106 protein-coding genes and 1 riboswitch (2 of these 107 running past the window's edge) are annotated in these 113,411 nt (G+C 65.9%); of the genes, 63 read left to right on the top strand and 43 right to left on the bottom strand.

Annotated elements, in window-relative coordinates; all coding sequences use genetic code 11:
* The 18 genes from FIU85_RS12150 to FIU85_RS12235 form a co-directional block, all read left to right on the top strand.
* Positions 1–163, top strand: the 3' end of a protein-coding gene (locus FIU85_RS12150; protein WP_152497064.1) for a fatty acid desaturase family protein. The gene continues 725 nt to the left of window position 1, outside the view; the window shows 163 of its 888 coding nt (coding positions 726–888); the start codon falls outside the window, past its left edge; its stop codon occupies positions 161–163.
* Positions 164–212: 49 nt separating this feature from the next.
* Positions 213–1,283 (top strand): phenylalanine--tRNA ligase subunit alpha, encoded by a 1,071-nt coding sequence (gene pheS, locus FIU85_RS12155; RefSeq protein ID WP_152494158.1) that lies wholly within the window; start codon positions 213–215, stop codon positions 1,281–1,283.
* A complete protein-coding gene (locus FIU85_RS12160) occupies positions 1,280–1,729 on the top strand; it encodes a hypothetical protein (protein ID WP_152497065.1) in 450 nt (149 codons plus the stop codon). The genes pheS and FIU85_RS12160 overlap by 4 nt, the downstream gene beginning before the upstream one ends.
* 55 nt (positions 1,730–1,784) lie before the next feature.
* Entirely contained in the window at positions 1,785–2,201 is a 417-nt protein-coding gene (locus FIU85_RS12165) for a BLUF domain-containing protein (RefSeq protein ID WP_152494156.1), read from the top strand.
* 73 nt (positions 2,202–2,274) lie between these two features.
* Positions 2,275–2,553 (top strand): YrhK family protein, encoded by a 279-nt coding sequence (locus FIU85_RS12170; RefSeq protein WP_152494155.1) that lies wholly within the window; start codon positions 2,275–2,277, stop codon positions 2,551–2,553.
* 120 nt (positions 2,554–2,673) lie between these two features.
* Positions 2,674–3,606, top strand: a complete 933-nt coding sequence (locus FIU85_RS12175) for a dimethylarginine dimethylaminohydrolase family protein (RefSeq protein WP_152497066.1) — start codon at positions 2,674–2,676, stop codon at positions 3,604–3,606.
* Between the two features lie 112 nt (positions 3,607–3,718).
* On the top strand, positions 3,719–5,098 hold the full coding sequence (locus tag FIU85_RS12180) for a hypothetical protein (protein WP_152497067.1): 1,380 nt from the start codon (positions 3,719–3,721) through the stop codon (positions 5,096–5,098).
* 87 nt (positions 5,099–5,185) lie between these two features.
* The gene (locus FIU85_RS12185) at positions 5,186–6,472 is read left to right on the top strand and encodes an ABC transporter substrate-binding protein (RefSeq protein ID WP_152497068.1); all 1,287 of its coding nucleotides are present in this window, start codon (positions 5,186–5,188) and stop codon (positions 6,470–6,472) included.
* Between the two features lie 35 nt (positions 6,473–6,507).
* On the top strand, positions 6,508–7,434 hold the full coding sequence (locus tag FIU85_RS12190; protein ID WP_152497069.1) for a branched-chain amino acid ABC transporter permease: 927 nt from the start codon (positions 6,508–6,510) through the stop codon (positions 7,432–7,434).
* The gene (locus FIU85_RS12195; protein WP_152497070.1) at positions 7,431–8,375 is read left to right on the top strand and encodes a branched-chain amino acid ABC transporter permease; all 945 of its coding nucleotides are present in this window, start codon (positions 7,431–7,433) and stop codon (positions 8,373–8,375) included. Before FIU85_RS12190 ends, FIU85_RS12195 begins: the two co-directional genes overlap by 4 nt.
* Positions 8,375–9,079, top strand: coding sequence for an ABC transporter ATP-binding protein (locus tag FIU85_RS12200; RefSeq protein WP_152498244.1), 705 nt, complete (start codon positions 8,375–8,377; stop codon positions 9,077–9,079). The genes FIU85_RS12195 and FIU85_RS12200 overlap by 1 nt, the downstream gene beginning before the upstream one ends.
* Positions 9,079–9,774, top strand: coding sequence for an ABC transporter ATP-binding protein (locus FIU85_RS12205; protein ID WP_152497071.1), 696 nt, complete (start codon positions 9,079–9,081; stop codon positions 9,772–9,774). Before FIU85_RS12200 ends, FIU85_RS12205 begins: the two co-directional genes overlap by 1 nt.
* A gap of 106 nt (positions 9,775–9,880) precedes the next feature.
* Complete coding sequence (locus FIU85_RS12210) at positions 9,881–10,732, top strand: xanthine dehydrogenase family protein subunit M (protein ID WP_172978878.1); 852 nt, start codon at positions 9,881–9,883, stop codon at positions 10,730–10,732.
* Positions 10,729–13,419: a molybdopterin cofactor-binding domain-containing protein gene (locus FIU85_RS12215; protein ID WP_216648874.1), complete on the top strand. Its 2,691-nt coding sequence runs from the start codon at positions 10,729–10,731 to the stop codon at positions 13,417–13,419. Before FIU85_RS12210 ends, FIU85_RS12215 begins: the two co-directional genes overlap by 4 nt.
* Positions 13,412–14,851, top strand: coding sequence for a 6-hydroxynicotinate reductase (locus tag FIU85_RS12220; protein ID WP_152497074.1), 1,440 nt, complete (start codon positions 13,412–13,414; stop codon positions 14,849–14,851). Before FIU85_RS12215 ends, FIU85_RS12220 begins: the two co-directional genes overlap by 8 nt.
* Positions 14,851–15,693, top strand: a complete 843-nt coding sequence (locus FIU85_RS12225) for a UPF0280 family protein (protein ID WP_152497075.1) — start codon at positions 14,851–14,853, stop codon at positions 15,691–15,693. Before FIU85_RS12220 ends, FIU85_RS12225 begins: the two co-directional genes overlap by 1 nt.
* Complete coding sequence (locus tag FIU85_RS12230) at positions 15,686–16,267, top strand: amino acid synthesis family protein (RefSeq protein ID WP_152497076.1); 582 nt, start codon at positions 15,686–15,688, stop codon at positions 16,265–16,267. Before FIU85_RS12225 ends, FIU85_RS12230 begins: the two co-directional genes overlap by 8 nt.
* A 425-nt stretch (positions 16,268–16,692) precedes the next feature.
* Positions 16,693–18,477 carry an ABC transporter ATP-binding protein gene (locus FIU85_RS12235; protein ID WP_152497077.1) on the top strand — a complete coding sequence of 595 codons (1,785 nt, stop codon included), beginning with the start codon at positions 16,693–16,695 and terminating at the stop codon, positions 18,475–18,477.
* A 152-nt stretch (positions 18,478–18,629) separates the two neighbouring features.
* On the opposite strand, the gene glp is transcribed toward FIU85_RS12235, so the two are convergent.
* The 5 genes from glp to fdhD are packed head-to-tail and all read right to left on the bottom strand — an operon-like array spanning position 18,630 to position 23,290.
* Entirely contained in the window at positions 18,630–20,738 is a 2,109-nt protein-coding gene (glp, locus tag FIU85_RS12240; RefSeq protein WP_152497078.1) for a gephyrin-like molybdotransferase Glp, read from the bottom strand.
* Positions 20,735–21,226, bottom strand: a complete 492-nt coding sequence (gene mobB / locus FIU85_RS12245; RefSeq protein ID WP_152497079.1) for a molybdopterin-guanine dinucleotide biosynthesis protein B — start codon at positions 21,224–21,226, stop codon at positions 20,735–20,737. The genes glp and mobB overlap by 4 nt, the downstream gene beginning before the upstream one ends.
* Positions 21,223–21,867 carry a molybdenum cofactor guanylyltransferase MobA gene (gene mobA / locus FIU85_RS12250; RefSeq protein WP_152497080.1) on the bottom strand — a complete coding sequence of 215 codons (645 nt, stop codon included), beginning with the start codon at positions 21,865–21,867 and terminating at the stop codon, positions 21,223–21,225. The genes mobB and mobA overlap by 4 nt, the downstream gene beginning before the upstream one ends.
* Positions 21,864–22,409, bottom strand: a complete 546-nt coding sequence (locus tag FIU85_RS12255; RefSeq protein ID WP_152494138.1) for a YcxB family protein — start codon at positions 22,407–22,409, stop codon at positions 21,864–21,866. The genes mobA and FIU85_RS12255 overlap by 4 nt, the downstream gene beginning before the upstream one ends.
* Positions 22,406–23,290, bottom strand: a complete 885-nt coding sequence (fdhD, locus tag FIU85_RS12260; RefSeq protein WP_254702892.1) for a formate dehydrogenase accessory sulfurtransferase FdhD — start codon at positions 23,288–23,290, stop codon at positions 22,406–22,408. Before fdhD ends, FIU85_RS12255 begins: the two co-directional genes overlap by 4 nt.
* Before the next feature lie 61 nt (positions 23,291–23,351).
* Between fdhD and FIU85_RS12265 the strand changes: the two genes are divergently transcribed.
* Positions 23,352–24,065 carry an AzlC family ABC transporter permease gene (locus tag FIU85_RS12265; protein WP_152494136.1) on the top strand — a complete coding sequence of 238 codons (714 nt, stop codon included), beginning with the start codon at positions 23,352–23,354 and terminating at the stop codon, positions 24,063–24,065.
* Complete coding sequence (locus FIU85_RS12270; protein WP_152497082.1) at positions 24,062–24,388, top strand: AzlD domain-containing protein; 327 nt, start codon at positions 24,062–24,064, stop codon at positions 24,386–24,388. The genes FIU85_RS12265 and FIU85_RS12270 overlap by 4 nt, the downstream gene beginning before the upstream one ends.
* A gap of 96 nt (positions 24,389–24,484) precedes the next feature.
* On the opposite strand, the gene FIU85_RS12275 is transcribed toward FIU85_RS12270, so the two are convergent.
* The 4 genes from FIU85_RS12275 to FIU85_RS12290 form a co-directional block, all read right to left on the bottom strand.
* Positions 24,485–24,622: an aa3-type cytochrome c oxidase subunit IV gene (locus FIU85_RS12275; protein WP_152494134.1), complete on the bottom strand. Its 138-nt coding sequence runs from the start codon at positions 24,620–24,622 to the stop codon at positions 24,485–24,487.
* Between the two features lie 84 nt (positions 24,623–24,706).
* Complete coding sequence (locus tag FIU85_RS12280) at positions 24,707–25,162, bottom strand: hypothetical protein (protein ID WP_152497083.1); 456 nt, start codon at positions 25,160–25,162, stop codon at positions 24,707–24,709.
* Positions 25,163–25,169: 7 nt separating this feature from the next.
* Positions 25,170–26,210 (bottom strand): MBL fold metallo-hydrolase, encoded by a 1,041-nt coding sequence (locus FIU85_RS12285; RefSeq protein WP_152497084.1) that lies wholly within the window; start codon positions 26,208–26,210, stop codon positions 25,170–25,172.
* On the bottom strand, positions 26,210–27,925 hold the full coding sequence (locus FIU85_RS12290; RefSeq protein ID WP_152497085.1) for an acyl-CoA dehydrogenase: 1,716 nt from the start codon (positions 27,923–27,925) through the stop codon (positions 26,210–26,212). The genes FIU85_RS12285 and FIU85_RS12290 overlap by 1 nt, the downstream gene beginning before the upstream one ends.
* 133 nt (positions 27,926–28,058) lie before the next feature.
* Between FIU85_RS12290 and FIU85_RS12295 the strand changes: the two genes are divergently transcribed.
* Complete coding sequence (locus tag FIU85_RS12295; RefSeq protein WP_152497086.1) at positions 28,059–29,015, top strand: L-threonylcarbamoyladenylate synthase; 957 nt, start codon at positions 28,059–28,061, stop codon at positions 29,013–29,015.
* 13 nt (positions 29,016–29,028) lie between these two features.
* On the opposite strand, the gene FIU85_RS12300 is transcribed toward FIU85_RS12295, so the two are convergent.
* On the bottom strand, positions 29,029–29,556 hold the full coding sequence (locus tag FIU85_RS12300) for an invasion associated locus B family protein (protein ID WP_254702893.1): 528 nt from the start codon (positions 29,554–29,556) through the stop codon (positions 29,029–29,031).
* A gap of 162 nt (positions 29,557–29,718) precedes the next feature.
* Between FIU85_RS12300 and FIU85_RS12305 the strand changes: the two genes are divergently transcribed.
* Positions 29,719–30,759 carry an asparaginase gene (locus tag FIU85_RS12305; protein ID WP_152497087.1) on the top strand — a complete coding sequence of 347 codons (1,041 nt, stop codon included), beginning with the start codon at positions 29,719–29,721 and terminating at the stop codon, positions 30,757–30,759.
* A gap of 55 nt (positions 30,760–30,814) precedes the next feature.
* Complete coding sequence (locus tag FIU85_RS22355; protein WP_254701739.1) at positions 30,815–31,252, top strand: hypothetical protein; 438 nt, start codon at positions 30,815–30,817, stop codon at positions 31,250–31,252.
* Positions 31,253–31,461: 209 nt separating this feature from the next.
* Here the strand turns inward: FIU85_RS22355 and FIU85_RS12315 are convergent, their stop codons facing one another.
* From FIU85_RS12315 to serB, 7 genes are all read right to left on the bottom strand, one after another.
* Positions 31,462–32,157, bottom strand: a complete 696-nt coding sequence (locus FIU85_RS12315) for an ATP-binding cassette domain-containing protein (RefSeq protein WP_152497088.1) — start codon at positions 32,155–32,157, stop codon at positions 31,462–31,464.
* The gene (locus tag FIU85_RS12320; RefSeq protein WP_152497089.1) at positions 32,144–33,700 is read right to left on the bottom strand and encodes a thiamine/thiamine pyrophosphate ABC transporter permease ThiP; all 1,557 of its coding nucleotides are present in this window, start codon (positions 33,698–33,700) and stop codon (positions 32,144–32,146) included. The genes FIU85_RS12315 and FIU85_RS12320 overlap by 14 nt, the downstream gene beginning before the upstream one ends.
* On the bottom strand, positions 33,676–34,668 hold the full coding sequence (gene thiB, locus FIU85_RS12325) for a thiamine ABC transporter substrate binding subunit (RefSeq protein ID WP_152497090.1): 993 nt from the start codon (positions 34,666–34,668) through the stop codon (positions 33,676–33,678). The genes FIU85_RS12320 and thiB overlap by 25 nt, the downstream gene beginning before the upstream one ends.
* A 33-nt stretch (positions 34,669–34,701) precedes the next feature.
* Positions 34,702–34,812, bottom strand: a riboswitch (TPP riboswitch).
* A gap of 239 nt (positions 34,813–35,051) precedes the next feature.
* On the bottom strand, positions 35,052–35,366 hold the full coding sequence (locus FIU85_RS12330; RefSeq protein WP_152497091.1) for a YciI family protein: 315 nt from the start codon (positions 35,364–35,366) through the stop codon (positions 35,052–35,054).
* Positions 35,367–35,387: 21 nt separating this feature from the next.
* The gene (locus FIU85_RS12335) at positions 35,388–35,831 is read right to left on the bottom strand and encodes an SRPBCC domain-containing protein (protein ID WP_152497092.1); all 444 of its coding nucleotides are present in this window, start codon (positions 35,829–35,831) and stop codon (positions 35,388–35,390) included.
* A gap of 3 nt (positions 35,832–35,834) precedes the next feature.
* On the bottom strand, positions 35,835–36,158 hold the full coding sequence (locus tag FIU85_RS12340) for a helix-turn-helix transcriptional regulator (protein WP_152497093.1): 324 nt from the start codon (positions 36,156–36,158) through the stop codon (positions 35,835–35,837).
* A 73-nt stretch (positions 36,159–36,231) separates the two neighbouring features.
* The gene (gene serB, locus FIU85_RS12345) at positions 36,232–37,104 is read right to left on the bottom strand and encodes a phosphoserine phosphatase SerB (RefSeq protein ID WP_152497094.1); all 873 of its coding nucleotides are present in this window, start codon (positions 37,102–37,104) and stop codon (positions 36,232–36,234) included.
* Positions 37,105–37,404: 300 nt separating this feature from the next.
* Between serB and FIU85_RS12350 the strand changes: the two genes are divergently transcribed.
* The 6 genes from FIU85_RS12350 to FIU85_RS12375 all read left to right on the top strand — a co-directional run bounded on the left by FIU85_RS12350 (position 37,405) and on the right by FIU85_RS12375 (position 44,011).
* Positions 37,405–38,187, top strand: a complete 783-nt coding sequence (locus FIU85_RS12350) for a Crp/Fnr family transcriptional regulator (RefSeq protein ID WP_152494121.1) — start codon at positions 37,405–37,407, stop codon at positions 38,185–38,187.
* A 156-nt stretch (positions 38,188–38,343) separates the two neighbouring features.
* A complete protein-coding gene (locus tag FIU85_RS12355; protein WP_152497095.1) occupies positions 38,344–39,522 on the top strand; it encodes a phosphoserine transaminase in 1,179 nt (392 codons plus the stop codon).
* 88 nt (positions 39,523–39,610) lie between these two features.
* On the top strand, positions 39,611–41,206 hold the full coding sequence (gene serA, locus FIU85_RS12360) for a phosphoglycerate dehydrogenase (protein ID WP_152497096.1): 1,596 nt from the start codon (positions 39,611–39,613) through the stop codon (positions 41,204–41,206).
* A 208-nt stretch (positions 41,207–41,414) separates the two neighbouring features.
* On the top strand, positions 41,415–42,026 hold the full coding sequence (locus FIU85_RS12365; RefSeq protein ID WP_152497097.1) for a dimethylsulfonioproprionate lyase family protein: 612 nt from the start codon (positions 41,415–41,417) through the stop codon (positions 42,024–42,026).
* A gap of 41 nt (positions 42,027–42,067) precedes the next feature.
* The gene (locus tag FIU85_RS12370; protein ID WP_152497098.1) at positions 42,068–42,766 is read left to right on the top strand and encodes a metallophosphoesterase family protein; all 699 of its coding nucleotides are present in this window, start codon (positions 42,068–42,070) and stop codon (positions 42,764–42,766) included.
* 69 nt (positions 42,767–42,835) lie between these two features.
* Positions 42,836–44,011 carry an acetyl-CoA C-acyltransferase family protein gene (locus tag FIU85_RS12375; RefSeq protein ID WP_152497099.1) on the top strand — a complete coding sequence of 392 codons (1,176 nt, stop codon included), beginning with the start codon at positions 42,836–42,838 and terminating at the stop codon, positions 44,009–44,011.
* 124 nt (positions 44,012–44,135) lie between these two features.
* On the opposite strand, the gene pbpC is transcribed toward FIU85_RS12375, so the two are convergent.
* Genes pbpC through FIU85_RS12390 form a run of 3 tightly spaced genes read right to left on the bottom strand, consistent with a single transcriptional unit; the run spans position 44,136 to position 52,187 of the window.
* Positions 44,136–46,184, bottom strand: a complete 2,049-nt coding sequence (gene pbpC / locus FIU85_RS12380; RefSeq protein WP_152497100.1) for a penicillin-binding protein 1C — start codon at positions 46,182–46,184, stop codon at positions 44,136–44,138.
* On the bottom strand, positions 46,171–46,749 hold the full coding sequence (locus FIU85_RS12385; RefSeq protein WP_152497101.1) for a putative glycolipid-binding domain-containing protein: 579 nt from the start codon (positions 46,747–46,749) through the stop codon (positions 46,171–46,173). Before FIU85_RS12385 ends, pbpC begins: the two co-directional genes overlap by 14 nt.
* The gene (locus FIU85_RS12390; protein WP_152497102.1) at positions 46,746–52,187 is read right to left on the bottom strand and encodes an alpha-2-macroglobulin family protein; all 5,442 of its coding nucleotides are present in this window, start codon (positions 52,185–52,187) and stop codon (positions 46,746–46,748) included. The genes FIU85_RS12385 and FIU85_RS12390 overlap by 4 nt, the downstream gene beginning before the upstream one ends.
* Positions 52,188–52,341: 154 nt before the next feature.
* On the opposite strand from FIU85_RS12390, the gene FIU85_RS12395 reads away from it, so the two are divergent.
* Positions 52,342–54,522 (top strand): response regulator, encoded by a 2,181-nt coding sequence (locus FIU85_RS12395; protein WP_152497103.1) that lies wholly within the window; start codon positions 52,342–52,344, stop codon positions 54,520–54,522.
* Between the two features lie 920 nt (positions 54,523–55,442).
* Here the strand turns inward: FIU85_RS12395 and yaaA are convergent.
* The 3 genes from yaaA to FIU85_RS12410 form a co-directional block, all read right to left on the bottom strand.
* On the bottom strand, positions 55,443–56,201 hold the full coding sequence (gene yaaA / locus FIU85_RS12400) for a peroxide stress protein YaaA (protein ID WP_152497104.1): 759 nt from the start codon (positions 56,199–56,201) through the stop codon (positions 55,443–55,445).
* 34 nt (positions 56,202–56,235) lie between these two features.
* Positions 56,236–58,275 (bottom strand): DNA helicase RecQ, encoded by a 2,040-nt coding sequence (recQ, locus tag FIU85_RS12405; protein ID WP_152497105.1) that lies wholly within the window; start codon positions 58,273–58,275, stop codon positions 56,236–56,238.
* 269 nt (positions 58,276–58,544) lie between these two features.
* Positions 58,545–58,853: a YggT family protein gene (locus tag FIU85_RS12410; RefSeq protein WP_152497106.1), complete on the bottom strand. Its 309-nt coding sequence runs from the start codon at positions 58,851–58,853 to the stop codon at positions 58,545–58,547.
* A 239-nt stretch (positions 58,854–59,092) separates the two neighbouring features.
* On the opposite strand from FIU85_RS12410, the gene FIU85_RS12415 reads away from it, so the two are divergent.
* From FIU85_RS12415 to arfB, 5 genes are all read left to right on the top strand, one after another.
* Positions 59,093–59,629: an acyl-CoA thioesterase gene (locus FIU85_RS12415; RefSeq protein WP_152497107.1), complete on the top strand. Its 537-nt coding sequence runs from the start codon at positions 59,093–59,095 to the stop codon at positions 59,627–59,629.
* Between the two features lie 73 nt (positions 59,630–59,702).
* A complete protein-coding gene (locus FIU85_RS12420) occupies positions 59,703–61,082 on the top strand; it encodes an MFS transporter (protein WP_152497108.1) in 1,380 nt (459 codons plus the stop codon).
* Positions 61,067–61,993, top strand: a complete 927-nt coding sequence (gene mepA, locus FIU85_RS12425; protein ID WP_152497109.1) for a penicillin-insensitive murein endopeptidase — start codon at positions 61,067–61,069, stop codon at positions 61,991–61,993. The genes FIU85_RS12420 and mepA overlap by 16 nt, the downstream gene beginning before the upstream one ends.
* Before the next feature lie 71 nt (positions 61,994–62,064).
* Positions 62,065–62,688 (top strand): queuosine precursor transporter, encoded by a 624-nt coding sequence (locus tag FIU85_RS12430; protein WP_152497110.1) that lies wholly within the window; start codon positions 62,065–62,067, stop codon positions 62,686–62,688.
* 434 nt (positions 62,689–63,122) lie between these two features.
* Positions 63,123–63,542, top strand: a complete 420-nt coding sequence (gene arfB / locus FIU85_RS12435) for an alternative ribosome rescue aminoacyl-tRNA hydrolase ArfB (RefSeq protein WP_152497111.1) — start codon at positions 63,123–63,125, stop codon at positions 63,540–63,542.
* Between the two features lie 36 nt (positions 63,543–63,578).
* On the opposite strand, the gene FIU85_RS12440 is transcribed toward arfB, so the two are convergent.
* Complete coding sequence (locus tag FIU85_RS12440; RefSeq protein ID WP_152497112.1) at positions 63,579–64,256, bottom strand: polysaccharide deacetylase family protein; 678 nt, start codon at positions 64,254–64,256, stop codon at positions 63,579–63,581.
* 131 nt (positions 64,257–64,387) lie between these two features.
* Here FIU85_RS12440 and FIU85_RS12445 point away from each other — a divergent pair, with 131 nt between their 5' ends.
* On the top strand, positions 64,388–64,897 hold the full coding sequence (locus tag FIU85_RS12445; RefSeq protein ID WP_152497113.1) for a CoxG family protein: 510 nt from the start codon (positions 64,388–64,390) through the stop codon (positions 64,895–64,897).
* A gap of 122 nt (positions 64,898–65,019) precedes the next feature.
* On the opposite strand, the gene FIU85_RS12450 is transcribed toward FIU85_RS12445, so the two are convergent.
* Positions 65,020–65,721, bottom strand: coding sequence for an SGNH/GDSL hydrolase family protein (locus FIU85_RS12450; protein ID WP_254702894.1), 702 nt, complete (start codon positions 65,719–65,721; stop codon positions 65,020–65,022).
* A 230-nt stretch (positions 65,722–65,951) separates the two neighbouring features.
* On the opposite strand from FIU85_RS12450, the gene FIU85_RS12455 reads away from it, so the two are divergent.
* On the top strand, positions 65,952–66,881 hold the full coding sequence (locus tag FIU85_RS12455) for an ABC transporter ATP-binding protein (RefSeq protein ID WP_152497114.1): 930 nt from the start codon (positions 65,952–65,954) through the stop codon (positions 66,879–66,881).
* Complete coding sequence (locus FIU85_RS12460) at positions 66,878–67,639, top strand: ABC transporter permease (RefSeq protein WP_152494101.1); 762 nt, start codon at positions 66,878–66,880, stop codon at positions 67,637–67,639. The genes FIU85_RS12455 and FIU85_RS12460 overlap by 4 nt, the downstream gene beginning before the upstream one ends.
* Before the next feature lie 136 nt (positions 67,640–67,775).
* Here the strand turns inward: FIU85_RS12460 and FIU85_RS12465 are convergent, their stop codons facing one another.
* Positions 67,776–68,621, bottom strand: coding sequence for a phosphatase PAP2 family protein (locus tag FIU85_RS12465; protein WP_172978879.1), 846 nt, complete (start codon positions 68,619–68,621; stop codon positions 67,776–67,778).
* 578 nt (positions 68,622–69,199) lie between these two features.
* Here FIU85_RS12465 and FIU85_RS12470 point away from each other — a divergent pair.
* The 12 genes from FIU85_RS12470 (at position 69,200) to pnp (ending at position 80,327) form a co-directional block, all read left to right on the top strand.
* Positions 69,200–69,997 carry a S49 family peptidase gene (locus FIU85_RS12470; RefSeq protein WP_152497116.1) on the top strand — a complete coding sequence of 266 codons (798 nt, stop codon included), beginning with the start codon at positions 69,200–69,202 and terminating at the stop codon, positions 69,995–69,997.
* Between the two features lies 1 nt (position 69,998).
* Positions 69,999–70,166, top strand: a complete 168-nt coding sequence (locus FIU85_RS12475; RefSeq protein WP_172978171.1) for a hypothetical protein — start codon at positions 69,999–70,001, stop codon at positions 70,164–70,166.
* The gene (locus FIU85_RS12480; protein ID WP_152494097.1) at positions 70,166–71,122 is read left to right on the top strand and encodes a calcium/sodium antiporter; all 957 of its coding nucleotides are present in this window, start codon (positions 70,166–70,168) and stop codon (positions 71,120–71,122) included. The genes FIU85_RS12475 and FIU85_RS12480 overlap by 1 nt, the downstream gene beginning before the upstream one ends.
* A gap of 13 nt (positions 71,123–71,135) precedes the next feature.
* Complete coding sequence (locus tag FIU85_RS12485; protein ID WP_152494096.1) at positions 71,136–71,936, top strand: SDR family oxidoreductase; 801 nt, start codon at positions 71,136–71,138, stop codon at positions 71,934–71,936.
* A 286-nt stretch (positions 71,937–72,222) separates the two neighbouring features.
* A complete protein-coding gene (gene uvrC, locus FIU85_RS12490) occupies positions 72,223–74,106 on the top strand; it encodes an excinuclease ABC subunit UvrC (RefSeq protein ID WP_152497117.1) in 1,884 nt (627 codons plus the stop codon).
* A 196-nt stretch (positions 74,107–74,302) separates the two neighbouring features.
* A complete protein-coding gene (pgsA, locus tag FIU85_RS12495) occupies positions 74,303–74,962 on the top strand; it encodes a CDP-diacylglycerol--glycerol-3-phosphate 3-phosphatidyltransferase (RefSeq protein ID WP_152494094.1) in 660 nt (219 codons plus the stop codon).
* A gap of 3 nt (positions 74,963–74,965) precedes the next feature.
* A complete protein-coding gene (gene moaD, locus FIU85_RS12500) occupies positions 74,966–75,211 on the top strand; it encodes a molybdopterin converting factor subunit 1 (protein ID WP_152497118.1) in 246 nt (81 codons plus the stop codon).
* Positions 75,212–75,215: 4 nt separating this feature from the next.
* A complete protein-coding gene (locus tag FIU85_RS12505) occupies positions 75,216–75,656 on the top strand; it encodes a molybdenum cofactor biosynthesis protein MoaE (RefSeq protein WP_152497119.1) in 441 nt (146 codons plus the stop codon).
* Positions 75,657–75,731: 75 nt separating this feature from the next.
* On the top strand, positions 75,732–76,022 hold the full coding sequence (locus FIU85_RS12510; protein ID WP_152494091.1) for an SCP2 sterol-binding domain-containing protein: 291 nt from the start codon (positions 75,732–75,734) through the stop codon (positions 76,020–76,022).
* Positions 76,023–76,157: 135 nt separating this feature from the next.
* Positions 76,158–76,454: a hypothetical protein gene (locus FIU85_RS12515; RefSeq protein WP_152494090.1), complete on the top strand. Its 297-nt coding sequence runs from the start codon at positions 76,158–76,160 to the stop codon at positions 76,452–76,454.
* 296 nt (positions 76,455–76,750) lie between these two features.
* Positions 76,751–77,992, top strand: a complete 1,242-nt coding sequence (locus tag FIU85_RS12520) for a sodium:proton antiporter (RefSeq protein WP_057791744.1) — start codon at positions 76,751–76,753, stop codon at positions 77,990–77,992.
* A 199-nt stretch (positions 77,993–78,191) separates the two neighbouring features.
* The gene (gene pnp, locus FIU85_RS12525) at positions 78,192–80,327 is read left to right on the top strand and encodes a polyribonucleotide nucleotidyltransferase (RefSeq protein ID WP_152497120.1); all 2,136 of its coding nucleotides are present in this window, start codon (positions 78,192–78,194) and stop codon (positions 80,325–80,327) included.
* A 257-nt stretch (positions 80,328–80,584) separates the two neighbouring features.
* On the opposite strand, the gene FIU85_RS12530 is transcribed toward pnp, so the two are convergent.
* Together FIU85_RS12530 and FIU85_RS12535 are read right to left on the bottom strand one after the other, a co-directional pair.
* Positions 80,585–81,586 carry a Hint domain-containing protein gene (locus tag FIU85_RS12530; protein WP_152497121.1) on the bottom strand — a complete coding sequence of 334 codons (1,002 nt, stop codon included), beginning with the start codon at positions 81,584–81,586 and terminating at the stop codon, positions 80,585–80,587.
* Between the two features lie 82 nt (positions 81,587–81,668).
* On the bottom strand, positions 81,669–82,127 hold the full coding sequence (locus tag FIU85_RS12535) for an Lrp/AsnC family transcriptional regulator (protein ID WP_152494087.1): 459 nt from the start codon (positions 82,125–82,127) through the stop codon (positions 81,669–81,671).
* A 135-nt stretch (positions 82,128–82,262) separates the two neighbouring features.
* Here FIU85_RS12535 and ald point away from each other — a divergent pair, with 135 nt between their 5' ends.
* A complete protein-coding gene (ald, locus tag FIU85_RS12540; protein WP_152494086.1) occupies positions 82,263–83,381 on the top strand; it encodes an alanine dehydrogenase in 1,119 nt (372 codons plus the stop codon).
* Positions 83,382–83,493: 112 nt separating this feature from the next.
* On the opposite strand, the gene FIU85_RS12545 is transcribed toward ald, so the two are convergent.
* Positions 83,494–85,278 (bottom strand): SLC13 family permease, encoded by a 1,785-nt coding sequence (locus FIU85_RS12545; RefSeq protein ID WP_152497122.1) that lies wholly within the window; start codon positions 85,276–85,278, stop codon positions 83,494–83,496.
* Positions 85,279–85,433: 155 nt separating this feature from the next.
* A complete protein-coding gene (mscL, locus tag FIU85_RS12550) occupies positions 85,434–85,865 on the bottom strand; it encodes a large conductance mechanosensitive channel protein MscL (RefSeq protein ID WP_152494084.1) in 432 nt (143 codons plus the stop codon).
* A gap of 175 nt (positions 85,866–86,040) precedes the next feature.
* Between mscL and FIU85_RS12555 the strand changes: the two genes are divergently transcribed.
* Together FIU85_RS12555 and FIU85_RS12560 are read left to right on the top strand one after the other, a co-directional pair.
* The gene (locus FIU85_RS12555; RefSeq protein WP_152497123.1) at positions 86,041–88,098 is read left to right on the top strand and encodes a hydantoinase/oxoprolinase family protein; all 2,058 of its coding nucleotides are present in this window, start codon (positions 86,041–86,043) and stop codon (positions 88,096–88,098) included.
* Positions 88,095–89,828 carry a hydantoinase B/oxoprolinase family protein gene (locus tag FIU85_RS12560; RefSeq protein WP_152497124.1) on the top strand — a complete coding sequence of 578 codons (1,734 nt, stop codon included), beginning with the start codon at positions 88,095–88,097 and terminating at the stop codon, positions 89,826–89,828. The genes FIU85_RS12555 and FIU85_RS12560 overlap by 4 nt, the downstream gene beginning before the upstream one ends.
* Positions 89,829–90,035: 207 nt before the next feature.
* Here the strand turns inward: FIU85_RS12560 and glmM are convergent, their stop codons facing one another.
* Positions 90,036–91,379 carry a phosphoglucosamine mutase gene (gene glmM / locus FIU85_RS12565; RefSeq protein ID WP_152497125.1) on the bottom strand — a complete coding sequence of 448 codons (1,344 nt, stop codon included), beginning with the start codon at positions 91,377–91,379 and terminating at the stop codon, positions 90,036–90,038.
* A gap of 206 nt (positions 91,380–91,585) precedes the next feature.
* Here glmM and FIU85_RS12570 point away from each other — a divergent pair, with 206 nt between their 5' ends.
* Complete coding sequence (locus FIU85_RS12570) at positions 91,586–92,932, top strand: UDP-glucose/GDP-mannose dehydrogenase family protein (RefSeq protein WP_152497126.1); 1,347 nt, start codon at positions 91,586–91,588, stop codon at positions 92,930–92,932.
* Position 92,933: 1 nt separating this feature from the next.
* Here the strand turns inward: FIU85_RS12570 and FIU85_RS12575 are convergent, their stop codons facing one another.
* Both FIU85_RS12575 and FIU85_RS12580 read right to left on the bottom strand, forming a co-directional pair.
* Positions 92,934–94,058, bottom strand: coding sequence for an amidohydrolase (locus tag FIU85_RS12575; protein WP_254702895.1), 1,125 nt, complete (start codon positions 94,056–94,058; stop codon positions 92,934–92,936).
* Positions 94,059–94,084: 26 nt separating this feature from the next.
* Entirely contained in the window at positions 94,085–95,320 is a 1,236-nt protein-coding gene (locus tag FIU85_RS12580) for a glycerate kinase (RefSeq protein ID WP_152497128.1), read from the bottom strand.
* Positions 95,321–95,428: 108 nt separating this feature from the next.
* Between FIU85_RS12580 and crcB the strand changes: the two genes are divergently transcribed.
* From crcB to FIU85_RS12620, 8 genes are all read left to right on the top strand, one after another.
* Positions 95,429–95,806 carry a fluoride efflux transporter CrcB gene (crcB, locus tag FIU85_RS12585; protein ID WP_152494077.1) on the top strand — a complete coding sequence of 126 codons (378 nt, stop codon included), beginning with the start codon at positions 95,429–95,431 and terminating at the stop codon, positions 95,804–95,806.
* The gene (locus FIU85_RS12590) at positions 95,803–96,858 is read left to right on the top strand and encodes an RluA family pseudouridine synthase (RefSeq protein ID WP_152497129.1); all 1,056 of its coding nucleotides are present in this window, start codon (positions 95,803–95,805) and stop codon (positions 96,856–96,858) included. The genes crcB and FIU85_RS12590 overlap by 4 nt, the downstream gene beginning before the upstream one ends.
* Positions 96,855–97,535: an HAD-IA family hydrolase gene (locus tag FIU85_RS12595; RefSeq protein ID WP_152497130.1), complete on the top strand. Its 681-nt coding sequence runs from the start codon at positions 96,855–96,857 to the stop codon at positions 97,533–97,535. Before FIU85_RS12590 ends, FIU85_RS12595 begins: the two co-directional genes overlap by 4 nt.
* Entirely contained in the window at positions 97,532–98,248 is a 717-nt protein-coding gene (locus FIU85_RS12600; RefSeq protein ID WP_152497131.1) for an ATP12 family chaperone protein, read from the top strand. Before FIU85_RS12595 ends, FIU85_RS12600 begins: the two co-directional genes overlap by 4 nt.
* 201 nt (positions 98,249–98,449) lie before the next feature.
* Positions 98,450–99,469, top strand: a complete 1,020-nt coding sequence (locus tag FIU85_RS12605; RefSeq protein ID WP_152494073.1) for an amino acid ABC transporter substrate-binding protein — start codon at positions 98,450–98,452, stop codon at positions 99,467–99,469.
* Positions 99,470–99,585: 116 nt separating this feature from the next.
* Positions 99,586–100,800, top strand: a complete 1,215-nt coding sequence (locus tag FIU85_RS12610) for an amino acid ABC transporter permease (RefSeq protein WP_152494072.1) — start codon at positions 99,586–99,588, stop codon at positions 100,798–100,800.
* A gap of 1 nt (position 100,801) precedes the next feature.
* Positions 100,802–102,094 carry an amino acid ABC transporter permease gene (locus tag FIU85_RS12615; protein ID WP_152497132.1) on the top strand — a complete coding sequence of 431 codons (1,293 nt, stop codon included), beginning with the start codon at positions 100,802–100,804 and terminating at the stop codon, positions 102,092–102,094.
* 14 nt (positions 102,095–102,108) lie between these two features.
* Positions 102,109–102,876 (top strand): amino acid ABC transporter ATP-binding protein, encoded by a 768-nt coding sequence (locus tag FIU85_RS12620; protein WP_103763501.1) that lies wholly within the window; start codon positions 102,109–102,111, stop codon positions 102,874–102,876.
* An 18-nt stretch (positions 102,877–102,894) separates the two neighbouring features.
* On the opposite strand, the gene FIU85_RS12625 is transcribed toward FIU85_RS12620, so the two are convergent.
* The 10 genes from FIU85_RS12625 to ttcA form a co-directional block, all read right to left on the bottom strand.
* On the bottom strand, positions 102,895–104,022 hold the full coding sequence (locus tag FIU85_RS12625) for an acetoin utilization protein AcuC (protein WP_254702896.1): 1,128 nt from the start codon (positions 104,020–104,022) through the stop codon (positions 102,895–102,897).
* Entirely contained in the window at positions 104,019–104,513 is a 495-nt protein-coding gene (locus FIU85_RS12630; protein WP_152497133.1) for a histidine phosphatase family protein, read from the bottom strand. The genes FIU85_RS12625 and FIU85_RS12630 overlap by 4 nt, the downstream gene beginning before the upstream one ends.
* Positions 104,510–105,148 (bottom strand): ferredoxin, encoded by a 639-nt coding sequence (locus FIU85_RS12635; protein WP_172978880.1) that lies wholly within the window; start codon positions 105,146–105,148, stop codon positions 104,510–104,512. The genes FIU85_RS12630 and FIU85_RS12635 overlap by 4 nt, the downstream gene beginning before the upstream one ends.
* Positions 105,145–105,939: a sterol desaturase family protein gene (locus FIU85_RS12640; protein WP_152497134.1), complete on the bottom strand. Its 795-nt coding sequence runs from the start codon at positions 105,937–105,939 to the stop codon at positions 105,145–105,147. The genes FIU85_RS12635 and FIU85_RS12640 overlap by 4 nt, the downstream gene beginning before the upstream one ends.
* A gap of 75 nt (positions 105,940–106,014) precedes the next feature.
* Complete coding sequence (argB, locus tag FIU85_RS12645; protein WP_152497135.1) at positions 106,015–106,878, bottom strand: acetylglutamate kinase; 864 nt, start codon at positions 106,876–106,878, stop codon at positions 106,015–106,017.
* Between the two features lie 197 nt (positions 106,879–107,075).
* The gene (gene yihA, locus FIU85_RS12650; RefSeq protein WP_152497136.1) at positions 107,076–107,726 is read right to left on the bottom strand and encodes a ribosome biogenesis GTP-binding protein YihA/YsxC; all 651 of its coding nucleotides are present in this window, start codon (positions 107,724–107,726) and stop codon (positions 107,076–107,078) included.
* Positions 107,726–108,472 (bottom strand): MOSC domain-containing protein, encoded by a 747-nt coding sequence (locus tag FIU85_RS12655; protein ID WP_172978881.1) that lies wholly within the window; start codon positions 108,470–108,472, stop codon positions 107,726–107,728. Before FIU85_RS12655 ends, yihA begins: the two co-directional genes overlap by 1 nt.
* Positions 108,469–110,310 (bottom strand): membrane protein insertase YidC, encoded by a 1,842-nt coding sequence (gene yidC / locus FIU85_RS12660; protein WP_152498249.1) that lies wholly within the window; start codon positions 110,308–110,310, stop codon positions 108,469–108,471. The genes FIU85_RS12655 and yidC overlap by 4 nt, the downstream gene beginning before the upstream one ends.
* A gap of 102 nt (positions 110,311–110,412) precedes the next feature.
* Positions 110,413–111,918, bottom strand: coding sequence for a putative bifunctional diguanylate cyclase/phosphodiesterase (locus tag FIU85_RS12665; RefSeq protein ID WP_368372963.1), 1,506 nt, complete (start codon positions 111,916–111,918; stop codon positions 110,413–110,415).
* Positions 111,919–111,979: 61 nt separating this feature from the next.
* Positions 111,980–112,849 carry a tRNA 2-thiocytidine(32) synthetase TtcA gene (gene ttcA / locus FIU85_RS12670; RefSeq protein ID WP_152494065.1) on the bottom strand — a complete coding sequence of 290 codons (870 nt, stop codon included), beginning with the start codon at positions 112,847–112,849 and terminating at the stop codon, positions 111,980–111,982.
* Positions 112,850–113,002: 153 nt separating this feature from the next.
* Here ttcA and FIU85_RS12675 point away from each other — a divergent pair, with 153 nt between their 5' ends.
* Positions 113,003–113,411: the beginning of an AraC family transcriptional regulator gene (locus FIU85_RS12675; RefSeq protein WP_152497138.1), read on the top strand. The gene runs 626 nt beyond the window's last position; 409 of the gene's 1,035 nt are visible here — the first part of the coding sequence; its start codon is at positions 113,003–113,005; the stop codon falls past the right edge of the window.

A 113,411-nucleotide genomic window follows, 5' to 3' on the forward strand; every position in this document is an offset into this window, starting at 1 on the left:
GTTCCTGGCGTGGAACATGCCCTATCACACCGAGCATCACGCCCTGCCGCAGGTGCCGTTCCACCGCCTGCCGGAGCTGCATGGCATGATGCAGGGGCATCACGGTGTCGTCTCGGACGGGTACGTGGAATTCACCCGAGAGTATGCCGCGACCTTGCGCTGATGGGCCAGTCGGGGTAACCGGCGTTCAAACCGGGATTGAGTGAAACGCCATGGATGACCTGAGAGACAAGTACCTGAGTGCCATTGCCGAGGCCGGTGACGAGGCCGCGCTGGAGGATCTGCGCGTGCAGGCCGTGGGCAAGAAGGGCGAAGTCGCGCTGAAGATGCGCGAGCTGGGCAAGATGACGCCCGAAGAGCGGCAGGAGATGGGGCCGAAGCTGAACGCGCTGAAGGACGAGATCAACTCTGCGCTGGCGGCCAAGAAGGTGGCGCTGGCGGATGCCGCGCTGGACGAACGGCTGCGCGAGGAATGGCTGGACGTGACCCTGCCGGGACGGCCGCGGCGGCAAGGCACGATCCACCCGATCAGCCAGGTGACCGAGGAAGTCACGGCGATCTTCGCCGACATGGGGTTCGCCGTGGCCGAGGGGCCGCAGATCGACACCGACTGGTACAATTTCGACGCGCTGAACATCCCCAGCCACCACCCGGCGCGGGCCGAGATGGACACGTTCTATATGCATCGGGCCGAAGGGGACGACCGCGCGCCCGACGTGCTGCGCACGCACACCTCGCCGGTGCAGATCCGGCACCTGGAAAAGCATGGCGCGCCGTGCCGCATCATCGCGCCGGGCCGCGTGTACCGTGCCGATTACGACCAGACCCACACGCCGATGTTCCACCAGGTCGAGGGGCTGGCCATCGACAAGGATATCTCGATGGCGAACCTGAAATGGGTACTGGAGGAGTTCTTCACCGCCTATTTCGGCACCTCGGTGAAGACCCGTTTCCGGGCCTCGCACTTTCCCTTCACCGAACCGTCGGCGGAGGTGGACATCCAGTGCGCCTTTGAAGGCGGCACGGTCAAGGTGGGCGAGGGCGACGACTGGCTGGAAGTGCTGGGGTCGGGCATGGTGCATCCGCATGTGCTGCGCTCGGGCGGGATCGACCCGGATGAATGGCAGGGCTTTGCCTTCGGCATGGGGATCGACCGGATCGCGATGCTGAAATACGGCATCCCGGACCTGCGGGCGTTCTTTGATTCGGACCTGCGGTGGCTGCGGCACTACGGCTTCGCGGCGCTGGATGTGCCGACGCTGCATGGCGGCTTGAGCCGGTGACCGTCGGGCAGGGCATTCTGGCGCTTTTGTGCGTGATTGCCGCTCTGCTTACCTATATCGCAATCAAGGTTGCGCGGGCGTTTCGGCGGCTGACCGAGGCGCGGATCAGGCTCTATACCAAGCATTTGACCCACTTGCACGGGATGGCGCATGCGCTGAACCACGGGCAGGATCTGCCTAAGCGTGCGCCGGGGGCGGACCGGGCGATCGACGTGATCGCGTCGGTTGCGGTGATGCGGGCCAGCACTGAGGCCTACGAGGCGGTGCTGGCGTATCACCATGCCCGGAGTGAGCGGCAGGGTGCGGCGCGGATCGAGGCCGCGAAGCAGGCGCTGGAGGCAAAGCTGGTCGAGCTGAATGCGCGGATGCGCGATGATCTGAAGCTGAACCGTGGCGCGGGCCAGATTCCGAATGCAGAGCTGTTTCGCGTCCAGCGCGGATCGTGATCGCGTAGACAGCGCAGCGTTCGTGGCCTAGGCTGAGCGCGAAAGGAGCCCTGCCATGGCGCTCACGCAGTTGATCTATGCCTCTCGCCCTTTCGGATATGACGACGCGATGCTGGCCGGTATCCTGCTGGATGCGCGGCGGTGCAATGAACGGGACGGGATCACCGGGGCGTTGATCTGTCGGGCGGATCTGTACCTGCAATTGCTGGAAGGGCCCGACAAGGCCGTTAGGCACTGTTACGCGCGCATTCGGCAGGATGACCGGCATATCGAACCGCGCAACCTGCTGGAGCGGTCGATCAAAACGCGATTGTTCCCGGCCTGGGCGATGAGAGACGACCCAGCGCAATCCTGGGTCTGGAGCCGCGAGGCGGTGCGCGCGGGCGCGGTGGAACAGGCGACCGAGGACGAGGTTCTGGGCTTTTTCAACCGGCTGGCGGCGGACGGCGTGGTGCCTTTTCCGCAGGATTAGGGTCTTTTGCTTGCCAATTCGGGCGGCGTGGTCTTTCTAGGGCGCGACTTTCGACAGACCCGGGGAGAGTGCCATGCAGATGTTCAAGGACAAGCGCCATGTGAATGCCGAGACACGCCGGCTTTACGCCATTTTCGAGCTGTTGCACACGCTGGCGGATTTCGTCGCCGCGTTCTCGTTCCTGATCGGGTCGATCCTGTTCTTGTGGAAGGCGACGGAAACCGTGGCGGTGTGGCTGTTCATCGTGGGGTCCGTGTTCTTTTGCCTGAAACCGACGCTGAAGCTGATCCGCGAGGTCAAGCTGGCCTCGGTCGGGGATACGGAGGACCTGGCGGAGCGGTACAGGCCTTGAGGTTTCGCGCCCGCAACGGCTCTGTTTTGCGCAAGGACCGTGCGCGACGGCGGTGCCGGTGCGGTCGCGCTTGACTTGGACGTGGCATCGGCTCAGCCTCTCGCGCAAAGGAGAGCTGTCATGAAAGATCAACCGGCTGACAATTTTACCCTGCGCGCACGGCGCGAGGGCGGCGGCACGCCCAGGCTGAACGACTGGGGAGCGGATAGTGACTATGGCACGTTGCGGTCGGTGCTGCTGGGGCCAATCGAGAATTACCGCTGGCTGAAGACCTCGTCGGTGAGCAAGAAGACGCTTCGGCGGGGGGTGGAATTTGACCCTAACGTTGCGAAAAAACAGCATGCCGAGATGGTGAGCGCCTATGAAAGCGCGGGCGTCGAGGTGCATACGCATGTGCCGGACCCCGAACTGCCCTACCAGGTCTATGCGCGGGACAGTTCGGTGATGACGCCCTATGGCGCGATCATCACGCATATGTCGCAATATTGGCGCCGGGGTGAGAATTTCCGGGCGATCGAGACCTACCAGGGTCTTGGCGTTCCGATTTACGATTTCGTCACCGCCGGCACCTTCGAAGGCGGTGATTTCAACGTGATCGAGCCGGGGTGCGTGCTGATCGGCTGGGAAGGCGAGGAAGGCCGGACCATGGAGCAGGGCGCGCGGCAGGTCGCGTCGTGGATGGAGGCCGAGGGCTGGGAAGTGAAGCTGGCCGATATCGACCCGTTCTATGTGCATATCGACCTGATGGTGGTGATGCTGGCGCCGAAGCTGGCCGCGGTCTGCACCGATTGCACCGATCCCGAGATCGTCGACTGGCTGCGCGCGAAGAAGATCGAGATTGTCGAGGTGCCGTTCCAGGAGACCATCGCACTGGGCTGCAACGTGGTGGCGCTGGGGCAGGACCGGGTGCTGCTGCCGGAAGGGTCGAAAACGCTGAAAGAGAAGTTGAAGGCGCTGGGGTTCACCATTTACGACCCGGACCTGAGCATGATCACCCAGGGGGGTGGCGGCGTGCATTGCATGTGCCAGAGCCTGATCCGCGACCCGGGGTGACCCGAATGAGTGGCTGCGCCACGCAGGTTTATTGGGAAGAGGGGCCAGCCCCTCACGTTGAAACTGCGTTTCAACGCTCTCCCCGGGATATTTCTAGCCAGAAGAAGAGATCGTGAGGCGGGCTCTGCCGGTCTGCCTTGTCCTGTTCTGGGGCGGGATGGCGCGGGCACATGCGTCGGAGCAGAGTTTCGTTCTTCTGTTGCCGACGGATGTCTACATTTCGGCTGGGGTGGCGAGCGTCGTCCTGACGGTACTGTTGCTGGCGGTGTTGCCGGCGCGGGCGGGCGAGGCGGTGTTTTCGCCGGTGCCGCTGGTGCGGCGGCCACGTTGGGCATTGCGGCATGGGACCAGCCTGCTGGCGACGGGGATCCTGGCATTCGGCGTCTGGCAGGGCTTTGCCGGGCCGCGCACGCCGATGGAGAACCCGATGCCGCTGTTGACCTGGACGGTGTGGTGGGTGGTGCTGGTGAGCCTGCAAGGGTTGATCGGCAATCACTGGCGCTGGACGAACCCGTGGATCGGGGTGGTGGCGGTGTTGGCGCGGTGGACGGGGATGCGGGCATTGATGCGCTATCCGCGCGGCTGGGGGTATTGGCCGGCGGTTGTGCTGTTCCTGGCGTTCGCGGCGTTCCTGTTGTGCGACCCGGCGCCGGCGGATCCGGCGCGGTTGGCCAGTGTCGTGGGGTTATACTGGTACGCGGTACTGTTCGGGGTGCTGCTGTTCGGGCCGGCGTTCCTGCTGCGGGGCGAGATGGTGACGGTCATGATGCGGGCCTATGGGCGCATGGGGCTGTTTGCCAAGGCGCGCGGGCGGCTGGCGGTTGGCCTGTGGGGCTGGCAGGGCGTGGTGCGGCGGGCGCCGCCGCTGGCGCTGGCGGTGCTGATGGTGTTCCTGCTGGGGACGGGCAGCTTTGACGGGCTGCACGAGACCTTCTGGTGGCTGGGGGTGATCGAGGTCAATCCTCTGGAGTTTCCGGGGCGGTCGGCGGTGGTGGTGCCGAACCTGGTGGGGCTGGCGGTGGCCAACCTTGGGCTGCTGGTGCTGTTTGCAGCCTGCCTGTATCTGGGTGAGCGGGTTGCCGGCACGGGGCGGAGCCTGCGGCAGGCGGTGTGCCTCTTCGCGCCGTCGATCCTGCCGATTGCGCTGGGGTACCACGTGGCGCATTACCTGCCGGCGTTTCTGGTCGAAGGGCAATACGTGGTGCAGATGCTGGACGACCCGTTGTCGAACGGGGCCCATTTGCTGGGCCTGGACGGGTTTTACGTGACCACGGGCTTTTTCAACACGCAGGACACGGTGCGGCGGATCTGGCTGAGCCAGGCCGGGGCCGTGGTGGTGGGGCATGTCGTCGCGATCCTGATGGCGCACTCGCTGGCCATGCGGGACAGGCCCGACCGGCGGCGCGCCGTGCTGGGGCAGGCGCCGCTGGCGGTGTTCATGGTGGCCTACACGTTCTTCGGGCTGTGGCTGCTGGCCTCGCCGCGCGGTTGAGGGCAGTTGGGTCAAAACACTGGACAAACCGGGGCGGGCTTCGCAGGATCGTGCCAAAGTCATTTCAAAGAACGGGGAGAGTTCGCGATGACCAAGCTGATCAAGGGCACGTCGCGCCGGGACGCGTTGAAAACACTGGCCGGAGCAGCGGCGGGCGCGGCGAGCCTGCCGCTTTGGGCGCGGTATGCGCAGGCGCAGAGCTCGGAGCCGATCAAGATCGGTTTTCAGCAGCACAGCACCGGCATCGGGGCCGCCTATGGCCGCTGGTACGGGCGCACCACCGAGGCGGCGGTGAAGTTGATCAACGAGGGTGGCGGCATCAACGGACGGAAGATCGAGATCATCGCCGAGGATGACGGCACCGATCCCAAGCGCGGTGCCGAGGTGGTGGAGAAATTCGCCAACCAGCATGGCTGTGACGTGGGCTTTGGCACGCTGTTTTCGCATGTTGTGATCGGGTCCGCGCCGCGGGCAGGCGAGTTGAAGCTGCCCTATTTCGTGGTGTCGGAAGGGCATCACGTGGCGAGCGGAATGCTGAACCGCTATACGCTGCAACCGGGCATCACCGATGTGAAAAGCCAGGTTCAGGCGATGGCGCCTTACGTGTCGGAGAACCTTGGCAAGAAGGTCACGATGATCTTTCCCGATTTCGCCTTCGGTCACGATCACCGGGATTTCTTTACCGCCGCGATCGAGGAACAGGGCGGCGAGGTACTGGAGCAGATCGCGATTCCGCCCAGCGAGACGAGCTTTACCAAGTATTTCCCGCAGATCCCACGCGATACCGAGGTGCTGTATCACGTGATGGTCGGCCCTGCCGTTCTGACCTTCGTGAAAGAACTGGGCGAGTTCTTTGGCGACCAGGGGCCGGAGATCTTCGGCTTTATCGACAGCCTGGAGGCGGTGGATATTTCCAGCCCGGGCCTGGAGTTTTTGGAAGGGACGTATTTCTGGGAAGGGATGCCGCGCTACGCGCAGGAGGACCAGAGCGAGCACGAGGCGTTCTATCGTGAGGCCGTGGGCGTGGACGAGACCGGCGCGTCGGTCAGCGACCCGAGCGACGTGTCGACCTATGCGCATATGTTCGGCTGCTGGGAGACGCTGCACATCATCAAGGCAGGAATGGAAGCGTCGGGCTATGCCGGGCCGCTGGACCGCGCAAAGCTGATCGAGGCGGTCGAGGCGATGGGCGATATGCCCGAAAGCCAGGCGCATCCGCAGGGGGCCAAGCGGTTCAATGGCAAGACGCACCAGGTGTTCGGGCATCAGCATATCAGCCGGGTCGAGAACGGGCGACTGGTGCGGGTGCACACGACGTCGATCGACGACACGATGTATCCCGACGAGGTGGATTACACCACGCAGCCGCTGTGATGCGTGCGGCGGGCGGGGGCGTGTGACCTGACCTGATGGAATTCGGACCTCATCTTATCCTCGCCACGCTGGAAGGCGCGGTGACGGCTGCGGTGCTGGCGCTGACCGCCGTGGGCCTGAGCCTTGTGTTCGGCGTGATGCGGGTGGTGAATATCGCGCATGGCGAGTTCTACATGCTGGGTGCGGTGATTGCCTGGTACGTCGCGCAGATGGTGGGGGGGCATCCGGCGCTGGGGTTCGTTGCCGCGTTGGTGATCGCGCCGCTGGTCGTGGGGGCGCTGGCGGCGGCGGCGGATGTGACCATACTGAAGCGTATTGAATATGATCCGGAGCGGACGATCGTGGCGACGATTGGCTTGCTCTATGTAATCCAGCAACTGACCCTGATGACCTATGGCCCCGAGGCGCGCCCCGTGGAGGCACCCTTCAGTGGCCGGGTCGAGCTGCCGTGGTACGAGTGGTTCGAGACGCTGTTCGGCATGGCGCAGCCCTGGGGCTGGAGCATCACCTCGTACAAACTGTTCGTAATCTTTGCCGCGGGCGCGGTGTTGTGCGGCGTCTGGGCGATGATGGCGCGGACGAGGATCGGGTTGTTGATGCGGGCGACGCAGGCGGATCGGGACATGGCGCTGGCCTTTGGCATCCCGGTGGAGCGGGTCTATGCGCTGGTCTTCGGGATCGGCGCGGGGCTGGCGGCGCTGGGGGCGGTGCTTATCGTGCCGATCCAGCAGGCGCATTACCTGATGGGGGTGGAGCCGTTGCTGCTGGCCTTCATCGTGGTCATCATCGGGGGGCTGGGGAGCCTGCCGGGAACCGTGCTGGCGGCGCTGTTCATCGGGTTGAGTGACGGGATCATCTCGGTCTTCTTTTCGCCGACGCTGGCGAAGATTTTGGCGACGCTGCTGGTGGGGCTGGTGCTGGTGTTCCGGCCGCAGGGCCTGTTCGGGACCAGAACGGCATGAGCATGGGCGGGCGCGTTCTGGGGCTGCACCTGGGCCTACTGGTGGTGCTGTTCGCGTTGCAGTTCGTGCTGCCGGCGTATCACCATGGGAACATTGCGCGGATCATGGTGCTGGCGTCTTACGCCGTGGGGTACAACATCCTTTTCGGCTACACGGGGCTGTTGAGCCTTGGGCACGCGTTGTTTTTTGCGGCGGGCATGTACGGGATGGGGCTGACCATCCAGCACGCGGGGTTCACGCCCGCGCCCGCGTTGATCGCGGGGATCGTGGCGGGGGCTCTGGTGGCCGGGGGGCTGGCGCTGTTGGCGCTCAGGACCTCTGGCGTGGCGTTCATGATCGTGACGCTGATGTTCGCGCAGGCGGGCTACCTGACGATCCTCTATTTCGGGGAATACACGCGGGGCGACGAGGGGTTTGTGATCCAGCAGGCGCAGCGGGTGCTGTGGGGGATCGACCTGATCGACCCGACGGCGCGGTATTTCGCGGCCTGGGGGCTGTTCTCGGTCTGCTTCCTACTGTCGTTGTGGCTGGTGCAGAGCCGGTTCGGGCGGACTCTGATCGCCATCCGCGAAAACGAGGAGCGGGTGCGGATGCTGGGCTACGACACCTATGCGCACAAGCTGGGGGCGATGGTGGCGTCGGGCACGATCTCGGCGGCGGCGGGGGCCTTTTACGGCCTTCTGTTCGGCTATGCCGGAGCCACCTTCGGGTCGGTGCAGTACTCGATCTTTCCGCTTTTGTGGGTGCTCTTGGGCGGCGCGGGCACCGTGCTGGGGCCGTTCGTGGGCACGCTCTTCATGTTCTACCTCATCGACCTCAGTTCCGGCGTCACCTCGGCCTATATGCTGATCGCGGGCGTGGCGCTGGTGGCGCTGACGCTCTTCGCGCCGCAGGGCCTGACCGGCGAAGTGCGGCGGCGGCTGTGGAAGGGACTGCCGTGATGCTGCTGAAGGTGCGGGGACTGTCCAAGTCGTTTGACGGGTTGCAGGCGGTCACGAACGTGGATTTCGACTTGCCGCAAGGCGAGGTGAGGGCGCTCATTGGTCCGAACGGGGCAGGCAAGACGACGCTGGTTGGCATGATCTGCGGGCGGATCGCGCCGACATCCGGGACCGTGACGTTCGACGGCGAGGACATCACCAGTCTGCCTGCGCACAAGCGGATCCTGAAGGGGATGGCGTACACTTTCCAGATCACCTCGATCTTTCCGCGTCTGCCGGTGCAGGAGAACGTGGCGCTGGCCGCGCGGCGGCGGTTGCAGGGTCGCGCGGTGGAGCCCGCCGTGGCGGAGGCGTTGGGGCGTGTGGGACTGGAAGGGCAGGCCGGTGAGGAGGCGGGAAACCTCAGCTACGGGCACCAGCGCCTGCTGGAGATCGCGATGGGGCTGGTGCAGGCGCCGCGCTTACTGATCCTGGACGAGCCGACGCAGGGCCTTTCGGAGGGCGAGATCGACGCGTTCAAGGCGTTGATCCGGGACCTGGCGGGCAAGACGACGATCCTGCTGATCGAGCACAACATGAAGGTGGTGATGGAGACCGCCGACACCGTGAGTGTGCTGAACTTCGGAGAGATGCTGGCCGAGGGGACGCCGGAGCAGATCCACGAGAATGCCGACGTGCAGGCGGCTTACCTGGGGACGGGATGATGCTGGAGTTGCAGGGGGTCAATGCGGGCTATGGCGCGGCGCAGGTGCTGCGGGACCTGTCGTTGCGGGTCGAGGCGGGAGAGATCCTGTGCCTGCTGGGGCGCAACGGTGCCGGCAAGACCACGACGATGCAGACGATCATGGGGCTGTTGCCGCTGATGTCGGGGCGGATCACGCTGGACGGGCAGGATATCGGCAGCCTGCCCCCGCACGAGGTGCCGCGCGCCGGGATCGGCTATATCCCGCAGGGGCGGCGGCTGTTCGCGGGCCTCAGCGTGGCGCAGAACCTGGAGATCGGGTTGCAGGTGCGTGGCGCGGGCAAGGACGTTCTGGACGAGGTGCTGGAGCTCTTTCCCCGGTTGCGGGAGCGGATGGACCAGCCGGCGCAGACCCTGTCGGGCGGAGAGCAGCAGATGCTGGCCACGGCGCGGGCGTTGTGCATCCAGCCCAAGGCGCTGCTGCTCGATGAGCCGACCGAGGGGCTGCAACCCTCGATGATCGAGGCGATCCGGCAAGTCATCGTCAGGATGCGCGCGCAGGGCGTGGCGATCCTGCTGGTGGAACAGCGGGTCGATGCGGTGCTCTCGGTGGCCGACCGGGTGGCATTCATCGAGAACGGGCGCAACGGCGAGGTGCTGAGTGCGGAAGCGCTGCGGCAGGATCACTCGATCGTGGATCGTTACGTGGGGGTTTGACGCGTTTCGCCTCTCGTTGATCCGCAAGGGTGACGGCAAAACGCTTTGAGTTGACAGGGCGAAATGCGGCGGCGCACGATGAGCGCACCCCGGCATGGAGAGCGCGGTGAGCGGTTACATGAGGCCCGAGACCCTTGACCATGCGCTGGCATTGCTGGCGCAGAGTGGCGGGCGCGTGGCGGCGGGATGCACCGATTTGTTTCCGGCGACGGCGGCACGGGCGTTGCAGGGGCCGGTGGTGGACATCAGCCGCGTGGCGGGCCTGCGCGGGATCGCGCGGGGCGACGATGGTGTGCGGATCGGGGCTGCAACCACCTGGAGCGATATCGTGAAGGCCGACTTGCCGCCCGCCTGCGACATGCTGAAACAGGCGGCGCGCGAGGTGGGCGCGGCGCAGATCCAGAACGCCGGGACACTGGGCGGGAACATCTGCAACGCCTCGCCCGCGGCGGACGGGGTGCCGTGCCTGCTGGCGCTGGAGGCGGAGGTCGAGTTGGCCTCGGCCACGGGACTGCGGCGGATGCCGTTGGAACGCTTCATCACCGGGCCGCGCAAGACGGCACTGAAGCAAGGCGAGGTCGTCACGGCGATACACCTTCCGCATCCGGCATTGGCGGGACGCTCGCGCTTTCTGAAGCTGGGCGCGCGGAGATACCTGGTGATCTCGATCGCCATGGTGGCGGTGCGGCTGGAGGTGACGGACAGTACGGTGTCGCGGGTCGCGATGGCGGTCGGAGCGTGCAGCGCGGTGGCCCTGCGATTGCCTGCGGTCGAGGCGGCGCTGATCGGGCGCAAGGCCGACCATACGCTGACGGATTGTGTCGACGCAGAGGCCGTGGCGGCCGCAGTGTCGCCGCTCGACGATATCCGCGCCGATGCCGCGTATCGGAGCCACGCCGCAACGGAATTGCTGCGCCGGGCTGTGGCGGATGTCGCGTGTGCGGAGCGCGCGGGATGAACCGGCCCATGGACACCTGTACCCTGACCGTGAACGGCCGGCGCCAGGTTCTGCCGGCGGACCCGGCACGGCGTTTGTCCGAGGTGCTGCGCGACGGTCTGGGCTTGCGCGGCACCAAGGTGGGCTGTGACGCCGGGGATTGCGGAGCGTGCACGGTTCTGCTGGACGGGGCGCCAGTTTGCGCCTGTCTGACGCCGCTGGGCCAGGCCGAAGGCCGCAGCATCGAGACGATCGAAGGGCAGAAGAACACCCCGTTGCAGCAGGCGTTCCTGCGGCACGGTGCGGCGCAGTGCGGGATCTGCACGCCCGGCATGGTGATGACGGCGGAGGCGTATCTGCGCGGCGCGAGCGCCCCGACACGGGCCGAGGCCGAGGAGGCGCTGGGCGGTGTCCTTTGCCGGTGCACGGGCTACACCAAGATCATCGACGCTGTGATGGATGCGGCCCCCGGCACGGTGGCGGAGATTCCGCAGCCGGGCCGGGCGGTGGGCGCGGCCGTGGCGCGGCTCGACGGGGCGGCGAAAGTCGACGGCACCGAAGCCTATGGCGCGGATGTCGTGCCGCAGGATGCGCTGCTGGTGCGCGCGGTGCGGGCCCCTTATGCACCGGCGTCCTTTGCCTTTGGCGATATCGACGGATGGGCTGCGGACAAGGGCGTGCGCGTCTTCACCGCAAGGGATATCGCCGGGACCAACCGTTTCGGCGTGATCCCGGCGTTTCGCGACCAGCCGGCATTGGCCGAGGACCGGGCGCGGCTGGCGGGCGAGGCGGTGGCGCTGGTCGCGGGCAAGCCTGCGATCATCGAGGCGCTGGACCTGTCGGAAGTTCCGATCACCTGGCGCGAGGATCCGGTGGACCGGCCGGTGCACGACGCGTATCCCGACAACCTGTTGATCGCGGGCAAGGTCCGGCGTGGCATGGCGCGAGAGGCGATGGCCGAGGCGGTGGTCATGGTCAACGGCGCCATGCGGACGGGATATGTCGAGCACGCCTATATCGAACCCGAGGCCGGGGTCGCCTGGATGGACGGCGAGACGCTGGTGATCCGGGCCTGCACGCAGGCGCCGATCATGGACCGGGACGATACCGCCGCCGTGCTGGGCCTGCCGCCCGGGGCGGTGCGGATCATTCCGGCGGCGACGGGCGGCGGCTTCGGGTCCAAGCTGGACGTCTCGCTGCAGCCGCTGATCGGGCTGGTCGCGCTGAAGACCGGGCGACCGGCGCGGATGGTCTATAGCCGGGCCGAAAGCATGGCCTCGACCACGAAGCGGCACCCGTCGGACATGCGTGGAACCATCGGTGCCGACGCCGAGGGGCGTATCGTGGCGATGGAGTTCGACGGCGATTTCAATACGGGAGCGTATGCAAGCTGGGGGCCGACCGTGGCCGGGCGCGTGCCGGTCCATGCCTCTGGGCCGTATTTCATCCCCAACTACCATGCCGAGGCGCGGGCGAATTACAGCTATCAGCCGATCTCCGGCGCGTTCCGGGGGTTCGGCGTGCCGCAGGCGGCGATCCTGCAGGAGACGCTGTTCGACGATCTGGCGAACCAGCTGGGCATGGACCGGCTGGCCTTCCGCAGGTTGAACGCGTTGCGCGATGGGCAGGCGACGGTGTGCGGTCAGACGCTTTACGGCGTGGGAATCGGGGCGTGCCTGGAGGCGCTGGAGATGCCGTGGCAGGACGCCTTGCGCCGGGCCGATGCGGCCAATGCCAGGGGCGGACACATTCGGCATGGCGTTGGTATCGCCTCCTGCTGGTACGGATGCGGGAATACGGCCATCGCCAATCCGTCGACCATTCGGATCGGGCTGACGTGCGACGGACGGCTGTGCCTGCACCAGGGCGCGGTGGATATCGGGCAGGGGTCGAACACGGTGATCCCGCAGATCGCGGCGGATGCGCTGGGGCTGCCCTTGGCGCAGTTCGAGATCATCGGGGCCGATACCGCGCTGACGCCGGACTGCGGGAAGACGTCCGGGTCGCGCCAGACCTACGTGACCGGCAGTGCGGCCTTGCGCGCCGGGCGGGCCTTGCGGGCGCTGATCCTGAAGCAGACGAATATGGGGCCGGAGGCGGTGTTGCGGCTGGACGGTACCGTGCTGCGCGTCAGCGATGGTGAACGCGAGCAACAGATTGATCTGACAGACCTTTCCGAGCAGGCGCATGGCTATGTGCTGTGGGCCGAGGAAAGTTACGATCCGCCGACGCAGCCGCTGGACGAGGACGGGCAAGGGGTGCCCTATGCCGTTTATGGCTACGGCGCGCAGTTGGTGGAGCTGTCGGTGGACATCCGCCTGGGGACGGTGAAGGTGCACAGGATCACCGCGGCGCACGACCTTGGCCGGGTGATCAACCCGCAACTGGCCGAGGGGCAGGTCGAGGGCGGCATCGCGCAGGGGCTGGGCCTGGCGCTGATGGAGGAGTTCATTCCGGGGCGCACAGAGAACCTGCACGATTACCTGATCCCCACCACGGGCGACATGCCGGAGATCGAGACGATTTTCCTGGAGGTGCCGGACCCGGAAGGGCCGATGGGCGCCAAGGGGCTGGGGGAGCATGTGCTGATCCCCACCGCGCCTGCGATACTGAACGCGATCCGGGATGCGACGGGGGCGTTGGTGACTGAGCTGCCCGCGCTGCCGCACAGGGTGCTGGCGGCGATACGGGAGGCGGGGCATGGCTGAGCGGGGGCAGGAGGAAAAGATCCGCTGCGATGCCTGCCCGGTCATGTGCTATATCGCGCCGGGCAAGATCGGGGCGTGCGATCGCTATGCCAACGAGGGTGGCCGCATCGTGCGGTGTGATCCCTTGACCATACTAGACCGTAGGGTTGCCAAGGGAGATGCGGTGAAGCCGTTCCTTGGGCCGGAGTGGGACGGCGAGATCCTGGGCGGCGAGGAGGTATTCGTCAGCGGCGTGGGGGCGGGCACGACCTATCCCGATTTCAAGCCCGCGCCCTTTATCGTGAGCCGCGAGGTCGAGGGGGCCGATTTCGTCACCGTGGTGACCGAGGCGATCTATTCCTATTGCGGGGTGAAGGTGAAGATCGACACCGACCGGCACCTCGGGCACGAGACCGCGACCGTGCGCAGCAATGGCGAGGCGGTGGGGCATGTGACCACCTCCGAATATGGCTCGCAGATGCTGTCGCTGGGCGGGGTCGATCACCTGACCGGCGGCGGTAAGGCCGAGGGGCGCGCGACCTGCGATGCGCTGATGCGGCTGTGCAACTGCGAGGCGGTGGAACTGGAGATCGACGACGGCGCGACGGTGGTCGTTGAGGCCGGGCAGGCGCCCGTGGTCAATGGTCAGCGCGAGGAGCGGATGCGCGTCGGCTGCGGCTCGGCCACGATCGGCATGTTCGCCAGCCAGTGGCACGGGCTGGTGGACGAGGTGGTGGTGGTGGACGATCATATCACCGGAGTGGTCAGCGAGCACCAGGCGGGCAAGGTGCTTGGCTGGCTCGATACCGGCATTCGCATCAAGGGGCGACGTTCGACGCCGGGGCGGTATTTCCGGGTGGCCGAGCCGGGACAGGGCTGGGGCGGTACCGACCTGGACGATCCGCTGGCGATCCTGAATCCGTGGCTGGAAAAGAAAGGCGCGCGGCCGGGGCTGACGCTTTTGATGGTCAGCACCACGGGGGAGCATCACGGGTACTATGTTCTGGATGACGACTTGCAACCGCGCGAGGCGCAGTTGCCGGAGGCGTTGAAACCGTCGGTGGCGCTGATTGCCGAGAATTGCGAGCCGGCGCTGTGCACGGTGATGTTCCAGGCGGGGGCGGGTGGGTCGCTGCGCTCGGGCGTGACGCAGAACCCGGTGAAGCTGACCCGCTCGGTGCAGGCGCTGAAGACGCGGGTGACCTGTGGCGGGGCGCCGGCCTTCGTCTGGCCCGGGGGCGGGATCACGCTGATGGTGGACGTGCTGAAGATGCCGGAAGGATCGTTCGGGCATGTGCCGACGCCCGCGCTGGTGGCGCCGCTGGAATTCACCCTGAGCCGGGCGGATTACCGTGCGCTGGGCGGACATGATGCGTCCGTGCGGACGGTGAGCGATATTCTGAAGCATGGCGGCGAGTACGGCAGCGCGGTGCGTGTCGTGGAGGGCGAGTGATGCCGGGCGCGCAGGCGAACTGGTTGCCGGATGGGCAACGGCTGCACCTGCATCACGGACCAATCGACATGATCGTGGGCATCGAAGGCGCGGGGCGGGACGCGGCGTTTCAGAGAGCGGTGGCGCGTTTCGAGACATTGCTGGACGAGTTGGTGGCGGAGCTGCCGCGTTTGCGCAGCCCCGTGGGCAGGCCAGTCGAGGGAGAGACGGCGCGGCGCATGGTCGAGGCGGTGCGGCCCTTTGCGCCGGAGTTCGTTACGCCGATGGCGGCGGTGGCGGGCGCGGGCGCGGAGACGATCCTGGCGGCCATTCGGGACGGGTCGGGCGTGCGCAAGGCCTATGTGAACAACGGCGGCGACGTCGCCTTTCACATCGGTCCGGGAGAGGCGATGCGGTTGGCGATTGCAAGCCCGGTGCCAGGGCATGTGACGGTACTGCATGGCAACCCGGTGCGCGGGGTGGCGACGTCCGGCGCGGGCGGGCGGAGCCATTCGCTAGGCATTGCCGATGCGGTGACGGTGCTGGCTCGGGACGCCGCGACAGCCGACGCCGCCGCCACGCTGATCGCCAATGCCGTGGACCTGCCGGGGCATCCGACGATTGTCCGTGTTCCGGCCTGCGAGGTGTCGCCGGACAGTGACCTTGGCGCGCGCGCGGTGACGCGGGCGGTCGGGGCGCTGACCCCGGCGGAGGTTGCCGAGGCGCTGGAGGCCGGGCGCGCCCATGCGGCCGGGCTGGTGACGCGGGGCGTGATCCATGCGGCCTGCCTGAGCCTGCGGGGGCAGTGCGTGACCGTCGGCGAGAGTTTGATGATCGAAGAAAGAGAGCCAGAACATGCCTGACTTCACCCTGCGCAAGACCGCGCTTTTCGTCGAGGAGATCCATCACGACGGCGGGCCTGCCGCCGGGACGCCGCGCCGCCGCGCCGCCATGGCGGCGCTGGTGAGAAACCCCTTTGCGGGCAGCTATGCCGAGGATCTGCAATCGGCGATGGACGACTTGAAGCCACTGGGCCTGATGATGACCGACCGTCTGATCGAGGCGATGGGCGGCCCTGAGGGTATCGACGGCTATGGCAAGGCCGCCATGGCGGGCGAGGCCGGGGAACTGGAGCATACCGCGCTGTGGCATGTGCCTGGGGGATACGCGATGCGCGCGCGGCTGGGCGAGGCGAAGGCGATCGTGCCCTCGTCGATGAAGCAGGGCGGGCCGGGGAGCCGGATCGACGTGCCGCTGGGGCATATCAACGCGGCCTATGTGCGCAGCCATTTCGACGGAATGGAAGTGGGCCTGCCCGACGGACCCCGTGCCGATGAGCTGCTTTTCGTGCTGGCCATGAGCCGGGGCGGGCGTATCCACGACCGGATGGGCGGGCTGACGGTGGACGAGGTAAAGGGCGAGGACGGGCTGCGCTGAAGGCGTTGGGGGGCTTTGCCCCCGTCCCGGGCAGGCCCGGGCCTCCCCCAGGATATTTTTGGCCAGAGGAAAAGGGAAGCGTCCGCGCGGGCAAGCCCCGTACGGGATATGTTCGAGGACCACGTATGACCCTGAACGCAATAGGGTTCCAAACAGGCCAATGGTCGCGTGGAAATATGCGGGCGCGGTTTCGTCATCCCGGACGTCGGCTATGGGGACGGAGTTGCCGTTCAAGACGGAGGCGAGCGTCGGCCCAAGGGAGGGGCTGACGATGGCCGGGCCGCTTCGCGGCTGTTAACCGGCCGGGGGCGCGACATGGTCGCGATCATCAACGCGTCTGGTAAGGGGCGTCCGCGCGGGGGGCTGACCTTTGGGATTGAACCCTCTATAGGCGTCAGTTGAGAAGCGATCGGACTGCACCTGACATGAGCGATACCCCAACCAAGACACGCCAGCCGCTGTATAGCGACGCGGACAAGCGGAACATGCGGTGGTTCTGGCGGAACTACCTGCGCAAGCACCAGGGCAAGCTGTTGCTGGTTCTGCTGCTGATCCTGGTGCAGGGGTTGGTTTACCAGCAGTTCCTGGCGTTGACCGAGGACGGGTTGCGGGTGATCTTCGAGGCGGGCGCGATGCGTGAACTGATCGAGGTCTGTATCGTCGTGTTCGTGCTGTTCGCCGTACGCGGCGTGGTGTCCTTCCTGGCGCCGATGATCACGGTCAAGGTGTCGAACCAGGCGATCTTCGAGATGCGGCGGGACCTGGTGGGGCACCTGATGTCGCTGGACCTTGCCTATTTCGAGCGCACCAAGTCGGGCGAGATCATCCAGAAGCTAGTGACGCAGACGCAGCAGATCGGCGCCTTCGTGGGCCTGGGCGTGGCGGGCGCGCTGCGCGACGCGGTGACGGTGGTCGTGGTGTCGGGGTACCTTATCTGGAAGAACCCGATCCTGTTCGTGTCGGCCATCGTGGTGCTGCCGTTCATCATCGTGGTGATGAATTTCGTCTCGGACCGGGTGAAACAGGCCCAGGGCGAGGCCGAGGAGGCACTGGGCGGCTACATGAACGGGATCGAGGAGACGGTGAACGGGATGCGCACCGTCAAGATCGCCCGGCAGGAGGAGGTCGAGAAAGACCGGCTGATGCGCGGGACCGATGCGATCCGGCAGCTGACGACCCGGGTGCAGGTGACCCAGGCGCTGGTGCTGCCGTCGATCGACCTCAGCTCGGCCTTTGTCTATGTGCTGGTGATCGGGGGCGGGGGCTACATGGTGCTGTCGCCCGCATATGACGTGGATGGCGCGGGGATCATCACCTTCCTGCTGGGCATGGTCATGGTCTTCGACCCCGCGCGCCTGCTGGCACAGTTCTTCGGCGGGCTGCAATCGAGCCTGGTGCTGCTCGACCGGGTGCGAAGCCTTTACGACCAGGAGCCAAGCATCAGGGATGCCGAGGGGGCGAAGACGGCGTTCGACACCAGCGGGGATATCGTTCTGAAGGACGTGACGTTCTCCTATTCGCCGGATCAGCCGCTGTTCCGGGGCCTGAACATGGCGTTCGAGGGGGGGAAGGTGTCGGCCATCGTCGGCTCGACCGGGTCGGGCAAGACGACGATCCTGTCGCTGCTGTCGCGCCTTTACGACGTGCAGGGAGGTGACATCACCTTTGGCGGGACGCCCATCCGGGACCTGCAGGTGGCGGCACTGCGCGGGGCGTTTTCGGTGGTGGCGCAGGATATCGTCATTTTCAACGCGTCGATCTGGGACAACATCCGTTACGTCAATCCGAAGGCGACCGAGGCGCAGGTCTGGCAGGCGGCCGAGGATGCCGAGATCGCCGACCTGATCCGGGCGCGCGGCGAGGTGCCGGTGGGGCCCAAGGGGGCGCAGCTGTCGGGCGGGCAGAAGCAGCGGATCGCAATTGCGCGGGCGTTCCTGCGCGATGCGCCGATCCTGCTTCTGGACGAGGCGACCTCGGCGCTGGACCAGGCGACGGAGGAGCGGATCAAGTCGGCGCTGGAGCGGCTGACGAAAGGCAAGACGACGATCGTGGTGGCGCACCGGCTGAGCTCGATCGCGGATGCGGACCGGATATTCGTGCTGGAATCCGGGCAGCTGGTGGAGCAGGGCCGGCACGAGGACCTGCTGGCCGAGAATAGGCTCTACGCGCGGCTCTACCAGGCGCAGAAGAAAGGCTATGACGACAGATAGGCGGAGCGGCCTTGCCGCGGAGGGTGTCTCGGCGCCGGCCCTTGGCCGCCGCCTCGGGGCAGCAGGGGCCGGCCTGACGCGCCGGTGCCGGTCGTGGGACGTGTGGCCGGTGGCTCCGGCGGGAATATTCCGGGACCAGTGAAGGCGATTGCCTAGAGGAAGCTGGCGAACGGGATGTAGGTGACCGGGTCCCCGGGGGAGATCGTGGCGGCACCGTCGGGCAGTTCGACCAGCCCGTCGGCCCAGCTGAGGCCGCTGATGCGGCCCGAACCTTCGGACTTGAAGACCTCCGCCTGCCCGTCGGTGACACGGGCGCGCAGGTATTCGCGGCGGCCGGGTTTCTTGGACTTGGAAAAGGCGGCGGGGACCTGAAAGCCCTGCGGGCGACGCCAGCCCTGACCCGACAGGAGGCCCATCGCGGGACGGGCGAAGATCAGTGTGCAGACCAGCGCGGCAACCGGGTTGCCGGGCAGGCCGAAGACCGGCGCGCCGTTCCAGAGGCCGAGCGCGAGGGGGCGGCCCGGCTTGACGGCGATGCGCCATTGCGACATCGCGCCGGCCTCGTTCAGGAGGGCCGAGACGTGGTCTTCGTCGCCCGCCGAGGCGCCGCCGGAGGTGAGGATCACGTCGGCCTGTTGCGCGCCGCGGTCGAGTGTGGCGCGAAGGGTGTCGCGGTCGTCGGGGACGCGGCCCAGGTCGATGGGCGTGAACCCGAATTGCTCGACCAGTCCCAGGAGCATGGGGCGGTTGGCGTCGAAGACCTGGCCGGCGGCGGCGGTGGCGCCCGGTTCGACCAGTTCGTCGCCGGTGGACAGCACCGCGACGCGCAGCGGCGTGTGGACCGTAAGGTCGGTGTTCCCGGTGGCCGAGAGGAGCGCGAGGTCGGCGGGGGTGAGCCTGCGGCCCTGGCGAAGAATGGTGTCGCCTCGCCTTACGTCCTCGCCCGCCTTGCGGGTGTTGGCGCCGGGCTTGATGCCGGGGCGGAAGGCGATGGCGGTGTCGCTGGCGGTGACGTCCTCTTGCAGGATGACCGTGTCGACGCCCCGGGGCAACGCGGCGCCGGTGAGGATGCGGATGGCATGGCCCGGGGGCACGGTGCCCTCGAACGCCATGCCGGCGGCGGCGCGTCCGGGGATGAGGGGCAGGGTCTGGTTGTTGTCCGTCAGGCTGGCATGGGCGAAGCCATAACCGTCGACGGCGGTGTTGGGCAGGGGCGGGTTGGCCCTCTTGGCAGTCACATCGGCGGCAAGGATCCGGCCGCGGGCGCGGTCTAGGGGCAGCGTTTCGGCGCCGACGACCGGGTGAAGCCGGTCTTGCAGCAGGGCCAGCGCGTCGTCCACCGGCGTCCAGTCCACCCCGGCGGGCAGGGCGAAACAGTCGTCGCGCAGCGGCGGGGGGTGCAGGATGTCGTCGGCGGCGGCCATCAGTTTATCCTCGTGTCCAAGCCCCATGATCCAGCCTTCGACAGGGGCGTCGACGTCCAGCATGGCGGCCAGCGCACCGGGGTGCAAGCGGGCGACGGCGCGCGCCAGCAGGCGGACCTGGTGGGCATCGCGAATGCCGCCCCGTGCTTCGGCCCGCTTGACGATGGGGTTGATGAGGCCGGGCCAGATTTCGACCAGGGCGACGGGGGTGTCGAGCGGCTCGAAGGGCCATGTGGCGATCAGCCCTGGGAAGCGCTGGCGCAGGCGGTGCAGGACGGGCAGGCCGGTGAGGACCTGGCCGCCGACCGCGCCGGCACCGGAGAGTTGCCAGCAGGTGAAGCTGCCCTTGGCTTGCTCTTCGACCGCGCGGCGGTCGGGAAAGAGATTGCGGTAGCCATGTTTGGTGCGCGGCAGGCCGGGGACGTCGTGATTGGGGCGGCCATTGCCCCAGAAGGGGCCGATGCCGTTGCCGAGCGCGCGATTGATCTGGCCTGCGACGTCGAAGCGGTTGTTGGCCTTGGGGGTGTCGGTGACGTGGTCGGTCAGCCATTCCCAGACGGCGAAGGGAGAGTCGGTGCCGGTGAGGGCGCGGGCAAAGCCCGACGGGTAGGCGAAGGGGAAGTCGAGACCGATGAAGAGGCGGCGATTGGCGGCGGTCTCAGACTCGATGAGATCGGTGAGGATCGACTCGGCTTCAATACGGTTGCGTATGTATTCCGGTTCGGCATCGGTCCCGTCGCGGGTGATGCCCAGCCAGATCGCGTCTTTGCAGGGTCTGGCTCCAGTGTCGTTTCCGCCGGACCAGTCGACGATAGCGACCGTGTAGAACGTCTTCACAGACCCGTCTCGGAAAGGATGAAATCGGCGATGGCCTTGGTGTCGTCGAGGTCGAAGACCGGGCGGTCGAGGTCGAGCGCGGTGTCGCTGGCCACGGCGCGGATTGTGGGGTCGTCGGGCGCGATGAGCGGGTTTCCGGTGACGGAGCGGTGTGCCTCGACCTTGGGATGGGCGTCGCGCTTGTAGCCTTCGATCAGGACCAGGTCTACGGGCGCAAGCTTGGACAAGAGCGCGTCGAGGGACGGCTCGTCCTCGTCGCGCAGTTCGTGCATCAGGGCAAAGCGGTTGCGCGAGGCCAGAAGCACCTCGGTGGCGCCGGCGACGCGGTGGCGGTGGCTGTCCTTGCCGGGATGATCGACGTCGAAGCGGTGATGCGCGTGCTTGACGGTGGAAACGGAGACGCCGCGGCCGGTGATCTCGGTCACCAGGCGTTCCATCAGGCCGGTCTTGCCGGCGTTCTTCCAACCTACGACACCGTATAGTTTCATCCGTGGTCTTTCATCATGTCCTGCGCGCGCGCCAGATCCTCGGGCGTGTTCACGTTGAAGAACGGATCTCCCGGGATGTCAAACAGCGCCTCGCGGCCGCCGTGCTTTTCGGTCCAGATCACGACCTTGCGCAGGCCGTCCTGCAAGGCCGCGCGGAGGTCGTCGCGCAGGGCTGTGGGCCAGAGGCCGAAGGTGGGATGGCGGATGAGGCCGGAGCGGGACATGGACTTGGTTTTCTCGTCCTCGCCGCGCGGGGTGGCGGCAAGGACGAGGGGGTGAGGCATGTCCTGTGCCGTGTCGGAGAGGTGGGCGACGAGGGTTTCGGGGAAGAAGGGCGTGTCGGCGGCGACTGTCACGATGGTGTCGGCGCCCTGCGTCGCGGCCCAGTCGAGCCCGGCGAGAACTCCCACGAGAGGCCCGGGGAAATCGGGCAGGGGGTCGGGCAAAACAGGCAGGCCGAACGCGTCGAACCGGGTGGGGTCGCCATTGGCGTTGAGCGCCATGCCCGCCACTTGCGGCGACAGGCGCGCAATGACCTGATTCAGGATCGTGCCGTCGCCCAGCGGCAACAGCCCCTTGTCGCCGCCGCCCATCCGGGTGGCGAGGCCACCCGCGAGGATCACGCCGAGAGGCCCGGTCATTGCGAGGCCTCGAACCAGTGTCTGATGTCGTCCCACATGGCGTCATATTGATCGGCGGGCGCGGCCTCTTTCGGGATGGCGTAGATGAAGCCGCCAGCATACATGAAGAGACCCGACGGGTGGCGCGTGACCTTGTCCATTGCGGGCCAATCCACCGACCAGTGGGCGGTGTCGGAGGTCATGGCGAAGCCCTTTTGCGTTACGTCGTAGCGGACAGGGCCGTTGTAGAGCGGTGAATCGAGCATTCGGCGGTACATGCCGCGCGCGATGCTGCGCATGAAGCCCAACCAGATGAGCGCGGCGACGGCGAAGGGCAGCAGCGTGAGCAGAAGGGTGCCGATCGTGCCGTCCACGTCGAGCCATGCGATCAGCAGGAGACCGATGGCGATACACCCCGCGATGACGAAGACCATCAGGCCGAGGATGAAGGCCTGCATCGGCAGGTAGGCGCGGTGAAGCGCGTTCATCATGGGTTGGCGGTGCGACGCCTTGATGAACAACTCGACGCCGAGCGGGGCGTTGCTTTGGAACTGGTAACTCATGCGTCGGCGCTTTTGCGGCGGTGCTTCTTGTCTTCGTCCGGGATCGAGGCCGGGTCGGCGTCGCGCACCAGGCGTTCCTCGCCCGCGAGGCAGACGAAGCGGCGGCCGCGCATCCGGCCGATCAGGGTGAGGCCGACCTCGCGCGCGATCTCGACCCCCCAGGCGGTGAACCCCGAGCGGGAGGCCAGCGCGGGGATGCCCATGAGGGCGGTCTTGATGACCATTTCCGAGGTCAGCCGCCCGGTGGTGTAGAGCAGCTTGTCGTCGGGCGAGACGCCTTCCGACAGCATCCAGCCGGCGATCTTGTCGACGGCGTTGTGGCGGCCGACATCCTCCATGTAGACCAGCGGGCGGTCGCCCTGGCAGAGAACGGTGCCGTGGATCGCCCCGGCCTCGAGGTAAAGCGACGGCGTGCGGTTGATCGTCGCCGACAGCGCGTAGAGGTCCGAGGTTTTCACCTTGAGGTCGGGCAGGGTCGTGTCCTCCAGCCCTTCCATCATGTCGCCGAAGACGGTGCCGACGGCACAGCCCGAGGTGCGGGTCTTTTTCTTCAGCTTTTCCTCGTAGGTCGTCTCGCCATCGGTGCGGACCACGACGGTTTCGAGATCCTCGTCATAGTCGACGCCCTTGATCGTCTCGCCATCCTTGAGCATCCCCTGGTTTCGCAGGAAGCCGAGGGCGAGATAGTCGGGATAGTCCCCGATGGTCATGGCGGTGACGATTTCCTGGCCGTTGAGGAAGATCGTCAGGGGCCGTTCCTCGACCACCGCGATATTTGTCGGATTGCCGTCATGGTCCACGCCCTCCACGGCCCGTGTCAGGCGCGGGGCCTTGGGGTCGGGCGCGATGATGTACGCGTTCAGATTGTCGGTCTTCGCCAATTGCGATCCCTCTAATTGCAGGATAGGCATCCTAGGGTAAGTGGTAACGTAAGATCTTCGGATGACAACGGAAACCGACAAGTCGATTTTCTTCAAAGGGGTACGCGATGCGGCCCCCTTTATTTTGGTGGTGTCGCCCTTTGCCACCCTGTTTGGCGTGGTGGCGACCGAAGCCGGGCTGAACGTGCTGGAGGCGCTGACCTTTTCCTTTGCGGTAATCGCGGGGGCGGCGCAGTTCACGGCGCTCGCGCTGATGGTGGACAACGCGCCGGTGATCCTGGTGCTGGCCTCGGCGCTGGCGGTGAACCTGCGGATGGCGATGTATTCCGCCGCGCTGACGCCCTATCTGGGGGCCGCGCCGCTGTGGCACCGGGCGCTGGCGGCGTATTTCATCGTCGATCAGAGCTATGCGCTCGCCTCGATCCGCTATGAACAGAATCGGCAATGGAGCCTGCGCCAGAAGCTGGTCTATTTCTGGGGGACGGTCGTGCCGGTCTGCCCGTTCTGGTACCTGTTCACGGTGGTAGGCGCTGTTCTGGGCAGTGCGATCCCCGAGTGGATGGCGCTGGATTTCGCGGTGCCGATCACCTTCATCGCGCTGATCATGCCGATGCTGCGCACGCGCGCGCACCTGGCGGCTGCGCTGGTCTCGGTCGTGGGGGCGCTGGTCCTTTCCTTCCTGCCCTATAACCTTGGTCTGTTCGCGGCGGGGATCGCGGCAATGATGACCGGGGCCGAGATCGAGCGGCGGACGCAGCCCGAAGGGAGCGTGTGATGGACAGCGCGACCGTCTGGACCGTGATCGTCCTTTTGGGGCTGGGCAGCTACGCGCTGCGGTTCTTCTTTATCGGCATCGTCGGGGACAGGCCGCTGCCGCCATGGCTGTTGCGGCACCTGCGCTATACCGCCGTCGCGATCCTGCCGGGGTTGGTTGCGCCGCTGGTGCTGTGGCCCGCGGCAACGGACGGAGCGCCGGACCCGGCGCGTCTGGTGGCGGCGGCGGCCACCGTCGTTGTGGGAGGATGGACCCGCAACATCATCGCGGCGATTCTTTCGGGCGGCTTTGCGCTGTACCTGATGCTGTACCTGGTGGGGTGACGGGCCGCGCGAATGCGGGTAGATCAGGGCAAAACAAAACGCCCCCTCAGTGTCCTGCGGGGGCGTCGCATGCCTGTCGATGCGCCGACGCTCGGCCTAGACGTTGATCATCGCCAGCAGGATAAGAAAGATGATGGAGCCGGCCGCGACGTAGGTCGATGCCTTCAGGAAGCCCTCGAAGGTCTTTTCCTGAACCTTGATGTCCATTTCACCGTGCTTGTGTTCGTTGGCCATGATCCCGATCCTTGTGTGCGGTTGTCACTGTTTGCGACTGGATAACGGATTCCGATGTGGCTGTCACGGCCCGGAACGTCGCAGTCAGGCAGAGGTTTCGAGATCCTGCGCCAGGCGGAAGCCGATGCGCACCGGCTCGGCGGTCTCGGACGGCTTGGGCAGGGCGCGGAGCATCACGCCAAGCTGGCTGACATGCTGGATCAGCTGGGTCTTGGCGCCCGACGGATCGGAGCCGTAGAAGGTGACGATGTCGGGGTCGAAATAGCCCATCCCCTCGATCCGCAACGTGCCGGGGCCGCCGCCGGCAAAGCCCATGGCGACCTCGTGTTCGTTATCCAGCGTCTTCTCGAAGTTCTGGATATAGAGAATCAGCCGCTCGTAGGCCCACTGCGCGGCACTCTTTCTCGCCACGGCCTGTTTGGTTGCCAGTTTCTCGGGCACCTCGGTGCAGCGCGTGGCGGGATCGGCGTGAACCTCGTGACAGCGGGCGAAGACCGCGCGTTCGACATGTTCGGCGGTGGTCTCGATCTTGTCGTCCATGGCGGGTCTAGTCCTTCGCTTGCCAGAGCCACGCGCCGTCGTCGTCCAGGGTCCGCGTGATGCGGCCAGCCTGATGCAGGTGGTTGAGATGTGCAACCGCTTCGACCAAGGCAAGCCCGTAGGTGCCGCCGTCGATCCTGCGCTTGAAGAGCGGCGGGAAGCACTGGGCGGCGGTGCGGGGCGTGGCGAGGTGTTTCTCAAGCCGCTTGAGCGCGCCGTGGTGATTCTCGGCCAGTTGGCGCATTCGTGTGGGCAGGCCGGTGAAAGGCAGCTTGTGACCCGACAGGACCAGTTGATCGGGACGGGCGAGGGCCGACAGACGCGCGCAGCTGTCCAGCCATTCGCCCAGCGGGTCGGCCTCGGGTTCGGTGGGGTAGACGCCGATATTGGGGCTGATGGACGAGATGATCTGATCGCCCGCGATCACCAGCGCGTCGTCGCGGGACCAGAGCGTCAGGTGTTCGGGCGCGTGGCCGTGGCCCACGTGGATGTCCCATGCGCGGCCTCCAGCGGTGAGCGTGCCTCCCTGTTGCAGGCGGGTGTAGCCTACCGGGATCGGCGCGCAGCTGTCGGCGAAATTGAAGGGGCGGTCGGTCTTGCGGGCCTCGAAGGTTTCGGGGTCCATGCCCGCGCGTTGCCGGAATTCAAGCGCCTGTGGCGTGGGGCGCTCCTCGACGTCGAGGATCAGCATCCGGGCCATCAGGTAGGCGGTGCGGGTCATCAGCAGATCCGCGCCGAAGCGGTCCATCAGCCAGCCGGCCATGCCGATATGGTCGGGGTGGTGGTGGGTGAGGATGACGCGGGAGACGGGCTTGCCCTCGAGCGGTCCGGCCAGCACGTCCTCCCACAGCGCGATGGAGCGTTTGGTGCACACGCCGGTATCCACGATGGTCCAGCTGTCGCCTTCGTCCAGCGCGTAGATGTTGACGTGATCGAGCGCCATGGGCAGGGGCAGGCGAATCCAGAGGATGCCGGGCGCGACCTCGACGGCCGCGCCGTGATCGGGGGCTTCGTCCCAGGGTGTGGCGATCTTGCTTCCGTCGGCCATCAGGCTGCGAAGTCTTCTGGAGCGAGGGCGTAGAGGTCATCGGCCCCGGCGGTGGCGTGGGCGATATGGGCCTGCGCCTCGGGCAGGATGCGGGTGATGTAGAACCGCGCGAGGCGCGCGCGGCTGCCGTCTGTGTCGTGCATCGCGGCCAGCAGGTGCGCGTGCCCCCCAAGGACTCGGGCGAAGGCGCGCAGGAACGGCACGGCCCCGGCGAAGCGGTTGTTCATCTCGGTCTGGGCGACCATCCACTCGGTCGCCTCGCGCAAGGATTCGGTGGCCTGCCAGACAGGCTCGGCCAGTTCGGGATGGTTCGCGCGGGCGGCTTCGGCGGTGCTTTCGATCTCGTCGAGGAGGGCATAGGCGGCCTCGCCCCCGTCCATCAGCTTGCGGCCCACGAGGTCCATCGCCTGGATGCCGTTGGTGCCCTCGTAGATCGCGGTCACGCGGACGTCACGGAGATACTGCGCGGCGCCGGTTTCCTCGATGAAGCCCATGCCGCCATGCAGCTGGATGCCCATGTTGGCGACGGAAATGCCGGTATAGGTGCCGAACGCCTTGGCGATGGGTGTCAGGAACGCGGCGCGGGCGGCCCAGTCGGGCGCGGCGGTGGCGGTTTCCATGTCGATGGCGGCGGCACAGGTGAGCGCGATGGCGCGGGCGGCGAAGGTCTCGGCCTTCATCGTGGCCAGCATCCGGCGCACATTGGCGTGGTCTATGATGGTGCCGGTGCCGTTCTCTATCGTGCTGCGGCCCTGCTTGCGGTCCTGCGCATAGGCCAGCGCATGCTGGTAGGCGCCGTCGGCCACGCCCACCCCTTGGGTGCCCACGCCCAGCCGGGCGTTGTTCATCATGGTGAACATGGCGCGCATCCCGTCATGTTCTTCGCCCACCAGCCAGCCGGTGGCGCCGTCATACTGCATCACCGCCGTGGGGCTGCCATGCAGGCCCATCTTGTGTTCCAGGCTGACGGCCTTGAGGTCATTGGCGCGGCCCGGTTCGCCGTTCTCGTCAGGAATGAACTTCGGCACGAGGAACAGGCTGATGCCCTTGGTGCCGGGCTTGGCATCGGGCAGGCGGGCCAGCACGAGGTGGCAGACATTGGGGGTGAAATCGTTGTCGCCCCAGCTGATATAGATCTTCTGGCCGGTGATGGCGTAGGTGCCGTCACCGTTCGGCACGGCCTTGGTGGACAGCGCGCCGACGTCGCTGCCGGCCTGCGCCTCGGTCAGGTTCATGGTGCCGGTCCATTCGCCGCTGACCAGTTTGGGCAGGTAGGTCTGCTTGAGCGCGTCGCTGGCGTGATGTTCCAGCGCCTCGATCTGGCCTTGCGTCATCAGGGGGCTGAGTTGCAGCGACAGGCAGGCGGCCGACATCATGTCATTCACGGCGGTGGTCACGGTCATGGGCAGGCCCATGCCGCCATTTTCGGGATCGGCGGCGATGGCAACCCAGCCGCCTTCTGCGATGGCCTTGTAGCCCTCGGCATAGCCGGGGCTGGTGCGCACGACGCCGTTTTCGAGCCTGGCGGGATGCAGGTCGCCGGGACGTTGCAGGGGGGCCAGCACCTCTTCGCACAGCTTGCCGGCCTCGGTCAGGATCGCGGAGGTGACATCCGGCGTCGCCTCGGCGAAGCGGTCGGTGGCGGTGACGCGATCCAGGCCGACCACGTGATCGAACAGGAACTGGAAATCCTCGACAGGGGCGCGATAGGGCATCGGTATCTCCCGAATGGCGGTGGGCGGCGCGGCTTGGAATCCGGCACGGGCATCTGTAACTGTGACTTGGGCTTGGCATCAACACTATTGCACCCGCCCGACACGGCAACAGAAACGCGGCGTCAGACCGGCCATGACACTTGAGACACGACACCTGACCGCCGATGCGGAAGGATACGCGCAGGCCGCAAGGGTCTGGAGCGCGGGCGGGCTTGTCGCCTTTCCGACAGAGACGGTCTACGGGCTGGGCGCGGATGCGCGGGACGACATGGCCGTCGCGCGCATCTTCGAGGCCAAGGGGCGGCCCCGGTTCAACCCGCTGATCGTGCATGTCCCGGATGCCGAGGCCGCCAAGACGCTGGTGGAGTGGTCGGATGCCGCAGAGATCCTCGCCTCGGCTTTCTGGCCCGGAGCGATCACTTTGGTGTTGCCGATCCGGGGTCACGCGGGCTTGTCCCCGCTGGTGACGGCGGAGTTGCCGACGCTGGCGGTGCGGGTGCCCGCGCATCCCGTGGCGCAGGCGTTGTTGCGCGCGTTCGGCGGACCGGTGGCGGCGCCCTCGGCCAACCCCTCGGGGCGGATCAGCCCGACCGAGGCGGCGCATGTGGCGGCGGGCCTGTCGGGCCGGATCGAGGCCATCGTCGAGGGCGGGGCCTGTGACGTGGGGCTCGAATCGACGATCCTGGGGCTGGACGGCGCGCCGGTGCTGTTGCGGCCCGGGGGCATTCCGGTAGAGGCCATCGAGGCCGCGCTGGGCACATCGCTGGAGCGGCATGTCGAGGGCGGCACGCTGACCGCGCCGGGGCAGATGACCTCGCATTACGCGCCGGGGGCGGCGGTGCGCCTGAACGCGACCGAGGTGACCGAGGGCGAGCTGATGCTGGGCTTCGGGCCGATGGAGAGCGATCTGAACCTGTCGCCCACCGGCGACCTGGTGGAAGCGGCTGCGCATCTTTTCGGGTACCTGCACCGGCTGGACGCCGCCAATGTAGGCGGAATCGCCGTGGCACCGATCCCGGACAGCGGGTTGGGCCGGGCGATCAATGACCGTTTGCGCCGCGCGGCGGCCCCGCGCGACGTCATCGGCTAGCTTGCGGCCAGGCTTACTTGCAGCGGTTCTCGGCTTCTTCCAGGGCGGCGGTGTAGCCCAGGAGCGAGAACGTGTCCTTGGTGACCGTGCCCCGCCCGGACCGCGCGGTGAGCACGGCATCGGCGCCCCGCTTCATCGCGGCGATGATCTTGGCGTCGTCGGACGCGCTTGCCGGCCAGGCCCACTCGCCCTCGGTGAACATCTCGAACTCGGTTCCGCCGATATTGACGTTCACGGTCGAGCCGCCCGCGAAGGGGTAGCCGCCGGTAAAGGTGATCTGACCGTCCACGCCGGCGCCGGGCCGGAAGAAGGTCATCAGCAGGATGTCGCCACGGCGGACGGCGACGACGCGCCCATCCTTGGTGTTCACCGTCTCGGTGGGTGAGCTGACGGCCCAGCACTCTTTCGGGTCGGCGTCCTCGAACACGCTCCACGCGGTTTTCGCGGCGACCTGGTTGGTGCTTTCGTCTTGTGCGGTTGCGCCCGACGCGACCATGGCCAACAGGGCCGCGGCGGCGCCGAATGCTTTGAATGATCCCATTTGTCCAGCCTCCAAGCTGTCCTTTTGCCTCAATCGTCCCTGGCGGCACTCACCCCCTGACGGGATTTTCTGCACGTGCAGCCATTTCCTTCTCGACATTGCAATACTAGCCTGAAACACGCGAGACATGAAAGGTGCAATTGGCGAATTTTCGCCGTAGGAATGACGCGCCGAGACGACCAGCCCGACGACCGGAGGCCCCAAGTGACGAATGCCGTTCCCCTGACCGAAATCTGGCGCGGAGACATCGTGGAAAGCCTGCATCTGGGCCATGCCGTGATCTGCAATGCGCAAGGCGAGGTGATCGAGGCATGGGGCGACCCGGACGCGGTGATCTATCCGCGCAGCTCGGCCAAGATGATCCAGGCGATGCCGCTGGTCGATAGCGGTGCGGCGGATGCGTTCGGCCTGACCCAGCAGCAGCTGGCCCTGGCCTGCGCCTCGCACCAGGGCGCGGCGGTGCATACCGATGCGGTGAACGACTGGATCCACGGGTTGGGCCTGAGCGACGGCGATTTTCGCTGCGGCCCGCAGATGCCGCAGGACCGCGCCGCGTTCAATCACCTGATCAAAACCGACGGATCGCCCTGCCAGGTGCACAACAATTGTTCCGGCAAACATGCCGGGTTCATGACCCTGTCGAAGCACCTGAACGGCGGGCCCGAATACGTGGACCCGGACCACCCGGTGCAGCGCGCCTGTTTCGAGGCTTTCGAGGAACTGACCGGAGAGCGCAGCCCGGGATTTGCGCCAGACGGGTGCAACGCGCCCAACTCGATCACCACAATGCGCGGGATGGGGCGCGCCATGGGCTGGTTCGCCAGTGCCACCGAAGGCGGTGGCGCGCGGCAGGATGCTGCGGTGCGGCTGCGCGAGGCGATGATCGCCAATCCCTTGCTGGTGGCGGGCGAGAAACGCGCCTGTACCGAGCTGATGAAAGCCTGCCACGATCCCGTGGCGCTGAAGACTGGCGCCGAAGGCTTCTTCGTGGCCATTGCGCCGACCAGGAAGCTGGGCATCGCGCTGAAAGTTGCGGATGGCAGCACGCGGGCCGCGAATTGCACCATCGCCGCCTTGCTGGTGCGCATCGGTGTGCTTGCGCCCGAGCATCCGGCGACGCTGAAGTTCATGAACGCGCCGATCCTGAATCGCCGCAAGGTGCGCACCGGAATCGTGAAGCCGGTGGACGGGCTGCTGGCCTGACTCTTCAAGGAGTCGCGGCGCCTTTGACGACATCCTGCCGATTGCGGTATCCGCCATGCGCTGGTTTTCGCGTTGCGGCGTTTCCCTGCCCAATACCGGCAGCACAATGCCGAGGAAAACCGGCGCTTTAGGCCTGATTTCGCACGACCGGCTTTCATCCGGCGACGGGCTCTTTCGGGATTGGAATGGCGCGATCATGTTCAGGGTCCGCGGGCAGAAACGCCCCGGACAACCTGAACCCAGAAAAGGGAAACCAAAGATGACCAAGACACTTTCTGCAGCGACGTTCGCGCTTGCCCTGACCGTTCCGGCCCTGGCCTTTGCCTTGGAAGCGGATACCGACGGCGACGGCATGGTCTCGATGGAAGAATTCCAGGCCGCGATGCCCGATGCGCCGGCCGGCACTTTCGAGCAACTGGACTCTGATGCCGATGGCATGCTGAGCGAAGCCGAAGTCGCGGCAGGACAAGAGGCGGGCATCCTTCCCGCCTAGGCCGTCACCCGGCCGGGGCGTGCGCCTTTCCCCCCATCCTGAGCGCACGCCCCATTCTTACGCCCGTGGTGTTTCATGAAACGCCCGGGCCGCGGCACGGGCCGGAAGGCGGGCACATTCCCCAGATGAGTGCATAGGTGTCCGTCCTCTTGATCCTCAGGCCCCGTCAGGGGTCGGTCCGTGCCGCTTTTTCCTTTTGAAATGAAGGTCTACGCGCCGAGATAGTCGCGCAGGACCGGCGGCGGATCGTCGAGCAGGTCGGCGGTCGGTCGCGGGGCATGCGCGGTGCCGTCGGCGACGAGGATGGCCTGTTCGGTGATGCGCCGGGCGTCCTCTGGCGCGTGGGAGATCATCAGGAAGGTCGCGCCGGTTTCGCGGGCGATCTCTGCGACGAGGTCGAGCATCTCCATCCGCAGCGCCGGGCCAAGCGCGGCGAAGGGTTCATCCAGCAGGAGCAACGGCTTGTCCTGCAGCATGACGCGGGCGAGGGCCGCGCGGCTGCGCTGGCCGCCCGACAGTTCGCCGGGTTTGCGGGCGTCCATGTCCGCCAGGCCGACGCGGTCCAGAGCCTGGGTCACGCGGCTCCTGTCGGCGGGCGGCAGGCGCAGGTTGGGTGAGAGGCCAAGGCCGACGTTCTGCGCCAGTGTCAGGTGCGGGAAAAGGTTGTCCTCCTGAAACAGCATGGCGACGGGGCGGGCTCCGGGGGCTTGATTGGTGATGTCGACGCCGTGCCAGGTCATGTGCCCCTCTGCCAAGGGCAGGAATCCCGCGATGCCTTCGAGCAGGGTGGACTTGCCGGCGCCCGAGGGGCCGATGACGGCGACGGTCGCGCGTTCCGGCACGGTCAGGTCGGCGGCCAGCGTGAAGCCGCCGTTGCGGATGGTGGTGGCGTCAAGTTTCAGCATGGCGGTGCCCCCCACGGTCGAGCAGCCAGAAGACCCCGAAGGACAGGATCAGCAGCAGGAAGGAGGCGGCGGCTGCGGCCTCCATCTGGTAGGAGCCCATGAGGCGGTAGATCTGCAAGGGCAGGGTGGCCACGTCGGGATCGGCAAAGAGCGTGATGACGCCGAGATCGCCCATCGAGAGGGCGGCGGCCAGTCCGGCGGCAAAGCCGATCTGCGGGCGCAGGCGGGGCAGCAGGACATGGCGCAGGAAGGGCAGCCCGGCCATGCCGAGCGAGAGGCCGAGGCGGCCTTGGCGCGCCACGATGTCGCGGGCGCGGGGCACGAGAATGCGCAAGGCGAAGGGCAGCACGGTGATGGCGTTGACCAGCGCGGTGACGGGCAGGGCGAAGGCCTGCGGATTGGCGTAGGGCCGGATCGCGATGAAGAGCCCGGTGCCGATCACCAGCGGCGACGCGGCGAGGCCCAGGAGGCCTGCGATTTCCACCATACGACCCCGTCCGGTTGCGATGGCGGTGGCCATGGGCAGCGCCATGCAGAGCAGCAGGGCCGTGCTGAGCATCGCGACGCCAAGCGAGGTGAGCGCGGCGGTCCAGACCTGGCCCGGCATGTCGGCAAAGCCGGGCAGGCCCGACAGCGCGATGGCCATGAGCGGCACGAGCAGGAAGACTGCCGCCACACATATGAACAGCGCGTCAACCCACCGTGCGGTGGTCGTTTTTCCGTCGAACCGGCGCAAACCGCGATCGAAGCCCGAGCCGAACCCTTCGCCGCGCGCCAGCCAGAGGGCGATGCCACCGGCGAAAACCGTCAGGCCAAGCTGCACGGCGGACAAGAGCGCGGCCCGCCCAAGATCGAAGTCAAACCTGAACGCTTGGTAAATGGCGAGTTCTATCGTGGTCGCCCGCGGCCCGCCGCCGAGGGTGAGGGCGACGGCAAAGCTGGTGAGGCAGATGGCGAAGATCACGGTGAAGGCGCCGGGGATCAGGCGCAGGAGCATCGGCAGTTCGATCACCCGGAACATCGACCAGCCGTCGATGCCCAGAAGCGCGGCAAGGCGGAAGCGTTCGGCGGGGATTTCCTGCCAGCCTTGCAGGACAAGGCGGGTGGCCAGGGGCAGGTTGAAGAACACATGCGCGAGGACGACGCCGTGCAGCCCGTAGATCTGCACCGGGGGCAGGCCGAGCGTGCCCAGGGCCGCACTGACCCAGCCGCCGCGGCCGAAGACCTCGATCAGGCCCAGCACGGCGACGATCACGGGCAGGATGAACGGGGCGCCCAGCAGCGCGATCAGCAGGCTGCGGCCCCGGAACCGGCGGCGGGCGAGGGCGCGCGCGACGGGGACGGCCAGCAGCACCGAGAAAAGCGCCGAGAGCGTCGCCTGCACCAGCGTGAAGCGCAGGGCGGCCCAGTCGGCGGCGGTGAAGCCGCGCCCGGTTTCGGCGCGCAGGGCCACGGCCAGGAGCGCGCCGAAGATGAGCACCGCCACGAGGGCGGCGGCGCTCCATCCCGGTCTGGCGCTTAGCGGCTGAGCGCGTTCAGCCATTCGTCGAGCGCGGCATCGCGGGCGGCGGCGGCCTCTTCGGCGCTGAGAAGCAGGGATTTTTCCGGTTGCACGAGTGTCTCGAACCCGTCGGGCAGGCCGTCGTCAAGTTGCACGGCGGGGTACATCCAGTTGGTCGTCGGAATGACCGACTGGAAGTCCTGGGTCAGCATGAACGCGAGGAACTGGTTGGCCAGCTCCGGCTGATCGGTGGAGGCCAGTTTGCCGGCCACCTCGACCTGCATGTAATGGCCTTCGTCGAAGGTGGCGGCGGTCTTGGTGTCGTCCTCTTCGGCGATCAGGTGATAGGCGGGCGAGGTGGTGTAGGACAGCACCATGTCGGCCTCGCCTTCGAGGAAGAGGCCGTAGGCTTCGGTCCAGCCCTTGGTGACGGTGACGATGTTGTCCGAGAGCCCCTCCCAGATCGCCGGGGCCTCGTCGCCATAGGCGGTCTTGACCCACATCAGCAGGCCGAGGCCGGGGGTCGAGGAACGGGGATCCTGGATGACGATAGAGGTGTCGCTGTCGGCCAGGGCCCTGAAATTGCTGGGTGCGTCCATGTCGGTGTCGTGCACGAATGCGAAATAGCCCCAGTCGTAGGGCAGGAAGACAGGGTCGTCCCAGGTGATGGGCAGGTCGAGGTCGGGGGTCATGCCATGCTGGGCGAAGAGGCCGGTGTCCTTGGCGGCGGCGGTCAGGTTGGTGTCGAGGCCCAGGACGATGTCGGCGTCGGTATTTTCTCCCTCGAGCCGGACGCGGGCCAGCAGGGCGGCGCCGTCCTCGACGCCGACGAGATTGAGGTCGCAGTTGCAGGTGGCCTCGAACGCCTTTTCGATCTGCGGGCCGGGGCCCCATTCGGCGACGAAGCTGTCATAGGTGTAAACGGTCAGTTCGGGCGTCTGGCCTGACTCCTGCGCCACGGCGGACGTGGCGGCAGTCAGGAATCCCGCAGTCAAAACAAGGTGTTTCATGGCATCCTCCGTTCCGGTGGAGGGTGCGGCGCGATGCGGCTGCATGACCTTCCCTCCGCCGGTTTCAGCCGGTTCAGGTTCAACGGGTTCGCGATCTGCATCTCAGTCGCCGGGCCGGGCCGGGCGACACCCCGAGGTTTCAACAGGAACCTAGGGGCAAGCCGGGGTCGGGACAAGGTGAATCGGCGAATCGGAAGGTTAAGGCGTTGGGAATCGCCGAAAACGGCATGTCGGTACCCGTGTCGGTATCCGGGTGGTATCGCGACGGTGCGATTTTCGCCGGGGCACCGGGTTGACGCACCGCGCGGCGTTGTGGCGGTCGAGAGCGGGCTGACGGCCCGAAACGGCCGGTGAGGTCCCGGGTCGAGCCCGGGACGCGTGGGTTACATTTCGACGATCGGGGCGACCTCGACGCTGCCCTTGCCGCCATCGAGGATCGGGCAGCCGCGGGCGATCTCGCAGGCCTCGGCGTCATCCGCGGCCTCGACGATGGAATAGCCCGAGAGGGGATTGGACCCGCCATTGTCGGCGATGCCGTCGATGCTGACGGTTTTGGACATGCCGACGGGGTTGCCGGGGTCGATGAGCTTGCCGCCGAGGCCGCCGAGCCAGCTTTCCCAGGCGGTCATCGCCTTGAGCCCCTCTTCTTCGGTCTCGGGCCGGCCGCCGCCGTGATAGGCGAGGATGTACTTGGGCATGTGTCGGTCTCCTTTCAGGGGTCAGTGGGGTTGGCTTTGCAGGTGGCGGGCGAGGCGGACCAGCGGGCCGCTTGTCCAGCCGGTTTCGTGGCGCGCGGCGCGGTCGTCGTCGGGCAGGTCGCGGTGGTCGATGGTCAGCCGGGCGCCGTCCCGCGTGGGCGTGACGGTGAAGGTGACGTGGCTTTCGGGGGCGCGCATGCCCTCGGGCAGGTGCCATGTCCAGGTGAAGCCGACGCTGTGCGGCGGGTCGACATGCGTGACGTTGCCCGACATGCGGTAGCGGTTGCCGTCGGAATCCAGCATCTCGGAGTGCCAGGGGCCTTCGCGGGTGAAATCGAGAGCCGTGTCGGGCAGGCTCATACCGTCATGGCCCCACCATTCCAGCACTTCGGCCCGTGCGGTGATGGCGCGGAACAGGCGTTCGGGCGTGACGGGGAAGTCGCGGGTGATGCGGACGTCGGCCATCCGTCAGTCCCGCTCTTCGAGGGCGAGGTGGGTGGCGAGGCGGTCCATCGACGCCTGCCAGAAGGCGCGGTGATCGAGCGTCCAGTCGGCGATGGAATTCAGCGCTTCGGGGCGGACGGAATAGAGCCGGCTGGTGCCCTGGATGCGCTGCTCGACGAGCCCCGCCTGCCGCAGCACCTTGAGGTGGCGGGACATGGCCGGGGCGCTGATATGGGCCTGTTCGACGAGACGACCGGCGGGCAGTTCGCCCTCGGCCATCAGGCGCTCGACCACGGCAAGACGGGTCGGGTCGGAGAGGGCCGCGAAGGTGTTGGTCAGGTGGGTCATGACGTATAATTAACAGATAGGTTAATTAACGTAAAGATGAAATGGCGCAACGATGCGTGGGCTTTCGCCCACCCTACAGGATCTGGAAATCGTTGCAGTCGTAACCTTGCAGGTAAAGCAGCGCGGTGAGGTCGCCGTGGTTGATGCGCAGATCGCATTGGGCGGCGACCGAGGGCTTGGCGTGAAGCGCGACGCCGCTGCCGGCGCGGGCGAGCATCCCGAGGTCGTTGGCACCGTCGCCCACCGCCAGCACGTCGATGTCCGAGATGTTGAGGCGGGTGGTGATGTCGGCAAGTGCCTGCACCTTGGCCTCGCGCCCGAGGATGGGGCGGGCGACGTCGCCGGTGAGCTTGCCATCCTCGACAAGCAGCGTGTTGGCGCAGTTCTCGTCGAAGCCGAGCAGCGTGGCGACATGCGAGGTGAAGGCGGTGAAGCCGCCCGAGACGAGGGCGGTATAGGCACCGTGGGCCTTCATCGTGGCGAGCAGGGTGGCGCCGCCGGGCATGAGGGTGATGCGGGTGTCTAGCACCTCGGCGATGACGTCTTCGGGGAGATCCCTGAGCAGGGCGACACGTTCCAGAAGGGCACCCTCGAAATCGAGTTCGCCGTTCATGGCGCGGGCGGTGATGTCCTTGACATGCGCGCCGACGCCGGCCTCTTCGGCCAGTTCGTCAATGCACTCCTGCTGGATCATGGTGCTGTCCATGTCGGCCAGCAGCATCCGCTTTCGGCGATTCTCGGACGGTTGGACCACAAGGTCGGTGCGCAGGGTTTGCAGGTTGTCCCAGACCTCCCACCGGTTGTCGGGCAGGGCGGCCATGTCGAACTCCGCCGCCTCGTCGGGCGAGAGCCAGCGGGCCTCGAACCCGCCCCAGGCATTGCGCAGGTTCTCGACCAGGGCGGGGTCGAGCGTGCCCGGAGGCGCGATGAGGGTGGTGGTGAACATGGGGTATCTCCGCGCTGCGCTGTGGATGCGGGCATAGCGCAGGTTGGGGTGGGGTTCTAGGTGTGGGGACGCAATCGCGGGTCACGCATGGCAGAAGGTGCGAACAAGGCCGTGGCACCTGCCGGGAGGGGCGCGTGGGTTTTCACCCACCCTACGACAGGGCGAGCAAGGTCTGCATGCCGTGTCACCGGATGACGGATGCCAGTGTTTCCAAAACCGCAACATTATGCTAAGGCTGAACGTACTACTTTTTGAATACACTTTTTTTGAAGTCATTTTTTTATTCAATGGATTTCGATCATGGAATTGTTTTCCCTGATTTCGCAAAGCCGTATTTCCGATTTCGTGGACCTGTTCGGGGTGCTCGGTGTCACGATCTACCTTGCGTCATATTTCGCCCTGCAAATCGGCCTGATCCGGGGTCAGGGGTTCACCTATCCGTTCCTGAACATTCTTGCCGCCGGATCGGTGCTTTATAGTCTTCAGACCAATTTCAACCTGTCGGCGGCCCTGATCCAGATCAGCTTTATCGCCATCAGCACGATCGGACTGCTGCGCAACTGGCTTTCGGATTACCTGTTGTTCCTGAAGGAGGACGAGAAGCTTCTGCTTGCCAGCAAGTTTCCCGACCTCAGGGGGTTCCGGGCGCGCCGGCTTCTTGAATCGGGGCATTGGAAGCATCTGCCGGCCGGCACCGTGCTGACACGCGAGGGGAAGATATCGGGGGAGTTGTTCTATATCGCGTCGGGCGCCGTGACGGTCTATTCCGAAGACACGTGTCTTTTCCGGTACGAGAGAGACGTGTTCATCGGCGAGATTTCATGTCTGTCGGGGCAGCCGTCGACGGCCACCACCATCGTGGCCGAAGCGGCATACGCGTTCTGTATCAGCAGTGCCAAGATCAGAAAGATCGCCCGGCGCGACAGCGAGATCAGGCGGCACCTCGACAATTGCTTTTCTCGTGAGATCCGGCAGAAGGTGCTTCAGAAGCACGTCAACTTTCGCAATATCGTGCGCCGCCAGCCGATGGAGACGGCAGGCGGTGTTGCTTTGCCCGAAGCGCATGACCGGTTGTGCGGGTGACGAAGTTTCCGATGATAGTCGCCCGGGGTCGCTTTCAGCACGTAAACCGCCGCGCAAAGGCTGTTTTCCCTCTTGCGGGACTCAGCCGGCGGGCGTAATCCCGTAGGTGGGACACCCCTCCCCAACGAGGGGCGCTTATCTGGAAGGATAGCAGAAATGGCTATTGAGACACCCGGCACGCGGCCGGACACTAGACCTGTCGCCGTTCCGGCGAACCCGCGTTTTTCCTCCGGCCCCTGTGCCAAACCCCCCGTATTCGACCTGAGCAAGCTTGCCGACGCGCCCCTGGGCCGGTCGCACCGCGCCGCCGTGGGCAAGGCCAAGCTGAAAGCCGCGATTGACGGCACGCGCGAGGTGCTGGGGATTCCCGATGACTACAAGGTCGGCATTGTTCCGGCGTCGGATACCGGCGCGGTCGAGATGGCGATGTGGAGCCTTCTGGGCGAACGCAAGGTCGAGATGCTGGCCTGGGAAAGCTTTGGCGCGGGCTGGGTCACGGATGCGGTGAAGCAGCTGAAACTCGATGCCGAGGTCAAGACCGCCGAGTATGGCGAGATCGTCGATCTGGGCAGCGTGGATACGGACAATGACGTCGTGTTTACGTGGAACGGCACGACCAGTGGCGTGCGGGTGCCCGATGGCGACTGGATCAAGGCTGATCGTGCGGGGCTGACGATCTGTGACGCGACCTCTGCGGCCTTTGCGCAGGACCTGCCTTGGGAGAAGCTGGATGTGGTGACGTTCAGCTGGCAGAAGGTGCTGGGCGGCGAGGCGGCGCATGGGATGCTGGTGCTGAGCCCCCGCGCGGTGGAGCGGCTGGAAAGCTATACGCCACCATGGCCGATGCCGAAGATTTTCCGCCTGACGAAGGGCGGCAAGCTGAACGAGGGCATCTTCGAGGGGGCGACGATCAACACGCCGTCGATGCTGGCGGTGGAGGATTACCTGCTGGCGCTGGACTGGGCGCGGTCCGTCGGCGGGCTGAGTGGCCTGATGGCGCGGGCGGATGCCAATACCAAGGCGGTGGCGGATTTCGTCGGCACCCATGAGTGGGTCGAGTTCCTGGCCAAGGACCCGGCGACGGCGTCGAACACGAGCGTGTGCCTGAAGTTCAACGACGATCGGATCAGCGACGGGGCGGCGTTCGCCAAGGCCGTGGCCAAGCGGCTGGAAGCCGAGGGCGTGGCCTTTGACGTGGGGGCCTATCGCGACGCGCCTCCGGGTCTGCGGATCTGGTGCGGCGGCACGGTGGAGACCGCCGATGTGACCGCGCTGATGCCGTGGATCGAATGGGCGTTCAACGCCGAGATCGCGGCGCTTTCCGAGACCGTGTGAGGTGGGGTGAAACCCCACCCTACGCGGGATGTGTAGGGTGGGTTTCAAACCCACCATTCCCAGAATTCAAAGATGAAGGACCAGACAGATGGCTCCCAAAGTACTCGTATCCGACAAGCTGAGCGAAACCGCCGTGCAGATCTTCCGCGACCGGGGGATCGAGGTGGATTTCAGGCCCGAGCTGGGCAAGGACAAGGAAAAACTGGCCGAGGTGATCGGCGGGTATGACGGCCTGGCGATCCGCTCGGCCACCAAGGTGACGCCGACGATCCTGGAGGCGGCCACGAAACTGAAGGTCATCGGTCGCGCCGGGATCGGTACCGACAATGTAGACAAGCCTGCGGCATCGAAGAAAGGCGTGATCGTGATGAACACGCCCTTCGGCAACATGGTGACCACCGCCGAGCACGCCATCGCCATGATGTTCGCAGTGGCGCGGCAGATCCCCGAGGCAAGCGCCAGCACCCATGCCGGCAAGTGGGAAAAGTCCAAGTTCATGGGGGTCGAGCTGACCAACAAGACGCTGGGCATCATCGGCATCGGCAATATCGGCGGCGTCGTGGCCGACCGGGCGCGGGGCCTGAAGATGAAGGTGATCGCCTATGACCCCACGCTGAGCGAGGAGAAGATCGCGCAGAAGGGGGCCGAGAAGGTGGACCTGGATACGCTGCTGGCGCGGTCGGATTTCATCACGCTGCACACGCCGCTCATTGATGCGACGCGCAACATCCTGAGCCGTGAGAACCTTGGCAAGACCAAGAAGGGCGTGCGGATCGTCAACTGTGCCCGGGGCGGGCTGGTGGACGAGGCGGCCCTGGCCGATCTGTTGCAATCGGGGCATGTGGCGGGCGCGGCGCTGGACGTCTTTGCCGAGGAACCGGCGACAGAAAATCCGTTGTTTGGTCTGCCCAACGTGGTGTGCACGCCGCATCTGGGTGCCGCGACCAGCGAGGCGCAGGAAAACGTGGCGTTGCAGGTGGCCGAGCAGATGTCGGATTACCTGCTGACGGGGGCGGTCACCAATGCGCTGAACATGCCGTCGGTGACCGCCGAGGAAGCCAAGGTGATGGGGCCGTGGATCAAGCTGGCAGATCATCTGGGCAATTTCATCGGCCAGATGACGGACGAGCCGATCAAGGCGATCAACCTGCTCTATGATGGTGTGGTCAGCCAGATGAACCTCGAGGCGCTGACCAGCGCTTCCGTGGCGGGGATCATGAAGGCGGTGAACCCGGAGGTGAACATGGTGTCAGCGCCGCTGATTGCCAAGGAACGGGGGATCAAGATCTCGACCACCAAGCAGGACAAGTCGGGCGCGTTCGAGGGCTATATCAAGCTGACCGTGGTGACGGCGGAGCGCGAGCGGTCCATTGGCGGGACGGTGTTCAGCGACGGCAAGCCGCGCTTCATCCAGATCAAGGGGATCAATATCGACGCCGAGATCGGGCAGCACATGCTGTACACGACGAACCGCGACGAGCCGGGTATCATCGGCGCGCTGGGCCAGACCATGGGCGGCAATGGCGTGAACATCGCGAATTTTACCCTTGGCCGGTCGAAGGCGGGGGAGGAGGCGATTGCGCTATTGTACGTCGATGCGCCGGTGCCGGAGGACGTGATCGCCAAGCTGCATAAGACGGGCCTCTTTCAGCAGATCCGGGCGCTGGAGTTCGATGTTGGGTGATGGGCCCGGACGCGTGGTTGCGGTGTCGGGCGATGCCGGGGTGAACCCCGGCCTACGGGCTGCGTAGGGCGGGGTTCACCCCGCCTTTGGCGCCCGACATGGCCACAGGCTGGAAACGCGCGAAAAACGACCATTTCCGGGTCGCTGCGGCGAAAGTCGTGGCGGCCCGTTTGCGTTAAGCGAGGTGCATTCGACCGAGGAGGTTCCGATGCACGATCCGTTCCAGCTTTTCCTGTCCGAGATGGCCGCCGTGTTCCGCGCCGAGGGCCGGGCCTGCGCCTCCGAGACTGCCGAGGCGCTGCTTTCGGCCACCGAGGTCGCGCCGCTGACGAACGACTCGCCCGGCGATACGGACGCGATTTGCGGTCTGCTGGCGGGGTCGACCCTGGCGGTGGCTCGCGCGGCCTGGGCGGCGCATGACATGCTGCCCTGGGGTCACAACCCGGTGTCGAGCCAGATGAAGCCCGAGGACGAGGCGCTGTTTTCGGTGGTGGACCTGATGGGACCGGAGGCGCCGCTTTATTGCCCGACCCTGCGGGCGGGCCTCTATTACCAGCGCCCCAACACGCGCTATGGCCTGCATTCCCATGCTGCGGTCGAGACCTACGTGATCATCGCGGGCCGGGCGCTGTGGACGGCGGGCGACGCGCAGCGCGAAATGGTGGCGGGGCATTCGGTGCATCATTCCACCTATCTGCCCCACGCCTGCCAGACCGGCGACGAGGGTGTGGTGGCGCTGTGGCGCTGGTCGGGGGATATCGGGATCGACAGCTACCGCGTGCATCACGGGGCTGAGGCATTCGGAGCCTTCGCCGCCTGAGACGGGTTTGCACTCGCGCCGTGGCGCATTAGGTCAGGGGTATGACCGAACCGCTTTACGTGATCCCGGATATCCATGGCTATCGTTCCGAGCTCGACCGCGTGCTGGCGCGGATCGACGCACGGGCGGGCCGCGACGCCAGGGTGGTGTTCCTTGGCGACTACACCGACCGCGGGCCGGACAGCCGTGGCGTGGTGCAGACGCTGATCGACGGAATCGCGGAGGGGCGGAACTGGACCGCGCTGCGGGGCAATCACGACCAGATGTTCCTGGATGCGCTGGAAGGCCGGATGGAACCCGTGCGCTTCCAGTGGTGGATGCAGGGCAACCTTGGCGGACGCGAAACGCTGGCCTCTTACGGGATCGAGAACGCCGAGTATGAGGGCGACTGGCGTGAGCAGGTGCCGGGGCTGCATCGCCAGTTCCTGAGCACCTTGCCCTATAGCTTCGAGACGGAAGAGCTGTTCCTGTGCCATGCGGGCGTGTCGCCCGGCACGCCGCTGGAGCGCCAGGTGCCCGAGGACCTGATGTGGATCCGCGAGCCGTTTCTGTATGACGATCGCGACCATGGCAAGCTGGTGGTGCATGGGCACACGCCGGTCGATGCGCCCGAGCATCACGGCAACCGCGTGGCGCTGGATTGCGGCACGGGCTGGGGGCGGCCCCTGCAACTGGCCGTATTCGAAGGCCGGGAGGCGTGTATCCTGGCCGACGACGGTCCGGTGCCGCTGGTGCCGTGACGGCACGTCGGGGTTGCGGGATATGCGCCTGCGGGCGATGATCGACCGTACTGACGCAGGGAGGCTCTCATGACGGATATCGTACTTCTGGATGGCGCGCGCACGGCCATCGGCACTTTTGGCGGATCGCTGGCGGGCACGCCGCCGGGGCAGCTGGGGGCCGTGGTGACGAAGGCGGCGTTGGAGCGGGCGGGCGTGGAGCCGGGGCAGGTGGGGCACGTGGTGTTCGGCCATGTCATCAACACCGAGCCACGCGACATGTACCTGAGCCGGGTCGCCGCGATGGAGGCGGGTATTCCCGAGACCACGCCGGCGATGAACGTGAACCGGCTGTGCGGATCGGGGGCGCAGGCGGTGGTGTCGGTGGTGCAGTCCCTGATGCTGGGCGATGCGGATTTCGGCGTCGCGGGCGGGGCCGAGAACATGAGCCGCTCGCCCTTTATCGTGCCGGACCAGCGCTGGGGCGCCAAGATGGGCGACGTGCGCACGCTGGACATGATGCTGGGGGCGCTGAACTGTCCCTTTGGCACCGGGCATATGGGGGTCACCGCCGAGAACGTGGCCGCCGAGCATGGGGTCAGCCGCGAGGATCAGGACGCCTTTGCGCTGGAAAGCCAGGCGCGGGCGGCGAAGGCGATCGAGGAAAGCCGCTTTGCCAGCCAGATCGTGCCCGTCGAGGTCCGGGTGAAGCGCGACATGGTGGCCTTCGAGACCGACGAGCACCCCAAGCCCACGACCGCCGAAGGGCTGGCCGGGCTGCGCGCGGCATTTCAGAAGGACGGCACGGTGACGGCCGGAAACGCGAGCGGCATCAATGACGGCGCGGCGGCGCTGGTCTTTGCCCGCGGGGAGGCGGCTGAGAGGGCCGGGTTGAAACCCAAGGCGCGGGTGTTGGGCTATGCCCATGCGGGCGTGCGCCCCGAGGTGATGGGAATCGGGCCGGTGCCGGCGGTGGAGAGTTTGCTGGAGAAGACCGGGCTGAGTGCGGCGGATTTCGACGTGATTGAATCGAACGAGGCTTTTGCGGCGCAGGCGATTGCGGTGAACCGGGGGCTGGGGTTGGATACGGACAAGGTGAACCCGAATGGCGGCGCGATTGCGCTGGGGCATCCGGTGGGCGCGACGGGGGCGATCCTGATGGTGAAGGCGCTTTATGAGCTGGAGCGGATCGGCGGGACAAAAGCGCTGATCACCATGTGCATCGGCGGCGGGCAGGGGATTGCCGTGGCCATTGAGCGTATGTGAGGGCCGGTCGCGGAATTTTGCAAAATTCCGCGGCGAAAAATTGCAATTTTTCGGAACGATTTCTTGCAAGAAATCGGGCAAGAATTTTTGAAAATTCTTGCTGCGAAACTGCGTAGAAATGGGGTCAGTCGATCCAGACGGTGACGCTGCTGGAGCGGCCCGTTGCGTCGATCACCGACAGTTTGGAATAGCCCCGGGCGAGGCCGGTCAGCTCGGCCTCGCGACGGCGGGTGCCGGTTTTCTGCGGCGTGCCGTTGGCGAGCCAGGTGAAGGGCGGCTTGCCGTCGCGGAGTTTGACCGTGAGGCGGCCGTTTTCAACAGGCAGGCGGGCGTTGGCCGGGGGGAAGATCAGCTTGGGCGCATCCTCGGACGGTTGGAACACCGCGTCGCGCCCGGCGAAGCGGCGCAGGGGTTGCGGCAGGCGGGCGGTGGGCAGGAGCAGCGCCTCGGGCGGGGGCGGCGGCAGGGCGTCGGCCTTGGGTTTGAGGCGTTGGAAGGCCTCGAAGAGGACGGGCGCGGCGAGGTCGCCGCCGAAGGCGCCGGGGACGGGCGTGCCGTCGGGGCGGCCGATCCAGACGGCGGCGACATGGCGGCCGTCGAAGCCCACGGCCCACGCGTCGCGGTGGCCGTAGGAGGTGCCGGTCTTGTAGGCGAGGCGACGCTTGGGTGCGCCGGGCGGTGGCGCGAGGCCCGCGAGGATGTCGGCGACGTGCCAGGCGGCGGCGCGGTTCAGGACATTCGTAGGCGTATGTTTGGGGGCGTCCTGACGCCAGTGCAGTGGCCGCGTCTGGCCGCCATTTGCCAGCATGGCGTAGGCGGTGGTCAGGCCTTCGAGTGTCACGCCGAGCCCGCCTAGGCCGACGGCGAGGCCGGGCTGGTCGCCGGGCAGTTCCGTGGGCACGCCGGCGCGGCGCAGGGTATCGAGCAGGTGGGCGGGGCCGATCTCGTCCAGTAGCAGAACCACGGGGATGTTGAGCGACTGGCGTAGGGCGTCGGCCACCGTCAGCTCGCCCCGGAAGGCGCCGTCGAAATTCTGCGGCGCGTAGGTGCCGAAGGCGACGGGGCGATCATGGATGAGCGTCTGGGGATGGGCGAGGCCGCGGTCGAAACCCATGGCGTAGATGAAGGGCTTCAGCGTCGAGCCGGGGGAGCGCATGGCCTGTGTCATGTCGACGAAGCCGGAGCGGGCGTCGCCGATGCCATAGGTGGCGGAGCCGACGGAGGCGAGGATGTCGCCGGTCTTGTGGTCGGCGATCATCATGGCGATGGAAACGTCCGGGGGCAGATCGCGCAGGCTGTGGGTGGCGAGGCGTTCCAGCGCGGCTTGCAGGGGGGCGTCGAGCGTGAGGTCATGGCGCAGGCGGGCGGGGTCGTCGGATATCGCGCGGTCGGCCATGTGCGGCGCGAGGGACGGGAAGGCGCGGCGGGTTTGGGGCACCGGCTCGGTCAAGGCGGCCTGGACCGCGCCGGGCGTCAGCAGGCCGTCGCGCTGGGCGCGGGCGAGCACGCGGGCGCGGGCCTCCGCCGCCTGGAAATGGTGGCGGTCGGGGCGTCGGGATTCGGGGGATTGCGGCAGGGCGACGAGCAGCGCGGACTCGGCGGGGGTCAGGCGGCGCGGGTCCTTGCCGAACCACGCGTAGCTGGCGGCGCGGACGCCTTCGATATTGCCGCCGAAGGGCGCGCGTTCGAGGTAGAGTTGAAGGATCTGCTGCTTGGTCAGGCGGCGTTCGAGGGCGAGCGCGACGCGGGCCTGTCGCAGCTTTCCGGAAAGCCGCCCGGTGCCGCTGTCCTCGAGCAGGCGGGCGACCTGCATGGTGAGGGTGGAGGCACCCGAGACGACCTCGCCGTTCCAGATGGCCTGCCCGGTCGCGCGGAGTATTGCGCGGGGGTCGACGCCGGAATGGGTGTAGAAGCGCTTGTCCTCGTAGGCGATGAGCATGTCGAGATAGCCCGCATCCACCGCGTCGGGCGTGGCGCCGAGACGCCAGCGGCCATCCTCGACGGTGTAGACCCGCAGGAGCGTGCCGGTGCGGTCGCGGACCTCTGTGGAGAGGGGCGTCAGAAAGGGCGGCAGGTCGGTGGCGGCGATCCACTGGTCGAGCTTGTCGCGCCCAAGGCCCGCGGCGAAGAGCGTGAGCGCCAGCAGGAGGAGAAGGCGGTCACAGCGGAACATGCTGGTCTTCCGCGTGCCAGAGGCCGGGATAGTCGGTGACGAAGCCCGCGTCGTTGACCTCTAGCGTGGTGGTGTAGTCGGTCTGTTCGGCGCGGTAGTCGATAAATCCATACGCGGACGTACGGTTATAGGTCTGGTCCAGTGGCGCGAGGATGGCGGCGGGATAGTGCAGCCACGCGGCGCGGGTGGTCAGGGCATCCTCCGGCTGTTTGAAGAGGCGGCGCAGGGGCATGAGATTGGTGGCGGGGGTGAAGCTGAGATCGATGTCGGTGGCGTCCTCAAGCCCGGGTTGCGGTGTCTCGTTCAGCAGCCATTCGCCGTTGCGGTGGTCGATATGCAGGCGGACCTCCCTCTCGCCATGGGTGCCGGCGATATCGGCGTCGAGGGTCTGCCAGTCTTCGGTACAGCGGACGACGTAGTCGAGCGCGGCGAAGCCATCGTCATCGTGAAAGCGCGCGTGGCCGACCAGCAGCCAGCCGTGATCGGCGCGGGCGAGGCGGCAGGTGTCATGCCCCTCGCAATAGAGCGCGCGCCATCTGATCGTGGCGACAGTGCTGCCCGTCATTCGGCGGTGACCGTCATGCGTCCGGTGGCCGAGCGGGCGCGGTATTGCGGGCGGTACATGTCCTCGACCGACGCCGCCGGGTGGTGATAGCTGCCCGGTGAAATCGCGCGGACGATGTAGGCAAGGCGGAACGCGTTGTCCGAGCGCCAGTCGACGGCGGCAATGAAGCGGTCGGCGCGGAACTCGGAATGCTCGGTAGTGGCCGGGTCGAGCCAGTCGAGTGCGTTCACCTGCCCCGAGCGCAGAAGGTTCGGGTTGTCGATTTCCAGCCCTGCGGGCAGCGGGTCGTCGATGATGAGCCGCGCCTCGCCTTTCTCGAACGGGCGGACTGTCAGCACGGTGACGAGGCGGGTGCCGGTGGGCACTGTCGACAGGTCCACCGGTGTGCCGTCCATGTCGAAATAGCTGCGTTCGATGGCGTAGCCGTAGCCGCCGGCCTCGGGCGGGGTCACCGGCACGCCGAGGGTCGTGAGGCTGATGTCGGTGGCGTTCGCGCCGGTGTTGGTGAGGGTCTGGGGGGTTAAGGTCGTGGCGGAGATGTTGCGCACTAAGGGGCCCGAAACGGGCGCGCCGTCGAGCGAGAGGCCTGAGACGGATGGATCGCTGAGAAGCGCGCGGGCGGCCAGCAGGGACCACGCCTGTTCCTGTGTCGACATGTGCGGGCCTTCGGCGGTGATCGCGTTGGCCAGCGCGTCGGCGTTGACGGCATTGCTGCCCGCCTCGGTCGCGAGGGTCAGCACGCCGGCGCGGTCGCGCAGGCGGGTGCCATAGTCGGCGCGCCAGACCTGGCCTTCGTCGCCGGAGGTCTGGTTGATGGTCTGTTGAGCCGCGGCGAACATGCGGTCGGCGCGGGTCTGGTCGCCGTAGAAGGCGAGGGCGGCGCCAAGCTGGGCCTGTGCCAGGGGCGTGGCGAAGGCCTGGGCCTTGACGTCCGCGTAGTAGCGCAGGTCGCCCATGCGGGCGGCGCCCTCGCGGGCGAGGACCATGAGGGCATAGGCGATGTCTTCGCCACCGGAGTCGAAGTCCGGCGCGTAGTTGATGCGGTTGCGCAGGTTGTCCATCGCCATGGTGTAGGCGGTGTCGGGGACGTCGAAGCCCTCGGATTTGGCACGCGACAGGAAGTCGGCGACATAGGCGTCGAGCCAGAAATCGCCGGAACTTGCCCGCCAGAGGCCGAAGCTGCCGCCGGAGGATTGCCGGGTCAGGATGCGGGCGATGGATTGGTCGATGCGGTCCTGCGCCTCGGCCTCGGAGGCGAGGCCCATCGCGGCAGCGACCTGGTTGAAATAGAGCAGCGGCATGGCGCGGCTGACCACCTGTTCGGTGCAGCCATAAGGGTAACGGTCGAGCGCGGCCAGAAGGCGGGGGGCGTCGAGTTTCGCCAGCGGTCCTGCGGCGAGGATGGCGCTGGCCGTGTCGGGTCGCAGGTCGGCGAAGACGTCCGCGCCCAGCGTGAAGCTGTCGCCCGCGCCGAGAGAGAAGCGGCGGGTGGTGGCGATGACCGGATCGTTGGAGCGGATGCCGAGCGGCATCTCCTTGGTCAGTTGCTTGCCGTCGGGCGTGGTGAGGGCGATGCGCACGGAGGCGTCGCCCACGTCGCTCGCGGTGATGGGCAGGGAGAGCGTGGTTTTTTCCTGTTCGCCCAGTTCGAGGCCGGAGGGGATGGTGCCGCCAAGCGTGAGGCCGGTGCTGGAGACGTCGAGGCCCATGCGGCCCGTCGGGCCTTCGGTGTGCTGGATTTCCAGCAGCAGGCGGCTTTCGTCGCCGGGGGCGAGGAAGCGCGGCAGGGAGGCGGTGACGACCACGGGGTCGCGCACGATGGTCTCGTCCTCGGCCTGACCCACGGCGGTGGGGGACCACGCAACGGCCATGAAGCGGACGGTGCCGTTGAAGTCGGGCATGTCGAAGCTGGCCTGCGCGGTGCCATCGGGGCCTATTTCGAGCGGGCCGGTGAAATAGGCGACGAGGTCCTCGGTGGGGGGCGGCTGGGTGCCGGACAGGGGATTGCCCGCGTCGCCGCCGGAGCGGACCTGGCCCTGCGCGCCGTTCATGCCGTCGATGAGGCGGCCATAGAGGTCGCGGATCTCGACGCCGAGGCGGCGCTGGCCGAAGTAGTGCCCGGACGGGTCGGGCGACTGGAAGCCGGTGATGTTGAGCACGCCTACGTCCACGGCGGCGAGGGTGACATAGCCGGTCTGGCCCTCGGCCAGCCCATCGACGTTTACGGTGACATCCAGCGGCCCGCGCGGGGCGGCGGTGTCGGGGGCGTCGATGGAGACCGAGAGTTGCTTGTCGCCCGGCGCGATCTTGGCGTAGCTGAGGCCGAGGGAGCGGGCCGGGTTCTGGCCGGCGCTAACGTTCATTGGGCGGATCACTTGCGCGGTCACGTAAGCGCCCGCGCCCCAGTCCTCGGTGACGGAAAGGGGGATGGTGTTTTCGCCCTCTGAAACCTCGACCGCCTGACGTTCGATGACGTGGTTGGACATGACGGTGATCAGCGCCGTGCCGGCATAGCGGGGCACGACGCGCAGTTGGGCGGTGTCGCCGGGGGTGTATTCCGGTTGGTCAAGTGACAGCTCCAGCGTGTCGGGCGTGTCGCTGGCGTCGGCGGGGGCGTACCAGCCGGCGTAGAAATCGGTGGAGGACGAGACGTAGTCGCCGCCGGTGCGTTCGACGACCAGTTCATAATGGCCCCATTCGACGGGGGCGGAGACGGTCAGAGCGTCTTGCCCCAGCGTGGCGTCGCCGGTGGCGACCTGTTCGCGTGTCGTGATCGGCTCCCAGTTCCACGAGCCGTAATCCTGGTACCACTGGTAGCGCGTGGTGACGCGGTTGACGGTCCATTTGACGTCCATCGGGGTGGGCGTGAGGTCGGGGGAGATGCCGATGACCTGGAAGCGGGCTTCGGAGTTTTCGGGTACGACGCCGTCGGCCATGGGCCTGATACCGATCATGGGGCCGGCGGGGGCAAGCATTCGGGTGAGGCTGCGTTCGACCGGGCGACCGGAGCCTTCTTGCAGGGTGACGGTGATGTCGGCCTCGAACGGGCGGTCGGTGACGTCAAGCTCGGGCATTTCGGCGGCCATCTGAAGCTGGCCATCCGCGCCGGTCTTGCCGCCGGGCAGGTAGGTGATGCGGCCGCCGACCAGTTCATCGTGACGGCCGAAGCGGTAGCCGGGGAAGGCGTCGAGCGTGGTGCGGGCCATGAGGCGCACGTTGCCGTCCGCGACCAGCCCGGCACCCGGCGCGCCGAAGAGATAGCGCGCGTCGATGGTGAGCGGGGGCGTGTCGCCGGGGCGGATGGGGCCGTCGGGCAGCGACAGGTCGAAGTCGATGCGCTCGGGCAGGAAATCCTCGATCAGGAGCGTGCGGCTGACCAGCGGGTCGGCCTCGGGATCGGACAGGATGTCGAGCGTCCAGCTGCCGGTGGGGACACTTGCGCCCACGGGCAGGGTGAAGATATGGCCGCCCGCGGCGTCGTCGCCGGACAACTGGCGGGAATATTCCACCCCGTCGGGGCGGCGCAGGATGGCCGTGAGGGGCAGGCCGGGGATCGCCTCGGCCACATTGTCACGCGCCAGCGCGGTGGCGTGGATCACCTCGCCCGGGCGATAGGCGCCGCGGTCGGTGGCGAGAAAGACGTCGATGGGCGGCGCGGGCGGGCGGCCCTCGACGCCGCGATCCGAGAGGTCGAAGGCGGGGTCGGTGAGCGACAGGAAGGCCATGTCGTCGGGGCCGGCCTTGGCGAGGATCATCGCGGGGGCGGAGCCGGAGGTGCCGCGCGTCAGGCCGGGTGCAAAGAGGGCGTGGCCCTGATCGTCGGTGGTGGCGGTGCCCAGCACGCGGTTGGAGCGCGAGAGCAGCGAGAGCTCGACGCCGGATTCCGCCTGGGCATCGTCCAGACCGCGCACGAAGACGTGCAGGCCGTCAGTGCCCTTGAACGTGGTCAGGCCCAGGTCGGTCAGCACGAACCATTGCGTGGCGCCGGGATTGTCGAAAGGATCGGCGCCGGGAATGGTGGCGGTCAGGGCGTAGATGCCGGGGGCCTCGTCCGCCAGAACCTCGCCCAGCGGCAGGCGGGTGGTCATGGTCTGGTTGAGGGTGTTCTGCACCTCGCCGGTGCCGGTCCAGACCTCCTCGGCGATGTCATTGCCGAACTCGCGTTCCTGGTACTGGCTGAGGGGGCGGCCGAAGTAATCCTCCTGCATGGTGCGCAGAAGGTTGCGGTCGGAGACGCGGCGCAGCAGAAGCTCGACCTCGGTGAGGTTGACGGTCTCGATCGGCAGGGCGGTGTCGGCGGCCTTGGGCAGGATATAGGACCGGCCCGGGAAGGCGACGCGCGGAGAGCGGTCACGGACGTAAAGCGTGATTTCGGTGTCGCGCTGGAGGGTTTCGCCGCTGGCGGCGGGCAGCCCCTCGCGGAAGGTGACGCGGTACCGCTCGCCATGCTGGACGCCGGAAATGCAGATCTGGTTGCCCGAGGGCTGGACCACGAGGCCCGGATCGGGCACGCGCACGAAGGGCGTGTAATCGGTGCCGGCCTCGACCAGCGGCTCGGAAAACTCGGCGCAGAGGCGGGGCTGGGCGCTGTCGCTGTCGGCGCGGTGGTCGGTGATGCGAAAGCCGTACTTGGCGATGGCGGCATCGAGCGCGGTCATGACGTCATCGCGCGGCTGGATGGATTCCGCAAGGCGCAGGGTGGGCACGGTGGCCTGGCCGCGGCCCATCGTTTCGAGCGCCTGGGACATGAGCAAAAGCGCGTTGATGCGCGCGGGATCGCCGGGCGCACGCAGGTAGGCGTTGATCGCGGCCTGGAAGGCGCGGTTGGCATAGTTGCGTTTTTCGGAGTCGTTCTGCGTCGGGATGAGCAGCGACAGGCGGGCATACTCGGCCCATTGATCGGCGGCGTCCGAGCGGGCCACGGCGGCCCCCATCCAGCGCATGGCGTTGAGGTAGTCCTGCTGCGCGATGCGGTCCTGCGCGGCGTTGACCATGGCGGGCACGTCCCATTGCCCGCCGGGGTGGCGCGCGCCGATGCCGGTGGCCTGGTCGCGGGCCTGGTTCAGGTCGCCGGGGTTGAGGAAGTCCAGATCGGCGGTGCGGGCGGGGGCATCTGACAGGACGCGGGTGTCGGTGTCGAAAACCTCGGCGGAAATCGCGCCCTCGTAGGGCTTGGTCTCGGTCAGGGCGCTTTTGGGGAAACAGGAATTGGAGCGGGTGTTGAAGGTGTAGGCGCGGCAGGCATTGTTGGAAAAACAGAGGTTGCGGCACGCCTCGAGCGTGGTGTCGAAGAGCGGGTCCAGATCGGAGCCGTAGAAGTCGACATCCTTGGTGACCACCTCGCGCCTGTCGGGCACGGCATCCTGGGCCAGCGCGGCGGACGCGACGAGGCTGGCGGAAAGGCTGAGGACGATGGCGGCAAGAAAGCGTTGGAGCATAATACCCTCCTTCAACGAATGGCGGCATCGTGCCACGCCCCCCGGGGCAAGACAACGATTCCCGCGCCTGTCGCGGGTCAGGGTTTAAACACTTGTTCACCATAATCAGGGAGTTTGAGCCCCGAGAGTCACCGGCACGGGCGGAGGTTGGGGCATGAGCCTTGCCAACAAACTGGCGGAGGAACGGCGCGCCAGGCTGGCCGCCGAACGTCTGCTGGAACAGAAACAGGCGGAGTTGCAGGCCGCGAACTGCAAGCTGGGCCGGCATGCCCGTGCCCTGAGCGAGGAGATCGTCGAGACCCGCGCCGAGGTGCAGACCGTGCGGGACGAGAACGCGCGAGTGAAATCAGACCTGAACATGGCCAACGAGAAGGTCGCCATCGCCGAGCGGCGGCTGTGGCACTCGATCGAGACGATCCAGGACGGGTTTGCCTTTTTCGACGCCGACAGCCGGATGATCGCCGCCAACCACGCCTGGCTGGGCGTGTTCGAGGGGCTGGAGGACGTCAAGCCCGGCATCAGCTATGTCGAGATCCTGCAATGCGTGACCGAGGAGGGGGTCGTGGATATCGGCGACGCCGACCCCGCCGCGTGGCGCGAGAAGATGCTGGACCGGTGGCAGACGGTGGCGCCCGAGCCCGAGATCGTCCGGCTGTGGAACGGGGCCTATATCAAGCTGATCGACCAGCGCGGGCCCACCGGCGACGTGGTGAGCCTGGCACTGAACATCACCGACACGATCCGGTACGAGGAACGGCTGAAAGAAGCCCGGCGCAAGGCCGAGATGGCGAGCCGGGCGAAATCGTCCTTCCTGGCCAACATGAGCCACGAAATCCGCACGCCGATGAACGGGGTTGTGGGCATGGCGGAGCTGCTGAAGGATACCGAGCTGGACGAGGAACAGCTGCTGTATGCCAACACGATCAAGAACTCGGGCGAGGCGCTGCTGGTGATCATCAACGACGTGCTGGATTATTCCAAGATCGAGGCGGAAAAGCTGGTGCTTCATGCCGAGCCGTTCGACCTGGAACGCTGCATTCACGAGCTGATCATGCTGATGCAGGTGAACGCGCGGGACAAGGGGATCGAGCTGTTGGTGGATTACGACCTGTTCCTGCCGACGCGCTTTGTGGGCGATCCGGGGCGGCTGCGGCAGATCATGACGAACCTTCTAGGCAACGCGGTGAAATTCACCGAAGAGGGGCACGTGATGGTGCGGGTCGTGGGCGTCGAATGCGCGGCCCAGGGCGCGGCGCGCCTGCATGTGACGATCGAGGACAGCGGGATCGGTATTCCCGCCGACAAGGTCCGGCACATCTTCGGCGAGTTCAACCAGGTGGACGGTGAGAGCAATCGCAAGTTCGAAGGCACGGGCCTCGGCCTCGCGATCTCTGAGAAGTTGGTAAAACTGATGGGTGGCGAGATCTGGGTCGACTCGGTGGAGGGGCAGGGCTCGACCTTCGGGTTTGCCGTGGAACTGCCGCTGGCCGAGCCGGACGCGGAACAGGACTTCAGCGTGCCCGATGGATTGCGCAAGGTGCTGATCGTCGAGACCAACGCGCTGAACCGCGCGATCCTGGAGCGGTTGTTCGCGGCGCTGGGCATCGAGGTGACATGCTGCGACAGCGGCGCGGCGGCGCTGGAGGCGACGGACGGGTCGGTCAGCTTGGTGATTACCGACCACGTCATGCCCCGGATGGACGGGATCGAACTGGCCGAGGCGCTGAAGGCGGCCGGACACGCGGCGCCGGTGCTGCTGCTGAGCGGAAACACCGGCAGCGTGGATCAGGACCCGGGTCGGATTTACGTTGACGCGGTGCTTCAGAAACCCTTCCCCCGCGCCGAGCTTTTTGCCGCCCTGACACGGCTCTCGGGCTCGCTGGCGGGGGGCGTGGCGGAACCGGACCTGCCGCAGGAGCCCAGCCGCGTGATGCGCGTGCTGGCGGCGGAGGACAACAAGACCAACCGGCTGGTCTTTTCCAAGATGGTCAAGGCGCTGGACATCGACCTGAAATTCGCCGTGAACGGCGAGGAGGCGGTGGCGTTCTACCGGTCTTTCGCGCCCGATATCGTGTTCATGGACATCTCGATGCCCGAGATGGACGGAAAGGAGGCCACCCGCGCCATTCGCGAGATCGAAGCGGATGGCGGCGTGCATGTGCCCATCGTGGCGATGACGGCGCACGCGATGGACGGAGACGAGGACGACATCCTGTCGGCGGGGATAGATCACTACCTGTCGAAGCCGCTGTCGAAACAGGTGTTGATCGACCACGTGAGCGCGGCCTGCCCAGTAGGCGTGCGCCCGCCCGAGGAGGGGCAGAGCGCGGCGTGAGCGGATAGTGGACGTGGTCGGGGCCTTGCGCTGCGACGAATGACTGGCGTTTGAGGTCTGGCAGATGATGGCTGTCAGTGAGAGGTGGCGCTGGTCCCGAGGGACGTTCGTTTTCCTTGCGGCGAAGGTCCGGTGTGAGCTTTTGCGGACACGTGTGATTTATAGTCCCGAGCGCCATTGACGGGCCGCGGCGCGGCGATCCGACGGTGGGTCGGCAGCGCTTTTTCCAGGCCAGATCCGAAACAGGGCCGAGCGAGGCACCGAACTTAACACAATCGCCGGGCCGTGGGGGCGGCCCGTCTATGGCGCGGGGCCTGCGGCCTGACTCCGCGCCGCGGCTGTGGATCGAACGTCTTTCATGTCCCGCAAAGCGAACGTTCAACGCGAACGCCCCGCGCGGAACAAGGGCGAAGCCCGCCGCGCATCGCGCCAGAGGCGCGTCACTTTATATGCGCGCCTTCGGCGCGACGGGCCGCCCCGTCACGCCAGAGGCGTGCCGCCTATAGTTGGCGCACCTTTGGTGCGACGGCACGGCGATTTGGTGGGTGAAGTGCCACGCTCTCGGGTTGGATGTGCTTGGCAGGCATAAACTGCCCATACCCATCGTCGGTTCGCCGCACCACGGCCCGTCGATGCGCGTCTCATCGCAGTCAAGACACTGGTATCGCGCACCCAGCCGGTTAACAGCCGCGAAGCGGCCCGGCCATCGTCAGCCCCTCCCACGGGCTGGCGATTTGGCTGAGGCTGGGCGCAATGATCCTTCTGAGGATGTCTTTGGCAGGCATAAAGTGCTTCAGAATTCCCGTCGGATCGCCACCCCAGGGGCTGACGATGGCCTCCGTCGTGAACGGCGGCTTCGTACCGCAAAGCGGATATTGGCCGCTTGCCAATAACAGAGGCTTTGCCCTGCGCGGAACGCCCTATTGCTCGTCGCGGATGAACGCCGGTTCGTCCTCGGTCGAGCGAGCGGCGTCATAGCGGTAGCCGCCGGAGTCGAAATCCTTGAGGGCTTCGGGATCGGTCAGGCGGTTCTGGACGATGAAGCGGGCCATGGCACCGCGGGCCTTCTTGGCGAAGAAGCTGATGACCTTGGCTTCGCCGTTCTTGGTGTCGAGGAAGGTGGGGGTGATGACCCTGAGCTTGAGCGCGTCGCGGTCCACGGCGCCGAAATATTCCTGGCTGGCGCAGTTGACCAGGACGTTGGCGTTCACGTCGTCGGCGTAGCGGTTGAGCGCCTTCGACAGGCGGTCGCCCCAATAATCGTAGAGCGATTTGCCCTTTTCGGTTTTGAGGCGGCTGCCCATCTCGAGCCTGTAGGGCTCGATATTATCCAGGGGTCGCAGGAGGCCGTAGAGACCCGAAAGGATGCGCAGGTGATCCTGCGCCCAGTCGAGTTCGTCGGTGTCGAGCGAGCCGGCCTCGAGCCCCTGGTAGGTATCGCCGGCGAAGGCGAGCGCGGCGGGTTTTTTATCCTGTTTGCCAAAGTCGCGGAAGCGGTCGGCGTTGAGTTTCGCGAGGTCGTCGGAGATGCCCATCAGCTTTTTCAGGTCGGCCTGGCTGAGGTCGCGGGCCACCTCGGCCAAGGCATGGGCGTCCTTGGCGAAGGCGGGGCCGGTGGGGTGGATCCCCTCGGCCGGGGACATGTCCATTTTCTTGGCAGGCGAGACGACGACGAGCATTTGTGACCCTTGAGAAATTAAGCTTTCCGGGGACTTAGTCCGTCGCGTGCAGGACGTCCAGAAAGGCCGGGCCGAAACGCTCGGTCCTTTTGTCGCCCAGGAGGCGTTCGAGGTCGCCGAGGTCGCGGGGTTTCGAGGCGGCGACGCGGGCCAGCAGGCTGGCGGAGCATGAAAGCGGCTTGTCTATGCCATCTTCGCCGCGTTGCAGATTGGCCTGCACTTCCATCAGGCGGTCATAGACCGTGCCGGTTTCGCGGCCCGCCAGTTTGCGGCGGGTGGGGTGCATCGCCTCGGCCTCGCCGTTGATGACCTCGAGAAAGGCTGCGCCGTATTGTTCGAGCTTCTTGGAGCCGACGCCGGAGATGCGGGCCATGTCGTCGAGTGTGCGGGGGCGGGTTTCGGCCATCTCGATCAGGGTGCGGTCGTTGAAGACGATATAGGCGGGCATTTTCGCGGCCTCGGCCAGCGCGCGGCGCTTGGCCTTGAGCGCGGACAGGAGCGGCGCGTCTTCCTCGGCGACCAGCGTCTTGGCGGCGGGGCGGCGGGACTTGGGCGCGAGGGTGTCGCGGCGCAGGGTGATCTGATCCTCGCCCTTGAGGATGGGGATGGCGCGATCGGTCATGCGCAGGGCGCCGTGGCGTTCGGGGTCGGGGCGGATGAGATCGCACCCCATCATCTGGCGGAAGATGCCCTGCCAGGTGCGGCGGTCGGTGTCGCGGCCGACGCCGAAGGTGGGCAGGCCGTCATGGCCGCGCGCCCGGATCTTGTCGGTCTCGTTGCCGGTCAGGATGTCGATCAGGTGGCCCGCGCCGAAGAATTCCTCGGTGCGCAGGATGGCCGAGAGCGCCTTGCGCACGTCCTGGGTGCCGTCAAAGGTTTCGGGCGGCGTGGCGCAGGTGTCGCAATTATCACAAGGGGCCGGATCCTCGCCGAAATAGCGCAGCAGGGCCTGGCGGCGGCAGGCATAGGTTTCGGCCAGACCAAGAAGCGCGTTCAGCCGCGCGTGATCGGCGGCGCGGCGTTCGGGCGGGGCGAGGCCCTCGTCGATTTGGGCACGGCGCAGACGGATGTCGTCGGGGCCGAAGAGCGTCAGCGTGTCGGCGGGCGCGCCATCGCGGCCCGCGCGGCCGATTTCCTGGTAATAAGCCTCGATCGACTTCGGGAGGTCGGCATGGGCGACCCAGCGGATGTCTGGCTTGTCGACGCCCATGCCGAAGGCGATGGTGGCGACCACCACCAGCCCGTCCTCGGTGCTGAAGCGGTGTTCGACATGGCGGCGGTCGTTCGGATCCATGCCGCCGTGATAGTGGCAGGCGGAATGGCCGTCCTCGCGCAGGGCTTTCGCCAGCGTTTCGGTCTTGGCGCGGGTGCCGCAATAGACGATCCCGGACTGGCCCTTGCGGGCGGCGGCGAAGCTGAGGATCTGCTGCCGGGGGCTGTCCTTGGCCGAGAAGGCGAGGGTGATATTGGGGCGGTCGAAGCCGCGAAGGAAGGTTTGCGGCTGCTGGCCCTCGAAGAGTTTCTCGACGATTTCAGCGCGGGTTTCCGCGTCGGCGGTGGCCGTGAAGGCGGCGAGCGGCACATCCAAGGCGCGGCGCAGCTCGCCGATGCGCAGGTAGTCGGGGCGGAAGTCGTGGCCCCATTGGCTGACGCAATGGGCCTCGTCAACGGCGATGAGGCTGACGCCGATGCGGCGCAGCATACCCATGGCGGAGCCGGCGGCGAGGCGTTCGGGCGCGATGTAGAGCAGTTTCAGGCGGTCTGCGTCGAGCGCGTCCCAGACGGCCTGGGTTTCTTCCTCGGTATTGCCGGAGGTGAGCGCGCCGGCCTCGACCCCCGCCGCGCGGAGGGCGCGGACCTGGTCGCGCATGAGCGCGATGAGCGGGGAGATGACGACGGTGACGCCGTCGCGCAGCAGCGCGGGCAGTTGGTAGCAAAGGGATTTGCCGCCGCCGGTGGGCATGATGGCAAGGGTGTTGACGCCTTCGGCGACGGTCTGGACGATTTCTTCCTGGCCGGGGCGGAAGGCGGAGAATCCGAAGACGTCTTGCAGCAGCGTGGCAGCGCTTTGCATGGGGAACCTGTAAGATTTTAGTTTTCTGCTCTTACAGGTGACAGTCCCACACTAAGGAATCGTAAACAAGTCCCGGATTGGGCTTTGGTTTCGGCCTAGGCCGCGCGGAGTCAAGGCCGCAGGCCGCCGCGCCATCGCGGCCCCCCTTCCCTGGGGGCGGCGATTTGGCAAGTCCTGGCGCGACGCTCGGATGTTTTTCGGGTTTGGCTTGGATAAAGTGCTGCCGATCAAGCCGTGGATCGCCACCCCGGGGGGCCGCGATGGCGCGTCTATCCGCAGTAGCCCAGGGGGCGACCGTCGCACAGAAGTTCCGGCAGGATGAAGTCGCGCAGAGAGATGAGCGCGACGAAAGCCACCAGCGGGGCAAGGTCCAAGGGACGGGTGTCGGGCAGGATGCGGCGAATGGGTTCGTAGATCGGTTCCAGCAGGCGGTTGAGGCCGTACCAGATCTGGGCCACGAATTGCTGGCTGAGGTTCAGGACCTGGAAATTGATCAGCCAGCTCATGATGATGTGGATGATCATGATGAAGAACACCACGTCCAGAATGAGCCCGATGGGACCTGCGATTGCCTGCATCTGAAAACCTCTTGCTTGCTGCGCGGCATAAAGCGTCCTGCCGTTGACCTGAGGTATCAGATAAAGGCAGGGCGCGCGCAACACTCAATTGTCGCGCCGCGCACGACCAATAGCTGCGATGCAGGCTATTGGCCGTACGCTTCAGGTAAGCGTCACGGCGGTATTCCGCAAGCTTTACGCGAGGTTGTGGTTGACGTGGCCGTGAGTTGCGTCAAGACCTCGGGCAAAAGGAGCGCCCGATGTATCCTGTCATCCGCATGTTCTGGCAGCTTTTCAAGCACCGCAATTCGCCACCCTTGGCGCCGACCGATACGCATGTCTCGCGGCATGTGTGCCTGCCGTGGGATATCGACCTCTGGATGGAGCTGAACAACGGGCGGACGCTGACACTGTATGATCTTGGGCGTATCCCGCTGGCGATGCGGGCGGGGCTGGTGAAGGTTCTGAAAAAGAACCGCTGGGGGCTGACCATGGCGGGGGCGAGCGTGCGGTATCGTCGCCGGATCCGGATGTTCGAGACGGTCGAGATGCGGTCCCGCGCGGTGTGGTGGGATGCGCGGTTCGTCTATCTGGAACAGTCGATGTGGAAGGCGGACGGCGAGTGCGCCAATCACATCGTCTATCGCTCGGCCGTGACCGGAAAGAAAGGGATCGTGCCACCCGACGAGGTGATGGCGGCGCTGGGCAAACCTGTCGAGCGGCCCGAGGCACCGGAATGGGTGACCGCGTGGATCGAGGCGGATGCCAAGCGGCCCTGGCCGCCGATCCGGGACTGACGCGGAAAGCAGAACGAAGGGCTTGCCACCGGACCCCGAACCGCGTTTGATCGCGGCCAAACGAGGGGGCACGATGGCAGAGGTTTCGGCACGCAAGCGGATCTGGGGCTGGTTCTTTTTCGACTGGGCCAGCCAGCCGTATCATACCCTGTTGGTGACATTCGTTTTCGGGCCATTCTTTGCCGCTGTCGCCTCGACCTATTTCCTGGGCACGGGGCTGGCGGAAGAGGCGGCGGATGCGCGGGCGCAGACGCTGTGGTCGTGGTGCCTGGCGCTGTCGGGGCTGGTCATCGCCTTCGGCGCGCCGATCATGGGCGCGATGGCGGATTCCGCCGGGCGGCGCATTCCGTGGATGGTTTTCTTTTCGGTGCTCTATGTCGTCGGCGCGGCGGGCCTGTGGTGGACTGCCCCGGACGGGTCGAACATGGTGCTGGCGCTTGTGCTATTCGGCATCGGTTTCATCGGGGCGGAATACGCGCTGATCTTCGTCAATTCGCAGCTGCCGTCGGTGGCGACGGCGGAAGATGTGGGATCGACCTCGGGCAGCGGGTTCGCCTTTGGCTATCTCGGCGGGCTGGTGTCGCTGGCAATCATGCTGGTGTTTTTCCAGACCATGGACGGGGGGCGCACCATCGTCGGGCTGGAGCCTGCGCTGGGGCTGGACGCCGCGCAGGACGAGGACAAGCGCATCGTCGGGCCGCTGGCGGCTGCGTGGTACGTGGTGTTCATGATCCCCTATTTCCTGTGGGTGCGCGATGCGGATACCGCGCCGAAGGGCGCGGGGTTCGTCGGGGCGATGGCGCTGTTGCGCAAGTCGGTGGCGAACCTGCCGAACCGCAAGAGCCTGCTGGCCTATCTGGGATCGTCGATGTTCTATCGCGACGCGCTGAACGGGCTTTACAGTTTCGGGGGCACCTACGCGACGCTGGTGCTGGACTGGTCGATCGTGAGGGTGGGCATTTTCGGCATCGTCAGCGCCATCGCGGCGGCGGCGTTCAGCTGGGTCGGCGGCAGGCTGGACAAGCGATACGGGCCGAAGCCGGTGATCGTGGTGGCGGTCTGGATCCTGATCGGGGTGTGCATCACCATCGTCAGCATGGACCGCACGATGTTCTTCGGCATCCCGCTGGAGGAGGGCTCGGCCCTGCCGGACATGGTGTTCTTTGGCTGCGGTATCCTGATCGGGGGCCTGGGCGGGACGCTGCAATCGGCCAGCCGGTCTTTGATGGTGCGCCATACCGACCCGGCGGTGCCCACGGAGAGCTTTGGTCTTTACGGGTTGTCGGGGCGGGCGACGGCGTTCGTTGCCCCGGCGTTGATCGGGCTGGTGACCTATATCAGCGGAAGCGCGCGAATTGGGGTCACGCCCCTTATTCTGCTTTTCCTCGTGGGGTTGATCTTGCTACGCTGGGTGCAGGCAAAAGGGGATAGTGAAACATGGTCCGTATCGTAAAGCCGGTTTTGCTGGCGCTGGTGCTGGCAGGCTGTGGCGGGTCCACGGCAGAACAGGAGAGCGTCCAGCCCGCGGTGCTGTCGACGCAGAATATCCCGGCGGACATGCGCGGGGTGCAGGCGAAACAGCTGTTCGGGGCCAAGCGGGGCGGCTCGCAGCAGGCGGCGCGGCCCTTTGGCGGCTATGCCAAGGGATGCGTGGCCGGTGGCGTGCAACTGCCCGAGACGGGGCCGACATGGCAGGCGATGCGCCTGAGCCGGAACCGCAACTGGGGCCATCCCGAGGTGATCGACTTTGTCCAGAAGCTGTCGCGCTTTGCCGCGACGCAGCCGGGATGGAAGGGGCTGTATGTCGGGGATATCAGCCAGCCGCGGGGCGGGCCGATGCTGACCGGGCATCGCAGCCACCAGATGGGGCTGGACGTGGATATCTGGCTGCGGCCGGCGAACAACCTGAACCTCAGCCGGGCGCAGCGTGAAAGCCTGTCGTCCATTTCGCTGCGGCGGGCGAACGGGGCCTACACGAACGACAATTACAATCGCACGCATCACGAGATCATGAAGGCTGCGGCGAAGGATCCTCGGGTTGCGCGGATTTTCGTTTTTCCCGGCGCCAAGGTGCGGATGTGCGAGGAAGAGACCGGCGACCGCAGCTGGCTGCGAAAGATCCGGCCCTGGTACGGGCATCACTATCATTTCCACGTGCGGCTGAAATGTCCGCGCGGCGCGAAGGGATGCGTCGACCAGGCGGCACCCCCGGCGGGCGATGGCTGTGCGGATGCGCGGCAGTGGCAGCGCAACATCCTGAACCCGCCGCCGCCCGACCCCAACGCGCCGCCGCCCAAGCCGCGCCGCGAGCTGACCATGGCGGACCTGCCGGCGCAGTGCCTGGGCGTGCTGCAATCGGAGTGAGGTCTTGCGGTTTCGCCGCAAAGTGACTAGCGCAGGCCCCTGATATGGACGCGTATCGGGGGGCTGTGCGCATGACATCCAAGATCCTTCCCGGTGTTCTGGCGATGGCGGCGATTGTCGTCGCGTCGAACATTTTGGTGCAGTTCCTGTTCGGCCAGTGGCTGACATGGGGGGCGTTCACCTATCCGCTGGCCTTTCTGGTGACGGACGTGATGAACCGGGTCTATGGCCGCGCCGCAGCGCGGCGCGTCGTGCTGGCGGGCTTTGTCGTGGGGCTGGTCTGTTCCGTCATTGGGACGCAGATTTCGGGAGAGTTCGGGCCGCTGGTGACGGTGCGGATCGCGCTGGGCTCGGCGGTGGCGTTCCTGACGGCGCAACTGCTGGATATCGCGGTGTTCGACCGGCTGCGCGGTGGGGCGTGGTGGCGCGCGCCGGTGGTGTCGTCGCTGATCGGGGGCAGCGTGGACACGGGCCTGTTCTTTACCATCGCGTTTTCCACGAGCCTGACAGTCCTGGAGCCGGGCAACGATGTGAGCTGGGCCGGCGAGGCGCTGCCGTTGTTGGGTGTGGGGCCGGTGGTGCCGCTGTGGGTGTCGCTGGCGGTGGCGGACTGGCTGGTGAAGCTGGTGCTGGCAATCTTGGCACTTGTGCCGTTTCGCATCATCGTGGGGTCACTTAGTGGCAGGACCACATGATTTTGTTTTGACAAATGCAAAATCTGTGGCAGGCTACCCTTGAGTTCAACAACTGAAAGGAGGTGATCCAGTGTCTATAAAGGGATTGGAGAGAGGTGTCGGAACAGTCAGGGAGGTTCGTGTCTGAGGCAGCCCTTGGGCATGTAAACACCCGGATTGGCAAGGACGCTTTCGCGGTGTCCAGGGTCTAACCGACCTCGCCTCCGAAATCTTTAGAAGGGCCGTTCCACGAGGTTGGGGCGGCCCTTTTGATATGAAAAGGGCGTGTCGGTATCGCGTCGGTATTTAAAGCGTTTCGCGATAAACCTGAAACGCTGCTTATCGTGAAACGCCGCGCAACATTCAAGCGTTGCACGCGTTTCGCCTTTGGCTGATTCCTCAGGTCAAAGGCGAAACGCTTTGAGTGGCATCGCGTCGGTGCTATCTGACAGGGCATCATGAAGATCAACGAACAGATCACCATCGAGGATTGGGAGCTGACCGAGCAGTTCACTCGCGCGTCCGGCCCGGGCGGGCAGAACGTGAACAAGGTGTCCTCGGCGGTGGAGTTGCGGTTCGAGGCTGAACGCTCGCCCAACCTGCCCGACTCGGTGAAGCGGCGGCTGCGGCGGTTGGCCGGGCGGCGCTGGACCAAGGACGGCGCAGTGGTGTTGCAGGTGTCCGAGGAACGCAGCCAAGCCCGCAACCGGGAGATCGCGCGGGAGCGGCTGGCGGAGTTGGTGCGGAAGGCGTGTGAAAAGCCGAAGCGGCGGATTCCGACGAAGGTGTCGAAGAACCAGAAGCGCAAACGGGTCGAGGCGAAGAAGAAGCGGGCGGAGGTGAAGGCGCTGAGGGGGAAGGTGGACGGGGTTTGATTCACCTTGCCCGGCACGCGTGGGTTTTCACCCACCCTACGCAGGCTTGACCGTGATGCCTCGCGTCGTCGCCGCCTGGAGCAGGCGGCCGATCTGGCGGGCGGTGCTGTAGAAGCCAGGGCCGGATTTCCTTGCGCGAATGTCGTGGCCGGTGAAGACGGCCAAGCCATCGGTTTGGGCGATGAGATCGAGCAGGGTGTGCTGCCGGGGCCAGCCGGGGAAGGCCTTGTGCTGCATGTCGGCGAAGCCGAGGTTGTCGAGACAGCGTGAGGCGGGGATCTCCGCATAGATTCGGGAGGCGGGGTTGGCGGGATCGAGGCTGCGGGGGCCCTCCGTTCGGACGATTTCGAACCGGGTGGCCAAGGCGGTTCGGGTCTCGGGCGTCGAGGCGTGGAAGGGGCAGGCGAAGCTGCGGGCCGGGAAGCCTGCGGCGCGGTGCTCGGCGATGGCGCGGTCGACCTCGTGTTCGAGCCAGTGGTCTAGGCCGTGGGTTGCGAGGTAGGGTTTCAGCCTTGGATGGGTGCGGGTGTGGCAGGCGATCTCGTGGCCGTCGGATTGCAGCAGGTGCAGGCCGTCGATCTGCTCCGGCGTGGCCGTGTGCAGGTGTGACACGCAGAAGGTGACGCGGGCATCGTGTCGCGCGAAGACGGGCCGGGCGGCGACCCAGTTGGCGACGAAGAGGTCGTCGAAATTCAGGCAGAGCGTACCGGGCAAGGATCATCCCCCATGCGACTAAGGTCTTGATGCGCGAGACACCCCGGCTCTGTCAATTTGCAGAGCGCATCGGTCTTGGAGGGTTTGGGGCCGTGCGGTAGGATCGGGCCAACCCAAGGAGGAGACATGTCATGCAGATGAGTGGGGAGCGCGAGATCGCGGCGGATCGGGAAACGGTCTGGGCCGCGTTGATGGAGCCGGAGGTGTTGAAGGAATGCGTACCGGGCGCGCAGGAGGTCACGGGCAACCCCCAGGACGGGTACGAGGCGACGGTGACGCAGAAGGTCGGGCCGGTGAAAGCGACGTTCAAGGGCATGGTGACGTTCAGCGAGATGACCCAGCCCGAAAGCCTGCGCCTGGAAGGCGAAGGAAAGGGCGGCGCGGCGGGCTTTGCCAAGGGCGCGGCGGACGTGCGGCTGGAGGCGGTCGAGGGCGGCACGCGGCTGAGCTATGACGTGGAGGCCAAGGTGGGCGGCAAGCTGGCGCAGCTGGGCAGCCGGATCGTCGACGGGTTTGCCAAGAAGATGGCGGACCAGTTCTTTTCCAACCTCGAGGAGGTGATCGAGGGGCCGAAGGAGGACGAGCCGGAAGAACAGGCCGAGAAGAAAGGCTGGTTGAAGCGGATGATCTCGAAGGGGTGAGCCTTCGGTTCGTGCCGGGGTGAGTGCGTCCTCGTCGGAGCCTCCGGCGGGGATATTTATGGCCAGAGGAAAAGGGGGTGCGGGGGTCGGGAGGCATCCCGCGGGACGCCTCCGGGACTACGTTAATTTCGGCGCGGGCCGCTTTGGCGGATGAGCTCGGCGATGCGGCCGCCGATGGCGTCGCTGCCCTTGGGCGAGGGGTGGATGAGGTCGACCGCGTGGTAGGTGCGGTCGCCCGGTGGGACCACGTCGCTCATCGGGATGAAATGCACGCCGCGGTCGAGCGCGGCGAGGCGGGCCATGCGGGCGTCCATTTCGCGGCCCTCGTCGACGCAGCCTTCGATGGGGGAGCGCACCCCGGGGGTGTGCAGGTAGCCCACCATCACCACGTTGGCGCCGGTCTTGCGCATCTTCGAGACGAAGCCGGGGATGACGCCGGTGGTGCCGTCGTCGGAGATCAGCCGGTCGATGCGGCGGTCGCAGAGGCCGCAGCCGCAGCCGAACAGGATGTCGTTGCCGCCGCCGTTCATCACGATCCAGTCCCAGTTGCCGGCGCGGAATTGTTTCGTGATGTTCATGCCGGCCGCGCCCGAGATGGGCAGGGAATAGAGGAAGCGGGCGCCGGAGACGGAGCGGTCGATGACCGGCTCGCCCAGGCGGCGTTCCATGGCGTGAGAGACGGATTTCCCGGCCATGCCGTGGAAGGCCATCATGGAATCGCCCATGAGAAGGATGCGGGGGTTATCGGCACGCGTCACCGTCTCGGTGCAGGCACCGAGCGCGAATATGATGAGCGGCCAGACAAAACGAGAGAGGCGTTTCATGTTTGTCCTGCGATTGTCTTGATGCGCATGGCACCATGCGCCCCCACCGCGCATAGGATTCCTGCCTGAGGCGGCGTGCGCAATGCGAAATGTGGAAACAATGCGTTTTATTCGGGGCGGCGTAGATGCGCGCGCGCAGGAATGCACAAGGGGTTGTGTTTTCGTACCGGCTTGCGCCGGGGCGCGGCCGGATTAGTTTGCCGCAAATGACAAAAGTAGGAGCGCGGGACATGGAAGCGTTTGTCGAGGTGAGCGGCCTGGAAAAGACCTTTGACGACGGGTTCCAGGCCCTGAAGGGCGTGGACCTGGAGATCCGCGAGGGCGAGATCCTGGCGCTGCTGGGGCCCAACGGCGCGGGCAAGACGACGCTGATCTCGGCGCTGTGCGGGATCACGACGCCCACGGGCGGGACGGCGCGCGTGGGCGGGCATGACATCGAGGCTGAGTACCGCGCGGCGCGCTCGCTGGTGGGGCTGGTGCCACAGGAGATCGCGCTGGAGCCGTTCGAGAAGGTGATCAACACGGTGCGGTTTTCCCGCGGGCTGTTCGGCAAGGGGCGTGACGAGGCGCTGGTGGAGAAGATCCTGCGGCAGTTGAGTCTTTGGGACAAGCGCACCAACCAGATCAAGGAATTGTCGGGCGGCATGAAGCGGCGGGTGCTGATCGCCAAGGCGCTGGTGCACGAGCCGCGCGTCCTGTTCCTGGACGAGCCCACGGCGGGCGTCGACGTGGAGCTGCGCCGCGACATGTGGGAGGTGGTCGAGGGGCTGCGGCAGGATGGCGTGACGATCATCCTGACCACCCATTACATCGAGGAGGCCGAGGCGATTGCCGACCGCGTGGCAGTGATTGCCCATGGAGAGATCCTGTTGGTCGAGGATAAGGCCGCGCTGATGCAGCGGATGGGGCGCAAGAGCCTGCGGATCGACCTTGTGGAGCCGGTGGAGAGCGTGCCCGAGAGCCTGTCGGACTACGACTTGTGGAAGAGCCCGGACGGGCAGAGCCTGACCTATACCTACGACACCAATGCCGAGCGGACCGGGATCGCACGGCTGGTGAAGGAGTTGACCGAGGCGGGGCTGGTGATCCGGGATATCCAGACCAGCCAGTCGAGCCTGGAGGAGATCTTCGTCGGGCTGGTGAAGGAGGATGCGGCATGAATTTCCTGGCCATCGGGGCGATCTACAAGTTCGAGATGCAGCGGTTCTTTCGCACGCTGTTGCAAAGCTTCGTGTCGCCGGTGATTTCGACCTCGCTCTATTTCGTGGTCTTCGGCGCGGCCATTGGCAGCCGGATCGACCAGGTGGAGGGCGTGAGCTATGGCGCGTTCATCGTGCCGGGGCTAATTATGCTGTCGGTGATCACGCAGGCGATTTCGAACGCCTCCTTCGGGATCTATTTTCCCAAGTTTATCGGCACGATCTATGAGCTGTTGTCGGCGCCGGTGAACTTCCTGGAGATCGTGATCGGCTATGTGGGGGCGGCGGCCACCAAGGCGCTGTTCATCGGGGTGGTGATCCTGGCGACCTCGGCGCTGTTCGTGGATGTGCAGATACAGCATCCGGGCGCGATGGTGGCGTTCCTGCTGTTGACCTGCATCAGTTTCGCGCTGTTCGGGTTCATCATCGGGATCTGGGCGCAGAACTTCGAGCAGTTGCAGCTGGTGCCGCTCTTGATCGTGACGCCACTGGTGTTCCTGGGGGGCTCGTTCTATTCGATCTCGATGCTGCCGCCGTTCTGGCAGACGGTGACGCTGTTCAACCCGGTGGTCTACCTGATCTCGGGGTTCCGCTGGGCGTTCTTCGGGCAGGCGGACGTGTCGATCGGGCTGAGCCTGCTGGCGATTGCGGGGTTCACGGCGCTGTGTCTGTTCCTGATCTGGCGGATCTTCAAGACGGGGTATCGGATCAAGAGTTGAGGGGGCAACGGGAGGCGCGTGGGTTTTCACCCACCCTACCACGTAGCCCCCGTGGTTCTGTGACCGGATAAGTATTCTGTCGCACCAAACGCGCTGATGGCCCGGGCCGCGGTCCGACGTCGGGCCGAGGCCCGGGCTATATCGCGGCACAGGCCGTTGCGCCGCGCGTCGTAGCGACGCCCCGGTTTTTCTCATTCATGTACTTGACCACCTTGATTGCGAGCATTGCAGCGAGCGCACCGGCTATGAGGTCGACGATATAGTGTCCACCATGCACGGGTGTGGCGGCGATCATCACAATGGAATATATCCACGCCGGAATGCTGAGCCACGACTTGCGACACGCATAGATGATCAGAATACCGGACGCCGTGTGAAAGGACGGGAACGTCGCCAGGCCTGGCAACTGGGCCGGGTCTAGAAGGACGGGTGCCGAGGGGTCGCGCAGCATTTCCATATGAGGAATGTGATAGGCGCCCGGGAGCTGGCTGAGATGTGCCAGGGTGGAAAGATCGGGGACAAGGGTGACGACTGCGGCGTTTGCCGGAAAAGCCGCGCCGATGATAATGCAGAGAACCGCGGTCAACAGGAAGGTTTCAATGAACTCGCGGGCGCGCGTGACCGAGCCGAACAGGATCAAAAGGACCAGGACCACGATGCTGAGCGGAGTCAGGGATGTGTACGAGACGTCCAGCACATCATAAAGCAGAGGGCGCGATACGACCGCATTGAAATAGGCGGCCCAGTCGAGGTGCAGTGCGCGGTCCCAACCGGCCAGAAGACCATCGGCATAGGGAAACGGCAGCATCATCGAGAGGTGGTTCAGCAGCCTAAGGTTCAGCCATGCGATATGAAGAAAGAACAGACCCTCAAATAGATAATGAATGCGCAGAAGTGCATCTTTTGGCCGGACCATTCTACTTAGGACGCGGCGGGCCGAGACGAAGACGGCCAACAGCAGGACGCCGTGAAGCAGGAACATCGGCAAGCTGTGTGTCAAAAGGTCAGCCCGGCTGAAGGTCAAAACGGCGACGTTGAATGCACACAGAAGCGCAATGCCAACATAGCTTGACCGTCGCACTAACGGAGAGATTGAAGATGTCTGCTCGCCCTGCATGGCCGGTTCTCCGTCGATTCCTGTTGTCTTTTTATTCGCAAGAAAAGAGGCGGCTTCGTGACTGCTTTGGAACTTCAGTTTGGATTGAATGTGGCTAGAGCCCCATATGCTTGCGGAATAAAGAGGGGCCAAGCAGGAGGTATCTCACGGTTGGAAAAAGCGTCGGGATGGTCGTAGGTGCGAGACCTGTTCGGGGCGCTGTGTCGGTTTCTGATCTAACGGATTTACAAGGGGGCTGACGGGTCAGGAGTTCAAGCAGGTCGTAGGAGCTGGCATCGGGCGGCGCGTGGGTTTTCACCCACCCTACGCAGGAGGGGCGCCGCCGGAAGATGGGGCGGCGGCGGCCTGACCCCGCGTCGTTTACGTGGCTTTCTTGCCTTCGGGCGGTATTGATACGTGTCGCAACCTTGTTTGTCGCGCATGGGCATTCTACATCGGCATCCATGAAGCGATTTATCCCGTTTTTGAAATCAGGCCCGTTGGTGTCGGTCGTCCGCCTGTCGGGCGCAATCGGCGCCGGGTCGAGAATGCCGTTGAGCGACGAGGCGATGGCGTCGGCCATCGAGAAGGCGTTCAAGCGGGGCAAGCCCAGGGCCGTGGCGCTGTTGATCAACAGCCCCGGCGGATCGCCGGTGCAGTCGGCGCTGATCGCGGGGCGCATCCGGCGGCTGGCCGAGGAGCACGAGGTGCCCGTCCACGCGTTTGTCGAGGACGTGGCGGCGTCGGGTGGCTATTGGCTGGCCTCGGCGGCGGATGATATCTGGGTCGACGACAATTCCATCGTGGGCAGCATCGGCGTGATTTCCGCCGGTTTCGGCGCGCATGTGTTCCTGGCGCGGCAGGGCGTCGAGCGGCGGGTGTATACCGCCGGAAAGTCGAAGAGCACACTTGACCCGTTCCAGCCCGAAAAGAAGGAAGACGTGGCGCGGCTCAAGGGCATCCTCGAAGAGATGCACGGCAATTTCATCGCGCAGATCAAGGCGCGGCGGGGCGACCGGCTGAGCGAGGCGGAAGACCTCTTTACCGGCGAGTTCTGGCTGGGAGGCCGGGGCGTCGAGCTGGGCCTTGCCGACGGGGTGGCGCACCTGGTGCCCAAGCTGAAGGAGCTCTACGGCGACAAGGTGCGGTTTGCCACCTATGGCAAGAAGAAGGGCTTTTTCCAGCGCTTCGGGGCGTCGGTGGTCGAGGATGCCTTCGCCTCGGTCGAGGAACGCGCGGCCTTTGCCCGGTTCGGCCTGTGACGTGCTGAGCAAGATCGCCCTCATATTCCTGGCCTTCATCGCCGTGCTGGCGATGTTCGGACGCCTGCGGTTTCCCGGACAGAAGAAGCTGGAGTCGGCCCGGTGCCCGCATTGCAGGCGGTTCCGCATCGGCAAGGGGCCGTGCCAGTGCCGGGAGGGCAAATCCTGATGTGGCCATGGCTGATGTCGGGGCTGGGGCTGCTGATCCTGCTTCTGGCCGGGGATGCGCTGGTGAAGGGCGCGGTGAACCTGAGCCTGCGCGTGGGCATTCCCGCGCTGATCGTCAGCTTGACCATCGTGGCCTTCGGCACCTCGGCGCCGGAACTGCTGATTTCGGTCAACGCGGTCTTGGAGAACAAGCCGGGGCTGGCGCTGGGCAACGTGATCGGGTCGAACACGGCGAACATCCTGCTGGTGCTGGGGGTGCCGGCGCTGTTGTCGGTGCTGCACACTTCGGGGTGCAACACGCGCAAGACCTATCTGTTCATGATCGGGGCGACCGTGGTGTTCATCGGCCTGGCGTTCCGGGGGGCGTTCGACATGCTGGCGGGCGTGGTCCTTCTGGCCTGCCTTGGGCTGGTGTTGGGGGATGCGTTTCGCGATGCGCGCAACCATCGGCGCGCGTGCCGGAGTGCGGAAGCGGACGACGAGGACGAGGTCGAGGGCGCGGACCCCGACATGCCGTGGTGGCAGATCTTCGTCTTTCTGGCGCTGGGGCTTGTGGGCCTGCCGCTGGGTGCGGACCTGTTGGTGGACAACGCGTCGATCATCGCGCGGGAGTTCGGCGTCAGCGACGCGGTGATCGGCCTGACGCTGGTGGCGCTGGGCACGTCGCTGCCGGAGCTGGCGACGACGGTGATGGCGGCGCTGCGCAAGCAGGCGGACGTGGCGCTGGGCAACGTCATCGGGTCGAACATGTTCAACCTGCTGGCCATCATCGGCATCACGTCCTTTGTCGGCACCATCCCGGTGGACCCGGAGTTTCTGGAGTTCGACCTGTGGGTGATGCTGGGCGCGTCGCTGCTGCTGATCCCGTTCGTGTTCCTGGGCCGGGATATCAACCGGCTGTGGGGCATCGCCTTGACCGTTCTCTACGTGATCTATGTGTTGGTCGTGTTGAGCTGAACGGAGCCCCTGCATGACCGAAGACACCGACAGCCGCCGCGCCCTCGTGACCGGGGGCGGCAAGCGCCTTGGGCGGGCGATGGCGCTGTTCCTGGCGGCGCGCGGCTATGACGTGGCGGTGCATTACGGCGGGTCGTCCGATGCCGCCGCGGAGACGGCGGGCGATATCGAGGCCAAGGGGCGAAGGGCCGTCACCGTGCAGGCGGACCTGCTGGACGAGGGCGCGGTGCAGGCGCTGGTGCCCGAGGCGGCCGCACGGCTGGGCGGGCCGGTGCATGTTCTGGTGAACAACGCGTCGATCTTCGAGGACGAGACATATCAGACGGCGACCCGGCAAAGCTGGGACCGGCACATGGAATCGAACCTGCGCGCGCCCTTTGCGCTGACGCAAGGTTTGGCGGCGCAGGTGCCGGAGCCGGTGAAGGACGCCAATGGCGAGCCGGTGGCGCAGGGGCTGGTGGTGAACATGATTGACCAGCGGGTGCGCAAGCTGACGCCGAATTTCGCCAGCTACACGATTGCCAAGTCGGGTCTGTGGACCATGACGCGCACCGCCGCGCAGGCGCTGGCGCCGCGCGTGCGGGTGAACGGGATCGGGCCGGGGCCGACGCTGAAGAGCACCGAGCAGAGCGAGGAGCAGTTCTTTGACCAGCGGGCGCGGACGATACTGAAGCGGGGCGTGAACCCCGAGGATATCACCGCCGCGCTGGGCTATTTCCTGGAGGCGAAGGCGGTGACCGGGCAGCTGATCTGTGTCGATGGCGGGCAGCATCTGGCATGGCAGACGCCGGATGTTCTGGGGGTTGATGTATAGACGTCGGGTCAACTTGTTCATGGGTCACCGGGGCGTTGCCGAAGCGTTACAAAATTTTTAATGTTTTCATATATTTGGGATACCACGGATTTTTAATCATTTGAAATCAATAAGTTAAGTTTGTGCTTAATTTTTGGGCAATCTAACGAAGCAGGCTGAATACAACGAAAAAATCCCGGTAACCGAAACTTGTCCGCAGAGTTATCCACACGATCCGTGGAGATGTTTCCTATTGCGGCGTGTGTGCTAATCATTGCAGCCCACGGGCAGAATCAAACGTTAACGAATGATTAACAACACGAACAGCGACTCGGACGGCGATGCCGCCCCGGAAACCGGGCACAAGGTGATCCAGTCCTACCTGAAAACCCTGGACGGTTCGCCCGGGGTCTATCGTATGCTGGGGGCGCAATCCCAGGTTCTGTATGTCGGCAAGGCGCGGAACCTGAAGGCGCGTGTGTCGAGCTATTCGCGGCCCACGGGCCACACGCCGCGGATCGCGCGGATGATCGCGGAAACCGCGTCGATGATGTTCCTGACCACGGCGACCGAGACCGAGGCGCTGCTGCTGGAACAGAACCTGATCAAGCAGTTGAAGCCGCGCTACAACGTGCTGTTGCGCGACGACAAGTCGTTCCCGAATATCCTGGTGACGGGCCACGACTTTCCGATGATCAAGAAGCATCGCGGCGCGAAGAAGGAGAAGGGGCAGTATTACGGCCCGTTCGCCAGCGCGGGGGCGGTGAACCGGACGCTGGGGCAGTTGCAGCGGGTGTTCCAGCTGCGAAACTGCAGCGACACGCAGTTCGAGAGCCGCACGCGACCTTGCCTGCAATATCAGATCAAGCGCTGCACGGCGCCTTGCGTGGGGTATATCTCGAAACAGGAGTATGCCGCGCAGGTGAAGGATGCACAGCGGTACCTTTCGGGGCGCTCGACCGAGATACAGGAGAAGCTGGCCGCCGACATGCAGGAGGCCAGCGCGGCGATGGAGTTCGAGCGCGCCGCCGCGTTGCGCGACCGGATCAAGGCGCTGACCCAAGTGCAGACCGCGCAGGGGATCAACCCGCGCACGGTGGGCGAGGCGGACCTCGTGGCACTGCACCTGGAGAAGGGGCAGGCCTGTGTGCAGGTGTTTTTCATCCGCGCCGGTCAGAACTGGGGCAACAAGGATTTCTATCCGCGCGTCGGCGCGGACGTGGCCGAGGCCGAGGTGCTGGAGGCGTTTCTGGGCCAGTTCTATGACACGAAGGACCCCGCACGGCAGATCATCCTGAGCCACGAGATCGAAAACCCCGACCTGATGGCCGAGGCCTTGACCGGCAAGCTGGGGCGCAAGGTGGCATTGCTGGTGCCGCAGAAGGGCGAGAAGGCTGAGCTGGTCGAGGCCGCACTGCGGAATGCGCGGGAGAGCCTGGCGCGGAAGATGAGCGAGAGTGCGACGCAAGCCAAGCTGCTGAAGGGCGTGGCGGAGGCGTTCGACCTGCCGGCCCCGCCGGAGCGGATCGAGGTTTACGACAACAGCCACATCCAGGGGGCGCACGCGGTGGGCGCGATGATCGTGGCGGGGCCCGAGGGGCTGATGAAGAACCAGTATCGCAAGTTCAACATCCGCGGCGACGAGCTGACCCCCGGGGACGATTTCGGGATGATGAAGGAGGTCCTGACGCGGCGGCTGAAGCGGCTGATCAAGGAGGACCCGGACCGCGACAAGGGGCTGTGGCCGGACCTGCTGCTCATTGACGGCGGGCAGGGGCAGGTGAGTGCGGTGCATTCGATCATGCAGGAGATGGGCGTGCGCGACCTGCCGATGGTGGGCGTGGCCAAGGGGCTGGACCGGGACGCCGGCAAGGAAGAGTTCCACCGGATGGGCAAGCGGCCTATGGCGCTGCGGCACAACGATCCGGTGCTGTATTTCATCCAGCGGCTGCGCGACGAGGCGCACAGGTTCGCCATCGGCACGCACCGGGCCAAGCGCACCAAGGCGGTGAGTGCCTCGCCGCTGGACGAGATCGCGGGGGTCGGCGCGGCCCGCAAGCGGGCGCTTCTGGCGCATTTCGGGTCCGCGAAGGCGGTGAGCCGCGCGAACCTTGCGGATCTGAAGGCGGTCGAGGGCGTGTCGGCGGCGCTGGCGCAGAAGGTCTATGACCATTTCCACGAGAAGGGCTGAGGGGCTGGCGGGAAGCGAGGGGCCAGCCCCTCGCGCCGCAGGTTTGATGCGAGGGGCCAGCCCCTCGCGCTACAGGTTTTATGCGAGGGGCCAGCCCCTCGCGCTCCCCGGAGTATTTACCGCAAGAAAAAGCACGGCGCCCGGTTGTGGGATTCGGGGCTTTCGGACGGGGGCGGTTCGCACTAGATACAATCGCATGACGTGGAATATTCCCAACGTGTTGACCGTGCTGAGGCTGCTGGCGGCGCCGGCGGTGGCGGTGATGTTTCTGTACTTTCACCGGCCCTGGGCGGATTGGTTCGCGCTGGTGCTGTTCGTCAGTGCGGCGGTGACCGACTGGTTCGACGGCTATCTGGCGCGGTTGTGGAAGCAGACCACCAAGCTGGGCACGATGCTGGACCCGATCGCCGACAAGGCGATGGTGGTGATCGCGCTGGCGGTGATCCTGGGCTATTCGTCGATGTCGCCGTGGTTGGTGCTGCCGGCGACGATGATCCTGTTTCGCGAAGTGTTCGTGTCGGGCCTGCGGGAATACCTGGGCGACACGGCGGGGACGCTGAAAGTCACCAAGCTGGCCAAGTGGAAGACAACGTTGCAGATGGTGGCGATTGCGGTGCTGTTCGCGCAGGGCGTTTTCGAGCATTATTTCGGCATGTCCAGCATGGGCATGGACGAGGCGCTGGTGGCCGATGTTCTGGCGGGCCGCGAAGAGGACCTGATGGGCCTGCGCTGGAAGTTTCAGGGCATGGTGATCGCGTCGCACGCGGGGCTGTGGCTCCTCTGGATCGCGGCGGCGCTGACGCTGATCACGGGTGTCGATTACTTCCGCAAGGCGACGCCCTATCTGAGGGATTGAGCGATGGACGTTTTGTATTTCGCATGGGTCCGTGAACGGATCGGGCGGCCCAAGGACAAGGTTGAGACCGGCGCCGAGACGGTGCGCGAACTGGTCGAGGAACTGCGGGCGCGCGAGGAAAGGTACGAGGCCGCGTTTGCCGATCTGGGCGCGCTGCGCGTGGCGGTGGACCAGGAACTGGCGGATTTCGATGCGCCGCTGGAAGGCGTGCGCGAGGTGGCGTTCTTTCCGCCGATGACGGGAGGCTGAGACCTTGGATATCCGGGTGCAGGACGCGGCGTTCGATCTGGGCGCAGAGGTGAATGCCTTTGCCGCGCGGCAGACGGGCATGGGCGCGGTCGTGAGCTTTACCGGGATCGTGCGGGATATCGCGCCGGGGCTGGAGGCGATGCAGATCGAGCATTACCCCGGCATGACGGAAAAGGCGCTGACCGGGATCGCCGAGGAGGCGCGGACGCGCTGGAACCTGGGGGATGTGCTGGTGATTCACCGCCATGGCGCGTTGAAACCGGACGAGATGATCATGATGGTGGCCACGTCCTCGCCGCATCGGGCCGATGCGTTCCAGGCGGCGGAGTTCCTGATGGATTACCTGAAGTCGCGCGCGCCGTTCTGGAAGAAGGAAGTGACGCGCGACGGGGCCGATTGGGTAGAAGCCAAGGACGAAGACGAGGACGCGCTGGGCCGCTGGTGACGCAAGGTTCTCGTTGACCGGGGCAGGCCCTGCGTGGAGAGCTTTGCGCATCATACGTGAAAGGCGCGTCATTCCATGAACGAGATCATCGAGAGCTATGTCGAGACGCTGGACCCCAAGGCGAAGGGGGCCATTCGCGGCACCGCGAAGCTGGTGATCGAGGGCGCGGGCAGCGTGATGCTGGACGAGACGGGCGCGCGCGCGGGCGACGAGGCGGCCGACGTGGTGCTGATGGCCAGCGACGCGGTCTTTCGCAACATTCTGTCGGGCGAGCAGAACCCGGTGATGGCTTATATGTCGGGCAAACTGAAGGTCGAGGGAAACGCACAGCGGGCGCTGAAGGTGAGCGGGATCCTGACCGGGTAGGTGATGGTCCGAAAATGACGCGAGCGGCGGACCCGCTGGCCCTGGGACCGGGCCGGAGCCGCGCGGCATTTCCGACGAGTCGTGACAAATTTGTAAACCGTGCTAGCATTTACCTCTCTGGAGGGAGTTTATGCGATGGCAGTACCGGCACAGGTGACCTGGGCGAAGACGTCGGCGGAACCGGGGGCGGATATCCGGCAACTCGGTGGATACGTGAAGAAATTCTTTGGCAAGTCGCCGTGGCAACTGAGGCCCGAAGACGCGATTGCGAGTATCGAGCATGACGAGTGGCGCTTTTACGTCGAGCTGGATGGCGAGAAGGTCTGGCTGGAGGTCGAGGAAGACCCGGGCGGACAGAAACGCCTGAGCCTGTCGGGCGAAGTTCTGGCCGAAGAGGTATTCGGATCGCTGCCGGACACGCCGACGCAATAGCCATCGGGGCTTCTGCCGGCGCGGCCTGCGGTTGCAGACCCTGCCGCGCTTGACCGGGTCCGGTGAACCGGCGTTGACGCAGCGCGGGACGCGTCCGAGGACCTTGGGGGGAGTCTTGCGGCATACACGTCCATCAGCGCCCTTGTCCGGCCGGTCGGGATCGACTGTTCGTGAGCATTTGGGCACTGCGGGCAAGCGCACCTCGTGCCGAGGCCCCGGGCGGCCTTGCAGTGGTGGCCTATAGGGCTAAGTGACATCCGGTCTTACGTGACGATTCCAAACGATTAAAAGCGCCCATGGACTCGGATTCCTTCTTCGCCTTGGACCCCTATCACATCGCGCTGGCCGTGATCGGCTTGATCGTCATCAGCGCGCAATGGCTGCCGCGGCTTGTGTCTCGCGCAGAGCCGGTCTTTGCGCCGCTGATGATCCTGTTCGGGGCCGGGGCCGCGATGCTGATACCCGCCGCGGCCTTCATGCCCGACCCGCGCGAAGCGCCGCTGCTTTGGGAGAGGATGAGCGAACTGGCCGTGATCGTGGCGCTGTTCGGGACGGGGATGCGGATCGACACGATCAGCCCCTGGCGCAAATGGAGCCCGACGGCGCGGATGCTGGGCATTGCCATGCCGTTGACCATCGCCGCCGTGGCACTGCTTGGCGTCAGCCTGGAGGGCCTGACCGTGGCCGGGGCCATTCTGCTGGGGGCGGTCATCGCGCCCACCGATCCGGTGCTGGCGGCCGATGTGCAGGTCGGCCCGCCACAGGAAGGCCGGGAGCATCCCGTGCGCTTTACCCTGACGACCGAGGCGGGGCTGAACGACGGGCTGGCGTTTCCGTTTGTTTATCTGGGCCTGGTCGTGGCCGCCGAGGGCCTGAACCCGAGCGCATGGGCGCTGGACTGGCTGGTCTGGGACGTGGTCTATCGCATCGCTGTCGGAACCGTTGCCGGATGGGCCGGCGGACGCGTTCTTGCGTTCGTGCTGTTCTCGGTGCCGCGGAACGCGCCGCTGGCCGACACGGGATCGGGGGTGCTGGCCCTGGCCGGGGTGCTGTTGTGCTATGGGTCGACGGAATTGCTGGAAGGCTACGGGTTCATCGCCGTCGCCGCGATGGGGCTGACCCTGCGGCGAGAGGAAAAGGACCACCGGTTTCACCGGCGCCTGCATGATTTCACGGAATCGATCGAACACGCGCTGACCGCGCTGTTGCTGGTCGCGCTGGGGTCGGTCCTGCCGCTGGTGCTGGCCGACCTGACGTGGCGCCATGTGGTCATCGCGCTGGTCCTGATCCTGATCATCCGGCCCGTGTCGGGGTGGCTGAGCCTGATAGGGTCGCATATGCCGCACCGGGACCGGGCGGTGGTGGCCGTCTACGGGGTGCGCGGGATCGGCTCGATCTATTACCTGTGCTACGCGATGACCCACATGGATTTCGTGAACGAGCGCGAGCTTTGGTCGCTGGTCGGGCTGGTCATCCTGCTGTCCACGATCCTGCATGGCTTCAGCGTCAACTGGGCGATGCGCCGGATCGAGGATTGACGGCCCGGGCGGCGAAAGATCGGGCCGGGACATCGCGGCTTTCAATTGACGCAAATCTGCTGTATGGGCGCACTCATCTGAAACGTGACGCCTTAGACCCCGGCGCATGAGATGATGGAGGGGTCGGTGGCAATGGGGCCACCAATGTAACGGAGGACCCGGGATACGCCCGGGAGGGCCTCCAGCTAGGAAACGATAGATGTTCAAAGAAGTGAAAAAATCGATCCAGTGGGGCGAGGATACGCTGACACTGGAAACGGGCAAGGTTGCCCGTCAGGCGGATGGCTCGGTCATCGCCACCTACGGGGAAACCTCGGTCATGGCGAACGTGACCTTTGCAAAAGCCCCGCGTGAAGGTCAGGATTTCTTTCCGCTGACCGTTCACTACCAGGAGAAATATTATTCCGCGGGCAAGGTGCCCGGCGGTTTTTTCAAGCGTGAGGCACGGCCCACGGAAAAGGAAACCCTGACCGCGCGCCTGATCGACCGTCCGATCCGCCCGCTGTTCGTGCCGGGTTTCAAGAACGAAGTGCTGGTGATGTGCACCGTGCTGAGCCACGACCTGGTCAACGACCCGGACATGGTGGCGATGATCGCGGCCAGCGCCGCGCTGACCATTTCGGGCGCGCCCTTCATGGGGCCGATCGCGGGCTGCCGCGTCGGTTTCAGCGATGGCGAGTACGTGTTGAACCCCGAGGTCGAAGACATGCACGACCTGCGCAACAACCCCGAGCAGCGGCTCGACCTGGTGGTTGCGGGCACGAAGGGTGCCGTGATGATGGTGGAATCCGAAGCCTACGAGCTGACCGAAGAGGAAATGCTGGGCGCGGTGAACTTCGCCCATGAGCAGATCCAGCCGGTGATCGACATGATCATCGACCTGGCCGAAGACGCCGCCAAGGAACCGTTCGACTTTCAGCCGCCGGATTACAGCGACCTTTACGAGGCCGTGAAGGCAGCGGGCGAAGACAAGCTGGCCGCGGCCTACAAGATCCAGGACAAGCAGGAACGCACGAGTGCCGTTTCGACCGCCAAGGAAGAGATCAAGGCGTCGCTGTCCGAAGAGCAGCTTGAGGATGCGAACCTCGGCTCGGCGCTGAAGAAGCTGGAAGCGTCGATCCTGCGCGGTGACATCGTGAAGTCGGGCAAGCGGATCGACGGTCGCAGCCTGGACGAGGTGCGCCCGATCGTGTGCGAAACCGGGCTGCTGCCGCGGACACATGGCTCGGCCCTGTTCACGCGCGGCGAGACGCAAGGTCTGGTCGTGACGACGCTGGGCACAGGCGACGATGAGCAGATCATCGACGCGCTGCACGGCAACTTCCGCTCGAACTTCCTGCTGCACTACAACTTCCCGCCCTATTCGGTCGGTGAAGCGGGTCGTGTGGGTCCTCCGGGACGGCGTGAGATCGGTCACGGCAAGCTGGCATGGCGCGCGTTGCAGGCGGTTCTGCCGGCGGCGACGGATTTCCCCTACACGATCCGGGTCGTCAGCGAGATCACCGAGTCCAACGGATCAAGCTCGATGGCGTCGGTCTGTGGTGGGTCGCTCAGCATGATGGACGCCGGTGTGCCGCTGAAGGCGCCGGTGGCCGGTGTGGCCATGGGCCTGGTACTGGAAGACGACGGATCCTACGGCATCCTGACCGACATCCTGGGTGACGAGGATCACTTGGGCGACATGGACTTCAAGGTGGCGGGGACCGAAGCCGGTATCACGTCGCTGCAGATGGACATCAAGGTCGCGGGCATCACGCCGGAGATCATGGAAAAGGCACTGGAACAGGCGAAGGCCGGCCGGTTGCACATCCTGGGCGAGATGGGCAAGGCCCTGTCGGAAGCCGGTGATTTCTCGGTTCACGCACCGCGCATCGAGACCATGCAGATCCCGACCGACAAGATCCGCGAAGTGATCGGTTCGGGCGGCAAGGTGATCCGCGAAATCGTCGAAGTGTCGGGCGCGAAGGTCGACATCAACGACGAGGGTGTCATCAAGATCGCGTCGCCCAACGGCGAGGCCATCCAGAAGGCGTACGACATGATCCATTCGATCGTGGCGGAGCCGGAGGAAGGCAAGATCTACAAGGGTACGGTCGTGAAGATCGTGGACTTCGGCGCCTTCGTGAACTTCTTCGGCAAGCGCGACGGGCTGGTGCATGTCAGCCAGATCGAGAACCGCCGCCTGAACCATCCGTCGGACGTTCTGAAGGAAGGCCAGGATGTGTGGGTCAAGCTCTTGGGCTTTGACGATCGCGGCAAGGTGCGCCTGTCGATGAAGGTCGTCGATCAGGAGACCGGCGAAGAAGCCAAGAAAGAGGAACCCGCGGAAGAATAAATCCGCCGGTTTCGCAAGATCGAGAACCCCGGTGGCGACACCGGGGTTTTTTCGTGGGAAACTGACGTGACGTCACAGCCAAAGGTAAGGTTTTCCATACGGGCCAAAGCCGGGGTTTTTGCGCATATACCGCGCAACCTCCCGACCGCAACAAGGGGGGACCCGGATGGGTATCTGGCGACGCTGTCACTCACGGATCAGGCGCGCCGGAAAGGACCCCGGCAAATGTGCCGGGGTCCTTACAATGTATGCAGCGTTCAGAACAGCACGGCGGCGGGCGGGCGGATGACACCGCGCGTGCCCACGACGCAGCGTGCCTCGCGGTAGGTCAGGATGGGCAGCGCCGCACGATAGGGCGCGGTGCCCGCGGCGCGATGGATTGCGGCGGCATCCTTGATCAGCCATTGCTCGGTCATCACGCCGGGCAGGATGGTTTCGCAGGGCGCGCCGCCCTCGGCCAGTATTAGCTGATGATCTTCGAGCAGAAGGTGGACATAGGTGACGGAGCGGCACGGTTCATAGGTGATGCCGGGTTGACCCACCAACGCCTTGGCCGGCACCAGCACCTCGGGCGTGCCGAAGAGCAGTTCGGCCTTCCAGGATCGGATCGCGACGCGATGCTGCTGGGAGAGCCGCAGGGGGCGCGTGTTGCCAAGCGTGCCGGGGGCGAACCGGACCGGACAGGCGGGCCCGTCGCCGGGCATGGTGCGCGCGCCTGTCCAGAGGATGCGCCGAGCCCCGTCGTTGCGAGTCAGGACCCGATCATTTGGGCGCAGATGCTCGACAGGGCGGGGGCCGGACGGTGTTTCGAGCAAGGTGCTGGCGGCGAAGCAATTGACCGTGTGGGTATAGCTGGTGTTCTGGTCCGAAGCGAAGAACTTGGGCGGCTGGCCGTTTGTGAAGTTGTCGAAATACCAGGTTTCGAGGTCGAAATCAGGCGACCAAACGACTTGAGCCGGGTCGCCGTCGCCATTCGCCCCTTCGAATACGATGATGCCGCCATCTCCCGGGGCCGGGTCGCTGCGGATCACGACCGCGTCTTCAAGAATGGTTGTGCCGCCGGGGCCGGAATACTGGACATCGTATGTCTCGCCCAGTTCGAACAGGTTGGGGTCGCTGTCGCCCGCGTTCGAGATGATGATTAGGTCACGCGAGCTGTTGGGCGGATTGTCGAAGGACGATTGCCCCGGCGCGTCGTTGACGTTCGACCCGGTCGCAACCGCGAATTCGTTGTCTATGCCGTAGAACGTCTTTGTCATGCCCGCCACTCCGAGGGGCGAGCATCACGTCAAGAGTCTAATGGAATGTTGATTACCGAAAGGAAAATACGTTGGATTCAAATCAAACCGGCAGGGCCGTGGTTTGCAGCACCGTGCGCAGCGCAAAGCTGGATTGCATGGTGGCCACGCCGGGCAGGCGGGTGAGGTACTGGCGGTGGATGCGGGCGAAATCCTCGGTGTCCTCGACCACCAGCTTCAGGATGTAGTCGGCGGTGCCCGCCGTCAGGTGGCATTCCAGCACGTCGGGGATGCGGGCGACGGCTGTCTCGAACGCGTCCAGCACGTCGTCGGCCTGGGTCGTCAGCGTGATCTCGACAAAGACGGTGGTGGGCACGCCCATGCGGCGCGGATCCAGCAGGGCGACATAGCCCTTGATGTATCCTTCGGTTTCCAGGCGTTGTACCCGGCGATGACAGGCCGATGGCGAGAGATTCACCGCCTCGGCCAGGTCGGCGTTGGAGATGCGCCCGCGCTTTTGCAGGACGCCAAGCAGGCGACGATCCATCGTGTCGAGGGTCATTCGGGGCAGATCCTGTGCATTTTGGGGCCATTGTTCGAAGAATATTCCGTCACTTACCGCAGTGTCGGGCAAAATATCAAACCCCTTTCAATGGAGCGGCTGTATTCTAGTCTATAGCGCAAAGAGGAGTGCGACATGAAAATCGGATGCCCGACAGAGATCAAACCGCAGGAATTCCGCGTGGGGATGACCCCCAACGCCGCCGGAGAGGCCGTGGCCCACGGGCACGAGGTCATCATCCAGGCCGGCGCCGGGAAGGGCGCGGGGTTCGAGGATGCGGATTATGTCGCCGCCGGAGCCCAGATCATCGACACGGCGGAAGAGGTGTTCGCCACCGCCGACATGATCGTGAAGGTCAAGGAACCGCAGGCGGGCGAGCGCAAGATGCTGCGCGAGGGACAATTGCTGTTCACCTATCTGCACCTGGCGCCCGACCCCGAGCAAACGAAGGATCTGATGGCGAGCGGCTGTACCGCGATTGCCTATGAGACGGTGACGGACGAGCGCGGCGGGCTGCCTCTGCTGGCGCCGATGTCCGAGGTCGCGGGCCGGCTGGCACCGCAGGTGGGGGCCTATACGCTGCAGAAGGCCAATGGCGGGCGTGGCGTGCTGATGGGCGGTGTGCCCGGCGTGGGCCCGGCCAAGGTGCTGGTGATCGGTGGTGGCGTCGTGGGGACGCATGCCGCCAAGATCGCCGCCGGCATGGGCGCGGACGTGACCGTGCTGGACCGTTCGCTGCCGCGTCTGCGCTATCTCGATGACGTGTTCGGCGGGACGTTCAACACCGGGTATTCCTCGCAAGGTCTGCTGGCCGAGCATCTGACCCAGGCCGACATGGTGATCGGCGCGGTGCTGATCCCCGGGGCCGAGGCGCCCAAGCTGGTTCGCCGCGCGCAGTTCGCGGAGATGAAGCCGGGTGCGGTGCTGGTGGACGTGGCCATCGACCAGGGCGGATGTTTCGAGACCTCGAAGGCGACCACCCATGCCGACCCGATCTATGACGTGGACGGGATCATGCATTACTGCGTCGCCAACATGCCGGGCGCCGTGGCGCGGACCTCGACCATTGCGCTGGGCAACGCGACGATGCCGTTCATGCTGGCGCTGGCGGACAAGGGCTGGAAACAGGCCTGTGCCGACGATCCGCATCTGCTGAACGGCTTGAACGTCCATGCCGGACAGCTGACCTATTTCGCAGTGGGCAAGGCGCTGGGGATCGACGTGATCTCGCCGCAGATGGTGGTCAAGGGGTAGGGCATGGGTGGGTTTTCACCCACCCTACGAGGTTCCGGGCCAGGCCCGGCAGGTATGATCAGGGGGCTGCCCGCCGGGGCGGCCCCTTTCCTGTTGTCGGCGGACGGTTGCGTCAGAGCGGAAAGAAGATGCTGATCGCCAGTGTCGCGGTCACGCCGACGATGATGTTCATCGGCACGCCGACCTTGAGAAAATCGGTGAAGCGGTAGTTGCCCGCGCCATAGACCAGCGTGTTGGTCTGGTACCCGATGGGCGTGGCGAAGCTGGCGCTGGCCGAGAACATGACCGCGACGACGAAGGCGCGGGGATCGACGCCCAGCTGGCTGGCCAGCGCCACGACGATGGGCGTGAAGATGACGGCGACGGCGTTGTTGGTCACGACTTCGGTCAGGATCGAGCCGACCGCGTAGATCGCCAGGAGGGTCAGGAACGGGGGCAGGCCGTCCAGCCACGGGGCAAGGGCGGCGACCAGCAATTCCACCGCGCCGGTATGGTCCAGCCCGGCGCCGACGATCAGCATGGCGAAGATCAGCACCAGGATCGAGCCGTCGATGGAGGACCACGCCTCGTCGCTGTCGATGCAGCGCAGCACCAGGATGGCGGCGACGCCGACGAGGGCGAGGATGCCGATGGGCATGATGTCGAAGGCCGCAAGGCCGACGATGCCCAGAAGCGTCAGGATCGCGACCGGGGCCTGCTTGCGGCGAAAGGCCCGACCGCCGGGTTCGCTGACCGAGACGACATCGCCGGACTTGCGCAATTCCTCGAAGCCTTCAGCGGTGCCTTCGAGCAGGAGCTTGTCGGCGGGGCGCAGGCGCACGCCGGACAGGTCGGCCCCGGCGATGTGCCCGGCCCGGAACGCGCCCAGAACGCGCATCCCGGCCCGGCGTCCCAGCGCAAGATCGGCGATGCGGACGCCGGTGCTGCGGCGCGAGGGGGTGACGATGGCCTCGGCGACGCGGATATCGGCCTCGGGGTCAAGCTCGACCGAGCGGCGCAGGCCGACGCGCAGGCCCGGCGTTTCGGAGAAGGTCAGGATCTCGGAGGTGGGGGCGAGCAGGATGACGGCATCGCCACGGGCGATGACCTGTTCGGCCAGGTCGCGCCGCAAGATCTGGCTGCCGCGGCGCAGGCCGGTGACGCGGATGCTGTTGCGCTGGAAGGCGGCGACCTCGGACAGGCGCATCCCGATCATGGGGGAGTCCGCGAGGACCGTGACCTCGGACAGGAAGGCGGTTTCGGATGTTTCGGCCTCTTCGGTGTGCGAACGCCGGTCGGGCAGGAGGAAGCGCCCCAGGAGCAGCATCGCGGCGCCGCCGACGATGGCGACGGCAATGCCGACAGGGGCGATTTCGAAGATCGAGAAGGGCTCCAGCCCGGCCTCGCGCGCGACGCCGTCGACCAGCAGGTTGGTCGAGGTGCCGATCAGCGTGCAGGTGCCGCCCAGAACGGCGGCGTAGGAAAGCGGAATAAGCAGGCGCGTGGCGGCGATGTCGAGGCTGCCGGCCAGGCGCATGACCACGGGGATCAGCACCAGAACCACGGGCGTGTTGTTGATGAAGGCCGAGGCGGCGATGGTGGCGAAGATGAAGATGCCGATGGCCAGGATCGGCCGGTCCCTGGCGCGGCCTATGACAAGCCCGGCGATGGCGTCCAGAACGCCGGTGCGGACCAATGCGCCCGACACCACGAACATGGCGGCGATGGTGATGGGAGCAGAGCTGGAAAAGACGTCCATCACCTCGTCGGTGGGCACGAGACCCAAGATGATGAAGAGCGCGGCCGCCCCGGTGGCGGTCACTTCTGGCGGGTATTTTTCAAGGGTGAACGCGACGAAGAGAAGCGCGAGGATGACAAGCGCGATGACAGGGGCGTTGGCCCCGATAATGTCGTACATTTCCACAACCTGGAACGTGATACTCTGCGGCGGAGCATAGGCCTGTTGATCGCAATGACCAGAGGGATTCGCGCAGGAAGCGGCGCGGTGCCGAATTGCGTCAGGCGAGCCCTTTCGCAAGAGCCCGCCAGACACGGTGATTCCGGGCTGTGGCCTTAGCGGGCCTTGAGGGCGTCGCGGATCTCGATCAGCAAGTCGATCTCGTTGGGGCCGGGGGCCTCTTCGGGGGCTTCTTCCTTTTTCTTGAAGGCGGCGTCTTTCACCTTGTTCACGTAGCGCACCAGCATGAACACGACGAAGGCGATGATCAGGAAGTTGATCACGGCCATGACGAAGGCGCCCCAGGCGAAGACGGCGGCGCCGGCCTCGCGCGCGGCGTCGAGCGAGGCGCCCTCGGCCACGTCGCCGGACAGGACGACATAGTTGTTGGTGAAATCGAGCCCGCCGGTGAAGAGACCGATGATCGGGTTGATCAGGTCGGCCACCATCGACGAGACGATGGCGGTGAAGGCCGCGCCGATGATGATGCCGACGGCCATGTCCATGACATTTCCGCGGGCAATGAAGTCTTTGAATTCGCTAAGCATTTCAATGTCCTCTTTCCGTGACGAGGCTGTTGCCGCCTCTGCCGGAGGTTCCATTAGCACAAGTTAATGACAGAGTGTGACGATTTGTTTTGGGAAAGATGCGCGGTCTCTCCCCGAGATTGACTTTTGCCGACCCCTCGCGGACGGTCCCTTTGGGTGCAGGCAAGGGACGACGATGACAGACCGGCAGAATGGCACGATCGTGGGGATCGACGTGGGCGGGACGTTCACCGACCTTGTTCAGCTTGATCCGGCGAGCGGGCGGGTCAGGCTGGCGAAGGTGCCGACCACGGTGGAGAACCAGGCGTCGGGCGTTATGCATGCACTTGCGGCCGCCGAGACGGAACCGGCGGCGATTGACCTGATCGTGCATGGCACCACGACGACGACGAATGCGGTGCTGGAACGCAAGCTGAGCCGGACCGGGCTGATCACGACGCAGGGCTTTCGGGACGTGCTGGAACTGGGGCGGCGGACACGGCCGCAAGCCTATGGCATGACCGGGATTTTCACGCCGATCATTCCGCGCGACCTGCGGATCGAGGTGCCGGAACGGGTGGATGCCGCCGGAGACGTGGTGGTGCCTCTGGACGAGGACGCGGTGCGCGCCGCCGCGGCGCATCTGCTGGCCGAGGGATGCGAGGCGGTGGTGGTGCATTTCCTGCACGCCTACGCCAACCCCGGACACGAACTGCGGGCCGGGGAGATCATCGCCGAGGTCTGGCCCAACGAGCACATCACCCTGGGCCATGCGATCTTGCAGGAAAGCCGGGAATACGAACGCGGCGTGACCGCGGCGGTGAATGCGAGCGTGCAGCCCATTCTGGACCGTTATTTGAAGCGTTTGACAGACAGCCTGTCGGAAGGTGGCTATGACCGCGACGTGCTGGTCATGAACGGCAATGGCGGCATGGTGTCGGCTCGGCTGGTGGCGCGGGAGGCGGCGAAGACGGTGATGTCGGGGCCGGCCTCGGGCGTGATGGCGGCGGCCTATACCGGGCGGCAGGCCGGGTTGGTGAACCTGATTACGTATGACATGGGCGGCACCTCGACCGACGTGGCGCTGATCCGGGGGACGGAGCCACCGGTGTCGCACGAGATCGAGATCGAATACGCCATGCCCATCCACGTGCCGATGGTGGACGTGCGCACGGTGGGGGCCGGGGGCGGATCCATTGCGAAGGTCAACGCGGCGGGGCTCTTGGATGTGGGACCGGAAAGCGCCGGGGCCGATCCGGGCCCGATCTGTTACGGGCGGGGCGGGACGCGGCCGACGATTTCGGACGCCAACCTGATCCTGGGGCGGCTGGACGCGGCCAGACTGGCCAGGACCGGCGCCGTGGCGGCAGGCGACGTGGCGCAGGCCTTTGCCCGGGACCTGGCCGAGCCGCTGGGGTTGGACGTGACCGAGGCGGCGCTGGCGGTGATCCGCATGGCGAACACCAAGATGGCGGGGGCCATTCGCATGGTGTCGCTGTCGCTGGGGGCCGATCCGCGGGATTTCGCACTCTTTGCCTTTGGCGGGGCGGGGCCGCTGCACGCCTGCGCGCTGGCGCGGGAACTGGGTGTGCCGCGCGTGCTGGTGCCCGCACGACCCGGGATCACCAACGCGCTGGGCTGCGTGGTGGCGGACCTGCGGCATGATTTCGTGCAGACGGTGAACCGGGCTGTCCATGCGCTGGAGGCGGGCGAGCTGGCCGGGGTGTTTGCCGAGCAGGCGGCGGCGGGCAAGGCGATGCTGGACCGCGAGCGCGTGGCGATGACCGGGGTACGGCATGTCTACAGCGTGGACATGCAGTTTGTCGGGCAGACCCACCTGTTGCGCGTGCTGCTGGAGCGGCCGGACGTGACGCCGGAGGAGCTGCAGGCGCTGTTCGAGGATGTCTATTTCGCGCGCTTCAAGGTCAGGTTGCCCGAGATCCGGGCGCAGGTGGTGAATGCCAATTGCTCGGTCGTCGGGGAACGGGCGCCGCTGGACTTGTCGGTGCTGGTGGACCCAGGCGGACGCAAGGCGACGCTGGAGGAGGCGCGGACCGGGGCGCGTCGGGTGCGGTTCGAGGACGGCTGGCACGAGACGCCAATCTACTGGCGCGATCACCTGCCGCTGGAATTCCGGATGGAAGGGCCGGGGATCGTGGTGCAGATGGACACCACCGTGCTGATCGAGCCGGGTTGCGTGGCGACGGGGGATGCGCATGGCAACATCCTGATCGCGGTGGGAGACGTGTCATGACGATGGATCCGATCACCCTGTCGGTGATCCAGGCCGGGTTGCAGCAGGTCTGCGACGAGATGGACCTGGCGTTTTCACGGGCCGCATTTTCGCCGGTGATCGCCGAGGCGAATGACCGTTCGGACGGGATATACGCCGCCGCCGATGGCGCGCTGATCGCGCAGGGCGCGGGCGGCTTGCCGGTTTTCGTCGGCACGATGCAGTATTCCACGGCGACCCTGATCGAGATGATCGGCGAGGGCCGCGTGGGCGCGCCGGAGCCGGGAGACATCTATATCGTCAACGATCCATATCTTGGCGGCACGCATCTGATGGACGTGCGGTTTGCGCGGCCGTTCTATCGGGGCGAGCGGCTTTACTGCTGGCTGTCGAATACCGGGCATTGGCCCGATACCGGGGGTGCGGTGCCCGGTGGGTTCTCGGCCAGTGCGACGGCGGTGGAACAGGAGGGGCTGCGCCTTCCGCCGGTGAAGCTGTTCAAGCGGGGGCGGATGGATGCGGAGATCTACAGCATCATCTGTTCCAACATCCGGGTGGCGGACCAGAGGATTGGCGACGTGCGGGCACAGGCCGCCGCTTTGGACCTTGGGGCGGAGCGGCTGGGCGCGCTGATGGACCGCTATGGCGATGACGTGGTGGAGGGCGCGATTGCGGAGTTGCGGACCCGAGCGGCGCAGCAGATGCGGCGGTTCATTAGGGAAATACCGGAAGGCGCGTACGAGTCCGTTGCGTGGATCGACAGCGATGGGGTTGTCGATGCGCCTCTGGCGATAAGGCTGACGGTAACGCGCGAGGCCGAGCGGCTGGTGTTCGATTTTACCGGATCGGCCCCGCCGTGTCTGGGGCCGATGAACTCGGTCCGGGCGACGACATTGAGCTCGGTTTACCTTGCCATGCGGCATGTCTTTCCCGACGTCCCGATCAGCGCGGGCGCGTTCGAGCCGCTGGAAGTGACCGGCATCGAGGGCACGTTCCTGGATGCGCAATATCCGCGCCCGGTGTCGGGCTGTGCCGCCGAGGTAAGCCAGCGGATCGCGGAGGCGGTGTTCGCCGCTTTGGTTCAGGCGTTGCCCGACCGGGTGACGGCGGCCCCGGCGGGAACCAGCGGAAACTTTGCGCTGGGCGGGCATGATCCGGCGAAGGGGCGGGATTTCGTGATGTATCAGCTTTCGGGCGGCGGTTATGGCGGCTGGGTCGAAGGCGACGGGATCACCAACGGCTGTTCCACCATCGGGATTTCCAAGGCGCCGCCGGTGGAGATCATGGAGCAGGCCTTTCCGGTGCTGTATCACCGGTATGCACTGCGCGAGGGTTCGGGCGGCGCGGGCCGGATGCGCGGCGGGTTCGGTCTGGATTACGAGCTGGAGTTGCGGCGCGGTCAGGCCAAGGCGAGCTTTGTCATGGATCACGGGCGCTTCGGGCCGCAGGGTGCGATGGGCGGCGGCGACGGTGCGCCCAACGAGGTGACGGTGTGGCAGGGCGACAAGCCCTATACGCCGGTGCACCTGTCGAAAGAGCAGGACATTCCGCTGGGTCCCGGCGACCGGGTGCGGGTGAAGACACCGGGGGGTGGCGGGTATGGCGACCCGATGCAGCGGGACCCGGGGCTGGTGGCCGAGGATGTCCGGCTGGGGCGCTACTCGGTCGAGGAGGCGGAGCGGCTTTTTGGTGTGGTCATCGAGGACGGCGCCGTGGATGACGTGGCGACGACGCAGCGGCGGCTGGGGTGAGGCTGGCCGTGCATCGACGGGCCGCGGTGCGGCGAACCAAGTGCTTTTCTGTAGCGCTTTATGCCAGCCAGATCCGCTAGACTTTCGAGCGAGGCACCCAGCCCAACCAGATCGCCGTGCCGGTGGGCGGCCCGGCGATGCGCGGCGGCGCGGCAGGGCCGCGCCTTGATTCCGCGCGGGGCGTAAATCGGCAGCTTGGTGAGGACGTCAGACGGTCGCCTGTTTCACCGCGCCCACCACATCGTCCAGTACCGTGTCAAGAAGGGCGGGGTCCAGAGACTCGCCCATGACGCGGATCAATGGCTCGGTGCCGGACTTGCGGATCAGCAGGCGGCCGTCGCTGCCCAGCTTCTTCTCGCCGTCGGCGATGGCCTGTTGCACCCTGTCGGCCTCGAGCGGGGTCTGGCCGGTCTGGTAGCGCACGTTCACCAGCTTTTGCGGGATGGGGGTGAAGACGCGCGCCAGTTCGCTGGCCTTCTGGCCGGTTTCCACCATCGAGGCGAGGAATTGCAGCGCGCCGATCAGCCCGTCGCCGGTGGTGGCGTAATCGGTCATGACGATATGGCCGGATTGCTCGCCGCCCAGGTTGTGGCCGCCGGCGCGCATCTCCTCGACCACGTAGCGGTCGCCGACCTTGGTGCGCTTGAGGCCGATGCCCTTGGATTCGAGGTGCCGTTCCAGCCCGAGATTGGACATGACCGTGGCCACCAGCGCGTCGCCCTTGAGCCGGCCCTCGGCGGCCCAGCGGGTGGCGATGAGGGCCATGATCTGGTCCCCGTCGGCGATATGCCCGGTCTCGTCGATCAGCACGAGGCGGTCGGCATCGCCATCGAGGCAGATGCCCAGGTCGGCGCGGGTTTCCAGCACCTTGCGCGCGGCGGCGTCGGGGTGGGTGGATCCGCACTCGAAGTTGATGTTGGTGCCGTCTGGCTCGATCCCCATCGGGATCACGTCGGCGCCCAGTTCCCACAGGACGGCGGGGGCGGTCTTGTAGGCCGCGCCATTGGCGCAGTCGACCACGATGCGCAGCCCTTCGAGGCGGCCGCGATAGGGGAAGGTCGTCTTGGCGTACTCGACGTAGCGGCCGCGCGCGTCCTCGAACCGCTTGGCGCGGCCGATGTTTTCCGGCTTGGCAGGGCGGGCGCCGTCTTGCAGCAGTTGCTCGATCCCGGCCTCGGAGTCGTCCGACAGCTTGAAGCCGTCGGGGCCGAAAAGCTTGATGCCGTTGTCACTGGCCGGGTTGTGGCTGGCCGAGATCATCACGCCCACGTCGGCGCGCAGCGAGTGCGTCAGGTATCCCACGGCAGGGGTGGGCACGGGGCCCAGCAGAAAGACGTCCATCCCGGTGGAGGCGAAGCCGGCGGTCAGGGCATATTCGATCATGTAGCCCGAGAGGCGCGTGTCCTTGCCGATCACCACACGGTGTTCCTGGTTGTCGCGGCGGAAATGACGCCCGGCGGCGGCGCCGAGCCGGAGCGCGAGTTCGGCGGTCATGGGCCATGTGTTGGCCTCGCCCCGTACGCCGTCCGTTCCGAACAGTTTTTCAGCCATGCAATCGCACCTTTCGCCGCGTGACGTTTTCGTGACCATCCTCTTACCCGCGCGCCGTCGTCCTGTCCAACATTCGCAGGGCGGCTGAGCGGTTTGTGGCATAGAACGCATAGTGACCCGCGTCCGTCACAGATGCGCGTTGACGGGCGGGCAGGCGCGACCGCATAAGGTCGTGGGGGCGACAGGCGGATCAAGGGCGAAACCCGATGAAGATTGCGATGATTGGAACCGGCTATGTCGGGCTTGTGTCCGGGGTGTGTTTCTCGGATTTCGGGCATGACGTTGTCTGCGTGGACAAGGATGCCGCCAAGGTCGAAAAGCTGAACCGGGGCGAGGTGCCGATCTACGAGCCGGGGCTGGATGTTCTGATGCAGAAGAATGTGGAGGCCGGGCGGCTGTCGTTCACCCAGGACCTGCCGCAGGCTCTGGACGGGGCGGAGGCGGTCTTTATCGCGGTGGGTACGCCGACGCGGCGCGGCGACGGGCATGCCGACCTGACCTACGTCATGGCCGCTGCGCAGGAAGTTGCGAAGCTGGCAAAGGAATATATCGTGATCGTCACCAAGTCGACGGTGCCGGTGGGCACCAACCGGCAGGTGAAACAGGCGGTGCGCAAGGCCAACCCGGACCTGGATTTCGACGTGGCCTCGAACCCCGAGTTCCTGCGCGAGGGCGCGGCGATCGAGGATTTCATGAAACCCGACCGCGTGGTCGTGGGGGTGCAGTCGCAACGCGCGGCGGAGGTGATGGAGGACATCTATCGCCCGCTTTACCTGCGCGAGTTTCCAATCCTGGTCACCGACCTGGAAAGCGCCGAGATGATCAAATACGCGGCGAACGCCTTTCTGGCCACCAAGATCACCTTCATCAACGAGATCGCGGCCTTGTGCGAACGCACCGGCGCGGACGTCAAGCAGGTCAGCCGGGGCATGGGCCTTGACGGGCGGATCGGCAACAAGTTCCTGCATGCCGGCCCGGGTTATGGCGGCAGCTGCTTTCCCAAGGACACCCGCGCGCTGGCCCGGACGGGGCAGGAATACGGCGTGCCGCTGCACATCACCGAGGCGGTGATCGCCGTCAACGAAGAGATGAAGCGGCGGATGATCGACAAGCTGCTGGATCTTTGCGAGGGCAGCTTCAACGGCAAGACCATCGCGGTGCTGGGGGCGACGTTCAAGCCCAACACCGACGACATGCGCGAGGCGCCGTCGCTGACCATCGTACCCGCGCTGGTGGGCGGCGGGGCCAAGGTGCGGATCTGCGACCCGCAGGGCGAGCGCGAAGGCACCGAGCGCCTGCCGGGCGTGCAATGGGTCGAGAACGCCTACAAGGCGGTGGGCAATGCCGACCTGGTGGTGATCCTGACGGAATGGAACGAGTTCCGGGCGCTGGACCTGAAGCGGATCGCGCGGCGGATGAACGTGGCGCGGATGGCGGATTTGCGGAACATCTATTCGGTCAAGGATGCCAAGCGGGCCGGTTTCGTCGCCTATGACAGCGTGGGACGCACGGCGTTCGAGCGCAAGCCCGAGGCGGAAGAAGCCGCCGAATAGGTCAGCCGCCCAGTTCGGCCCGCGCCACGGCGACCCAGAAGGCCGCGCCGTGCGCGAGGGCCGCGTCATTGAAGTCGTAATCCGCCGAATGCAGGGGGCGGGCGTGCGGCCCTTCGGTGCCGTTGCCCATCAGCACAAAGCAGCCCGGGCGCGTGGCGGCCATCTCGGCGAAATCCTCGGAAAAGAGTTTCGGCGGGCAGGCGTTGTCCATCGGTGCGCCGATGGACTGCGCCGCGGCGGTGGCGGCGGCGACAGGCTCGGGCGCGTTGATCGTGGGGCGGAAGATCGTGTCGTAGCTAACAGTGCCCGTGACGTCATGGGCGGCGCAGATACCATCGACGATGCGGCGCATTGCGGTCTCGATCCGGGCGTTGACCTCGGGCGTGAGCGCCCGGGCGTCGCCGGTGAGGGTGGCGCGGCCGGGCAGGACGTTGCGCTTGCCGTCTGTTTCGAACCCGGTGACCGAGACGACGCCGTTCTGCGCCGGGTCGAGTTTGCGCGAGACGATGGTTTGCAGGGCGCCGACGATTTCGGCGCCGATGGTGATCGCATCGGCGCCCATGTGAGGCAGGGCGGCGTGGCCGCCGCGTGCCTCGATGGTGATCTCGAAAAGCGCCTCGCTTGCCGTGATGGGACCTGTGCGCGTGGCGAAGCGGCCCACGGGCATACCAGGAATGTTGTGCATACCGTAGACGGTCTCGACGTCGAAGCGATCAAAGATGCCGTCGGCGATCATGGCGGCGGCGCCCTGGCCGTGCTCCTCGTTCGGCTGGAAGAGGAAGACGATGCGGCCCGAGAGGTCATCGGCTTCGGCCAGCGCCTTTGCCGCGCCGAGGGCCATTGTGGTGTGGCCGTCATGGCCGCAGGCGTGCATCTGGCCGGGAACCTCCGAGTGATGGGTAAAGCCGTTCTGCTCGGTGATGGGCAGCGCGTCCATGTCGGCGCGGATGGCGATGGTGCGGCTGCCGTTGCCCTTTTGCAGGATGCCGACGACGCCGGACCGGCCGATGCCGGTGTGGACCTCCAGCCCGAAGCCGCGCAGCAGGTCGGCGACGCGGGCGCTGGTGCGGGGCAGGTCGAAGCCCAGTTCCGGCATCCGGTGAAAGGCGTGGCGCCAATCGGTCATCCGCGCGGGGAGGTCGGGCGGGAGGGTCATGACCCCGGCAGCACGAGAATGGCGCGGAAGTCGTTGACGTTGGTCAGCGTCGGGCCGGTCACGACCTGATCGCCGATGCGCCCGAAGAAGCCATGGGCGTCGTTGATGGCGAGCGCGTCGGCGGCGTCGGGGGCTTTCGTGAGTGTGTCGGGAGCGATCACGGCGCCCGCGACCTCTGCCGCGCCGTCGACGCCGTCGGTGTCGCAGGCCAGCGCGTGGATGCCGGGTGCGCCGTTAAGCGCGAGCGCGAGGGCGAGGCAGTATTCGGCGTTGGGCCCGCCGATGCCGTTGCCGCGCCGGGTCACGGTGAGTTCGCCGCCCGACAGGAGGAGGACGGGTTTGTCGCCCTGTACCTTGCGTGCGAGGGCGGCGTGGTCGGCGGCAACGTCGCGGGCCTCGCCTTCGACGGCGTCGCCGAGGATTTGCACCTCGATCCCCTCGGCCTTTGCGATTTCGGCGGCGGCGGCCAGCGATTGCGAGGGGGCGGCGTAGATCAAGTTTTCCACGGTCGAGAGGCGCGGGTCGTCGGGAGGCAGGGGGTTGCCGCCCGCGTTCAGGTAGTCGGTGATTGAGGGCGAGGGCGTGACGTTCCAGCGGGCCAGCGTTTCCAGCGCGCGGGCCGGGGTGCCGGTGTCGCCGACGGTGGGGCCGCTGGCGATGTCGCTGGGGTTGTCGCCGGGCACGTCGGAGATCAGAAGCGCGACCATCTTGGCCGGGTACGCGGCGGCGGCGAGCTTGCCGCCCTTGACCGCCGAGATCTGCTTGCGGATGCCGTTGATGGCGCCGATGGGCGCGCCGGAGGCCAGCAGCGCGTCGGTGAGTGCCTGTTTTTCGGTGAGAGTGATCCCCTCGGCGGGCGCACAGAGGAGAGCGGAGCCGCCGCCGGAGATCAGCGCCAGAACGGTGTCGCCTTCGCCGCAGCTGTCCAGCAGGGCGAGCATCCGGCGGGTGGCGTCGACGCCGGCCTGATCCGGGACCGGATGCGCGGCCTCGACGATCTCGATGCCTTCGCAGGGGCGGGCATAGCCGTACCGGGTGATCACCAGCCCCTCGCAGGGGCCATAGGCGGCCTCGACCGCCTCGGCCATGCGGGCGCTGGCCTTGCCTGCGCCGATCACCACCAGCCGGCCCTCGGGACGGGGCGGCAGGTGGGCGGCTAGGCTTTGCATCGGGTCGGCCACTTCCACGGCGCGATCAAAGAGGCGGCGCAGGAAGCTGTCGGGGTCTTGCATGAGGCGCTCCGGGTCTTGTTGTTGACGCAGCGTAGCGCGGTGTGCGGCGCGTGCAAGCACAGCCTGCCCAGCTTGACAAAACCGGGGTCAGAGGCGACAGACGCGGGCATGTGGATGACCTTTCTCCAGGTGGGCCTTGGCGGCGCCATAGGCTCGATGCTGCGCTTCGGCGTGGGGCAGGCGGTGGCGCGTCACGTCGCTGGCGGGTTCCCGTTGGGGGTGCTGCCGGTGAACATCCTGGGGTCGTTCGTGATGGGGATGGTGGTGATCTATACGTTCGAAAAGGACCTGACGCAGTTGAACCCCTTTTTGATGGCGGGGGTACTTGGCGGATTCACGACCTTCTCGGCCTTTTCGCTGGAGGCGTTCACCTTGTACGAGCGCGGCGCGGTCGGCACGGCGGCGCTTTACGTGGTCGCCTCCGTCGCCTTGTCGGTGCTCGGGCTGGCACTGGGCGTCTGGCTGGCGCGGGGGATCTGGGCATGAGCGGCGTGCAGACATTGACGGTCGAGCCCGGCGAGGGCGACCAGCGGCTGGACCGCTGGCTGCGGCGGCGGTTTCCGCACGTGGCGCAGGGCCGGATCGAGAAGATGTGCCGCAAGGGCGAGCTGCGCGTCGATGGCGGTCGGGTCAAGGCAAACACGCGGCTGGAAGAGGGTCAGCAGGTGCGCGTGCCGCCCCTGCCGGAGCCGGGCGAGGTGGAAAGCGCGCCTGTCGAGAAACAAAAGACGAAGATTTCGGACGCCGACGCGAAAATGATCCAGGACGCGGTGATCTACAAAGACGATCACATCATCGCGCTGAACAAGCCGCCGGGCCTGCCGGTGCAGGGAGGCAGCAAGCTCACGCGCCATGTTGACGGGCTGGCCGATGCTTTGCGTTTCGGTTTGGACGATGCGCCGCGGCTGGTGCACCGGCTGGACAAGGACACGTCCGGCGTTCTGATCCTGGCGCGGACACGGGCGATGGCGGCGGCGATGACGCAGGCGATCCGGCACCGCGAGACGCGCAAGATCTACTGGGCCGTGGTGGCCGGTGTGCCGACGCCCTATCTGGGCGAAATCAAATACGGGCTGGTCAAGGCCGGGGGGCATGGCGCGCGCGGCGAGGGCGAAAAGATGGTCTGCATCCATCCCGGAGAGGTGGACCGCACCCAGGGCGCCAAGCGGGCGATCACGCAATATGCCACGCTCTACCGGGTCGCCAGCCGGGCCGCGTGGGTGGCGATGGAGCCCATTACCGGGCGGACGCACCAGTTGCGCGCGCATATGGCCGAAATAGGGCACCCGATTGTGGGCGACGGCAAGTATGGCGGGTCCAGCCAGGAGAACCTGGGTGATGGCTGGGGGGCGAAGCTGGGCGGGATCATCTCGAACAAGCTGCACCTGCACGCGCGAACCATGGCGTTCGAGCATCCGGTGACGAAAAAGCCCGTGGTGATCGACGCCGAGTTGCCCGAGCACATGGCCAACACGTTCGAGACGCTGGGCTGGACGCCCGACCTGGCCGCTGACGACCCGTTCGAGGCGCTGCGATGAGCGCGCTGCGGCTGGTGATCTTCGACGTGGATGGCACGCTGGTCGACAGCCAGGCGGATATCGTCGCGGCGATGAGCCATGCCTTTGCGCGGGCCGAGCGGGACGCACCGACGCGCGAGGCGATCCTTTCGATTGTCGGGCTGTCGCTGGACCGGGCCATCGCGGTGCTGGCACCGGACGTGGATGCCGGAACGCAAGGCCGCATGGTGGAATGGTACAAGGAAGCCTACATTGCCTTGCGGGCCGAGATCGGGGCAGCGCAATCCTCACCGCTCTATCCCGGGGCGCGGGAGGTTCTGGAGGCGCTCAACGCGCAGCCCGAGACATTGCTGGGCGTGGCGACGGGCAAGTCGCGGCGGGGGCTGGACAAGCTGCTGGAGGGGCATGGGCTGGAAGGCATGTTCATCACCCAGCAGGTCAGCGACCATCATCCGTCGAAACCGCACCCGTCGATGATTCGCGCGGCCCTTTCCGAGACCGGGCTGGAGCCGCATCAAGCGGTGATGATCGGCGACACGAGTTTCGACATGGAGATGGCCGCCGCCGCTGGCGTTGCGGGCATCGGCGTCGGCTGGGGGTATCACCCGCGCGCGGCGCTGGGCGCGGCGCGGCACGTGATCGACAGCTTCGACGCCCTGCCGCCCCTGTTGCAGCAGATATGGGAGACGGCGGCATGAGCGAGTGGAAGGCCAAGCGGTTCTGGAAAGAGGCCGCGGTGGTCGAAGACGAAGGCGGCTATGGCATCCGGCTGGACGGGCGGGCGGTCAGGACGCCGGCCAAGGCCGCGATGATCGTGCCGACGCGCGCGCTGGCCGAAGCGGTCGCTGCCGAATGGGACGCGCAGGAGGATCTGATCCAACCCGGCACGATGCCGGTCACACGCTCGGCCAACGCGGCCATCGACAAGGTACGGCATCAGCATGCCGAGGTGGCTGACATGCTGGCGGGATACGCCGATACGGACCTGCTGTGCTATCGCGCGGACAGCCCCGACAGCCTTGTCCGGCGGCAGGCGGAGGCGTGGGATCCGCTGCTGGACTGGGCGGAGGCGCGCTATGGGGCGCGGCTGGTCCCGGTGGCGGGCGTGATGCACCGCCCGCAGGAGGCTGGCGCACTGGCACAATTTTCAGCAGAAGTGCACGCGATGGACAATTTCACCCTCACGGCGTTTCACGATCTTGTGGGGTTGTCGGGGTCGCTGGTCATCGGCCTTGCGGCGCTGGAGGAGGCGCGCCCCGCCGAAGATCTGTGGGAGCTGTCGCGCCTCGACGAGCGCTGGCAGGAAGAACAATGGGGCATAGACGACGAGGCGCGCGCCGTGGAGGCGGTGAAACGGGCCGAATTCCTTCATGCCAAGAGGTTCAGCGCCCTGAGCGCGGCGCCGAAGTAGAGAGAAAAACATCGGTTTCCCAAACGGAAGCATTGGCCTGAAACCATCGTTTTTCGTGACACGGGTCTTGACGTTCAGGAATGAATCCACTCACACTTATGCACACTGACGTGGGGGGAACCCCTTTCACAGTATCGCTCCGGTCCGCTTGGGCCGACCAAACCGCCCTCGATCGGGCGGATACATCAGGAAGAGGTAAACATGAAAAAATCCGTATTTCTAGGCGCGCTGACGGTGGCCGGCCTTACGGCTGGCGCAGCTGCGGCCGCGACGCTTGACGATGTCAAGGCTCGCGGCACGCTGAACTGCGGCGTGACCACCGGCCTGGTCGGCTTTGCCGCCCCGGATTCCAACGGGAACTGGGATGGCTTCGACGTCGGCGTTTGCCGTGCTGTCGCCGCCGCCGTGCTGGGGGATCCGCAAGCGGTCGAATTCGTGCCCACCACCGGCAAGACGCGCTTTACCGCGCTGGCCTCGGGCGAGATCGACATGCTGGCCCGGAACACGACCTGGACCTTCTCGCGCGATGTCGACCTGAAGTTCGAATTCGTCGGCGTGAACTACTACGACGGTCAGGGCTTCATGGTTCCCAAGGAGCTGGGCGTGTCCTCGGCCAAGGATCTGGACGGCGCGACCGTCTGCATCCAGACCGGCACCACGACCGAGCTGAACCTGGCGGACTATTTCCGCAAGAACAGCATGAACTACGAGCCGGTTCCGATCGAAACCAACGCCGAAGCGCAGCAGCAATACCTGGCTGGCGCATGTGACGTCTACACCACCGACGCCTCGGGCCTGGCCGCGACGCGCGCCGCGTTCGAAGATCCGTCGGCGCACGTGCTGCTGCCCGAGATCGTCTCGAAAGAGCCGCTGGGCCCGCTGGTCCGTCACGGTGACAACGAGTGGGGTGACGTGGTTCGCTGGACCCTGAACGCGCTGATCGCGGCCGAAGAACTGGGCGTCACCAGCGCCAACATCGCCGACATGGCATCGACCGCCGGCGACAGCCCGGAGATCAACCGTCTGCTCGGCACCGAGGGCAACCTTGGCGAGATGCTGGGCCTCGAGGCCGACTGGGCCGTGAAGGCTATCTCGGCCGGCGGCAACTACGGCGAGCTCTTCGAGAAGAACATCGGTGAGACCACGCCGATCGGTCTGGCGCGCGGCCTGAACGCGCAGTGGACCGATGGTGGCCTGCTGTACTCGCCGCCGTTCCGCTAAGATACCAAGTCGAAGGGCGCGGATCACTCCGCGCCCTTCGCACATAATAACCAGGGACAGGCCCAACCGCGCAAAAGCGCACACAATAATCCGGGCCGCCAACGGGGACACTTCAGATGACAATAATGACCGACCCTCAACAGGAGTCGTTTCGACCATCTATGCTGTTGAACGATACGCGCTATCGTTCCTACACCTTCCAGTTCATCGCCCTGATGGTGCTGATCGGGATCATCGCTTACCTGGGCTACAACCTTGTGCTCAACCTGCGGGCTGCGGGTCTGAACATCAGTTACGAATTCCTGGGCGAGCCGGCGGGGTACGACATCAACCAGACGCTGGTCGAGTACACCAGCCGCAGTTCGCACCTTACGGCGGCCATCGTCGGCATTCTGAACACGCTCTTGGTGGCGTTCCTGGCCTGTGCCACGGCGACGATCTTCGGCGTGATCGCGGGCGTGTTGCGGCTGTCGAACAACTGGCTGATCCGCAAGCTGATGTCGGGCTATGTCGAGGCGTTCCGGAACGTGCCGGTGCTGATCTGGATCATCATCATCTTCACGATCATGACCGCCGTCCTGCCCGCGCCGAGCGCGTTTCGCGGAGATGACCCGGACGCGTCGATGATCCTGGGATCGGTCGCCTTCACCAACCGCGGCGTCTATGTGCCGATGCCGGTCTGGGGGCCGGGGTCGATGGTGGTCGTGGTAACGTTCATCCTGTCGGTCATCGGGGTCTTCGCCTATCGCCGCTATGCCAAGAAGCTGCTTTATGCCACGGGCAAGCTGTTGCCGATGGGCTGGCCGTCGCTGGCGATCCTGTTCGTGCCGTCGATCCTGGTGTTCTTCATCATGGGGCAGCCGATCACTCTGGATTTCCCGGAACTGGGCGGCTTCAACTTTCGCGGCGGCCTGCAGATCGGGGCACCGTTGATCGCGCTGTGGTTCGCGCTGTCGATCTATACCGGCGCCTTCATCGCGGAGAACGTCCGCGCGGGTATCCTGGCCGTCAGCAAGGGCCAGACAGAAGCGGCGGCAAGCCTGGGCCTGCGTCCGCGCCGGATCATGAATCTGGTGATTCTGCCGCAGGCGCTGCGGGTGATCATCCCGCCGCTGATTTCGCAGTATCTGAACATCACCAAGAACTCTTCGCTGGCGATTGCGGTGGGCTATGCCGACATCACCGCCACGCTGGGGGGCATCACGCTGAACCAGACGGGCCGCGCCATCGAATGCGTGCTCTTGCTGATGCTGTTCTACCTGCTGATCAGCCTCGGGATCTCTGCGGTGATGAACATTTACAACAACGCGGTGCGGTTGAAGGAGCGCTGAGATGTCTGATACACATGCAGAATCCGTCGCTTATGTCCGCGACTCCATGCTGCCGGAATCGCCGCCCCCGGCGGCGGAAACCGGTGTCACCAAGTGGATGAAGCAGAACCTGTTCGCGACGATCCCCAACTCGGTGCTGACCGTGGCGGCGATCGTCGTGATCTATTTCCTGCTGGCCGCGACGCTGCCCTGGATCCTGAACGGGATCTGGAACGCGACGTCGATCCGGGAATGCCGCGAAATCCTGGACGGTGCGACCGGGGGCTGTTTCGCGGTGCTGAGCGACCGCTGGAACCAGCTTTTGTTCGGGTTCAAGTATCCCAGCACGGAATACTGGCGCCCGGCGCTGGCCTTCCTGCTGCTGTTCGTGGCGGCGGCGCCGGTGATGTTCTTCAAGTACCTGCCGCGGCAGATGCTGCTGTTCACCGGCGTTTACCCCTTCCTGGCATTCTGGCTGATCTGGGGCGGGTCCATCGTGCCGCCGCTGTTGCTGCTGCTTGGGTTCGTCGCGGCCTATGTCGCGTTCAAGGCGCTGGAAAAGCGGGGCTTCGGCGTCGCGGTGCTGGGGGGCCTCGGGGTGCTTGTCGTCGCGATCCTCCTGGCGGGCAGCATCGGCAAGATCGAGGTGCTGCGGCTGGAGCAGGTGCCGTCGCGCGACATGGGGGGCTTCATGCTCAACATGATCCTCGGCACGGTCTGCGTTTCGCTGTCGATCCCGATCGGCATCGCGCTGGCGCTGGGGCGGCAATCGGACATGCCGATCATCAAGTGGATTTGCGTCGTTTTCATCGAGTTCATCCGGGGCGTGCCGCTGATCACGCTTCTGTTCGTGGCGAACGTGGTGCTGGCCTATTTCCTGCCGCCGGGCACGACATTCGACCTGATCATCCGCGTGATCATCATGATCACCGCCTTCGCGTCGGCCTATATCGCCGAGGTGATTCGCGGGGGTCTGGCGGCGCTGCCGCGCGGGCAGTACGAGGCGGGCGACAGCCTTGGGCTGGACTATGCCCAGGCGATGCGGCTGATCATCCTGCCGCAGGCGCTGAAGATCTCGATCCCGGGCATCGTCAACGTGGCGGTGGGCCTGTTCAAGGACACCACGCTGGTCTCGGTCATCTCGATGTTCGACCTTGTCGGCATGATCCGGGGTCCGATCCTGGCCTCGACCGACTGGAACGGGGTCTACTGGGAGCTGTTCGGGTTTGCCGCGCTTCTGTTCTTCGTCGTCTGTTATGGCGTGTCTCAATATTCGCAGTGGCTTGAGCGCGAGCTCAACACTGATCACAGGTAAGGGAAGGGTTATCCATGGCGGAAACCGCTCAAATGCAGGTCTCGGACGAAATCGCGATCCGGATCGAGAACATGAACAAGTGGTACGGCACGTTCCACGTGCTGCGCGACATCGACCTGTCGGTGCACCGGGGCGAGCGCATCGTCATCGCGGGGCCGTCCGGGTCGGGCAAGTCGACGCTGATCCGGTGCATCAACGCGCTGGAAGAGCACCAGAAAGGCCGGATCGAGGTGGACGGGACGGTGCTGTCCTCGGACATCAAGAACATCGACAAGATCCGGTCCGAGGTCGGGATGGTGTTCCAGCACTTCAACCTGTTCCCGCACCTGACGATCCTGGAGAACTGCACGCTGGCGCCGATCTGGGTACGCAAGATCCCCAAGCGTCAGGCCGAGGAAACGGCGATGCATTTCCTTGAAAAGGTGAAGATCCCCGAACAGGCGGACAAGTATCCCGGGCAACTGTCGGGCGGTCAGCAGCAGCGGGTCGCCATCGCGCGGTCGCTGTGCATGAAGCCACGGATCATGCTGTTCGACGAACCCACGTCTGCGCTTGACCCCGAGATGATCAAGGAAGTGCTCGACACGATGGTGAGCCTTGCCGAGGAAGGCATGACGATGCTGTGCGTAACCCATGAGATGGGCTTTGCCCGGCAGGTGGCGAACCGGGTGATCTTCATGGACCAGGGCCAGATCGTGGAACAGAACGAACCCGAAGAGTTCTTCAACAACCCGAAAAGCGACCGGACGAAGCTGTTCCTCAGCCAGATCCTGGGGCACTGATCGGGGGCCTTCGGGGCCCTACACCCAAACGCGCCGCCGGGCCTGCAGCACCTGCACCCGGCGGCGTATTTCGTTTTGCACGGGGCCATGGCGGGGCGTGTCGCGGAGCGTTTCGACGAGGTGATCGGGCCGGTCGCCGCGCTGGCGGGTCCAACTGAGCGCCGCGAGGACCGACCGCGCCCGTTCCGGCAGGCGGTCGGGTATTTCGAAACCATTGAGCGTAGCCCAGACGCCGGACCAGAGCCGGCCCACGGTCCACGGGTTGTATCCGCCCCCGCCAAGGACCAGCAGGCGAGGTGCCATCTGTTTCATGGCCGTGATGACTTGCCAGTGCGCATTGTTGGACAGGGCCAGACGGGCGAGAGGATCTTCAAGTACGGCGTCCGCCCCGCATTGCAGCACGATGACCTCCGGGCGCCAGTCCTGAACGGCGGGCAGGAGGATCTCGTCGCGCAGCAAGGCGAAATCGTCGTCATGGGTGCCGCGCGGCAGGGGCAGGTTGATGGCGTGGCTGCCCGCGCGGTCGTCGAGCGCGCCGGTGAAGGGCCAGCGGGCCTCTTCGTGGGTCGAGATCATCAGCACGCGCGGATCGCCTTGAAAGGCGGCGGCGACGCCGTCGCAGTGATGCGCGTCGATATCGACATAGGCGATGCGGGTGAGCCCCTGTGCGAGGAAGGCCTTGATGGCCAGAACCGGGTCGTTGAGGTAGCAAAAGCCGGCGGCGTGGTCGGCCATGCCGTGATGCGTGCCGCCGCCCGGGTTGTAGACGATGCCGCCCTGCGCCAGCAGGTCCGCCGCCAGAAGCGACCCGCCTGCGGCGGTGGCCGGGCGGCGATAGATCTCGGGGAAGATCGGGTTGGAGAGGGTTCCGATCTGGTGGCGGGTCCGGGTGGCCTCGTCGATAGTGCGGAGCGCCTCGGCCTGTTGCAGGGCTGTGATATAGGCGGGCGTGTGAAACCGGGTCAGCGCGGCAGGTTTGGCCCGAGGGCTGACGCGGAACTGCGTGCGGGGCAGCCAGCCCATCGCGCGGCAGAGGTCCATCACCGTGGGCACGCGCGGGATGCTGAGCGGGTGGCGCGCGCCGTAACTGGAGCCACGATAGATCTCGGACCCGATGAAGACCGGATGCAACGCGGCGTCGGTCACTCGATGAGGTCGCGCGGCGTCACGAAGGCCTCGAACCTGCCGGTGCCCGGTTGGAGCGCGTTCCAGTCGTCGATATCGAACCGCGCCACGAGGGTCGCGCCCGTGGGGTAGTCCTCGAACCGGGGATGGTCGGGCTGTGCCAACATCAGGTCGCGGGCAAACCAGGCGATGCCGGGGTTGTGGCCCAGCATCAGGACGGTCTGGCCGGTGGCACGGGTTCTGAGCGTCTTGAGCATGTCGCCGGAACCGGCGTGATAAAGCTGATCCAGCACCTGGCGGTCGCAATCGATCCCGAGCCTTTGCAGGGTTTCGACCGTGCGCGCCGAGGAGGACACCAGCGCCTCGTCCACGACGATGGTCTGGCTGCGCAACCAGTCGCCAAGGGCATCGGCCGAGAGCTTGCCGCGCTTGTTCAGCGGGCGGTCATGGTCGTCGAGGCCGGGGTCGCCCCAGCTTGATTTGGCGTGACGCATCAGGACGAGACGTCTCATTTGAAGGCCCTCATGTGAAAGGCGGACTGGTCTTCCAGCCGCCCATAGGATTGGCTGACCGGGCAGGCTCGGCGCACGGCGCATCCTTTTGACATACAATCATTTTCGGGTCTGTCCAGATCTGCCTTGCAGGCGGCGATGTCGTAGGAGCCGCTGGCAAAGGCATCGACGGGACAGGCGGTCAGGCAAGGCCGGGCGACACAGCTGTCGCAAGGGTTGGGCGGAGGCGCGGGTGTTGCGAGCCTGTCGGCAAAGCCGAGCGCCCCGCGATACGAGACCATCAGGCCAGCTGTATCGTGCACCAACAGGCCCACCGGAGAGGAATGCGCCCGCCCGCTGGCCTTTGCCCAGGCGATGAACGGCTGGAACGGCGGGCCGCCGAAAGGAAAGAACGCGGTCGCCCGTAGCGCGTGTGCAAGGTCGCCGATCACGCGGGACGACCAGCGGTCCATCGGGTCCGGCGCCCTGTCGGCATATTCCGGCGATGCGGTGAAGGCGGGCCAGAAGCCGGGCTCGCGCGGGCCGAGCAGCACGAGGGTGCCGATGCCCTCGGGTGTCTCTGGCCCGGTGACGGTACCGAAGACATCCAGGTGGTGCGGGGCGGCGGCCCGTGCGATGGTGTCGAGCGTCATCATTCGCGGAAGAACGGCAGGCCCAGCGACCAGCCAAGGCGCGTGGGGCGGTCATCCTGCCACTGAAGACCGATGGTCATGTCGTGGTGCCCCTTGGCCGGCTGCGCGATGTAGGTACCGAACATACGATCCCAGATCGACAGGGCGAAGCCGTAATTGCTGTCGTGTTCGCTGCGCTGGTCGGAATGGTGCACGCGGTGCATGTCGGGCGTCACCAGCACCTTGCGCAGGGCGGCGTCCAGCCCCAGCGGCAGCTTGATATTGGCGTGGTTGAACATGGCGGTGCCGTTGAGGATGATCTCGAACAGGATGATACCGAGCGCGGGCGGGCCGAGCAGGTAGACGAGCCCGATCTTGAGCAGCATCGAGAGCGCGATTTCGACGGGGTGAAAGCGGATCGCGGTGGTCACGTCGATATCGCGGTCGGCGTGGTGGACCCGGTGAATGCGCCAAAGAAGCGGCACCTTGTGGGTCACCAGATGTTGCGCCCAGATGGCAAGGTCGAAGATCAGCACGGTCAGCACCACGGCGATCCAGCCGGGGATGTCGATGGCGTTCATCAGGCCCCAGCCATTGGCCTCGGCATCCACGGCGGCGCCGACGGCCAGCAGCGGCAGGGCGAGCGCAAGGGCGCGCAGGGTCAGCGTGTCGAGGATGACGATGGCCCAGTTGGTGATCCAGCGCGTGTTGCGGGGCTGGGTGCGCACGCGTCGCGGCGCCCGGGCCTCGATCAGGGCCAGGACCGCGAAAAGCCCGATGAAGACGGACAGGCGGATCAGCAACTCGTTTTCCATGCGGTATATTTATTGCATCCGCATGTGTCCGCAAAGAGACGAAGGGTCACAACGCGGTGACGCGGTGTGCGGGCCTTACCCTGCCCGGATCAGCGAGCCGGAGCCGTGTTCGGTGTAAAGCTCTAGCAGCACGGCGTTATCCAGCCGCCCGTCGAGGATGACCACGCCGCGCACCCCGTAGGAGAGCGCGTCGAGCGCGGTTTCCGTCTTTGGGATCATGCCACCCGAGATGACCCCCTGGTCGGTCAGGGACTTGATCTGCGAGGCGGTGAGTTCGGTCAGGATATTGCCCTCGCCATCGCGCACGCCGTCCACATCCGTCAGCAAGAGCAGGCGGTCGGCCCGAAGTGCAGAGGCGATGGCCCCGGCGGCGGTGTCGCCGTTGATGTTGAAGGTCTCGCCATGGTGGCCCGCGCCGAGCGGGGCGATCACGGGAATGGCATCGTCGTGAAAGAGCGTGTGCAGGATCGACGGGTCGACCTTGTCGGGCGTGCCGACAAAACCGAGCTTGGGGTCGGTGGGCACGCAGGTGATGAGGCCCGCATCCTTGCCCGAAAGACCCACCGCCTTGCCGCCCTGGGCGTTGATCGCCTGCACGATGCGCTTGTTGACGCGGCCCGAGAGGACCATCTCGACCACTTCCATCGTGGCCTCGTCGGTGACGCGCTTGCCATTCACGAAATCGGACTTGATGTTCAGCTTTTCCAGCATCTGGTTGATCATCGGCCCGCCGCCATGGACGATCACCGGGTTCACGCCGACCTGCCGCATCAGCACCACGTCGCGGGCGAAGGTGGCCATCGCCACGTCGCTGCCCATGGCGTGGCCGCCCAGCTTGATCACGACGATGGCGTCGTCGTAGCGCTGAAGATAGGGCAGGGCCTCGCTGAGGGTGCGGGCGGTGGTGAGGTTGTCGCGGGTCATGTCTCGGGTCTTCATCGGCGGGATCCTTGTTCGGAGGCGTTATCACCGGACGGGCGCTGACGCGCAAGACTTTAGGTGGCCCCCACCCTGGCCCTCCCCTCGGGGGAGGGAAGCGGGAGTGCGGGCCGACCGCGCCTGAAGAGCGGTGTCGCCTGTTGCGGCGGTTGTGCCGTGAGTATTTCCGGCAAGAAAAAGCCGGGAGCGGTCCCGGATTATTCCAGCGTGGCGATGATGGCGCGCAGGGTGGCGATGCCGTCGCCCTTTTCCGAGGAGGTCAGGACGATCTCGGGGAATGCGGCGGCGTGGGTGGCAAGGCGGGTGCGCACCTGTGCCAGCATCTTGTCGCGTTCGGCGGGTTTGACCTTGTCGGCCTTGGTCAGCACGCATTGGAAGGTCACGGCGGAGCTGTCGAGCAGGGCCATGATCTCTTCGTCCACCGGCTTGATCCCGTGGCGGGCGTCGATCAGCACGAAGGCGCGGCGCAGGGTGGCGCGGCCCGAGAGGTACTGTTTCAGCAGCGCCTGCCATTTCTCGACCTTGGCCAGGGGGGCGTTGGCGTAGCCGTAGCCGGGCAGGTCGACGAGATAGCTCTGCCCGCCGAGGTCGAAATAGTTGATTTCCTGCGTGCGGCCGGGCGTGTTGGAGGCGCGGGCCAGCGCCTTGCGACCCGTCAGCGCATTGATCAGGCTGGATTTCCCGACATTGGATCGCCCGGCAAAACAGACCTCGGGGCGGTCGGCGGGGGGCAGGCCGGACATGGCCACGACGCCCTTGACGAAGGTGACCTCGCCGGCAAAGAGCTTGCGGCCCTGCTCGACGGAGGCCTCGCTGGCGGGCTCGGCCAGGGGGAACGGCAGCGCCATCAGACGGGCTCCACCCTGTCGCCGACACGGATGTCGCCCGAGCGCGTGACGGTCGCGTAGATGCCGAAATCCTGGTGCCCGAAGCGGGTGTTCAGCGTGCCGAGCGTGTCGGCGTCACGGTCGCCGGTCTGCGGGTTGGCGGTGGTGGCAAGGCAGCGCTTGATCGGTTCCCGTACACTCAGTTCGGCCTCGCCGATGCGCAGGGTCTGGCCGACCCAATCGAACTCCGCCCATGCGTCCAGCCCGGACAGGTGGATATTGCCGCGCCAGCGCAGGGGGGAGATGCCCTGGTGCATCGCGTCGGTCATGGCGTCGTTGGAGCCGAGGTTGATGAGGCTGATCGAGGGGTAGTCGGTGTCGGTCATGCCGCGCCCGGGCACGCGCACGAGCCGCGCCGACTGGGCGCGGTCGGCGGGCATGAGCGGGCGCACCCAGTCGAGAAAGGCGTCCTGGTCCTGTTCGGGATCGAAGGTCAGGTCGGGCCGGTCCGGATGGGTAAGCGTAACGCTGCCCGACTGCGCGTCCACGCGCGCCGAGATGGCCATGAGCGTGCCGGTCTTCGCCCCGCGCGAGAAGTTCGCGCAAGGCGCCCATTCGGTGCCGTCGGCCTTGGACATTTCGTGGGCGACCGCCCAGCGGCGGTCCCACGGCATGGTCCGGCCTTCGGTCAGGGTGACGGTGTCCAGCGCTTCGCGGCCGTGCCCCTTGATCGGGTGACGCCAGAGCGCTGCAACCGTCGCGATCATTTCTTTCCGTCCTCGGATTTCTTCTCGGGCGGGGCCTTTTTCTTGAAGCTGGACTTGATGTTGCCGAAGACGTCCGGCTTGTAGCCTTGGCTGCGCATGATCAGGTATTGCTGGCTGAAGGTGATCACGTTGTTGGCGATCCAGTAGACCACGAGGCCCGACGCGAAGCTGCCCAGCATGAACATGAAGACCCACGGCATCCAGGCAAAGATCATCTGTTGCGTCGGGTCGGTGGGGGCCGGGTTCAGTTTCTGTTGCAGCCACATGGACACGCCGAGGCAGAGCGGCAGGATGCCGATGAAGATCAGCGCCAGGATCGAGCCCGGTTCGGGCGCGGCCCAGGGCAGCAGACCCCAGAGATTGTAGAGCGACGACGGGTCGGGCGCCGAGAGGTCGCGAATCCACCCGATCCAGGGCGCGTGGCGCAGCTCGAGCGTGACGAAGATCACCTTGTAGAGCGAGAAGAAGATCGGGATCTGCATCAGGATGGGCAAACAGCCCGAGGCCGGGTTGACCTTTTCCTTGCGATAAAGCTCCATCATCTCCTTCTGGAGCTTCTGGCGGTCGTCGCCGGCGTTTTCCTTGATCTTCTCCATCTGCGGCTGAAGTTCCTTCATCTTCGCCATGGAGACATAGGACTTGTAGGCCAGGGGCAGCAGGATCGCCTTGATGATCAGGGTCAGCGCGATGATCGCCCAGCCCATGTTGCCGATCAGTTGGTTGAGGTTGTGCAGCAGCCAGAAGATCGGCTTCGTCAGGAAGAAGAACCAGCCCCAGTCGATCGAGTCGAGGAACTTGGTCACGCCTTCCTCGTTCTGGTAGTTGCGGATGGTTTCCCATTCCTTGGCACCGGCGAAAAGGCGCGTCTGGATGGTCACTTCCTGTCCCGGCGCGACGGTTTCGGTGCGCTGCTTGATATTGGTCTGGTAGATGTTGCGATTGGTGTCCTGGAAGGTCGAGAAGGTCGATCCTTCGGCCTGGCCGGGGATCAGTGCGGTCATCCAGTAGTGGTCGGTGAAACCGGACCAGCCGGCCTCTTGCAGGGCGATGTTCTCGTGCGCGCCGGCGGGTTCGAAATCATCGTAGTCGATCTCGCGCAGCTCGCCGTCGGTCAGGCTGATGCCGCCTTCGTGCAAAATGAAGAAGTTCTTGAGGTCCGGCGGCAGGCCGTGGCGGGCGAGGATGCCGTAGGGGGCGACCGAGGCGGCGCTGTCGCCGGTGTTTTGCACGGATTGCGCGACGTTGAACATCGAGCGGTCATCGACGGACATTTCGCGGCGGAACGTCAGGCCGGCGCCGTTGTCCCAGGTCAGCACCAGCGGGTTTCCGGGTGTCAGCGGACCATCGGATTCGACGTCCCAGACGGTGTTGGCGCCGGGAACCTGATCCGGGGTCAGGCCGCTGCCGGGCGCCCAGCCGAAGAGCGCGTAATAGGCCCGGTTGGTGCCGGCGGGCGACAAAAGCGTGACGATGGGCGCGTCCGGCTCGAGCGTCTCGCGATATTTCTTGAGTTGCAGGTCGTCGATGCGACCGCCGCGCAGCGAGATCGTGCCTTGCAGCGTGGGCGTGTCGATTTCGACGCGCGGCGTGTCGTCGGGCTCTGCTTCGGCCTGTTGCGCCTCGGGGGTCGCGGCGGTGTCGCCGGCCGTGCTGGGGACGGTGGCCGTATCGCCCGCAGGCTCTGACGGGGCGGTGCCGGTCTCGGTCGTGGAGGTGCTGGTGGTGGTTGCCTCGGGGGCCTCTTCCGGTTCCGGCGGTGGGAACACAAGGAACCAGACAAGGATTACCAACAGGCTGAGGCCCGTCGCCAGCAGAAGATTGCGGTTCTGTTCGTCCATCGTCGATGGCCACCCGTGCATGTTGTCTCGCTTGGGGCGTTCAACAGAGTGCGGGGGCAAAGGTCAAGGGGTCTGGAAAGATTCCTGACGCGGCGGAGCGTCCTATCCGGCGTTGCGCCCGATGGACGGAGGCGTCTGGACCCGGCCCATGTGGTCGGTGATCCAGTCGGCGGTCCGGGCGACGGGCATGGGCCGGGCGATGCCGAAGCCCTGGACGTGGCCGACACCCAGTTGGGCCAGCATCGCGTGCTCGCCGGCCGTTTCCACGCCTTCGGCGATGGTTTCCAGGTCGAGCTGTTCGGCCATCAACTGGATCGCGTTGACCAGGCGTTGCTGTTGCAGGTCGCAGTCCAGTCTCTTGACGAAGGAGCGGTCGATCTTGAGCCGATGGACCGCGAACCGGCGGATCGAGGAAATCGACGCATGGCCGGTGCCGAAATCATCGAGGTCGATCCGGCACCCGAGCTTGGCCATCTGGCTGATATTGCGCACGATCATGTCGTCGGGAGAGTAGGCGACGACCGTTTCGAGGATTTCGACGGTCAGCCGGGACGGGGCGATATCGTGGCGGTCCAGTTCCCAGGTCAGCCGGTCGACGAGTTTGGGATCGCGCAGCTCGTCCGCGCAGAAATTGACGCCGACCTGCGGGATGTCAAAGCCCGCGGCGTCCCAGGATTTGAGCGCATCGAGCGCGTCGCGCAGGATGCGCATCCCGAGAATGTCGGCCTTGCCCATCTTCTGCAGCACCGGCAGAAACTCTGCCGGGGGGATCAGGCCGCGCACGGGATGGTCCCAGCGGGCCAGCGCCTCGAACCCGGAAATGCCGCCCGTATCGGTGGAAATCTGCGGCTGGAACCAGGCGTTGATCTGTCCGTCGGCCAAGGCGGTCAGAACCTCTGTCGCGTGGGTTTCCGGCACGGCGGCAATGTGGCGCAGTTCGGGGCTGTAGGCGCGGATGGCGGATGGCGCGTGGCGTCGCGCCTCGATCAGGGCGAGGCCGGCGGCATCGGATAGCTCGCGCCCGGAGGCATCGGGCAGGAAACTGTCCAGGCAGAAGCCGACGGAGGCGGAGAGGTAGATCGTGGCGGCATCCACCGAGATCGGTTCCTCCGCCGCGGCCTGCAGGCGCGTGGCCAATTTCAGGCCGATCTCGGAATCGAGCTGCCGGATGGGGGCCAGCACGATGCCGAACTGCCCGCTGGAGAGGGCGATGAGCGTGTCGTGGTCCCGCAGAACGCTGGCAAGGCGATCCGCGATGCAGCTCTGTACCCGATCCGCCGCCGCCTGGCCGTGCCGGTCGAGCAGGGTTCCGAAATCGTCGACCTCGACGATGACGCAGCCCGTTCTGCGCAGGCAATTGCGCGCGATATCAAGGGTTTCCTGCAAAACCTGTTCAAATTGATCGGGACGGTTCGGCGGCGTTTTGCAAGGTGTCGAATGGCGCAGCCACGCCAGGCCCAGCGGCACGATCAAGGCCGTCGCCAGCAGCAGGGGTTCGCCGCCCAGCCAGAAACCGCCAAGCACCAGCGCCGGCAGGAAGGCCAGCGCCTGCGGTCCCGTCAGAACCGCGGCCAGGGAATAGCGAAGGGAGGTCACGTACTGGCGCAAGGACAGGATCCCGTGTGCGAAACAATCGCCTGGACGCTATCCCCAGTTGTTCAATAGCCCCTTAACGCAACTGCGGCATCTCTTCGTCTTCTCTGTCGAATTTTATCGATTCGCGCGTAAGACCTTTGAAGTCGAAGAGTTTCGGGTCGAGCAGATGCGACGGGCGCGCATTCATCAGGGCGCGGAACATAACCTGGCGGCGGCCGGGGCTGTTGGCTTCCCAGCCGTCGAGGATCTGCTTGACCTGCTGGCGCTGCAAGCCGTCCTGCGAGCCGCAGAGATCGCAGGGAATGATCGGGTAGTCCATCGCGCGGGCGAAGCGGTCGCAATCGGCCTCGGCCACGTGGGCGAGGGGGCGATAGACGAACAAATCGCCCTCTTCATTCACCAGCTTGGGCGGCATGGTGGCGAGGCGTCCGCCGTGAAAGAGGTTCATGAAGAAGGTTTCGAGAATATCGTCGCGGTGATGCCCCAGCACGACGGCGGAACAGCCTTCCTCGCGCGCGATGCGGTAAAGATGTCCGCGTCGCAGGCGGGAACAGAGCGCACAATAGGTGCGTCCGGCGGGAACCTTGTCGACGACGACGGAATAGGTGTCCTGGTACTCGATCCGGTGGGGCACGCCCATGTCTTCGAGGAACTTGGGCAGGACGGTCGCCGGAAAGCCGGGCTGACCCTGGTCGAGGTTGCAGGCCAGGATGTCGACCGGCAGAAGGCCGCGCCACTTCAGCTCGTGCAGGACGGCCAGCAGGGTGTAGCTGTCCTTGCCGCCGGACAGGCAGACCAGCCAGCGGGAGTCCTTTTCAACCATGCCATATTGTTCGATCGCCTCGCGGGCCTGGCGCACGACACGTTTGCGCAGCTTGCGGAACCCCGTGGTTTTCGGAGCACCGGCAAAGAGCGGATGGATATCGTCGGCATCGTCGAGCATCGCCCGCGATGTACCCGGAACGACGCGCAGCGGCAAGCGGTGTTGCACGACCGGAAGCTGGTCGATTCCTGCAAAAGCGGATCGTTTTTCGGAATCGACCAGCCGATGCCGCGGTGAGTGGTGTAGACTGTTCATAGATTATGGAGATGGCTCATGCTGGCGGAGACCGACCTGATGATACGCGGCGCCCTGATCGGTGTCTGTTTTCTGTGCTTCATCCTGCTGTGGTCAAACGGCAGGACACGGGCGAAATCCTATTCCCTTGGCGCCATTGCACTGTGCCTGACAGCCAGCATGGCGGTCGAACAGGGCATGGGCACGGTGTGGTCCGCAGACGCAAGGGCGGTGGCCTTTGTGCTTGGGCATTTCATGCCGCTGGCGCTGAGTTGGTTTGTGCTGGACGTGTTCATGGAGGCTGCGGAACGCAGGCGCTCGGGCCTTCCACTTTTCTGCCTTGCGGGGCTCGTGACGGCGCTCTGTTTTGCGCCGCCGCAGCTGGGCGGTGTGCAGGTCGCATTAAATCTGCTTCTCTATGCGGGGCTGCTGTGGGTGGTTGTGACGA

The organism is Roseovarius sp. THAF8 (assembly GCF_009363735.1).
In the GTDB taxonomy this organism is placed as follows: Bacteria; Pseudomonadota; Alphaproteobacteria; order Rhodobacterales; family Rhodobacteraceae; genus Roseovarius.

Coding starts and splice junctions, on each gene's coding strand:
- FIU85_RS12605 (WP_152494073.1), top strand. CDS start 98,450: ATGAAAAAATCCGTATTTCTAGGCGCGCTGACGGTGGCCGGCCTTACG.
- FIU85_RS12485 (WP_152494096.1), top strand. CDS start 71,136: ATGACCGAAGACACCGACAGCCGCCGCGCCCTCGTGACCGGGGGCGGC.
- FIU85_RS12465 (WP_172978879.1), bottom strand. CDS start 68,621: ATGTTCCTGCTTCACGGCGTCCTGCTGTTGGCCGTCTTCGTCTCGGCC.
- FIU85_RS12640 (WP_152497134.1), bottom strand. CDS start 105,939: ATGGAAAACGAGTTGCTGATCCGCCTGTCCGTCTTCATCGGGCTTTTC.
- FIU85_RS12300 (WP_254702893.1), bottom strand. CDS start 29,556: ATGGGATCATTCAAAGCATTCGGCGCCGCCGCGGCCCTGTTGGCCATG.
- pbpC (WP_152497100.1), bottom strand. CDS start 46,184: ATGTTCCGCTGTGACCGCCTTCTCCTCCTGCTGGCGCTCACGCTCTTC.
- pgsA (WP_152494094.1), top strand. CDS start 74,303: ATGACGTGGAATATTCCCAACGTGTTGACCGTGCTGAGGCTGCTGGCG.
- thiB (WP_152497090.1), bottom strand. CDS start 34,668: ATGAAACACCTTGTTTTGACTGCGGGATTCCTGACTGCCGCCACGTCC.
- FIU85_RS12370 (WP_152497098.1), top strand. CDS start 42,068: ATGACCGAACCGCTTTACGTGATCCCGGATATCCATGGCTATCGTTCC.
- FIU85_RS12555 (WP_152497123.1), top strand. CDS start 86,041: ATGACAGACCGGCAGAATGGCACGATCGTGGGGATCGACGTGGGCGGG.
- FIU85_RS12520 (WP_057791744.1), top strand. CDS start 76,751: ATGGACTCGGATTCCTTCTTCGCCTTGGACCCCTATCACATCGCGCTG.
- FIU85_RS12220 (WP_152497074.1), top strand. CDS start 13,412: ATGGCTGAGCGGGGGCAGGAGGAAAAGATCCGCTGCGATGCCTGCCCG.
- uvrC (WP_152497117.1), top strand. CDS start 72,223: ATGATTAACAACACGAACAGCGACTCGGACGGCGATGCCGCCCCGGAA.
- FIU85_RS12545 (WP_152497122.1), bottom strand. CDS start 85,278: ATGTACGACATTATCGGGGCCAACGCCCCTGTCATCGCGCTTGTCATC.
- FIU85_RS12170 (WP_152494155.1), top strand. CDS start 2,275: ATGCAGATGTTCAAGGACAAGCGCCATGTGAATGCCGAGACACGCCGG.
- pnp (WP_152497120.1), top strand. CDS start 78,192: ATGTTCAAAGAAGTGAAAAAATCGATCCAGTGGGGCGAGGATACGCTG.
- FIU85_RS22355 (WP_254701739.1), top strand. CDS start 30,815: ATGCGCTGGTTTTCGCGTTGCGGCGTTTCCCTGCCCAATACCGGCAGC.
- FIU85_RS12430 (WP_152497110.1), top strand. CDS start 62,065: ATGACATCCAAGATCCTTCCCGGTGTTCTGGCGATGGCGGCGATTGTC.
- FIU85_RS12460 (WP_152494101.1), top strand. CDS start 66,878: ATGAATTTCCTGGCCATCGGGGCGATCTACAAGTTCGAGATGCAGCGG.
- FIU85_RS12610 (WP_152494072.1), top strand. CDS start 99,586: ATGACAATAATGACCGACCCTCAACAGGAGTCGTTTCGACCATCTATG.
- FIU85_RS12560 (WP_152497124.1), top strand. CDS start 88,095: ATGACGATGGATCCGATCACCCTGTCGGTGATCCAGGCCGGGTTGCAG.
- FIU85_RS12205 (WP_152497071.1), top strand. CDS start 9,079: ATGCTGGAGTTGCAGGGGGTCAATGCGGGCTATGGCGCGGCGCAGGTG.
- FIU85_RS12305 (WP_152497087.1), top strand. CDS start 29,719: ATGACGCGCCGAGACGACCAGCCCGACGACCGGAGGCCCCAAGTGACG.
- FIU85_RS12395 (WP_152497103.1), top strand. CDS start 52,342: ATGAGCCTTGCCAACAAACTGGCGGAGGAACGGCGCGCCAGGCTGGCC.
- FIU85_RS12630 (WP_152497133.1), bottom strand. CDS start 104,513: ATGAGACGTCTCGTCCTGATGCGTCACGCCAAATCAAGCTGGGGCGAC.
- FIU85_RS12295 (WP_152497086.1), top strand. CDS start 28,059: ATGACACTTGAGACACGACACCTGACCGCCGATGCGGAAGGATACGCG.
- FIU85_RS12355 (WP_152497095.1), top strand. CDS start 38,344: ATGGCTATTGAGACACCCGGCACGCGGCCGGACACTAGACCTGTCGCC.
- FIU85_RS12285 (WP_152497084.1), bottom strand. CDS start 26,210: ATGGCCGACGGAAGCAAGATCGCCACACCCTGGGACGAAGCCCCCGAT.
- FIU85_RS12290 (WP_152497085.1), bottom strand. CDS start 27,925: ATGCCCTATCGCGCCCCTGTCGAGGATTTCCAGTTCCTGTTCGATCAC.
- FIU85_RS12340 (WP_152497093.1), bottom strand. CDS start 36,158: ATGACCCACCTGACCAACACCTTCGCGGCCCTCTCCGACCCGACCCGT.
- FIU85_RS12470 (WP_152497116.1), top strand. CDS start 69,200: ATGAAGCGATTTATCCCGTTTTTGAAATCAGGCCCGTTGGTGTCGGTC.
- FIU85_RS12600 (WP_152497131.1), top strand. CDS start 97,532: ATGAGCGAGTGGAAGGCCAAGCGGTTCTGGAAAGAGGCCGCGGTGGTC.
- FIU85_RS12515 (WP_152494090.1), top strand. CDS start 76,158: ATGGCAGTACCGGCACAGGTGACCTGGGCGAAGACGTCGGCGGAACCG.
- FIU85_RS12365 (WP_152497097.1), top strand. CDS start 41,415: ATGCACGATCCGTTCCAGCTTTTCCTGTCCGAGATGGCCGCCGTGTTC.
- yihA (WP_152497136.1), bottom strand. CDS start 107,726: ATGGCGCTGCCGTTCCCCCTGGCCGAGCCCGCCAGCGAGGCCTCCGTC.
- FIU85_RS12265 (WP_152494136.1), top strand. CDS start 23,352: ATGACAACGGAAACCGACAAGTCGATTTTCTTCAAAGGGGTACGCGAT.
- mobB (WP_152497079.1), bottom strand. CDS start 21,226: ATGAAACTATACGGTGTCGTAGGTTGGAAGAACGCCGGCAAGACCGGC.
- FIU85_RS12595 (WP_152497130.1), top strand. CDS start 96,855: ATGAGCGCGCTGCGGCTGGTGATCTTCGACGTGGATGGCACGCTGGTC.
- FIU85_RS12195 (WP_152497070.1), top strand. CDS start 7,431: ATGAGCATGGGCGGGCGCGTTCTGGGGCTGCACCTGGGCCTACTGGTG.
- FIU85_RS12165 (WP_152494156.1), top strand. CDS start 1,785: ATGGCGCTCACGCAGTTGATCTATGCCTCTCGCCCTTTCGGATATGAC.
- FIU85_RS12420 (WP_152497108.1), top strand. CDS start 59,703: ATGGCAGAGGTTTCGGCACGCAAGCGGATCTGGGGCTGGTTCTTTTTC.
- FIU85_RS12390 (WP_152497102.1), bottom strand. CDS start 52,187: ATGCTCCAACGCTTTCTTGCCGCCATCGTCCTCAGCCTTTCCGCCAGC.
- FIU85_RS12330 (WP_152497091.1), bottom strand. CDS start 35,366: ATGCCCAAGTACATCCTCGCCTATCACGGCGGCGGCCGGCCCGAGACC.
- serB (WP_152497094.1), bottom strand. CDS start 37,104: ATGTTCACCACCACCCTCATCGCGCCTCCGGGCACGCTCGACCCCGCC.
- mobA (WP_152497080.1), bottom strand. CDS start 21,867: ATGACCGGGCCTCTCGGCGTGATCCTCGCGGGTGGCCTCGCCACCCGG.
- FIU85_RS12580 (WP_152497128.1), bottom strand. CDS start 95,320: ATGCAAGACCCCGACAGCTTCCTGCGCCGCCTCTTTGATCGCGCCGTG.
- FIU85_RS12445 (WP_152497113.1), top strand. CDS start 64,388: ATGCAGATGAGTGGGGAGCGCGAGATCGCGGCGGATCGGGAAACGGTC.
- FIU85_RS12175 (WP_152497066.1), top strand. CDS start 2,674: ATGAAAGATCAACCGGCTGACAATTTTACCCTGCGCGCACGGCGCGAG.
- FIU85_RS12620 (WP_103763501.1), top strand. CDS start 102,109: ATGGCGGAAACCGCTCAAATGCAGGTCTCGGACGAAATCGCGATCCGG.
- FIU85_RS12455 (WP_152497114.1), top strand. CDS start 65,952: ATGGAAGCGTTTGTCGAGGTGAGCGGCCTGGAAAAGACCTTTGACGAC.
- FIU85_RS12320 (WP_152497089.1), bottom strand. CDS start 33,700: ATGGCTGAACGCGCTCAGCCGCTAAGCGCCAGACCGGGATGGAGCGCC.
- FIU85_RS12530 (WP_152497121.1), bottom strand. CDS start 81,586: ATGACAAAGACGTTCTACGGCATAGACAACGAATTCGCGGTTGCGACC.
- serA (WP_152497096.1), top strand. CDS start 39,611: ATGGCTCCCAAAGTACTCGTATCCGACAAGCTGAGCGAAACCGCCGTG.
- FIU85_RS12510 (WP_152494091.1), top strand. CDS start 75,732: ATGAACGAGATCATCGAGAGCTATGTCGAGACGCTGGACCCCAAGGCG.
- moaD (WP_152497118.1), top strand. CDS start 74,966: ATGGACGTTTTGTATTTCGCATGGGTCCGTGAACGGATCGGGCGGCCC.
- FIU85_RS12385 (WP_152497101.1), bottom strand. CDS start 46,749: ATGACGGGCAGCACTGTCGCCACGATCAGATGGCGCGCGCTCTATTGC.
- FIU85_RS12450 (WP_254702894.1), bottom strand. CDS start 65,721: ATGAAACGCCTCTCTCGTTTTGTCTGGCCGCTCATCATATTCGCGCTC.
- yaaA (WP_152497104.1), bottom strand. CDS start 56,201: ATGCTCGTCGTCGTCTCGCCTGCCAAGAAAATGGACATGTCCCCGGCC.
- argB (WP_152497135.1), bottom strand. CDS start 106,878: ATGAAGACCCGAGACATGACCCGCGACAACCTCACCACCGCCCGCACC.
- yidC (WP_152498249.1), bottom strand. CDS start 110,310: ATGGACGAACAGAACCGCAATCTTCTGCTGGCGACGGGCCTCAGCCTG.
- recQ (WP_152497105.1), bottom strand. CDS start 58,275: ATGCAAAGCGCTGCCACGCTGCTGCAAGACGTCTTCGGATTCTCCGCC.
- FIU85_RS12655 (WP_172978881.1), bottom strand. CDS start 108,472: ATGATCGCGACGGTTGCAGCGCTCTGGCGTCACCCGATCAAGGGGCAC.
- mscL (WP_152494084.1), bottom strand. CDS start 85,865: ATGCTTAGCGAATTCAAAGACTTCATTGCCCGCGGAAATGTCATGGAC.
- FIU85_RS12225 (WP_152497075.1), top strand. CDS start 14,851: ATGCCGGGCGCGCAGGCGAACTGGTTGCCGGATGGGCAACGGCTGCAC.
- ald (WP_152494086.1), top strand. CDS start 82,263: ATGAAAATCGGATGCCCGACAGAGATCAAACCGCAGGAATTCCGCGTG.
- FIU85_RS12275 (WP_152494134.1), bottom strand. CDS start 24,622: ATGGCCAACGAACACAAGCACGGTGAAATGGACATCAAGGTTCAGGAA.
- glmM (WP_152497125.1), bottom strand. CDS start 91,379: ATGGCTGAAAAACTGTTCGGAACGGACGGCGTACGGGGCGAGGCCAAC.
- FIU85_RS12350 (WP_152494121.1), top strand. CDS start 37,405: ATGGAATTGTTTTCCCTGATTTCGCAAAGCCGTATTTCCGATTTCGTG.
- FIU85_RS12190 (WP_152497069.1), top strand. CDS start 6,508: ATGGAATTCGGACCTCATCTTATCCTCGCCACGCTGGAAGGCGCGGTG.
- ttcA (WP_152494065.1), bottom strand. CDS start 112,849: ATGCTCGACGATGCCGACGATATCCATCCGCTCTTTGCCGGTGCTCCG.
- pheS (WP_152494158.1), top strand. CDS start 213: ATGGATGACCTGAGAGACAAGTACCTGAGTGCCATTGCCGAGGCCGGT.
- FIU85_RS12375 (WP_152497099.1), top strand. CDS start 42,836: ATGACGGATATCGTACTTCTGGATGGCGCGCGCACGGCCATCGGCACT.
- FIU85_RS12230 (WP_152497076.1), top strand. CDS start 15,686: ATGCCTGACTTCACCCTGCGCAAGACCGCGCTTTTCGTCGAGGAGATC.
- FIU85_RS12535 (WP_152494087.1), bottom strand. CDS start 82,127: ATGACCCTCGACACGATGGATCGTCGCCTGCTTGGCGTCCTGCAAAAG.
- mepA (WP_152497109.1), top strand. CDS start 61,067: ATGGTCCGTATCGTAAAGCCGGTTTTGCTGGCGCTGGTGCTGGCAGGC.
- FIU85_RS12635 (WP_172978880.1), bottom strand. CDS start 105,148: ATGATGACGCTCGACACCATCGCACGGGCCGCCGCCCCGCACCACCTG.
- FIU85_RS12615 (WP_152497132.1), top strand. CDS start 100,802: ATGTCTGATACACATGCAGAATCCGTCGCTTATGTCCGCGACTCCATG.
- FIU85_RS12280 (WP_152497083.1), bottom strand. CDS start 25,162: ATGGACGACAAGATCGAGACCACCGCCGAACATGTCGAACGCGCGGTC.
- FIU85_RS12235 (WP_152497077.1), top strand. CDS start 16,693: ATGAGCGATACCCCAACCAAGACACGCCAGCCGCTGTATAGCGACGCG.
- FIU85_RS12255 (WP_152494138.1), bottom strand. CDS start 22,409: ATGAGTTACCAGTTCCAAAGCAACGCCCCGCTCGGCGTCGAGTTGTTC.
- FIU85_RS12415 (WP_152497107.1), top strand. CDS start 59,093: ATGTATCCTGTCATCCGCATGTTCTGGCAGCTTTTCAAGCACCGCAAT.
- FIU85_RS12200 (WP_152498244.1), top strand. CDS start 8,375: ATGCTGCTGAAGGTGCGGGGACTGTCCAAGTCGTTTGACGGGTTGCAG.
- FIU85_RS12480 (WP_152494097.1), top strand. CDS start 70,166: ATGTGGCCATGGCTGATGTCGGGGCTGGGGCTGCTGATCCTGCTTCTG.
- FIU85_RS12570 (WP_152497126.1), top strand. CDS start 91,586: ATGAAGATTGCGATGATTGGAACCGGCTATGTCGGGCTTGTGTCCGGG.
- FIU85_RS12590 (WP_152497129.1), top strand. CDS start 95,803: ATGAGCGGCGTGCAGACATTGACGGTCGAGCCCGGCGAGGGCGACCAG.
- FIU85_RS12410 (WP_152497106.1), bottom strand. CDS start 58,853: ATGCAGGCAATCGCAGGTCCCATCGGGCTCATTCTGGACGTGGTGTTC.
- crcB (WP_152494077.1), top strand. CDS start 95,429: ATGTGGATGACCTTTCTCCAGGTGGGCCTTGGCGGCGCCATAGGCTCG.
- FIU85_RS12185 (WP_152497068.1), top strand. CDS start 5,186: ATGACCAAGCTGATCAAGGGCACGTCGCGCCGGGACGCGTTGAAAACA.
- FIU85_RS12335 (WP_152497092.1), bottom strand. CDS start 35,831: ATGGCCGACGTCCGCATCACCCGCGACTTCCCCGTCACGCCCGAACGC.
- FIU85_RS12315 (WP_152497088.1), bottom strand. CDS start 32,157: ATGCTGAAACTTGACGCCACCACCATCCGCAACGGCGGCTTCACGCTG.
- FIU85_RS12575 (WP_254702895.1), bottom strand. CDS start 94,058: ATGACCGATTGGCGCCACGCCTTTCACCGGATGCCGGAACTGGGCTTC.
- FIU85_RS12215 (WP_216648874.1), top strand. CDS start 10,729: ATGAACCGGCCCATGGACACCTGTACCCTGACCGTGAACGGCCGGCGC.